Raw genomic sequence first — 97,819 nt, 5'->3', positions numbered from 1 at the left:
CGCGCCGGCCCGAGGCGGCCGCGCCCGCCGACGACAGCGAGGCACGCAAGGGTCTGAAGGCGGTCAAGCGCCCGAAGGCCGCGCCGCCGGCCCGCACCCCGGCGCGCACCGGCGACGACCGTCGCCGGTCCAAGCTGACCATTTCCTCCGCCACCGGGGATGGCGAGGGCCGGAGCCGTTCGCTCGCCTCGCTGCGCCGTCGCCGCGAGAAGGAAAAGCGCGCTGGCCAGCAGGTGGTGCGTGAGAAGATTTCGCGCGAAGTGGTGCTGCCCGAGGCGATCACCATCCAGGACCTGGCGAACCGCATGGCGGAGCGCGCGGTGGATGTGATCAAGCTGCTGATGAAGCAGGGGCAGATGCTCAAGATCAACGACGTGATCGACGCCGATACGGCGGAACTGATCGCCGAGGAGATGGGCCACACCGTCAAGCGGGTGTCCGAAGCCGATGTCGAGGACGGTCTGTTCTCCGACGCGGTGGAGGCGGACGAGCTGCTGCAGCCGCGCCCCCCGGTGGTCACCATCATGGGCCATGTCGACCACGGCAAGACCTCGCTGCTCGACGCACTGCGCCGTTCCAACGTGGTGTCCGGCGAATCCGGTGGCATCACCCAGCACATCGGTGCCTATCAGGTCGAGCAGGGCGGTCACAAGATCACCTTCATCGACACCCCGGGCCACGCTGCCTTCACGCAGATGCGTGCCCGCGGCGCCAAGTCGACGGATATCGTCATTCTGGTGGTGGCCGCCGATGACGGCGTGATGCCGCAGACCCGGGAAGCGATCTCCCACGCCAAGGCGGCCGGTGTGCCGATCATCGTGGCGATCAACAAGATCGACAAGCCGGCGGCCGATCCGACCCGGGTGCGCACCGAACTGCTCCAGGACGAGATCGTCGTGGAATCCATGGGCGGTGATGTGATCGAGGTCGAGGTCTCCGCGCTCAAGGGCACCAATCTCGACAAGCTGCTGGAGATGATCCTGCTGCAGGCCGAGGTGCTGGAGCTGCGGGCCAATCCGGATCGCACCGCTGAAGGCACCGTGATCGAGGCACAGCTCGACAAGGGCCGTGGTCCGGTTGCGACCGTCCTGGTGCAGAAGGGCACGCTCAAGGTCGGCGACATTCTGGTCGCCGGGTCCGAGTGGGGCCGCGTGCGCGCCATGCTCGACGAGAACAGCGAGCAGGTGAAGGAGGCAGGTCCCTCCAAGCCGGTCGAGGTTCTGGGCTTCCAGGGCACGCCGGAAGCCGGCGACATGGTGGCCGTGGTCGAGAACGAGGCCCGCGCCCGTGAGATCGTCGACTATCGTCAGCGTCAGAAGCGCGAGAAGGCGACCTTGCGCGACATCGGTTCGCGCGGCTCGCTCGAGCAGATGATGAACCGTCTGCAGGAAAACGGCGCCAAGGAAACGCCGCTGCTGATCAAGGGCGACGTGCAGGGCTCGGTCGAGGCGATCGCCGGCGCGCTGGAGGAGCTGGGCACCGACGAGGTCAAGGCCCGGGTGCTGCATGCGGGCGTTGGCGGCATCACCGAGAGCGATGTCACCCTGGCCGCTGCCTCCAATGCGCCGATCATCGGCTTCAACGTGCGTGCCAACAAGCAGGCGCGGGAAGCGGCCGATCGCGAAGGCATCGAGATCCGCTACTACAACATCATCTACAACCTGGTGGATGACGTGAAGGCGGCGATGTCCGGCCTCTTGTCGCCGGAACGGCGCGAGACCTTCCTCGGCAATGCGGAGATCCGCGAGATCTTCAACATTTCCAAGGTCGGCAAGGTCGCCGGTTGCCTGGTCACCGAAGGTATCGTGGAGCGCGGCGCGGAAGTGCGCCTGATCCGCGACAATGTGGTGATCCACGAGGGCAAGCTCGGCACCCTGAAGCGCTTCAAGGACGAAGTGAAGGACGTTCAGTCCGGTCAGGAATGCGGCATGAACTTCGTGAACTATCAGGACATGCGTCCTGGCGACGTCATCGAGTGTTACCGGGTCGAGGAAGTGGCCCGCTCGCTCTAAGAGCCGCCGCGCGGCGAAATGGGGACGCCGGTGGAGCTCATCCGCCGGCGTTTGCCTTTTCGCGAGCGTGTTGCGTGAAACTGTCTGGATCTGAACATGGCGCCAACGAACAGGCCGCAGGCCGGAATGCCGTCGCAACGTCAGTTGCGCGTGGGGGAACTGGTGCGCAAGGAAGTCTCCGACATCCTGTCGCGCGGCCATCTGGCCGATCCGGCGCTGGAGGGCGTGATCGTCAGCGTGCCGGAGGTGCGGATGACGCCGGACCTGCGTCTGGCCAGTTGCCTGGTCATGCCGCTTGGCGGACAGAACGCGGACAAGGTGGTGGATGCGCTGAACCGCAGCTCCCGCTTCATCCGCCGCGAATTGTCCCGGGGCTGGACGATGAAATACCTGCCGGACGTGCGGTTCGTGCTGGATACCCGGTTCGATGACGACGACCGCATCACCCAGTTGCTGAAGCGGGACGATGTCCGCCGCGATACCGCCCACACCGACAGCGACGACGACGAGTGAGCCGATGAGCCGGCAGCGGAAGAAGCCGCGCAACCGCATCGACGGTTGGCTGGTGCTCGACAAGCCGGTCGGGCTCTCCTCCAACGATGCGCTGACGCGGATCAAGAAGATCTTTCACCCGGAGAAGGTCGGCCACGCCGGCACGCTCGACCCGCTGGCCTCCGGCTGCCTGCCGCTGGCCTTTGGCGAGGCGACCAAGACCGTGCCCTTCGCCATGGACGGACGCAAGGTCTACCGGTTCACCGTGCGCTGGGGGATCGAGACGGCGACCGACGACACCGAGGGCGAGACGGTCGCGGTCAGCGACGTGCGTCCGGATGCGGCGGAGATCGAAGCGGTCCTGCCGGAATTTACCGGCACCATCTCGCAAGTGCCGCCGATATTCTCGGCGATCAAGGTGGAGGGCGCCCGCGCCTATGACCTGGCACGCAGCGGCGAGGCGGTGGAGCTGGAAGCCCGTCCGGTCGATATCCACCGGCTGTGGCTGGTCGAGTGTCCGAACGCAGATGAAGCGGTGTTCGAGGTCGAATGCGGCAAGGGCACCTATGTCCGGGCGCTGGCCCGGGACCTGGGGCGCCGGCTTGGCACCTGCGGCCATGTCACCGCGCTGCGCCGGCTCCTGGTGGGGCCCTTCGCGGAAGAGGACATGATTCCGCTGGAAACTCTGGAAGACTTGGGGCAATGTGCGCCCGGCATGGGCCTCGACGAGGCGCATGCATCTGTCATTTTGCCTGTAGCGACCGCGCTGGACGACATCCCGGCGCTGGCCGTCTCCCGGCAGGATGCCGCCCGCCTGAGAAATGGGCAGGGCGTTTTGCTACGCGGGCGGGATGCGCCGGCGTTCAAGGGTCTGGTCAGCGTGACCGCTCATGGCGAGCTGGTGGCGCTTGGCGAGATCGAACGCGGGGAACTCCGGCCACGGCGTGTTTTCAATATCGCTCCGGTCATGACCGGGGCGACTGTCATCGAAAGGAACTGACCGATGTCGATTACCGCGGAACGCAAGGCGGAACTGATCAAGGAATACGCGATCAAGGAAGGTGACACCGGCTCTGCCGACGTGCAGGTCGCCATTCTCACCGAGCGGATCGTCAACCTGACGGAACATTTCAAGGGCCATGGCAAGGACAACCACTCCCGCCGCGGCCTGTTGAAGATGGTGAGCCAGCGCCGGTCGCTTCTCGACTACCTGAAGAAGACCGACATGGAACGCTACCAGAACCTGATCAAGCGGTTGGGTCTGCGCCGCTAACACGGCAATGCGAAGGCGCGGTGCCCAGTGGGCGCCGCGTTTTCAAATCCGGTCCCCCATGGACCGGGCAAGCAAATGACGGTCATGGGGCAGGATAGCAAGCGGCTTGGCCGACACCGGACGCTCCGGTTCCGAACCGCTTGCTGTCTTGCCCGTGGCACGTCCCAGGAGGGGCCGGCGCGGCAGAGCGCCAGTGCCGGACCTTCAAAGACCGCGCCGCGCCGCCTCGTTTCGGAGGCGGACGGGCGACTGAACGTTAGGAAAGAAATATGTTCGATATTCATCGTGTAGAGGTTGAGTGGGCCGGACGCCCGCTGACGCTGGAAACCGGCAAGGTCGCCCGTCAGGCCGACGGCGCCGTGCTGGCCACCTACGGCGAGACCAAGGTGCTGGCGACCGTTGTCGCCGCCAAGGCCCCCAAGCCCGGCCAGGACTTTTTCCCGCTGACCGTGAACTACCAGGAAAAGGCGTTCGCCGCCGGCAAGATCCCCGGTGGTTTCTTCAAGCGCGAGGGCCGTCCCTCCGAGCATGAGACGCTGACCTCGCGCCTGATCGACCGGCCGATCCGTCCGCTGTTCGTCGATGGCTTCAAGTGCGACACCCAGGTGGTGATCACCGTCCTGTCCCATGACATGGAAAACGCACCGGACATGCTGGCCATGGTCGCCGCCTCCGCGGCTCTGACCATCTCCGGCATCCCCTTCATGGGCCCGATCGGCGGCGCCCGCGTCGGCTACATCAACGGCGAGTATGTGCTCAACCCGCTGATCGACGACATGCCCGAATCCGCGCTCGACCTGGTCGTGGCCGGCACCAGCGAAGCCGTGCTGATGGTCGAATCGGAAGCCAAGGAGCTGACCGAGGAGCTGATGCTCGGTGCGGTGATGTTCGGCTTCAAGGGCTTCCAGCCGGTGATCGATGCGATCGTCAAGCTGGCCGAGACCGCTGCGCGCGAGCCGCGCGAGCTGAACCTGCCGGATCATTCCGAGCTGGCGGCCCGGGTCAAGGCGCTTGCCGCCGACGAGCTGACCGCCGCCTATGCGATCCGTGAAAAGACCGAGCGCAAGAACGCCATCGATGCGGTCAAGGCCAAGGTCATGGAGACGCTCGCCGCCGAAGCCGGCGACGCGGGCATCGACACCGTGGTGGTCGGCGGCCTGTTCAAGGAAGCGGAAGCGGCGATCGTCCGCGGCGCGATCCTCGACAACGGCCAGCGGATCGACGGGCGTGACCTGAAGACCGTGCGTCCGATCGTCTCCGAGGCCGGCATTCTGCCGCGCGCCCACGGGTCGGCGCTGTTCACCCGTGGCGAAACCCAGGCGCTGGTGGTTGCGACCCTCGGCACCAACGACGACGAGCAGTTCGTCGATGCGCTGGAGGGGACCTACAAGTCGACCTTCATGCTGCACTACAACTTCCCGCCGTATTCGGTCGGCGAGACCGGCCGCATGGGGTCGCCCGGCCGTCGTGAGATCGGCCATGGCAAGCTGGCCTGGCGGGCGGTTCATCCGCTGCTGCCGCCGCACCACGAGTTCCCGTACACGCTGCGCATCGTGTCCGAGATCACCGAATCCAACGGCTCCTCGTCGATGGCAACGGTCTGCGGCACTTCGCTGGCCCTGATGGATGCCGGCGTTCCGCTGAAGGCTCCGGTGGCGGGCATCGCCATGGGCCTGATCAAGGAAGGCGATCGCTTCGCTGTCCTGTCCGACATTCTCGGTGACGAGGATCATCTCGGCGACATGGACTTCAAGGTGGCCGGCACCGCCGAAGGCGTGACCTCCCTGCAGATGGACATCAAGATCGATGGCATCACCGAGGAGATCATGAAGGTGGCGCTGGAGCAGGCCCGTGACGGCCGCGTTCATATCCTTGGCGAGATGAGCTCGGCGCTTTCCGAAGCGCGCGCCGAACTGGGCGAGCATGCCCCGCGCATCGAGGTGATGAAGATCCCGGTCGACAAGATCCGTGAAGTGATCGGGTCGGGCGGCAAGGTGATCCGCGAGATCGTCGAGAAGACCGGTGCCAAGGTCAACATCGAGGACGATGGCACGGTCAAGATCGCGTCCGCGGACGGCAAGGCGATCAAGGCGGCGGTCAACTGGATCAACTCGATTGCGGCAGAGCCCGAGGTCGGCGTGATCTACGAAGGCCGGGTTGTGAAGACCGTCGATTTCGGCGCCTTCGTCAACTTCTTCGGCGCCAAGGACGGCCTGGTCCACATCTCGCAGCTCGCACCGCAGAAGGTTGCCAAGACCACCGATGTGGTCAAGGAAGGCGACAAGGTCTGGGTCAAGCTGATGGGCTTCGACGAGCGCGGCAAGGTTCGCCTGTCGATGAAGGTCGTCGATCAGGAGACCGGCAAGGACATCGCCGCCGACGCATAATTTCTGGCTCGGCGCGGCCGGGCGCGGGATCAGCCCCCGCGCCTTTCCGGACGCCGGCAGGAAGCGACAAGAAAAAGGGCCGGGGACGCAAGTCCCCGGCCCTTTTGCATGATCGCGGAGTGTTTCCGGTGGCGCCTTGCAGACGGTGCCAGGGCGCCGATCCGGGAGCGGCGAGCTGCCGCGCGGCGGTTCTGGTCTGCGGAAGACAGGCCTTTTCGCCCCTTCGGCCCTACCCCTCTTGCTGCTTTCGCGACGGCTGCCTCAGGCAACCCCTGCATCAAGCCGGTCGGCCTTGTCGGGCTGATCCAGATAGGCAAGAAACTCGGCCCCTGGCATCGGCCGGCCGAGATGATAGCCCTGGATCTGGCGGCAGCCGAGGGCCAGCAGGGTCTGGCACTGGCCTTGCGTTTCGGCGCCTTCGGCGATGACGTTGATGCCGAGGCTGGCGGCCATGGCAATGATCGCCTTCACCAGCGCCCGGCTTTCCTCGTCGGTTTCCAGATCCCGAACGAAGGATTGGTCGATCTTCAGGGTGTCGATCGGGAAGCGTTTGAGGTTGCTCAGCGACGAATAGCCGGTGCCGAAGTCATCGAGCGACAGGCGCACGCCAAGATCGCGAATGGCGTTCAGCGTTTCGATCGGGCTGGCCCCGGTCTCGTCGAACATGACGCTCTCCGTGATTTCCAGATGCAGGCAGCGGGCAGGCATCCGGGTGCGCTTCAGGGTCTCGCGCACCATGTCGACGAAGGTTTCATCCCGGCATTGGCGCGGAGAGACATTGACGCTGATCACCGGCAGGGAGAGGCCCTTATCCGCGCAGGCGCGCTGAAAGCGGCAGGCCTCCTCCAGCACCCAGGCGCCCAGGGGGACGATCAGACCGGTGTCCTCGGCAACCGGGATGAAATCCGCCGGTGGGATCGGCCCCTTTTCCGGATGGTTCCAGCGGACCAGCGCCTCGCAGCCGATCACCTGACCATTGGCGACATCGACGAGGGGCTGGTAATGCAGGCGCAGCTCCTGGGTCTCCAGCGCCCGGCGCAGGGAGCTCTCGATCTCCATCGAACGGGCCAGATGGTCGTTCATGCTGGAGGAGAAGAAGCGCAGCTTGTTCCCGCCCTCCGCTTTGGCGTGATACATCGCCGTGTCGGCCTGGCGCAGCAACACCTCGTCATCGTCGCCGTCGTTGGGCGACACGGTGATGCCGATGCTGGCGGTGGAAAACACCTCTGTGTTGCCATTGACCATCACCGGCCGGGCAAGCTGTTCCAGAATGCGCGCGGACTGCATTTCGATTTCCCAGACATTGCGGGCATTGGCGAGGATGATCGCGAACTCGTCGCCACCCAGCCGCGCCACGGTATCGTGGTCATCGAGCACGCAACTGATCCGTTCGGCGGCGGCCTTGATCAGCATGTCGCCGGCGCTGTGACCGAGGCTGTCATTGATGTTCTTGAAGCGGTCGAGGTCAACGAACAGCAGGGCGAAAACGCCGCCGTTCCACTGGGTCCGGGCAATCGACTGAAGCAGCCTGTCGCGAAACAGCGTGCGGTTCGGCAGACCGGTGAGCATGTCGAAATTCGCTTGCCGGATGATCAGCTCTTCCTGCCGCTTGCGTTCGGAAATGTCGGTGATGGTGACGTAATAGGCATCGCGATCATCCCAGCGGGCGGGGCGTACATGCAACTCGATCCAGAGCCGCTCGCCGGTCTTGCTGAGGCCCTTCGCCTCGAACACACCGGGCGCCGACGCGCCTTGCTTGCGTGCCCGCAGGTAGGATTTCATCCGGTCATGCTCTTCCGGCGCGACCAGTGCGAGAACGCCGCGAGACACCAGCAGGTCCCGGTCCGAGGGGGCGTAGCCGAGGATGTTCAGCAGCGACCTGTTGAGGTAGAGGACTTCCAGATCGGCGTGAATGCAAACGCCCTGGAAGGATCCGTCGATCAACTCGCGGAATTGCCGGTCCGTATCCCGGAGATCGGTGAAGGCGTGCTGCAGATTGCGCCCGAGATCGTTGAACTCCTTCACCGCGCCGGGGTGATAGGTGAGATCCGAGCTGTCGCGGCGAATGCGCGAGGCGTAGGCAAGCAGCCGTTGCAGCGCGGGGCTGGTAAAGCGATGCAGCACATAGGCGGCGACCAGCGCGGCGGCGAGGATGTAGAGCAGGAACGGGGCGAACAGCTCCAGATAGGTGGAGCGGATGTTCTCGATCGTCTCGCTCGGTCGCTCGGTGACCACGTAGAGAGGGTGACCGTGCCGGTCGACCTTCAATTCGCTGCGGACGAGAAGCTGGTCGCCGGCCAGCATATGGGCATCTTTGGTCAGCGTCGCGCAGGTGTCCTGGTCAAGCGGAGACGAGCCCAGGCGACCAACGCTGGCAATGGCGGCAGTGCCGTGAAACAGGGCGAGACTGTCGGTTTCAAGGGCGCGGGACAATTCGCCCAGCAATGCGATCGTGTCATTGAGGACAAAGCCGCCAACCAGGTGGCCCAGCACCTTGCCGTCGCGCTCGTCCACCACCGGGATGGCCTCGGCGGCGACCAGCGTGCCATCTGTCCGGGTTTCGTCGGCCAGGATCATCCAGCTGCCGAGCGGGAGCGTCTGGCGCCGGTCCGCCGGCAACACGCGGTGAAGGTCGAAGATCGAAAAGCTGGCATCCGCCCAGTCCGGCGCCATCGGGCGGTCGAGGAGCAGCATCTCGAATTGGGCCCCCAACGGGGTGTCCGTCGCGGCGCCGAGAATGCGCGTTGTGGCCTCTTGGTCGCCGGCCCGCAGCGCCTGTTTCAGCTTGGTGTCCTTGGACAAGGCCCTGAGGTAGGTGTCGAGGCGGGAGAGATTTTGCTCGAATACCAGCCGGGCGAGGGTCTGTTCGCGCTTGGCGAAGCGCTCCAGCTCATGATCGACAATGGAGAGGCTGCCGACATAGCTGATGGAAAACAGCGCGGCGGAGGTCGCCAGCAGAGCCACCAGAAAAAGACCGAGCACAAACCGGTTGAAGCTGAAGTCGCGCCTGTCTTTCATTGCGAATACCGGAAGGCTCTGCGTTTCAGGGTCTCGATGCGCTCCGGGCCGTCCCGGGATGTGACCAGGGCGAAGTCTCCCGAATAGACCTGCGGCACCTCATGCCCGCGCCCCTGAATGTCGAGCGAAATCGCCTCGGCCATGGCCACGCCATTGTCGTCGTTCATGCGCATGACGGTGGCTTCCAGCGCGCCCACGGCGATCTGTTCGAGCTCGGCGCTGCCGCCGCCCCAGCCATTGGTGTGGACCTCACCTTCGCGCCCCATCTCCCGGATGGCATCGAGCACGCCGAGCGCGATGTCGGTGGAGCAGGAGAAGATGTAGGAGAGCTCCGGATCCTCCATCAGCAGGGTCCGGGCGGCAGTGCGGGCGCTGTCGCGATCGAAGCCGACGAAATACGAGGTGGAGAGGGTCTTGGACGGCTCCCCCGCCATCGCCAGACGGAAGGTCTCACCGCGGGCGTGGCTGACATAGCCGCGCGAGCCATAAAAGATGGCATAGCGTTCCGGATCGGGGTGGCGGGCGAGATAGTGCTGCACCAGGGCCCTGGTGCCGGTCGCATGGTCGAAGCCGACATAAAGAAACGGCTGGTTTTTGGACCAGGCACGCAGCGGCGTGGTGATGTTCTGCAGGATGACCTTGGGCCGGCCGCGGGCGATCAGTCGCTCGATGATGCTGCGATGGCGGAACGCGTCGAGCGTGAACACCAGATAGTCGGGGTCCGATTTCAGCGCCTCGCCAATATACTGCATTTGCAGGCGAACTTCCGTCGACGGTGCAGTGACATGAGACTCCAGCTCGTAGCGAAGACCGATTTCATCGAGGCGGGCCGTGAATGATTCGATGCTGCGGCGCCAGTAATCCGACACCTGCTTTCCCGGATACACCACCGCGATACGCACCGGTGGCAGGCTTGTGGTTACGCGCTGGCCGGGCCCTTGGACCCGTTCGTTGAAACGGGAGACAATTTCTGGTTGTTTCGGCTGGCTGGCGAGAAACTCATCAAGGTCCCAGTATTCGGCCCGTGGGCCGGTGCCTGCCTGGGTTGGGAACGGGACGGAAAGCACAAGGAATGCAATCACAAGTAATGCGTGCGGAAGATAGGGCCGGCATTGTTTCATGTTGCTTTCCAGGTTTCGCGCCTTCACCACAAGACTGAATCAGGGAAGATTCTCATTCAAGTATCAATGCCGCATTGAAGAAGCGTGAAGATCGGCTGCGCCGGCGATAAATTCAGGGAAGGGAAAGAAGGACTGGTCGAGTACTTGGCAATTGTTGCAATGAAACGCAGTTTTCGGAAATGTGTCGCCCTTGGCTCGGCCTCTTTCTGACGTAGCGGCCATGGGGAGAAATCGCCCGTGTGTTGCGCGGGGCGGGCAAGCTGCTATACCGCCTTGCATGGTCTGGGGTTGGAGAAACACATGAGCGATATGCGTCTTGCCGTCGTTGGCGCCGCCGGGCGAATGGGTCGGGCGTTGATACGCGCGCTACACGAGATGGATGGGGTGTGTCTTGGCGGCGCCATCGAACGTCCGGGCGTGCCGGAGCTTGGCGCGGACGCGGGAATGCTCGCCGGAGTGGGGCCGCTCGGCGTGCCGGTGACCGATGATCCGCTCTCGGTGATCGCGGCGACGGAAGGCGTGCTCGACTTCACCGCGCCGGCGGCGACCCGGCATTTCGCGGAACTGACGGCGCAGGCGCGGGTCGTGCATGTGATCGGCACCACCGGCATGAGCGAAGACGATCTGGCTGAGATCCGCCCCGCCGGTCGTCATGCCCGGATCGTGCGCTCCGGCAACATGAGCCTTGGCGTCAATCTGCTGGCCGCGCTTGTCAGGCAGGCGGCAGCGGCGCTGGACGCCGATTTCGATATCGAGATCCTGGAGGCCCATCACCGCAACAAGGTCGACGCGCCCTCGGGAACCGCGCTGCTTCTGGGCGAGGCGGCGGCCGAGGGTCGGGGCATCCCGCTGGCGGGGAACGAGCTGAGGGACCGCGACGGCATCACCGGCGTTCGCCCGCGCGGCAAGATCGGCTACGCGGCCCTGCGCGGCGGCACGGTGATCGGCGACCATTCGGTGATGTTCGCCGGGCCGCTGGAGACGCTCACCCTGTCGCACCACGCCCAGGACCGTCAGATCTTTGCCCATGGCGCGGTCAAGGCCGCGCTCTGGGCGCGCAATCAGAAGCCCGGGTTCTATTCGATGGCCGATGTTCTCGGACTGGCCGACTGATCCTCCTCCCTCCCTACCTACCCCGAAGCTGGAGAAACTATTACATGGAACGCCTGCTGGTACTCGTTCGTCACGGTCAGAGCGAATGGAACCTCAAGAACCTCTTCACCGGCTGGAAGGATCCGGACCTGACGGAACAGGGCGTTGCCGAAGCCCGCGCGGCGGGCGGCAAGCTGAAGGATCTGAAGCTGACCTTCGACGTCGCCTACACCTCGGCGCTGACCCGGGCGCAGCGCACCCTGGCGCTGCTTCTGGAGGAGCTGGGCCAGCCGGATCTGGAGACGATCCGCGACGAGGCGCTGAACGAGCGCGATTATGGCGACCTGACCGGCATGAACAAGGATGAGGCGCGCGAGAAATTCGGCGAGGAGCAGGTGCATGTCTGGCGCCGGTCCTTCGACGTGCCCCCTCCCGGCGGCGAGAGCCTGGAGATGACCGCCGAGCGGGTGCTGCCCTACTACCGGTCGGAAATCCTGCCGCGGGTGATCGCCGGCGAGCGGGTGATCGTTGCCGCCCATGGCAACTCGCTGCGGGCGCTGATTATGGATCTGGAAGGGCTTTCCCCGGACGAGATCCTGAAGCGTGAGTTGGGCACCGGCGCACCGATCGTCTATCGGCTCAGCGACGACGGCAGCATCGCCTCGGTGCAGGACCTGAAGGACTGACAGAGACCTGAACTCCGGGGCGCGGCGGTGCGTGTTGCGGCGCCGCGCTCATGCGGACAAGAAAACGGCCGGAGCCTGATGGCGTCCGGACGTTTTGCGTTCATGTGCCGTGGGCTCAGACGGCGAAGCCCTGTTGCAGTGCGGCCTGCTTCAGCGGCTTTTCCGGCCGGGCGCCCACATGGGCGATCACCTGCGCGGCGCACAGGCAGCCCAGTTCCAGCGACGTCGTCAGATCGAACTCGCGGGAGCGACCGAACAGGAAGCCGGAGGCGAACAGGTCACCCGCTCCGGTCAGATCGACAACATCGGCGACTTCTTCCGCCGCCACATGCACGGTTTCGCCGCGCGAGATCGCCATTGCGCCGTTCTCGCCGAGGGTCAGGGCGGTCAGGGCGCAATCCTCGCGCACGGCGGCAATCGCGGTGTCGAGGTCGGCGGTCTCATAGAGTGCCTTCAACTCGTGCTCATTGGCGAACAGGAGGTCGATGGTGCCGGCCCGCATCATCGACAGGAACTCGTCGCGGTAGCGATCGACGCAGAAGGAATCGGACAGGGTCAGGCTCACCTGGCGGCGATGGGCATGGGCGATCTCGGCCGCCTTGAGGAAGGCGTCCTTGGCTGCGGGCGGATCCCACAGGTAGCCTTCCATGTAGGTGATCGCCGAGCGGGAGACGACATCCGCATCGATGTCGCCCGGCGACAGCTCGGTGCAGGCGCCCAGATAGGTGTTCATCGTCCGCTCGCCATCGGGCGTGATCAGGATCATCGAGCGCGCGGTGGGCAGCCCGTCGGCCAGCGCCGGGGTTTCGAAATGAACGCCGGTGCCGCGCATGTCGTGGCGATAGGCGGTGCCCAGCTCATCGGCGGCCACCTTGCCGAAATAGGCCGACTGGCCACCGAGCGCGGCGATACCCGCGGCGGTGTTGCCGGCGCTGCCGCCGGACATCCGGGTGGTCTGGCCCATCTTGTCGTAGAGCCGCACCGCCTCGTCGGTGTCGATGAGCCGCATGGCCCCCTTGATCAGGTTTTCCCGAACCAGGAAGTCTTCCTCGACATGGGCGAAGACGTCGCAAATGGCATTGCCAATGCAAAGGGTGCTGAAGGTCATGGTGCCTCGTGGGTGTGGTCGTCGTCAGATGCCGGGTGTCGGGCGCAGCGCGCGATTGGCCTCCGGCTCGCGGATCTTTTCGCGGAACGGGTCCGCACGATAGACGCCGAGCATCTTCAGCTCGGCGGAGTAGAACTGCAGCTCCTCCAGCGCCAGCGCGACGGAGCGTTCATCCGGATGCCCCTCCACATCGGCATAGAACATGGAGGCGAAGAACTGGCCTTCCAGCTGGTAGGATTCCAGCTTGGTCATGTTGACGCCATTGGTGGCGAAGCCGCCAAGCGCCTTGTAGAGCGCGGCCGGCACGTTGCGCACCCGGAAGATGAAGGTGGTGATCACCGGTTGGCCATTGTTGGCCGCCCGCAGGGAATCGCGCGAGAGGATCAGGAAGCGGGTGGTGTTATGCGCCTCGTCCTCCACGTTGGTGCGCAGGATGTCGAGCCCATAGGCGTCCGCCGCCATTTGCGGCGCCAGCGCCGCCGCGCTGAGGTCGCCCTTTTCGGCGACCTGACGGGCGGAGCCGGCGGTATCGGCGCCGGTGATCGGCGTCAGTCCGAGCTCGCGGATGATCTTGCGGCATTGGCCAAGGGCCATCACATGGCTCTGCACCGAGCGCAGGCCCTCAACGGTTGCCCCGCGCGGCGCCATCAGCTGGAACCGGATCGGCAGGAAATATTCGCCGATGATATGCAGGCTGGAGCGCGGCAGGAGGTGATGGATATCGGCGACCCGGCCGGCCACCGAATTCTCCAGCGGGATCATGCCGAGATCGGCCTCGCCGCTTTCCAGCACCGAGAAGCAATCCTCGAAGGTGGCGCAAGGGATCGGCTGATAATCCGGGTAGACATTGCGGCAGGCGGTGTGGGAGTTGGCGCCCAGCTCACCTTGAAAGACGATTTTCTTCTGTTCGGACATGAGTTCTTCGAATCTGGTTGGGAGGATCAGGAGTGTGGGTGCGCCGAGGCCGCACCGCGCCTTGTCAGCACAGCCCGCACCGCTTCGATGTCTTCCGGGGTGTTCACATCCATCGGCACGCTGTCGATCAGGCTGACGTCGATGCGCATGCCCGCTTCGAGCGCGCGCAGCTGCTCCAGCCGCTCGCGAATTTCCAGCGGCGAGGGCGGCAGGGCGACGAACGCCTCAAGGGCGGCCCGGCGAAAGGCATAGAGCCCGATGTGCTGATAGAGCGGACCGGGGCCGGTCGGCGCCGTCGCCCGGGTAAAATACAGCGCGCGCAGGCGCTTGTCGCCGGCTGGCGTGCCGACGGTCTTGACCGCGCCGGGATCGTCGCGAAGGGCCGGGTCGCGGATCTCCGTGGCGATGGTGCCGATATCGACCGCCGGATCGGACAGGGGATCGAAGGTGGCGCGGATCGCCGCCGGATCGATCAGGGGCACGTCCCCTTGCAGGTTGAGCACCACGGGGAAGCGACCATCCGGGTCGACCGTGTTGGCGGCAACCCGCACCCGGTCGGACCCGCTGGCCAGATCCGGATCGGTGAGCACCGCCTTGCCGCCGACGGCCTCGACCGCCGCCTTGACGCGCGGGTCGTCGCAGGCGACCACAACCGGCCCGATATCCGCCGCGCGGGCCTGTTCCAGCACATGCACGATCATCGGTTGTCCGGCGATGTCGAGGAGCGGCTTGTCGGGCAGGCGGGTGGAGGCCATGCGCGCGGGAATGACGACGAGAGCGCCGCTCATCGTTGTATCTCCGCCTGCGGGCAGGGGCTGGCGCAGGGCGTGGCTGCAAGATTGGTCGACTGGAACATGGATTGCTCTTTTATACCTATGGACACGGGCGTCAAAAACTTTGTAGTTTCCGGCGACTTTTTCACGATGCGCAATGTTGCGCGGGGCCGCGCCCGACGCAACCCGAAGCAACCGACGAGTTGGAGCCCGCAGGAATGAACTCCTCCAAGCTAAACACGATTGCCGGCGCCGTCCTGTTCGCACTGTTGGTGACGATGGGTCTTGGCATCTTGTCGGACGTCATCTTCTCCAAAGCTCCGCCGGAGACGCCCGGCTACGAGATCGTTGTCGCCGATGGGGACGGCGAGGCCGAGGAGACGGTGGCCGAAGAGCCGCAGATCGAGCCGATCGCCGTTCGCCTCGCCAGCGCTTCCGCCGAGAACGGCCAGAAGCTCACCCGCGCCTGCGCCGCCTGCCACGACTTCACCAAGGGCGGCAAGAACAAGGTCGGCCCCGCTCTGTGGGGTGTGGTCGGGCGCAAGCCGGCTTCCCATGAAGGGTTCAAGTATTCCGGTTCGATGACGGAATATGCCGAGGGCACCGATGCCTGGCTCTACGAGAACCTCGATGTGTTCCTGACCAAGCCGAAGGACCTCGTTGCCAAGACTTCGATGAGCTACAACGGCCTGAAGAAGCCGGAGCAGCGCGCCGACCTGATTGCCTATCTGCGCTCGCTCGCCGATGAGCCGATGCCGCTGCCGAGCCCGGAAGCCGCCGCCGAAAGCAGCACGGAAAGCGCCACGGAAGCCGCGACCGAGGCCGTCGAGGGGGCTGCCGAAGCGGTGACCGAGACCGCGACCGAGGCGACTGAAACGGTAACCGAAGCGGCCGACAGCGCCAAGGAGACCGTGACCGAAGCGGCCGAGAGCGCTGCGGAGACCGTGACGGACGCCGCCAAGAGCGCCGCCGAGACGGCGACCGATGCTGCCGAGGCGGTCAAGGATGCCGCCGACAGCGCGGCGGAAGCGGCCTCCGATGCGGCCGAGACGGTCAAGGACGCGGTCACCGGCGAGGGGACCCCGGCGGCTGACACCGCTCAGTAAGGTTCGGTCCAACGCGGGCTCTGGCCCATGAAAAATGAATGCAAGGCCGGGGGCGACCCGGCCTTGTTGCGTTTCGGGGGCAGAACCCTGGGTAGGTGGTGCCTGCTGATCCTTTTCAGTAATTTGACCGGGGTTTTCCCGACCTGCCCGGTGTGTCATCGATGAAGAAAGCATCATCTGCGGGACCGGTTCCATTCAACAGGTGGCCGGGGTCGCCGGCCGACAGGGGGGCGGTATCCGATTGAAGGAGTATGGCGTGTTGGCGTGGCGCGGTGGAAATGCCCGGAAGGTGACTGGCAATTGCAGCCGGACATTTGCGGTGCGGGCTGCGGATGCTGATTGCCGGCCCCGTCCGGGCGATGGGCGATGACCGCGGAAGGCCTGCCCGGGCACGTGCTGAACCGCTGGAGACTGCGAACTCTGGTGAGTGCCGTCGTGGTGTTCGTCATGCTGCTGGGTGTCGGCCTGACATCCTATGTCGTGCGTCTTTTGGAGCAGAATGCGCGGGAGAGCCAGCAGGGCGAAAGTCTCGCCCGTCTTTCCGAGGTTCGGGCGCGGATCGAGGGAGAGCTGAATGGCACGCTCTACATCGCGCAAGGGCTGCTCGGTTTCGTGGCGGTGCAGTCCGACCTGACCGACGACCAGTTCCGCAGCTTTGTCAGTGAAATCACACGGGTCGACCGGAACATCCGCATCATCGCGCTCGCGCCGGGCAATGTGGTCCGCTTCATTCATCCGCTGAAGGGGAATGAAGCGGTGATTGGCCTCGACTATAGCAAGAGCGAACAGCAGTGGTCCGGGGTCCGCCGGGCGATGCGGGACCGGAATCCGGTGGTCGCAGGTCCCGTCGATCTGGTGCAGGGCGGTCGGGCCTTGATTGCCCGTATTCCGGTGCTGGTGCCCACCGGCGGGGGTGGGCATGGGCTGGAGCGTGGCTATTGGGGCATGGCCTCGATCGTCATCGACAGCGATCGCTTGTTCACGCGCGCCGGCTTGCTGCCCGAGGTGGATGGTCATCTTTTCGCGCTTCGGGGTGTCGATGGCGCTGGCGCCGAGGGTGGGGCAATTCTGGGCGACGCGGCCCTGTTCGCAGAAGACGCGGTGACCATGCCGGTGACCCTGCCGGACGGCTCCTGGCAACTTGCCAGCCGACCGGTCGGCGGTTGGGACGGAACATCGCGCGAGGCGCGGGTCGCCCTGGTGATCGGCATTGTGGTGAGTATGGTGGTGGCTGCCCTGTCGGCGCTGGTGGTGTCCGCTCAGCAGCGATCCCGGTCAATGGCGCTGCACGATCCGTTGACCGGATTGCCGAACCGTCGGTTGCTCATCGACCGGATGGAGCAGCTTGCGGATCTGTCCGAGCGCACCGGGCTGGGCTTTCAGGTCTTTTTCGTCGACCTCAACGGTTTCAAGCCGATCAACGACACCTATGGCCATGCGGCCGGCGATGCGGTGCTGCAGGAGGTGGGCGCCCGCCTGCAGCGGGAAACCCGGGACGTGGACACCATTGCCCGGATCGGCGGGGACGAGTTCGTGGTGGTGGTGCCGGGGGGCATCAGCCAGACCACGGTTCGCGCCATTGTCGAGCGCCTGCGCGAGGCGGTGTGTGCGCCGGTGCGGGTGGGCGAGCATCAGATCGTCATCCAGGCGAGTGTCGGCTACGCCTTCTACCCCGACGATGCGGCCACCATTCCCGAACTGCTCGAACTTGCCGATCAGCGCATGTATCGCGCCAAGGTCGAGGTGCCGGCCTGACGGCGCCGGAACGAGGCGGCGGACAGTCATCGGGCATGGGCGACACGCCGCGGTGCCGGAGGGCGGAGGCGTCCGTTTTGCCAGGAGTTTCAATTAAACTTTGGTCATGAAGCGTTTCACCGCTGTCGGGATTCCCTTGAAGCACCTAATATAAGACAAATTGCCAAGGTGCCGCGATGCGCGTGCAGGCGCGCCTCAATGGTGCCGACGAGGGAAACAGGGAGCCGCTAATTCGTCATGTCGCAGCCACACACGCCATTGTCGACCATTCACCGGGCCGCGCTTGCCTGCGTGGCCGCGCTTGTTCTGGCCGGACAGCCGGCGCGCGCCGAGGAGCCGGCCTGGACCCATGGCACGGCGCTGACGGGCGAGCCCGCCTATCCGCAAGGCTTCACCCATTTCGACTATGTCGATCCGCAGGCGCCGAAGGGCGGTACGGTGCGTCTTGCCGTTTCCACCGGTTTCGACACCTTCAATCCGATCCTTTCCAAGGGCAATCCGGCGCCAGGCCTCGGTCTCCTTTACGACATGCTGATGGACAGTTCGCTGGATGAACTCGACACCAGCAGCTCCTATGGGTTGATCGCCGAGGCGGTGCGCTCGCCTGCCGATCATGCCTGGGTCGAATACCGGCTCGATCCGGCCGCGCGCTGGCATGACGGCACGCCGATCACCGCCGAGGATGTAATCTGGAGCTTCGAGAAGCTGCGCGAGGTCAATCCGAGCCAGGGCTTCTACTATCGCCACGTGGCCAAGGCGGAGAAGGTCGGCGAGCGGACCGTGCGCTTCACCTTCGATGCGCCGGGTAACCGTGAGCTGCCGCATATCGTCGGCCAGGTGCCGGTGCTGCCCAAGGCCTGGTGGGAAGGCACGGACGCCAACGGCGTCAAGCGCGACATCGCCAAGGGCACGCTGGAGCCGCCGCTCGGCTCCGGTCCCTACCGGATCAAGTCGTTCGAGCCGGGCCGCCACATCGTCTATGAGCGAGTGGAGGACTATTGGGCCAAGGACCACCCGGTGCGGGTCGGCACCAACAACTTCGGTGAGATCCGCTACGACGTCTTTCTCGATTCCGCGGTCGAGCTGGAGGCGTTCAAGGGCGACCAGTATGATTTCCGCGAGGAGCTCAGCGCCAATGTCTGGTCCAAGGCCTATGACTTTCCGGCGGTGAAGGATGGGCGCGTGGTGCTGGAGGAGTTTCCCTCGCGCGCCTCCGGCCGGATGCAGGCCTATGTGCCGAACCTGCGCCGGGCAAAGTTTCAGGACCCGCGCGTGCGCCAGGCGCTGAACCTTGCCTATGACTTCGAGACCACCAACCAGGTGGTCTCCGCCGGGCTGCACAAGCGGATCGGCTCCTATTTCGCCGGGACGGATCTGGCGGCCTCCGGCCTGCCGGAGGGGCGGGAGCTGGAAATCCTGGAGACCGTGCGCGACGAGGTGCCGCCGGAGGTGTTCACCACCCCTTACGAGAACCCGGTCGGCGGCTCGCCGAAAAAGGTGCGCGACAACCTGCGCCAGGCGGTGAAGCTGTTCCGTGAGGCGGGCTACAAGCTCGATGGTCGGCGTATGGTCGATGCCAACACCGGCGAGCAGTTCACCGTCGAGTTCATCTACTATGACCGTTCCGCCGAGCGCGGCTTGCTGCCCTACACGAAGAACCTGGAGAACATCGGCGTCAAGACCGTGCTTCGACTGATCGACGTGCCGCAATACATCAACCGGGTGCAGAGCCGCGATTTCGACATGGCGACGCTGGTCTGGGGGCAGTCGCTGTCGCCGGGCAACGAACAGCGCGACTTCTGGGGCTCGGAGGCGGCCGACCGTCCGCAGTCGCGCAACTACGCCGGCATCAAGGATCCGGCGATCGACAAGCTGATCGAGCGGATCATCTACGCCAAGGACCGGAAAGAGCTGGTCGCCGCCACCCACGCGCTCGACCGGGTGCTGTTGTGGAACCACTTCGTGGTGCCGCAGTTCTATTCCGATGTCGACCGCACCGCCCGCTGGGACCGGTTCGGCCGCCCGCAGACCCTGCCGGAGTTCTCTCACGGCTTCCCGACGATCTGGTGGTGGGACAAGGACAAGGCCGCGCGGGTCGGAGGGCGGGGATGAAGAAGCCCATGGAGACAAGCCGCCGGACGCTGCTGAAGGGCGTCGCCGCGTTTTCCGCAGCAAACCTGCTGCCGCTCTCCGTCTCTCGAGCACAGACACAAGACGCGCAAGCGCCGGCCCCCGCGACCCCGGCGGGCGGCACAGGGCCGCGCCATGGCCTGTCGGTGTTCGGCGATCTGAAATACCCGGCGGATTTCCAGGCGTTCGACTACGTGGATGCCGATGCGCCGAAGGGCGGGCGCATGTCCTTTTCCGCACCGTCCTGGGGCTACAATCAGAACGTACAGACCTTCAACAGCTTCAACACCTTCATCCTCAAGGGTGACGCGCCGCCGCGCATGGAACTGTGTTTCGACAGCCTGATGGTGCGCGCGCTCGACGAGCCGGATGCGGTCTATGGCCTTGTCGCCGAGACGGTGGAGGTCTCCGCCGATGGCAACACCTATACCTTCAACCTGCGGCCCGAGGCCCGGTTCCATGACGACAGCCCGCTGACCGCCGAGGATGTCGCCTTCTCGCTGATGACTCTGAAGGAGGAGGGGCATCCCTCGATCCGCCAGATCATGGGGGAACTGGCCGAGGCGGTGGTCCTGGCGCCGCACCGGCTGGCCGTGCGCTTTACCGGCCGGCAGACGCGTACGGTGCCGTTGCTGGTCACCGGCCTGCCGATCCTCTCCAAGGCCTATTATACCCGCTACGATTTCGCCCAGACGACCCTGACCCCGCCGCTCTCCTCCGGCCCCTACAAGGTCGGCCGCCATGAGGTCGGCCGCTATGTGGAATACCAGCGGGTGGAAAACTGGTGGGCGAAGGATCTGCCGGCGGTGCGCGGCATGTTCAATTTCGACCGGGTCCGGCTGGAGTTCTTCCGCGACCGCCAGGTCGGCTTCGAGGCGTTCAAGAAAGGGGTGATGACCTTCCAGGAGGAATTCACCGCGCGGGTCTGGGCGACGGAATACAATTTCCCCGCCGTTCTCGACGGGCGTGTGGTGCGGCGGGAGTTTCCTGACAGACGTCCCGCCGGCGGGCAGGGCTGGTTCATGAACACCCGCCGCGCGCTCTTCGCCGATCCGCTGGTGCGCCGGGCGATCGGCTACGGGTTCGATTTCGAGTGGTCGAACAAGGCGCTGTTCTTCGGGGCCTATCAGCGCACCCAGTCCTTCTTCCAGAATTCACCGATGCTGGCGACTGGCCTGCCGACCCCGGCGGAGCTGGCCTTCCTGGAGCCCTTGCGGGCGCAACTGCCGGAAGCGGCCTTCGGCGAGGCGGTGCTGGCGCCGGTGTCCGACGGCTCCGGCCAGGACCGCGCCATGCTGCGCGAGGCGGACCGGCTGCTGCGCGCCGCCGGCTGCACCCGTGATGGCAAGGTGCTGCTGCGCCCGGACGGGGAGCCCTTCGCCTTCGAGATCATGTCGAACTCGCCGTCCTTCGAGCGGGTGGCGCTGCCTTTCGTGAAGAACCTGGAGCGGCTCGGCATCGCGGCCACCTTCCGGGTGGTCGATCCGGCGCAGTATCAGGCGCGGCTCAACGACTACGATTTCGACATTGCCTCGCGGCGCTTCGCCCTCTCCCCGACCCTTGGCGAGGAGATCCGCGAGATGTGGAGCTCGGCGTCGGCGCAGATCCCGGGCAGCAGCAATCTGGCCGGCATCAGCTCGCCGGCCGTCGATGCCTTGATCGAGGCGGTGTTGCAGGCGACAAGCCGGGAAGAGATGACCACCGCCGCCCGTGCGCTCGACCGGGTGCTGCGCGCCGGATACTACTGGGTGCCGCACTGGTACAAGCCGGTGCACACGGTGGCGCTCTGGGACGTGTTCGGCATGCCGGAGGCCTCGCCCGCCTATGACTTCCGGCCCGAACTCCACTGGTGGTTCGAGAAGGACAAGGCCGAGCAGATCGGCGTTCGCGGCTGAGGCGGGCGTTCGGCGGGGGGCTGAACGAGACTGAAGGATTTCCGCCGCCCCAGGCCCATCCCATGATGGCGGGCGGCCTTGAAACAAGGACGAAGACCACGATGGGCGCCTATATTCTGCGGCGACTGCTGCTGATCGTGCCGACCCTGGTCGGCATCATGGCCATCAATTTCGTGATCATCCAGTTCGCGCCCGGTGGGCCGGTCGAACGGGTGATCGCCCAGTTGCAGGGCACGGATGTGTCCGCCACGGCCCGGATCAGCGGGGGCGGCGGCGATTTCAGCGGCGCTGGAGCCGGCGGCGGCGCCGATGCCGCCACCTCCAAATACCGGGGCGCGCAGGGGCTCGATCCGGAGTTCATCAAGGATCTGGAGCGCCAGTTCGGCTTCGACAAGCCGCCGCTGGAGCGGTTCACCTCGATGCTGTGGGATTATGCGCGGTTCGACTTCGGCGACAGCTATTTCCGCGATATCGCCGTGCTCGATCTGGTGCTGGAAAAGATGCCGGTGTCGATCTCCCTCGGCCTGTGGATGACGCTGATTTCCTACGCCATTTCCATTCCGCTCGGCATTCGCAAGGCGGTGAACGACGGCTCGCGCTTCGATGTCTGGACCTCGGCGGTGATCGTCGTCGGCTATGCCATTCCCGGCTTCCTGTTCGCCGTGCTCTTGATCGTCCTGTTCGCCGGCGGCTCCTTCCTCGACCTGTTCCCCTTGCGCGGGCTGACCTCGGACAATTGGGAGCAGCTTTCCTGGCCGGCGCGGATCCTCGATTACTTCTGGCATCTGGCGCTGCCGCTCACCGCCATGGTGCTTTCGGCCTTCGCCACCGTGACCCTGCTGACCAAGAATTCCTTCCTCGATGAGATCCGCAAGCAATATGTCCAGACCGCGCGGGCCAAGGGCCTGAGCGAGCGCCAGGTGCTTTATGGCCATGTGTTCCGCAATGCCATGCTGATCGTCATCGCCGGCTTCCCGGGCGCGTTCATTTCCTCGTTCTTCGCCGGCTCGCTGCTGATCGAGACGATCTTCTCGCTCGATGGCCTGGGGTTGCTCGGCTTCGAAGCGGTGATCAACCGGGATTACGCGGTGGTTTTCGCCACCCTTTACATCTTCTCGCTGCTGGGCCTTGTGGTGAACCTCATTTCCGACCTGACCTACACCTGGATCGATCCGCGTATCGATTTCGAAAGCCGGGAGGTCTGAGGGATGGAACATCGCCTGACCGACAACGGACCCGCCGCATCCGCAAGCCACGCTGACAACCCGCCGCCGCGCCGGGGTTGGCTGTCGCCGATCAACCGGCGGCGGCTGACGAATTTCGCCGCCAACCGGCGCGGCTTCTGGTCGTTGTGGATCTTTCTCGTCCTGTTTGGCCTGTCGCTGGTCTCCGAGCTGCTGGTCAACGACCGGCCGATCATCGCCGTCTACAAGGGCGAGGTTCTGGCGCCGGTGCTGGTCGATTATCCGGAGGAGAAATTCGGCGGCTTCCTGGCGGTGACCGATTATCGCGATCCGTTCATTCAGGAGGAGATCAACGCCAATGGCTGGATGCTCTGGCCGGCGGTGCGCTACTCCTACCGCACCGTGAACAACGAGATCCCGGTGCCGGCGCCGGCCCCGCCCTCCTGGATGCTGGACAAGCAGGAACGCTGCGTGCGCTATCCGCTCGGGGCGGAGGATCCCAACTGCGTGATGGGCAACTGGAACTGGCTCGGCACCGACGATCAGGGCCGCGACGTGGTCGCCCGGCTGGTCTATGGCTTCCGTATCTCCGTCCTGTTCGGCCTGGCGCTGACCCTGGCGTCTTCCATGGTCGGCATCGCCGCCGGCGCGGTGCAGGGGTATTATGGCGGCTGGGTCGACCTTCTGTTCCAGCGCTTCATCGAGATCTGGACGGCGATCCCCACGCTCTACCTGATCCTGATCGTCTCCTCGGTGCTGATCCCCGGCTTCTGGACCCTGTTCACCATCCTGCTCGCCTTCTCCTGGGTGGCGCTGGTCGGGGTGGTGCGGGCGGAGTTCCTGCGCGCCCGCAATTTCGAATACGTGACGGCGGCCCGCGCGCTCGGCGTCGGCAACCGCACCATCATGTGGCGGCACATGCTGCCCAATGCGATGGTGGCGACGCTGACCTTCATGCCCTTCATCCTCAACGGCTCGATCTCGACCCTGACGGCGCTCGACTTCCTCGGCTTCGGCCTGCCGCCCGGGTCGGCCTCGCTCGGCGAACTGCTGGCGCAGGGCAAGAACAACCTGCAGGCCCCCTGGCTCGGCATCACCGGTTTCATCGTGATTTCGACCATGCTCAGCCTGCTGATCTTCATCGGCGAGGCGGTGCGTGACGCCTTCGATCCCCGCAAAAGCTTTGCCTGAGGCGTCCATGACGAAGACCGATACCGCTCATACCGCCGCCGTCCGCGCAGAGGGGGCTCCGTTGCTGGAAGCGCGCGATCTCTCCGTTGCCTTCACCCAGAATGGGGTGACGCAGACCGCCGTTGACCGGATTTCCTTTCAGATCGCCCCCGGCGAGACGCTGGCGCTGGTCGGTGAAAGCGGCTCCGGCAAGTCCGTCTCCGCCCTGTCGGCGGTGAAGCTGTTGCCCTATCCGGCGGCCTCGCACCCGTCCGGTGAGATCCTGTTCAAGGGCGAGAATGTGCTGACCGCCGATGAAAAGGCGTTGCGGCGCATTCGCGGCAACGAGATCTCGATGATCTTTCAGGAGCCGATGACCTCGCTCAATCCGCTGCACACGGTGGAACGGCAGGTGGCGGAGATGCTGAAGATCCATCGCGGCATGAGCGACAGCGCCGCCCGGGCGCGGGTGCTGGAGCTGCTCCGCCAGGTCGGCATTCGCGAACCCGAACAGCGGCTGCAAAGCTATCCGCACCAGCTCTCCGGCGGTCAGCGCCAGCGGGTGATGATCGCCATGGCGCTGGCCAACGAGCCGGATCTTCTGATCGCCGATGAGCCGACCACCGCCCTTGATGTCACCGTTCAGGCGCAGATCCTGCAGCTGCTCAAGGATCTGCAGCGCGAAACCGGCATGGCGATGCTGTTCATCACCCATGATCTCGGCATCGTGCGCAGGATCGCCGACCGGGTCTGCGTCATGACCGGGGGCAAGATCGTCGAGACCGGACCGGTGGCCGAAATCTTCGACAATCCGCGGCACAGCTACACCCGGCACCTTCTGGCGGCCGAGCCGAAGGGCGCGCCGCCGGTCTCCGATACGTCGCGGCCGGTGGTTGTCGACGCCGAGGACGTCAAGGTGTGGTTCCCGGTCAAGCGCGGTTTTCTGCGCCGCACGGTCGATCACATCAAGGCGGTGGACGGCATTGACGTGACCGTGCGCGAGGGCCAGACCCTTGGCATCGTCGGCGAAAGCGGCTCCGGCAAGACGACGCTCGGGCTGGCCCTCTTGCGGATGATTTCCTCGACCGGGCGGATCCGCTTCGAGGGCAATGAGATCCAGGATCGGTCATGGCGCGACATGCGCCCGCTGCGCCGGGACATGCAGGTGGTGTTTCAGGATCCGTTCGGCTCGCTCAGCCCGCGCATGTCGGTCGCCGATATCGTTGGCGAGGGGCTGGGCGTCCATTTCCCGGACCTGTCGCTGGAGGAGCGCGACCGCAAGGTGGCGGCGGCGCTGGAGGAAGTGGGTCTCGATGCATCGACCCGCTTCCGCTATCCGCACGAGTTTTCCGGTGGCCAGCGCCAGCGCATCTCCATTGCCCGGGCGATGGTGCTGGAGCCGAAATTCGTCATGCTCGACGAGCCGACCTCGGCGCTGGACATGAGCGTGCAGGCGCAGGTGGTCGACCTCCTGCGCGATCTGCAGAAGCGGCACGGGCTGGCCTATCTCTTTATCTCTCATGATCTGAAGGTGGTGCGGGCGCTGGCCAATGACGTGATCGTCATGCGCGCCGGCAAGGTGGTGGAGGCCGGCACGGCCGATGCGGTGTTCGATGCGCCCCGGACCGAGTACACCAAGGCACTGATGGCCGCCGCCTTCCGGCTGGAAACGGTGGATGCGGGGGTGGTCAGCGAGTGAGGGCTGCAAACCGGTCTGTGGGGTCGGCGCGACAGGACAAGGTGCCATGATCGAGGCAGTCTGAACGGCGTGTTGGGGGGAGATCGACATGACTGCAAAGCCGGCGCTTCTGGTTGCCTCGTTGGCCCTGATTGCGGCCATCGGCCTTTGGGGCGTGGTCGATTCCGCCGGTCTCGTCGCCATCGCCTCGGTGATCGTCGACGCGTATTTCCGCAGCCGCGGCTGGTTCCTGATGCTCACCGTGTCGGGAATGCTGGTCTTCTGTCTCTGGCTGGCGTTCTCCCGCTTCGGCGGCATTCGCCTCGGCGCCGATGACGACCGGCCCGAGTTCTCGACACCGTCCTGGATCGCCATGCTGTTCGCCGCCGGCATGGGTGTCGGCCTGCTGTTCTGGGCCGTGGCCGAGCCGCTGACCCATTTCGCCTTCGCACGCACAGCAATGAGCGCCCCCGTGGCCGCGCAACAGGCTCTCGTGACGACGATTTTTCACTGGGGCATTCACGCCTGGGCGATCTACGGCACCACCGCGCTGATCATTGCCTATTTCGCGTTCCGGCGTGGCACGCCGATGCTGGTGAGCGCGCCGATTGTCTATCTGTTTCCGCGGGAGCGCTGGGCGCGGGCGCTCGGCTGGATGTCGGATTTCATGGCCATCGTGGCCATTGCCATCGGTGTTGGCGGCTCGATTGCCATGGGTGTGTTTCAGGTGGCCGATGGCATTGATGTGCTTGGTGGCGGCACCGGCGCCGGGGCGGCGCTGGTCGGCACCGTGTTCGTTGCCATGGTGGCCTGTTATCTCCCCGCGCTGATGACGGACCTGGGCAGCGGCATGGCGAAGCTGTCCAACCTGGCCATGCTGCTGGCAATCGGCCTTGCTGTCTTCGTGGTGATCTTCGGCCCGACGGAAGTGCTTCTGAACTCGGTGCTTGGCAGTTTCGGCCAGTATCTGACCAATGCGATCCCGCGCGGCTTTCAGACCTTCACCTTCTTCGATGACGAGGTGGCGACCTGGTTCAAGAGCTGGACGCTGACCTACATGGTCTGGTGGATCGCCTGGGGGCCGTTTGTCGGCGTGTTCGTCGCGCGGATTTCGAAGGGCCGCACGATCCGTGAATTCGTGTTCGGCGTGCTGATCGGGCCGACGCTGTTTTCGGTGGTCTGGTTCGGCGTGTTCGGCGGCATCGGCCTTTACGAAACGCTGCAGGGCGCTGGGGAACTGGCAACGATGGCCGCCGCCAATGCGGAACGGGCGACCTTCGCCCTGCTGGGGCGTATGCCGTTCCCGGTGGTGACCACCCTCGGCACCATCATTGCCGCCTTTCTGTTCATCGTCACCAGCGTCGTCAGCGCCGCCTTTGTCCTCGGCACCTTTTCCACCGGCGGCGATCCGGATCCCAGGCCGCGCATTCGCCTGATCTGGGGCGTTCTGCTCGGGGTTGTCGGTTACGCCATGATCCTGTCCGGGTCGATGGATGCGGTGAAAAAGCTGATCGCGCTCGGCGCGCTGCCCTTCGTCTTCATCACCGTGCTGCTGATGGTCTGCCTTGTCCGCGCGCTGGGAGAGGAGACCGCGACATGATTATCGGCGATCTGCTCGATACGGTTCTCAACCTTGGAACCTTCGTCTTCATCGGCTTCGCCGGCTGGCTGCTGGTGCGCAAGCTGCCGGCACGGGACGATAAACCGGATTGAGGGCGTTGCCCCGCTCACTCCAGCCAGCAGGTGGCGGGGTTGCCGGCCTTTTCCTGCGCGGCGCCGAGCGAACGGCGGGTCTTGAAGCCGATCAGCCCGTCGGCGCCGCCAACGTCATACCCCTTGGCTTCCAGCGCCAGCTGGATCTTGCGCACCGCGCCGCGCGAGCGGGTCTTGATCGGCCGCCAGTCCTGCACGAAGCCGGCGTTGGTGCCGTAGCGGTCGGCGAGATGGCCGACGAACAGGGCGTAAACGTCGGATTCATTATAGGATTTCAGCACATAGAAATTGTCGGTGGCGATGAAGGCCGGGCCGAAACGCCCGGCCGGCATCAGCAGGAAGCCGGGCTGCGGCCGCTCATGGGCGGGGAACGGACGCTCCTTCACTCGCCGCACGCCCTCGGTCGTCCAGGACGTGATCGGCTGGCCGCGATCCGGTCCTTCGCGGGTGCAGGAGACGGAGGCCGGAACGACGGCTTCAAAGCCCCAGTCGCGCCCCTTCACCCAGCCGTACCAGTTGAGATAGGCGGCGATGGAGGCGAGCGTGTCGGGCGCTGAATTCCAGATGTCGCGTTTGCCATCGCCATCGAAATCGACCGCATGACGCAGGAAGCTGGAGGGCAGGAATTGCGGCTGGCCGAGCGCGCCGCCCCAGGAGCTTTTCATGTCCTGCCGCCGGATATGGCCGTCGGCGAGAATTTGCAGCGCGGCGACGGTCTCTTTCGCGAAGAAGTCGCGCCGCTGGCCCATATAGGCGCGGGTCGCCAGGGTGCGCAGCGCATCCTTGGGGATCCGCGCGGCGCCATAGCCCGATTCGCGTGCCCAGATCGCCAGCACGATCCGGCCCGGCACTCCGTAGCGCTGCTCGATCCGCTGCAGCGTCGCGGCATGTTGGCGGGCGAGGGTGCGTCCCTTGGCCACCAGCCCGTTGAACTGGCTGTCGCGGAAATAGCCGCCGGGCGCGCGAAACTCCGCCTGGTAGTTCACCGGCGGCGGGGTGCCCTTGCCGCCCGGCTTGCCAAGCCCGGGCAAGGAGGTGTCCGGTGTCATGCCGGCAAGCTCGCGCGCGATCACCGCCGCCGGAACCCCGGCTTCGCGGGCCGCGGGCGCAATGGTTCCGTCGAGAAAGGCGCGAAAGCCGGCATCGTAAGGTCCGGCGCTCACTGGCACGGCCAGCAGCGACAGGGCGGCGGCAAGGAGAAGCGGAACGCGGCGCATGGCAGGTCTCCGGTGGCGCGACGGGGCACTCGGCAGTGAACCTAACTGCTGTCCCTCGACCCTGGCAAACCCCGGCGCGCCGGTGAAACAGGCAAGCGGGGGAGGGGGGTCAGAACTGGGTGCGGGCCTTCATCGCCTGCGCCAGCGTGCCCTCATCGAGATAGTCGAGCTCGCCGCCGACCGGCACGCCATGGGCCAGCCGGGTGACGGAGACATCGAGGCCGCGCAGCCTGTCGGTGATGTAATGGGCGGTGGTCTGGCCCTCCACCGTGGCGTTGACCGCCAGCACGATCTCGCGGATGCCGCCGGCGGCGACCCGTTCGAGCAGCGCGGTGATGGTCAGGTCGTCCGGGCCGATGCCATCGAGCGGCGACAGGGTGCCGCCGAGCACGTGATAGCGGCAGTTGAGCGCCCCGGCCCGTTCCAGCGCCCACAGGTCGGCCACATCCTCCACGACGACGATGGTGCCGGTGTCGCGGCGCGGGTCCGAGCAGATGGTGCAAGGGTCGGTTGTGTCGACCGTGCCGCAGGTGGAACAGACGCCGATGCTGTCGACGGCAACGCCCATGGCCCGGGCAAGCGGGATCAGCAACTGATCCTTCTTCTTGATCAGATGCAGCGCCGCGCGCCGGGCCGAGCGCGGCCCGAGCCCGGGCAGCTTGGCCAGCAGCTGGATCAGCTTCTCGATTTCCGGCCCGGCGACCGCCCGGTTCGACATCCGTTCCGTCCGTCTTCGCGCGCTGTCAGAACGGCAGCTTCATGCCGGCAGGCAGGCCGAGGCCACCCATCAGCTCCTGGGTCTTTTCCTGCATGGCGGCTTCCGCCTTTCCCTTGGCGTCCTGATGCGCGGCGAGAATGAGGTCCTCCAGGATCTCGACCTCATCGGCCTTGGCCAGCGACGGGTCGATCTTCAGGCCCTTCAATTCGCCCTTGCCGGACATGGTGACCTGCACCAGCCCGCCGCCGGAGCTGCCTTCGACTTCCAGCTCGGCAAGCTTTTCCTGCAGCGAGCCCATCTGCTCCTGCATCTGCTTCGCCTGCTTCATCATCTTCAAGAAATCCATTTGCGGTCTCCATCGCGTGAGTGGGGGCGGCGCGCGCGCCCGAGTATCCAGAAAGCCGGTGCCCCGCAGGGTCGCCGGGCCGGTCCGGCCGTCCCGGTTCAGGGCGCCGGAACGTGCGTGTCAAAGGTCGAGGCTCAGGGTGCCGGGTTCTCGCTTTCGATGTCGTCCTCGGCTGGCGGCATGTCAAGCCCGTCATCGGGTGCCTGCATCCGGACATCGACCACCTTGGCGCCGGGAAAGGCCTCCAGCAGAGCGGCAACGGCCGGCTCGGACTTCGCATCGGACAGGAGCTGGCGCTGGTTGGCTTCCCGCTCCTCATGCAGGGTCGGACGCCCTTGCGTGCGGCTGACGGAGACGATCCAGCGCCGTCCGGTCCATTCGCCAAGCTTGCGGCCGAAGCGCCCGGCCAGATCCGGATCGGCTTCCGGCACCGGCTGGATCTCGATCCGACCCGGTTCGAAGCGCACCAGCCGCATTTGCCGTTCGATCTCCACCTTCAGGCGGATGTCGCGCTTTTCGGCGGCCAGCGCCGCGCAATCGGCCAGCGATCTGAGCGGAACAGCCTCTTCCTGTGGTTCGGCATGGCCCGGCGCCGGAGCGTCCTCTACCTGAGGCGCGGCCATGGCGACCGGGCCACCGGCGGCGCGGCCTCCGGCCAGCGCCTGAAGTCGCGGCTCGCCGCCAACCGGGGCGGAGGAGGGCGCGGCGGTTTGTTGCGGCTGGGACACCGCCGGCGCGGCCATCTGCGGCGCGGCGGCGGGGTTCGATCCACTCACCGGAGCTCCGCCGGCGGGGCCGGCTTGCGGTGTAGCGGGAGCGGCCACGGGCAGCGGCTGGCCGCTCTTCAGCAGCTTCAGCGCTTCTTCCGGGTCCGGCAGGTCGGCCGCATAGGCAATGCGCACCAGCACCATGTCCGCCGCCAGATGCGGCTTCGGCGCCGCCTGCACTTCGGCAACGCCCTTCAGCAGGATCTGCCAGGTGCGCGACAGGATGCGCAGCGACAGAGTATCGGCCAATTCGCGCCCGCGCCGGCGTTCCGCCTCGGTGACCGAGGCCTCATCGCCGGCGCTCGGCACGATCTTCAGCCGGGTGACCAGATGGGTGAATTCGGCAAGGTCCGAGAGCACCACCACCGGATCGGCGCCGCTGTCGTATTGCGCCCGGAATTCGGCCATGGCGGCGCCAGCGTCGCCCTTCATCAAGTGCTGAAACAGGTCGATCACCCGCGCCCGGTCGGCAAGGCCGAGCATGTCGCGCACATCGTCGGCGGCGACGGGGCCTTGTCCATGGGCGATGGCCTGATCGAGCAGCGACAGGGAATCGCGGGCCGAGCCCTCGCCGGCGCGGGCGATCAGCGCCAGTGCCTCGTCGCTGATCTCGACCGATTCGGCGGCGGAGATCCGGCGCAGCAACCCCACCAGCTTGTCGGCGTCGATGCGGCGCAGGTCGAAGCGCTGGCAGCGCGACAGCACCGTGACCGGCACCTTGCGGATTTCGGTGGTGGCGAAGATGAACTTCACATGCTCCGGCGGCTCTTCCAGCGTCTTCAGAAGGCCGTTGAACGCGGCCTTGGAGAGCATGTGCACTTCGTCGATGATGTAGACCTTGTAGCGCGCCGATGCCGGACGGTAGCGCGCCGCCTCGGTGATCTCGCGAATGTCGTCGATGCCGGTGTGCGAGGCGGCGTCCATCTCGATGACATCCACATGGCGCCCGTCCATGATGGCTTCGCAGTGGATGCCCATCTTGTCGAGCTGCACCGTGGGACGGCTGCTTTCGCCGGGAATCTCGTGATTGAGCCCGCGCGCCAGGATGCGCGCCGTCGTCGTCTTGCCGACGCCGCGCACGCCGGTCAGCATCCACGCCTGGGCGATCCGGCCGGTCTCGAAGGCGTTCTGCAGCGTCCGCACCATCGCCTCCTGCCCGACGAGATCGTCGAAGCTGCGGGGGCGATACTTGCGCGCCAGAACGCGGTAGCCGCCGGTCTCCAGGCCGGAAGCCGGATGTGCCGGGTCGTGCCCGTCATCCGGGCCGAGGTCTGTGTCGGTGTGCGAAGGTCCGTCCATGTCGTCCAACTTAACGGCGCTTGGCCGCAATGTAGAGGGCTATCCGTGCCAAAGGCGGATTTGTCCATGACAGATCGCGCGCAAGGCGACCACCGAAGATCATGCCGGAAACATGCGCATCGGTGCTCCCGCGAGCGGGAAGCGGAGACTGGAGGGGATAGGCTTGAGGTGGGAGGCTGGCACGATGACCCGTGCCGCGACTCGTTGGGGCTGCTTCCTTCCGGACCTGACCCGGTTGGCGAGTGGCTCGTCCACCACCAACCTCCCGGGCGCATATATCGGCGTTCAGCGCCCCGTTTGCAAGGAAAAATCCGGACAAATGCGTCTCGGCTTTCCCGGTCTGCCGTCCTTGCACAGCCTTGTCCCCATCGCTGGCGGCCGGATCAGGGCGCGTGCGCGGCCTCATCCTCCGCCTGCCGGCGCAGGGTCTTGCGGATGATCTTGCCGGTGGTGGTCATCGGCAAGGCGTCGACGAAGGCGATCTCGCGCGGATACTCATGGGCGGCGAGCCGCTGGCGGACGAAGGCCTGAAGCTCGGCGGCAAGGGCCGCATCCGCCTCATAGCCCTCGGCAAGCACCACATAGGCCTTGACGATTTCCGTGCGTGCCGGGTCCGGCTTGCCCACCACCCCGGCCATCTGCACCGCCGGATGACCGATCAGGCAGTCCTCGATCTCGCCCGGCCCGATCCGGTAGCCGGAGGAGGTGATCACATCGTCATCGCGGCCGATGAAGCGGATCCAGCCGTCCGCATCGCGCACGCCGGTGTCGCCGGTCAGAAGATAGTCGCCAGCGAATTTTGCTTCCGTCGCCTGTGGATTGTTCCAGTAGCGCAGGAACATCACCGGATCGCCCCGTCGCACGGCGATCGCCCCTTCCTCGTCATCGGGCAGTGGTCGGCCCTCGGCATCGATGATGGCCAGATCGTGACCGGGCACCGCCCGCCCCATGATGCCGGGGCGCGGCGGCATCAGCGCGCCGCAGGAGGAGACGATCATGTTGCACTCGGTCTGGCCATAGAACTCGTTGATGGTGACGCCGAACACCCGGCGGCCCCAGTCGAGCAGCTCCGCGCCGAGGGTTTCGCCGCCGCTGGCGATGGTGCGCATGTCGAGCTTCCAGCGCGCGCCCGGGTCCTCGAAGGCGCGCATCATCTTCAGTGCCGTCGGCGGCAGGAAGGCGTTGCGGATGCCCTCGCTGGCGATCAGCTCGAAGGCGGCCTCGGCGGTGAACTTGCCGAAGCGCCGGGCGACCACCGGCACGCCGTGATGCAGCGCCGGCATCAACACGTCGAGCAGGCCGCCGATCCAGGCCCAGTCGGCCGGGGTCCAGATCCGGTCGCCCGGGCGGGGAAAGAAGTCATGGCTCATTTCCACCCCCGGCAGATGGCCGAGCAGCACCCGGTGGGCATGCAGTGCGCCCTTCGGCTGGCCGGTGGTGCCGGAGGTGTAGATCAGGATCGCCGGATCTTCCGCGCTGGTCTTCACCGGCTCGAAGCTGTCCGGCAGCCCGCTCGCTTCCGCGTGCAGGTCGCGGGTGCCGGGATGGGCGCCGTCGATGGTGAACACCTCGGCAAGGTCAGGCAGGCCTGGGCGAATCGCCGCCAGCTTGGCCGCGCCCGCTGCATCGGTGACGACCGCGCGGGCACCGGAATCGCGCAGCCGGTAGGAGAGGGCCTCTTCGCCGAACAGGAGAAACAGCGGCAGGGAAATGGCGCCGAGCTTGAAGGCGGCGATATGGGTGGCGGCGGTCTCCACCGCCTGCGGCAGCAGGATCGCCACCCGGTCGCCGCGGGTCACGCCGCTGGCGCGCAGCAGCCTGGCGATCCGGTTGGACAGGCGGCGCAGGCCATCGAAGCTGACGATTTCGCGGGTCCCGTCCTCGGCGATGCAGATCAGCGCGTCGCGCTCCGGGTCGCGCTCCGCCCATTTGTCGCAGACGTCCTGGCCGATGTTGTAGAACTCGGGGATCTGCCAGCGAAACCGCGTCGTCAGATCATCGTAACTCTCGGCCGCTGGCAGCATGGATCCTCCCTCGGCGCGGGCGAGGCATGCTGGCATCGTGCCGCTTCCCCCCAACGTCGCCCTCCTTGATATAGACAGGCGAATGGAACGGCAGCGGCGCGCCCTTGGCAAGCCTCAATCCGCGCCTTGTGCATCTGCCTCTTGAGATGGAGCGGCGCGCGTCGGGGGTGGTGCGGCGGCAAGGGCGCGATATAGTGCCGGGGAACCTCAACGGATGGTCCCTGAATGACGCCCTTTGTGCTTGATCCTCGGCTGGCGGCGGACACATTGCCTGTCGGCCTTCTTGGCCTGTGTGCGGTGCGGCTGATGAGCGATGCCCGCTTCCCCTGGCTGATGCTGGTGCCGCAGCGCCCCGATCTGACGGAAATCCTCGATCTCGACGAGGAGGAGCGCCATCTGCTGATGCGCGAGATTGCCGCCGCCAGCTCGGCGCTGCGGGCGGTGACGGTCTGCGACAAGCTCAATGTCGGCGCGCTGGGCAATCTGGTGCCGCAACTGCATGTGCATGTGATCGCCCGCTTCCAGGGCGATGCCGCCTGGCCCGGCCCCGTCTGGGGGCAGGGTGTGCCGCTGCCCTACGAGGAGGACGTGGCGGGGATGCTGATCCGCCGTCTGCGCGATGCGCTGGGCATGGCCCCTTCCGGGCCGGGGGCGTGATTCGCTTCGTCGCCAGCGACCGTCACCCGTTGTTCTTCCGCCAGGATCGGACGCCTTCATGACCTTGTGTTCCGCCACTCTTCCGGCCGCCGGTTTCGCCTTTCACGGCAACCCGCTGGAGCGCCTGTCCGAGCATCGCGGCGATGCGGAGTGGCTCGCGCGCCACTTTTCGGCGGAGGCGGCCCGTTTCGTGCTCTTTTGTGACAAGCGTCCGGTGGTCGATGTGTCGGACCAGGGCCCGGGCCGGCCCCTGTCCGTGCTGCATCGGCGGGACCGCGCCGACCGGCTGTCGATGCGGGTGGAGGATAGTCTGCTGTTGGGCTTCGCTCCGGAAGGCGGGGCGCCGGAAAAGGGCGCGCCGGTGTTCGCCGCGCCGCTGGAGATCGACGCGGATCAGCTTGAGGCGCTGGGCGAACCGCTCAAGCCGATCGATCTGCGCTCGCTCGCCCTGCAGGGCGTGCTGGAGCCGGGCATGTTGGGGATGTTGGCACAGGCCAGCGCACTGCTTCATTGGCATGACACCCACCGGTTCTGTTCGCGCTGCGGCAGCCCTTCGGTGATGACGCTCGGGGGCTACCGGCGCGATTGTCCCGCTTGCGGCAGCCTGCATTTCCCGCGCACCGACCCGGTGGCGATCATGCTGGTGAGCGACGGCGAGCGCTGCCTGATGGGGCGCACGCCGCAAATCGCCGAAGGCGTCTATTCCACCCTGGCCGGCTTCATCGAGCCGGGCGAAACCGTGGAGGAGGCGGTGCGCCGCGAGGTGTTTGAGGAAGCGGGCATTCATGTCGGGGCCGTCAGCTACCGGGCCAGCCAGCCCTGGCCGTTCCCGGCCTCGCTGATGATGGGCTGCCACGGGACGGCGACCAGCCGCGAGATCCGCATGGATGAAAGCGAGTTGGAGGATTGCCGCTGGTTTTCCCGCAAGGAGGTGCGGGCCATGATGGCGAGTGACCATCCGCAAGGCCTGATGGTCCCGCCGCCGCTGTCCATCGCCCATTGGCTGATTCGCTCCTGGATCGAGGCGGCATGAGCCGGCCCGCCGATTGCATCTATCTGACCCACCCGGAGGTTCGCATCGACCCGGCGGTGCCGGTGCCCGAATGGGGGTTGTCCGAGCGCGGTCTTCAGCGGGCGCGGGCCGGCTTGCGCCAGCCGTTTGTTGCGGATCTGCGGCATATCGTTTCCAGCAACGAACGCAAGGCGCGGGAAACGGCAGGTGTCTTTGCCGAAAGGCTCGCGCTGCCGGTCCTTGTCGATGAGGCGATGCACGAGAACGACCGCAGCGCGACCGGATATCTGCCGCCGGAGGAGTTCGAACAAGTGGCCGACCGCTTCTTCGCCGAGCCGACGGCAAGCGTGCGCGGCTGGGAACGGGCCGCCGACGCCCAGGCACGCATCGTCTCCCGCGTCGGGGCGCATCTTGCGCGCATCCCCGAGGACGAGGCTGTGCTGTTCGTCGGCCATGGCGGTGTTGGAACCCTCCTGAAATGTCACCTGTGCGGATTGCCGATTTCCCGGCTTGGCGATCAGCCGGCGGGCGGCGGGGGCTTCTTCGTGTTTTCCCGCAAGGCTGTGACCGGGCAGGATGCCGGGGCGCTTGTGTGGCGGCCAATCGACCGCTGATCTGCGCTGCTCAGGACGCGAAAACGCTTGTGATCGCCGCACGCTGAACCTACCTGAAGGCGGTGACGTTCACCAACCGGGACACTCGCGCCTCATGATTTCCTCCGCGCTGCGCGCGCTCTCGCAGATTTTCCAGCCCGAACTGCGGGCGATTTTCTGGAAGACGCTGGGCTACACGCTGGCCCTGCTGCTGCTGGTCTGGCTCGCGCTCAACGGCGCCGTCGCCTGGTTCGTCGCGCTGCCCTATCCCTGGCTCGACACCGCCCTGTCGATCCTGACCGGCATCGGCGTGATCTTCGTGCTCGGGTTCCTGGTGGCGCCGGTCACCGCCGTCATTGCCGGCCTGCTGCAGGACGATATCGCCGAGGTGGTGGAGCGCAGCGACTATCCCGCCGATCCGCCGGGGAGGGCCTTGCCGCTGGCGCAGGCGGTGCCCCAGGCGATCAAGTTCACCGGCATCGTCATCCTTGGCAACCTCCTGGCCCTGTTCCTCTTGCTGGTGCCGGGCGTCAATCTGGTCGCCTTCCTGCTGGTCAACGGCTACCTGCTCGGCCGCGAGTTCTTCGAATTCGCCGCCATGCGCTTTCGCGCGCCGGAAGAGGCGAAGGCCTTCCGCCGCGCCCATCGCGGCACGGTGTTTCTCGCCGGTCTGGCGATTGCCGGGTTCCTGGCCATCCCGCTGCTCAACCTGCTGACGCCGATCTTCGCCACGGTGATGATGGTGCATCTCAACAAACGGTTGACCTATAGGTCACCTGTCCCCTTGGGTGGTTAGCCGGGCATCGCCACGGCGCTCGTTGCCCGCTTCTCCCGGCTTATCCAACAGGATACTTTGACGCCGCCCGATGTTGGCGTTAGAAGGCGGGGATACAAGACCCTGATAAAGCTACCGTTTACGTAAACGTAAGGCGGCTTAGGGGAGACGGGAGAACAACCCATGTCGGACGTCGGGATGAAGAACAGCCGGCCGCTGTCGCCGCATATCCAGATCTACAAACCCATTCTCACCATGGTCATGTCGATCCTGCACCGGATCACGGGCGCGGCGCTTTATGTCGGCACGATCCTGGTTGCCTGGTGGCTGGTCGCCGCCGCTGCCGGACCGGAGTACTTCGACTTCGTCAACGAGCTGTACGGCTCGCTGTTCGGGCGGCTGGTGCTGTTCGGCTTCACCTGGGCGCTGGTGCACCACCTGATCGGCGGTCTGCGCCATTTCATCTGGGACATGGGCTACGGTTTCGGCCGCGAGGCACGCGAGTGGCTGGCGCGGGCGACGATCATCGGCTCGGTCGCCATCACGATCCTGCTCTGGGTCATCGGCTACGCGGTTCGCTGAGGGAGAATGACGATGAACGACATGCGCACCCCTCTTTCCCGGGTCGAGGGCCTCGGCTCGGCCAAGGACGGCACCACCCATTTCTGGCACCAGCGGGTCACCGCGGTCGCCAATGTGTTCCTGATCTCCTTCTTCGTGATCCTGATCGTGGCGCTGCAGGGCGGCGATCACGAGGACGTGGTGGAGACCCTCGCCAATCCCCTCGTCGGGGTTCTGATGGTGCTGGTGATCCTGTCCTCCGTCTATCACATGAAGCTCGGCATGCAGGTGATCATCGAGGACTATGTCCACGGTGAGGGCGCCAAGCTGCTGGCGCTGATGGGCAATACCTTCTTCTCGGTTTTCATCGGCCTTGCGTCGGTGTTCGCCGTTCTCAAGATCAGCTTCGGAGGCTGAACAAATGGCAGGACAAGCCTACTCCTTTGTCGACCACAAATATGACGTGGTCGTCGTCGGTGCCGGTGGCGCCGGCCTGCGCGCCACCCTCGGCATGGCCGAGCAGGGCCTCCGCACAGCCTGTATCTCCAAGGTGTTCCCGACCCGCTCGCACACGGTCGCGGCCCAGGGCGGTATCGCCGCCTCGCTGCAGAACATGACGCCGGACTGCTGGCAGTGGCACATGTACGACACGGTGAAGGGCTCCGACTGGCTCGGCGATACCGACGCCATGGAGTACCTGGCCCGCGAGGCGCCCAAGGCGGTCTACGAGCTGGAGCATTACGGCGTGCCGTTCTCGCGCACCGAGGACGGGCGCATCTACCAGCGCCCCTTCGGCGGCCACATGCAGAACTATGGCAACGGTCCCCCGGTGCAGCGCACCTGCGCCGCCGCAGACCGCACCGGCCATGCGATCCTGCACACGCTCTACGGTCAGTCGCTGCGGCACAATGCCGAGTTCTTCATCGAGTATTTCGCGCTCGATCTGATCATGTCCGAGGATGGGGTCTGCCAGGGCGTGATCGCCTGGAACCTCGATGACGGCACGATCCATCGCTTCTCCGCCAAGATGGTGGTGCTGGCGACCGGCGGCTATGGCCGCGCCTTCTTCTCCGCCACCTCGGCGCATACCTGCACCGGCGATGGCGGCGGCATGACCGCTCGTGCCGGTCTGCCGCTCCAGGACATGGAGTTCGTGCAGTTCCACCCGACCGGCATCTACGGCGCCGGCTGCCTCATCACCGAGGGCGCGCGCGGCGAAGGCGGGTACCTGGTCAACTCCGAGGGTGAGCGCTTCATGGAGCGCTATGCGCCGTCGGCCAAGGATCTCGCCTCGCGCGACGTGGTCTCGCGCTGCATGACCATGGAAATCCGTGAGGGGCGCGGCGTCGGCAAGCAGAAGGATCACATCTTCCTGCATCTCGACCACCTCGATCCGGATATCCTCGCCGAGCGTCTGCCGGGCATTTCGGAATCGGCGAAGATCTTCGCCGGCGTCGATGTGACCAAGGAGCCGATCCCGGTGCTGCCGACCGTCCACTACAATATGGGCGGCGTCCCCACCAACTACTGGGGTGAGGTGCTGAACCCGACCAAGGACGATCCCAACGCGATCCAGCCGGGCCTGATGGCCGTCGGCGAGGCCGGCTGCGCCTCGGTGCACGGTGCCAACCGACTGGGCTCCAACTCGCTGATCGACCTGGTGGTCTTCGGTCGCGCCGCCGCCATCAAGGCCGGCGAGGTGGTCGACCCGAAGTCCGCCGTGCCGACGCCGAACGAGGCAAGCTGCGACAAGATCATGGCCCGCTTCGACAAGCTGCGCCATGCCAATGGCGGCACCCCGACGGCCCGTCTTCGCGAGAAGATGCAGCGGGCGATGCAGGAAGACGCCGCCGTGTTCCGCACCCAGGAAAGCCTGGAGCAGGGCTGTCAGCGCCTGACGGCGATCTGGGGCGAGCTCGCCGATCTCAAGGTCACCGACCGGTCGATGATCTGGAACTCCGATCTGGTGGAAACGCTGGAGCTGGAGAACCTGATGGCCAATGCGATCACCACGGTCTATGGCGCCGAGGCGCGCAAGGAGAGCCGTGGCGCCCATGCCCGCGAGGACTACAAGGACGGTCCGATGGGCGGTCGCGACGACGAGAACTGGCGCAAGCACACGCTGGCCCGCGTCGACGAGGCCGGCAAGGTGACGCTCGACTATCGCGCGGTGGTCACCGAGCCGCTGACCACCTTCGAGGAAGGCGGCATCGACATGGCCAAGATCGCGCCGAAAGCGCGCGTCTACTAAGCCGATGATCCAGCGCCGGGCACAGCAGGCATTGAACACCTTCGGCAGGATCGCCCTGGCGGCGACCCTGTCGGCGGGGGTGGTGCTGCCGGCTGTGGCCGGCGCGCTGACGGCAGTCGCGGGCCGGGTCGACGTGCTCCTCGGTCCGGGCGCGCAGTAGGACGCGATGTGGGCATGGCGGCCGTGAGTTTCGATATCGACACCACGTCTCCCTTTGGCACCTATCCGGCCGAGGGGATCGGGCGCGTCGCCTGGCGGCTGGCGGACCGGCACGAATTGCCGGACCGGCTGCGCAAGCGCGTGCGTGCGCTCGTGGCCCGCTGCTTTCGCGGCCCCTATGACGCGGAGGCCGATGGCCTGCGGTTTCGCCTCTACCCCGGCAGCAATTACGATGATCGCAAGATCCTTGCTCGCAGCCGGCTGCCGGAGCGGGCCGAACACGCCCTCCTGGCACCGCGGTTTCGGGCCGGCGTGACCTTTGTCGATGTCGGCGCCAATGTGGGCAGCTACAGTCTCGATGCCGCCCGGCGCGGCGTCCGGGTTCTGGCGATCGAGGCCAATCCCGACACCGCGGAGAGGCTCGCCTACAATGTCGCCGCCAATGGCGCGACGACGGTGGAAATCGCCAATGTGGCCATCGGTGCGGAAGCGGGAACTCTGGCACTCTGGCATGAGCCGTCGAACTGCGGCTTCGCGACCCTCGTGCCCGACCTGACCACCGGGAAGTGGGCCGGCGACTGGCGTTCGCGGCAGGTGACGGTGCGCCCCTTGCGCGATGTGCTGGCCGACCACCGGATCGGCCGCGCCGATGTGCTGAAGGTCGATGTCGAGGGCTTCGAGGACAGGGTGTTGATGCCCTTCCTGAGCTCCGCGCCGCGCCAGGCCTGGCCGCTGGCCATCCTGCTGGAGACCAACTGCCGGGAGCACTGGCAGGAGGATTGCCTCGCCGCGCTGATCGGTTGCGGCTATCGCTCCGCCGGCGAAACGGCGGACAACATTCTTTTGACACTGGCGGATGAGGAGATCGGAACGTGACCCGCGTCTTGCCGCGCCCTTGTCCCCCGCTTGCCGCAAGTGGCCCGATTTCGGCCCGCTCTTGCCTCGGTTTGCGCATAAAACCGCCGTTGGCCTCCGCTTTGCTCGCTCCGGTTGAGTTTTCCTGTTTGGAGAGTGAAGTATGACCCAAGCGAGCGCCGGTGCATCTGGACGGTTGTTGTTGTCAACGCGGCCACGGGTGAGCACGCCGGGCACGAAATTCGTGCTGATCGGCTTCGTCACCCTGCTGTTGTTCATCCCCAGCCTGATGATCTGGGCGCTGGTTGAGGAGCGCGAAAGCCGGGCGCGCGGCGTTGCCGATGAGATCGCCCGTGGATGGGGCGATGCCCAGATGGTCAACGGCCCCTATCTGCTGGTGCCGTATCTGACCACCCGCGAAGTCCGCAGCGGAGGCGAGACCTTTCGGCAAACCGACCGCAATTACCGTCTGTTCTATCCCAAGACGCTGACCAACAAGGTCGAGGCCACGGTCGAGGAGCGGAAGAAGTCCATCTATACCCTGCCGGTGTTCCAGGGGCGGATCGACCTGTCCGGCCGGTTCGAGCCAGCCGATATGGCCGCCTTCGAACAGGATGCGGATATCACCGTTCTCGCCGATCAGGCAACGCTGGTCATCGGCATCAGCGACATGCGCGCGGTGAAGAACGACGTGTCGCTGCACCTCGACGGCTCCTCCGCCCGTCCCTTCCAGCCGGGGCTTGGCGCGCTTGACGATCCCGTTCCCACCGCGACCGGGCGCCGCCCCGCGCCGGGGATTCATGTGCCGATTTCAGAGGCGGAATGGCGCTCCGGCTTTGCTTTCCGCGTCGATCTTGCGCTGAATGGCTCGCAGTCGCTGCATTTCACGCCGGCCGGCCAGAGCACCAATCTTCAGATTTCGTCACCTTGGCCGCACCCGGGCTTTACCGGGGCCTTCCTGCCCGACGCCCGCAGCATCTCCAAGGATGGCTTCACCGCCTCCTGGTCGATCCCCTTCCTGGCGCGCGGCGTGGCCAAGGCGGAAACCATGACCCGCCTGCCACTGACCGATCAGCCGCTGGGCGTCAGGTTCGTGCAGCCGGTCGATCTTTATCAGATGGTGGCCCGCTGCCTGAAATATGGTATCGGCTTCATCGCGCTGACCTTCCTTGCCGTGTTCATTCTGGAACTGAAGGCAAGCTGGAGCATGTACTGGATCCAGTATTTGCTGGTCGGGTTCGCGCTGATGATCTTCTACCTGCTGCTGCTCGCCTTCGCTGAGCAGATCGGCTACGACTGGGCCTATCTTGTTGCGGCGACAGCGATCACGTTGCTGGTTGCCGCCTATGTGTCCGCCAATGGACGGGACCGGCGCGCTGGCGCGGTCATGGCCATTGTGCTTGCGACCATTTACGGGGTTTTGTATCTGCTGATGCGGGAGCAGGACTATGCCCTGCTGGTCGGCTCGGTCATTGCCTTCCTGGCGATTGCCGTGACGATGTTCGCCACGCGGAATGTGGAATGGTCCGGCACTGCCGGACAGGCGCTTGAAGAATCTGCGAAAGAGGCTTGAGGGTATGGTACAGCTGACGCTTCCCAAGAATTCCAAGGTTGCTGCGGGCAAGGTCTGGGACAAGCCGGCCGGCGCCAGCCAGTTTCACGAGTTCCGGATCTACCGCTGGAACCCGGACGACGGGCGCAATCCGCGCATCGACACCTATTTCATCGACAAGGATGATTGCGGGCCGATGGTGCTCGACGGGCTGATCTACATCAAGGACAAGATCGACCCGACCCTGACCTTCCGCCGCTCCTGCCGCGAGGGGATCTGCGGCTCCTGCGCCATGAACATCGATGGCACCAACACGCTGGCCTGCACCAAGGGCATGGGCGAGATCGGCGAAGGGCCGGTGAAGATCTATCCGCTGCCGCATATGCCGGTGGTCAAGGATCTGGTGCCGGATCTGACCCGGTTCTATGCCCAGCACCGTTCGATCGAGCCCTGGCTGAAGACGACGACGCCGGCGCCGGAAAAGGAATGGCGCCAGAGCCACGAGGATCGGGCCAAGCTCGACGGGCTCTATGAGTGCATCCTGTGTGCCTGTTGCTCCACCTCCTGCCCGAGCTACTGGTGGAATGGCGACCGCTATCTCGGCCCCGCCGTGCTGCTGCAGGCCTACCGCTGGCTGATCGACAGCCGCGACGAGGCGACCGGCGAGCGGCTCGACAATCTTGAGGATCCGTTCCGGCTCTACCGCTGCCATACGATCATGAACTGCTCACAGGCCTGCCCGAAGGGGCTGAACCCGGCCAAGGCGATTGCCGAGATCAAGAAGATGATGGTCGAACGTCGGATCTGACACCGGACGTACCATCGGCGTTGCCGACGGACTGCAAAGCGATGAAAGGCCGTCCCTCAGGGGCGGCCTTTTGTGTTTCCGGGCTTGCGCGCCCTTCCGGTGCATGGTTTTATGTTCATTATTTGTTCTTGGCGGTGGAGGGGAGCCATGCACAAAAGCCGGTTGGCCTGTCTGGTGATCGATTGCGAGGGGCCGGATGCGGAAACGCATGAAGCCTTCTGGGCCGCAGCCCTGGGGCGTGAGCGCGAGGTCGATCCGATCGACCCGAAATACCGCGATCTGACGGGCCCGCCCGGCGAGCTGCGGGTCCTGGTGCAGGCGGTCGATCATCCCTCGCGGGTGCATCTCGATATTGAAACCGATGATATTCCGGCGGAGGTCGCCCGGCTGGAGCGGCTCGGCGCGACCCGCCTGCGGGAGATCAAGGGCTGGGTGGTGATGGAGGCGCCGAGCGGCCACCGCTTCTGCGTGGTCAAGCCGCAACGACCGGATTTCGCGGAAAACGCGACGGTCTGGAACGACTGAGGCGGCGGCGTGCCTTTAGGCGCGGTGCGACAAGCCCGCGTGCACCAAGAAAAAGCCCTTCAACCGGATGCGGCTGAAGGGCTGTGGGCGCGGTGGTGTTTCGAGGTGGCCCGAAAACCGGCAATGACTTTAGAAATGGTAGGCGACACCGGCGCGGACCACGTCGAGCTGGCCCTTGAGTTTGAAGTCAGCGGCGCCGAGGTTGTAGGTCTTGTTGCCGAAGTCATGGTGCAGGTATTCCAGACGGGCGGAGACCGCTTCGGTCACAAACGCCTCGATGCCTGCGCCAAGTACCCAGCCGGTATGGGTGTTGGAGCTCTTCGTGCCGCGCACGGTGTTCTTGGTTTCAAGATCCGCCACACTGAGGCCGCCGGTCGCATAAACCAGGAAGCGGTCATAGGCGAGGCCGGCACGCAGACGCGCCGTAGCGCCCCAGTTCATATCGAACTTGTTGCCGGGGCTGGAGGTGCCACCAATATCCATGAGGCTTCCATCGATCTCGGCACCGATCATGAACTGATCGAACATGTGGTTGTAGCCAAGGTACAGACCACCGATAAATCCGTCGAAACTGCTGGAGCCGCCGAAGTTGTCCTTGCCGTTCAGCCAGCCATAGCCCGCATGGGCGCCGGCATAGACCCCGGTCCAGTCATACTGGTTCGCCGGGGCTGAGAAGCTCTGCTGCGACAGATCGGCGGCAACGGCCGGTGCGGAAAAAAGCGCGACGGCGAGGGCGGTGGAGGCGAGAAATGCACGCATGGAGTAAAAGTGTCCCTGACTATCGAATTTACTGAAGCTGTTATGGATGGAGAGGGACACTTGCGGCAACACTCAATGCGGGCATTTTTCTCCTTTTGGCTGTGGTGTCGCCGATATGCAACAAGTCTTGTTTTGCGGCGCTGGTGCCGCGTCAGCTCCACAGCGGGCTGGTGAAGATGGCGATGACGGAGGCAAAGGCGAGGCCCCAGCTCAGCGAACGCAGATTGGCCCGGTCGGTCCAGTAGCAGAAGATGTAGATCAGCCTGAGGCCAATGAAGAGGCCGGCGAGCCGGTCGATCCACTCTGCGTCGCCGCCCTGCCACAAGCCGGCGATCACGGCAACGGCGAAGAAGGGGAAGGCCTCGAAGCCATTGGCCTGGGCGCTGGCGGCGCGGGCGCGGAACCCTTCGCGCCAGAAATCCGGATTGCGCGGGTTGGCGTTGTCATAACCCTTGTCGAATTTGGCCGGCAGGGCGGACAGCATGGGCAGCAGGGCGGCAATGAGAACACACCAGAGGGCGAGGGGCATGAAAGCGTTTCCTTGATGGGAAAGGGGCGGGAGGAGCCGTTCGCGGCAGGTGGCGCAACCTGTCTTGCGCTCACGCCCGCGTCAAGGCGGCGAAGCGGCGCGGGGCACGCTTTGATCTGGCGCATGGCGGCCGGTCGCGCGGCGGCTCTAGGGTCTGTCCGGACCGGTCGGCCGAGCGATGCCGAGGCCGGCCCGACGACCCATCACCCGCGAGATCATCGCGCAATATGTCAAGGAGACTGAATCATGGCTGTGAGCGACTGGCAGGCCTTCATCACGCAAACGGATGCGCGGATGGGAGAGCTTCGCGGCGGAATTCCGGGCGTTGCCAAGGGCTTTCATGAGATTGCCCGGTCTGCGATTGGCGCGGGCGCGCTTGATTCGCGCACCAAGGAACTGATCGCGCTGGCGATCGGCATCACCGTGCGCTGCGACGGCTGTCTTGCGTACCACGCCCGCGCGGCGGCGAAATATGGCGCGAGCCGCGAAGAGATCATGGAAGCGATCGGTGTGGCGGTCTACATGGGCGGCGGCCCGTCGATGATCTACGGCGCCGAAGCCCTTGCGGCCTATGACAGTTTCACCGAGGGCGACAAGGGCTAAGCCCGTTGCCACGAGATTGTCGCGACAAAGCCAGACACACTCTCCGGTTTCGTCACACTGACGTTTTTCAATCGGCGTAAACCCCCTGTCACGGGCGGGGACGATTCGATCCGAATGATGGAATGTGACGATGGCGAAGACGGTTCTCTTTCTTTGCGATGACAATTCGGTGCTGAGCCCATTGGCCGAGGCCTATCTGAATGCCTTGGACAATGGCGCGATTCGGGCCTTTTCCGCTGGGCTTGATCCGGCGCCGCGCCTTGCGCCCGGCGTCGGGCGCATCCTGTCCGAACACGGCATCCCCGCCGCCGGGCTGGAGCCCAAGCCCTGGGAGCTGTTCCTGCTGCCGCACGCACCGGCCCCGGATGTGGTCATCAGCCTTGCGCCGGGCGTCGTGCAGCGCACCCGGCAGGCCTGGCCACCGCGCACGCGAGCGTTCGAATGGCCGTTCGCGGCGGGGCCTTCGGCGGGCAAGGCAACGGGACCCGAAGCGGTGCGCGAGGCGTTCCGCAGCGTACGCCGGGCGATCAACCGGGCCCATGACACTTGGCTGTGCGAAGCGGATGGCTGGCGAATCTCGGCATGAGAGCGTTGCAGTGCCGGCCGGGTCAGCGCCGGGCCTGAAGGCCCGGCCGGTCCGCGAGCGCGCCGAGAAATCCGAAGACGTCCGCGATTTGCTCGCGAATCAGGCTGAACGGCGAATAGGCGCGCGGTGCGATTCGGCCGACGATATCTCCCATCTCGAACGACAGATCGGAGGTGAACTTGCGGGCAAGCTGCTGCATCGCCCGGTTGGTGGCCAGGCAGTTCATGTAGATATGACGGCAGCCGCGGTTTCGCGCAGCAATCAGGGTCAGTTCCATCAGCCGCGTGCCGACGCCGGTCTGCTGCCAGTCGGCTTCGACGGAAAACGCCGCTTCGGCGGTGGTGCCATCGGGGAACATCCGCAGCTCGGCGACCGCGCGCAGGTATCCGTCCACGAAATAGCCGTGGATCAGCGTTTCCAGCGTGAAGCTGGTCTGGGCATAGCAGCGCAGGAAGGCATCGCTCGCCGGCATGGCGAAGCGGGCCCGGCGCGCCTCCGGCGTCAGCCGCAGCAGATGATCGCGAAACTGCGCTTGATCGGCGAATGTGAGTTTTCGGTAATATCCGGTGTGATGGGTGTCGTTGGTGTTGCGCGGCATCTCAGCGCTCCTTGTTGCGTGGGCGCGCCGCTTCTTGGGTCTCCCCAGACCGTGAGGCACAAGATCACCGACCACTGCGGCGTTTTCAAGACCGCCTGCCTTGCATTGGCCGCTATCAACCCTTTGGTTACCAAAAAACGACAAGGATCGGCATGGGCAGTGGGGGGGCGCCTGCGCTAGAGTGGCGCCGCCCGCCGCCGGGCCGAGGCAACAAGGCCGAAGAAACAAGGAAGTGAACGAGATGATCCGTACCGCGCCCGTGACCGCCACACTCTGTCTGGCCCTGGCCCTCGCCGGATGTCAGAGACTGGGCTATGGCGGCAGCCGGCCGGCGGCCCTGCCGGCGACCCCGACCCCGCCGGTCAGCAGCCAGCCGCTGGAGCCGCTGGACCCGGTGCAGCAGGGCCAGGCGGGTGCGCCTCTCGATGGAACCATGCCGGATGGAAGCGGCACGCAGGTTGCCGGCGGTGCGCCCTTGTCCACGACAGCGCCGGCCGGCGCGCGGGAAATCGGACGCAGCGATATGCTCGGCGGCTGGTCGCTGGCCTCCGGATCGGACAATTGCAAGCTGTTCATGACGCTGACCACCTGGAGCGGCGGGTACCGCGCCAATTCGCGCGGCTGCACCTCGCCGGCGATGCAGAAGATCTCGGCCTGGGATCTTCAGGGCAAGCAGGTGATTCTGAAGGACGACACCGGAGCGACGGTTGCCCAGCTCTACGCCACCAGCGCCGAGAGCTTCAACGGGCGGGCCTCGACCGGCGCGCCGATTTCAGTCTACCGCTGACGCAGATCGAGGCGGGGGCCGGCGAGGGAGCGCCGGTTCTCCGTCGCAAGATCGCGGCACGACGGAGAAGGTGGGCGCTGTCGGGAAAACAGCGCTCCGCTCGGGGCGTTCCGCCTCCGGTGGGGTGCTTGTTTCTCCAAGTGCGTGTTCCGCCGCCACGAGGGGGGGAGAAACATGTCGATCTGGCCGGTGTTGAAGGATGAGGAGCTGTCGCCGCAGGCGGCTGCGGTGTTCGCCGACATCAAGGCGGTGCGCAAGACCAATTTCATCAACAATTTCTGGCGGGTGCTCGCCAATGATCCGGCTTTGCTGGCGCGCACCTGGGACAGCCTGAAGCAGGTGATGGCCCCGGGCGCGCTCGATCCGCAGATCAAGGAAATGCTCTATGTGGCGGTGTCGATCGCCAATGGTTGCGAGTATTGCATCCGCTCGCATACGGCGGCGGCTCGCGCCAAGGGCATGAGCGAGGCGCAGCTCGGCGAGTTGCTGGCGGTGGTCGGCATGGCGAGCGAGACCAACAGGCTCGCCACCGGTCTGCAGGTGCCGGTGGATGAGGCCTTTCTTCCCGATCCGAAAACCGACTGACCTTTTGCCCAGACAGAGGTCCGCGGGAAGCCTTTCTGGTGGCCGGGTGTTGCACCCCGGGGGGCGGATTGGCTATCAGCGGCAAAACACCTCTTGCGGGGAGACACCGTGACCTCTTCTTCCATCCGCACATCGTGCGGCGCTGCCTGCGCCGTGCCGCCCCTCGCCCGGATCCCGTCCCATGGATGAGCTGCAGCGTCGTTCCGAATCGCAGCGCAATGAGGCGATCCCGGTCGCTCACACGGTGGCCGGCCGTTATGCCGCGCTGATCGCCGCCGGCGAAATCGAGCATGATCCGGCCCAGGACAAGGTGGTGCACGCCCTCGATACGCTGAACGAAGTGCTGGCGGAGACCGGCCCGGCGTCGAAGAAAAGTGCCCTTGGCTGGTTGTTCGGCCGGCGCGGCGCGGCGAAGACGCCGGTGCGCGGGCTTTATGTCTGGGGCAAGGTCGGGCGTGGCAAGACCATGCTGATGGACCTGTTCTTCGATATTGCCGTGTCGCGCAAGAAGCGCAGGGTCCATTTCCATGAATTCATGGCCGATGTGCATGAGCGGGTCCATGCGGTACGGGCGCGGATTCGCGATGGGGAGATTTCCGGCGATGATCCGATTCCGCCGGTGGCCGCGGCGATCGCCGAGGAAACCCGTCTTTTGTGCTTCGACGAATTCACCGTGACGGACATTGCCGACGCGATGATTCTCGGCCGCCTGTTCACCCGGCTGTTCGAGCTTGGCGTGGTGATGGTCGCCACCTCCAACGTCGATCCGGACGACCTTTATCGCGACGGTCTCAATCGCGGCCATTTCCTCGGGTTCGTGGCACTCTTGAAGACCCGGGTGGATGTGCTTTGCCTCGATGCGCGCACCGACTACCGGCTGGAGAAGCTGGCCGGGGCGCCGCTCTACCTGACGCCGCTCGGACCGGAGGCGGAGGCTGGGCTGGAAGAGCTCTGGCGCAAGCTGACCCACGGCCTGCCTGCCCATTCGGAGGAGCTGGAGGCCAAGGGACGCCGGATCCCGGTCACCCGGACGGCGGCCGGCGTCGCCCGCTTTACCTTCGCGGAACTGTGCGAGCAGCCGCTTGGCGCCGCCGACTTTCAGCGCATTGCCTTGTCCTATCACACCATCGTGCTGGAAGGCGTGCCGGTGATGGATCTGCCACAGCGCAACGCGGCCAAGCGCTTCATCAACCTGATCGACACGCTCTACAACAACCGCAACAAGCTGGTGCTGTCGGCGGCAACCGAGCCGGACGGCCTTTATATCGCGCGAACCGGCACGGAATGCTTCGAGTTCGAGCGCACCGTCTCGCGCCTGATCGAGATGCGCTCGCGCGAATGGTTGCAGGACCCGGCGGGATAGCGATCTCGTCCATGCGGCGAGGGGGTGGCGGTTCGGCCTAATCCTTCGATTAGCTTGCACCTCGGGCGCAAAGAGGTTAGTGCCATGCCCGACCGTCACGAACGGCCGATGCTCCATTTTACGTAAAGGGAAGCAATAGGATATGGCTCGGAACAAGATCGCTCTGATCGGCGCGGGACAGATCGGCGGCACGCTCGCCCACCTCGCCGGCCTCAAGGAACTTGGCGACATCGTTCTCTTCGACATCGCCGAAGGAACCCCCCAGGGCAAGGCGCTTGACCTTGCAGAATCCTCCCCCGTCGACGGCTTCGACGCGGCGCTCTCCGGCGCCAACTCTTACGAGGCGATTGCCGGTGCGGATGTGGTGATCGTCACCGCCGGCGTGCCGCGCAAGCCCGGCATGAGCCGCGACGACCTGCTCGGCATCAATCTGAAGGTGATGGAACAGGTTGGCGCCGGCATCAAGGCCCATGCCCCGAATGCCTTCGTCATCTGCATCACCAACCCGCTCGACGCGATGGTCTGGGCCTTGCAGAAGTTCTCCGGCCTGCCGGCGAACAAGGTGGTCGGCATGGCCGGCGTGCTCGACAGCGCCCGCTTCCGCTACTTCCTGGCTGAGGAGTTCAACGTTTCGGTCGAGGACGTCACCGCCTTCGTGCTCGGCGGCCACGGCGACACCATGGTGCCGCTGACCCGCTACTCCACCGTTGCCGGCATTCCGCTGACCGATCTGGTCAAGATGGGCTGGTGCACGGCCGAGCGCCTGGAAGAGATCGTCCAGCGCACCCGTGATGGCGGTGCCGAGATCGTCGGCCTGTTGAAGACCGGTTCGGCCTTCTACGCACCGGCCTCTTCCGCCATCGCCATGGCCGAGAGCTACCTGAAGGACAAGAAGCGCGTGATGCCCTGCGCGGCGCATCTGTCCGGTCAGTATGGCCTGAGCGACACCTACCTCGGCGTGCCGGTCGTGATCGGCGCCGATGGTGTCGAGCGTGTCATCGAGATCGAGATGAACAGCGACGAGAAGGCGATGTTCGACAAGTCGGTGGCCTCGGTCGACGGCCTCGTCGAAGCCTGCCGCAAGATCCAACCGGCCCTGGCCTGAGGGATTTGACCGGGAGGCCGAACGGCCTCCCGTTTCGTATGACGCGAACAGTCTCCAACCCAACGGGGGGATAGACGCATGAACATTCATGAATACCAGGCCAAGCAGGTCCTGAAGGCCTATGGCGCGCCGGTCGCCGAAGGCATTGCCATCTTCACCGCCGACGAGGCGGAAGCGGCGGCCAAGGCGCTGCCGGGCCCGCTCTGGGTCGTCAAGTCGCAGATCCATGCCGGCGGCCGCGGCAAGGGCAAGTTCAAGGAACTGGGCCCGGACGCCAAGGGCGGCGTGCGCCTTGCCTTCTCGCTCGACGAGGTCAAGGCCCATGCCGCCGAGATGCTCGGCAACACCCTGGTGACCAAGCAGACCGGCCCGGCCGGCAAGGTCGTCAACCGCCTTTACATCGAGGATGGCGCGGACATCGAGCGTGAGCTCTATCTCTCCATTCTCGTCGACCGCACCTGCGGCCGGGTGGCCTTCGTCGTCTCCACCGAGGGCGGCATGGACATCGAGGCCGTTGCCGAGGAAACCCCGGAGAAGATCCACAATCTGCCGATCGACCCGAGCACCGGCGTCACCGAGGCGGATGCGGCCAAGCTGTGCGACGCGCTGGAGCTGACCGGCGCGGCCCGCGAGGACGGCATGAAGCTGTTCCCGGTGCTGTACACCGCCTTCGTCGAGAAGGACATGAGCCTGCTTGAGGTCAACCCGCTGATCGTCATGAAGGACGGCCGGCTCCGGGTGCTCGACGCCAAGGTGTCCTTCGACGGCAACGCCCTGTTCCGTCACGACGACATCATGGCCCTGCGCGACGAGACCGAGGAAGACGCCAAGGAAATCGAGGCGTCCAAGTACGACCTCGCCTATGTGGCGCTCGACGGCGACATCGGCTGCATGGTCAATGGCGCCGGCCTGGCCATGGCGACCATGGACATCATCAAGCTCTATGGCGCGGAGCCGGCGAACTTCCTCGATGTCGGTGGCGGCGCCTCCAAGGAGAAGGTCACCGCCGCGTTCAAGATCATCACCTCCGATCCGAACGTGAAGGGCATTCTCGTCAACATCTTCGGCGGCATCATGCGCTGCGACGTCATCGCCGAAGGCGTGGTCGCTGCGGTGAAGGACGTCGGGCTGCAGGTGCCGCTGGTCGTGCGGCTGGAAGGCACCAACGTCGAGCTCGGCAAGAAGATCATCAACGAAAGCGGACTGAACGTCATCGCGGCGGATGATCTCGACGATGCCGCCCAGAAGATCGTCAAGGCCGTGAAGGAGGCCGCCTGATGTCTATTCTCGTCAATAAGGACACCAAGGTCATCGTGCAGGGGCTGACCGGCAAGACCGGTACGTTCCACACCGAACAGGCTCTGGAATACTACGGCACCAAGATGGTCGCCGGCGTGCATCCCAAGAAGGGCGGCGAAACCTGGTCGTCCGGCATGGAAAGCGCGGCGGAGCTGCCGATCTTCGCCTCCGTCGGTGAAGCCAAGGAAGCCACCGGCGCCGATGCCTCCGTGATCTACGTGCCGCCGGCAGGCGCCGGGGCCGCGATTATCGAGGCGATCGATGCGGAAGTGCCGTTCATCGTCTGCATCACCGAGGGCATCCCGGTGGCCGACATGGTCAAGGTCAAGGCGCGGCTTGAGAAGTCGAACTCGCGTCTGCTCGGCCCCAACTGCCCGGGCATCCTGACCCCGGAAGAGTGCAAGATCGGCATCATGCCGGGCTCGATCTTCAAGAAGGGCTCGGTCGGCGTCGTCTCGCGTTCGGGCACCTTGACCTATGAGGCGGTGTTCCAGACCACCAATGCCGGCCTTGGCCAGACCACGGCGGTCGGCATCGGCGGCGATCCGGTCAAGGGCACCGAGTTCATCGACGTCCTGGAGATGTTCCTGGCCGACGACGAGACCCAGTCGATCATCATGATCGGCGAGATCGGCGGTTCGGCCGAGGAAGAGGCCGCCCAGTTCCTCAAGGACGAGGCGAAGAAGGGCCGCAAGAAGCCGATGGCCGGGTTCATTGCCGGTCGCACGGCGCCTCCGGGCCGCACCATGGGCCATGCCGGCGCGGTGATCTCCGGCGGCAAGGGCGGTGCGGAAGACAAGATCGCGGCGATGGAAGAGGCGGGCATCCGCGTTTCCCCGTCTCCGGCGAAGCTTGGCGAGACGCTGCTTGAGGTTCTCAAGGGCTGAGGAAAAGATTTCCGCGATCACCGCATTTTAACCGTGATCGCGGGAGCATATGCGGGCACGGGTGCTTCCCCACCGGGAATTTCCCGTGTACCGATTGAAGGAGACCTGCGCGGGACACGCCCCGCGCGGGTCTATTCCATATCCGTTCTCTGGGGCGCTGCGTGAAAGGGCTCCCCTCAAATAGGCGGGCGGGGCGAAACCTCGCTGTGGAGATGGCTCGGCAAGACGTGAACAATGCCTTCGCGATGACGTCGTTCTTGTACGGTGGCAACGCGGCTTACATCGAAGATCTTTATGCGCGCTACAAGGAGGATCCGGGATCCCTCGACGAGACGTGGCGGGCATTCTTTTCCAACCTTGCCGACGAAAAGGCGGATGTGCTGAAGGAGGCGCGTGGCGCATCCTGGAAGCGCGCCGACTGGCCGGTCGCCGCCAATGGGGACCTGGTCAACGCCTTCGATGGCAACTGGGCGCCGGTGGAAAAGGCGCTCGGCGACAAGATCAAGGACAAGGCGCAGGCACGCGGTGAGGCGATCACCGAGGCCGACGTGCAGCAGCAGACGCGCGATTCGGTGCGCGCGCTGATGATGATCCGCGCCTATCGCATGCGCGGCCATCTGCATGCGGACCTCGATCCGCTCAACCTCAAGGAGCTGGAGAGCCACGAGGAGCTGCATCCCTCCACCTACGGTTTCGCCGAGGCGGACTGGGACCGGCCGATCTTCATCGACTACATGCTGGGCCTTGAGTTCGCGACCATCCGCGAGATGCTCGAGATCCTCAAGCGCACCTATTGCTCCACCCTTGGCGTGGAGTTCATGCACATCTCCAATCCGGCCGAGAAGGCCTGGATCCAGGAGCGCATCGAGGGTCCGGACAAGCAGGTTTCCTTCACCGCCGAGGGCAAGCGGGCGATCCTCAACAAGCTGGTCGAGGCCGAGGGGTTCGAGAAGTTCCTGGACGTCAAATACACCGGCACCAAGCGCTTTGGCCTGGATGGCGGCGAGGCGCTGCTGCCGGCGCTGGAGCAGATCATCAAGCGCGGTGGCGCGCTCGGTGTGAAGGAAATCGTGCTGGGCATGGCCCACCGTGGCCGGCTCAACGTGCTGGCCCAGGTGATGGGCAAGCCGCTGCGGGCCATCTTCCACGAGTTCAAGGGCGGCTCCTTCACCCCCGATGACGTGGAAGGCTCCGGCGATGTGAAGTACCACCTCGGTGCATCCTCCGACCGCTCCTTCGACGACAACAACGTCCACCTGTCGCTGACCGCCAACCCCTCGCACCTTGAGATCGTCGATCCGGTGGTGTTGGGCAAGGCGCGGGCCAAGCAGGATCAGTTGTCGGCGGTTGACGGAAAATGGGTCGAGACCACCGACGTGGACCGCTCCAAGGTGCTGCCGCTGTTGCTGCACGGCGATGCGGCCTTCGCCGGCCAGGGCGTGGTTGCCGAGTGCTTCGGCCTGTCGGCGCTGCGCGGCCACCGCACCGGTGGTTCGATCCATGTGATCATCAACAACCAGATCGGCTTCACCACCAATCCGCGTTTCTCGCGCTCCTCGCCGTATCCGTCGGATGTGGCGAAGATGATCGAGGCGCCGATCTTCCACTGCAACGGCGACGATCCCGAATCGGTGGTCTACGCGGCGAAGATCGCCACCGAGTTCCGGCAGATGTTCGGCAAGCCGGTGGTCATCGACATGATCTGTTACCGGCGGTTCGGCCACAACGAATCCGACGAGCCGGCGTTCACCCAGCCGATCATGTACCGGCAGATCCGCAAGCATCCGACCACGCTGCAGATCTACGCCGAGCGGCTGGTCAAGGACGGCGTCTTGAGCGCCGAGGAAGTCGAGGCCATGCGTGCGGAAGTGCGTGCGCAGCTGGACTCCGAGTTCGAGGCCGGCAACGGCTACAAGCCGAACAAGGCCGACTGGCTCGATGGCAAGTGGGCCGGCATGAAGCAGGCCAAGGATCTCGACGATCCGCGCCGTGGTCAGACCGGCATTTCCGATGATTTCGTCAAGACCATCGGAACGGCTCTGACCCAGGTGCCGGAGGGGTTCAACGCCCACCGCACGATCCGCCGCTTCCTCGACAACCGCAAGAAGATGTTCGAAAGCGGTCAGGGGATCGATTGGGCGACGGCCGAGGCGATGGCCTTTGGCGGCTTGCTGCTTGACGGTCACGCCGTGCGCCTGTCCGGTCAGGACTGTGAACGCGGCACCTTCTCGCAGCGCCATTCGGTGCTCTACGACCAGGAAGATGAGAACCGGTTCATTCCGCTCAATCACCTGCGCGAGGGGCAGGCCCGCTACGAGGTCATCAACTCGATGCTCTCCGAGGAGGCCGTGCTTGGGTTCGAATACGGCTATACGCTGACCGAGCCCAATGCGCTGACCCTCTGGGAAGCCCAGTTCGGCGATTTCGCCAACGGCGCCCAGGTGGTGTTCGACCAGTTCATCTCCTCCGGCGAGCGCAAGTGGCTGCGCATGTCCGGCCTCGTCTGCCTGCTGCCGCATGGCTACGAGGGGCAGGGGCCGGAGCATTCCTCCGCCCGCCTGGAGCGCTTCCTGCAGATCTGCGCGGAAGACAACATGCAGGTGGCGAACTGCACGACGCCGGCCAACTACTTCCACATCCTGCGGCGGCAGATGAAGCGGGACTTCCGCAAGCCGCTGATCCTGATGACGCCGAAGTCGTTGCTGCGCCACAAGCGCGCGGTCAGCAAGCTCGACGAGTTCACCAACGGATCGACTTTCCATCGCCTGCTCTGGGACGATGCGCAGATGGATCCGGAGGCCGGCATCCGGCTGGTGGAGGACGCGAAGATCCGTCGGGTGGTCCTGTGTTCGGGCAAGGTCTACTACGACCTGCTGGAAGAGCGGGAAAAGCGCGGCATCACCGACGTCTACCTGCTGCGCGTGGAACAGCTCTACCCGTTCCCGACCAAGGCGCTGGTCACCGAGCTGGCCCGCTTCAAGGATGCGGATATCGTCTGGTGCCAGGAAGAGCCGAAGAACATGGGGGCCTGGTTCTTCATCCAGTCCTATGTGGAGTGGGTGCTGGCGCAGATCGATGCCAAGCATCAGCGGCCGCGCTATGTCGGCCGCGCCGCCTCGGCGGCCACGGCGACCGGGCTCATGTCCAAGCATCTCGCCCAGCTTCAGGCGTTCCTCGACGAGGCCTTCGCCGAGTAGGCGGAGCGGTTCACAGATTAGCGCGGCCGGGCTCGTCCCGTGCCGCCGTCCGATGAAAGAGAAATGATCATGGCGACCGAAATTCGAGTTCCCACTCTTGGCGAATCCGTTACCGAGGCGACCATCGCCCAGTGGTTCAAGAAGCCCGGTGACGCGGTCAACGCGGATGAGCCGATTGTGGAGCTGGAAACCGACAAGGTGACCGTGGAAGTTCCCGCTCCGGCCTCCGGCACCCTCTCCGACATCCTCGTCAAGGAAGGGGATACAGTCGAGGTTGGCGCCCTTCTGGGGCAGATCGCCGAAGGTACGGGCGCCGCGGCACCGGCCAAGGCAGCGGCTCCGGCGGCTGCAAAGCCGGCGGCGAAGAGCGCGGCTGCGGCGACCGAGACCATCGACGTTCTGGTACCTTCCGCTGGTGAGAGCGTCACCGAGGCCGAGGTCGGCGAATGGTTCGTCAAGGTCGGCGACAGCGTCAAGGTCGATGAGACCCTGGTGGAGCTGGAGACCGACAAGGCAGCCCAGGAAATTCCGGCTCCGCAGGCCGGCACCGTGGTGGAAATCAGCGCCAGCACCGGTGACACGGTGACCCCGGGCCAGCTGCTGGCCCGCATCGCCGTTGGCGCGGGCGCTGCTGCCGCCGCTTCGGCTGCTGCCGTGGCTGCGCCGGCTCCGGCCGCTGCTGCCTCGTCCATGCCGCCGGCCCCCTCCGCTGCCAAGATGATGGCGGAAAAGGGCCTGTCGGCCGATCAGGTTGCCGGCTCCGGCAAGCGTGGCCAGGTGCTGAAGGGCGACGTGATCGCCGCGGTTGCCGCCGGCATGACGGCGCCGGCACAGGCCGCGGCACCGGTTGCCGCCCGCCCGGCCTCGCTGCCCGAGGACGAGGTCCGCGAAGAGCGGGTGCGGATGACCAAGCTGCGCCAGACCATCGCCCGCCGGCTCAAGGACGCCCAGAACACGGCGGCCATGCTGACCACCTACAACGAGGTGGACATGGGCCCGGTGATGGAGCTGCGGAAGACCTACAAGGACCTGTTCGAGAAGAAGCACGGCGTCAAGCTCGGCTTCATGGGCTTCTTCACCAAGGCGGTCTGCCATGCGCTGAAGGAAATCCCGGCGGTGAACGCCGAGATCGACGGCACCGATATCATCTACAAGAACTACTGCCACGTCGGCGTGGCGGTGGGCACCGACAAGGGCCTGGTGGTTCCGGTGGTGCGCGATGCGGATCAGATGTCGATCGCCCAGATCGAGCAGGAGATCGGCAACCTCGGCCGCAAGGCGCGCGACGGCAAGCTCGGCATGGCCGACATGACCGGCGGCACCTTCACCATCTCCAACGGTGGTGTCTATGGCTCGCTGATGTCCTCGCCGATCCTCAACGCCCCTCAGTCGGGCATCCTCGGCATGCACAAGATCCAGGAGCGTCCGATGGTGGTCAACGGCCAGATCGTGGCCCGGCCGATGATGTATCTGGCGCTCAGCTACGATCACCGCATCGTCGACGGCAAGGAGGCGGTGACCTTCCTGGTGCGGGTCAAGGAGAGCCTGGAAGACGTGCAGCGGCTGGTGCTGGATCTCTAAAGCATGTTCCCGAAAAGTGTTTACGGTTTTCGGGAAAGAACATGCGCAAGAGGCTAAGGACGGGGCTCCTCAGCGGCCTTTCTTTCGCTGAAGGAGCCCCGACACCTGCCGGCGACGGAGGGGACGATGGGGCTGGAATTCCTGATCACCGCGCTGGTCGTGGTTCTCATACCGGGCACCGGCGTCCTCTACACGCTCGCCACCGGCCTTGCCTTCGGGCGGCGCCACGGGGTCGCGGCGGCCTTCGGCTGCACGCTGGGAATTCTGCCCGCGATCCTCGCTTCCATGCTTGGTCTGGCGGCGCTGCTGCACACCAGCGCACTGCTGTTCCAGGCGCTGAAATACGCCGGGGCGGCCTATCTTTTGTATCTGGCCTGGCAGACCTTGCGCGACTCCGGACCGCTGCGCCTTGGCGCTGCGGCCGGTGATGCCCCGGGCCTCGCGGCGGTGGTGCGCACCGGCGCTCTGATCAATGTTCTCAATCCGAAACTGTCGGTGTTCTTCCTGGCGTTCCTGCCGCAATTCGTGGACGCGGGGCGCCCCGGGACGAGCCTTGAGATGCTGCGGCTCGGCGGCGTCTTCATGGCGCTGACCTTCGTGGTCTTCGCCGGCTACGGCATCTTCGCCGCAGCCGTCGGCGCGCGGCTTCTGCGTTCTGCCCGGTTCCTGGCCTTCATGCGCCGCACGGTTGCCGTTGCCTTCGCCGGCTTCGGCCTGCGGCTGGCCCTGGCCGACCGCTGAGCGCTCGACCTCCGCCCGGCGCCCCGGGCGCCGACAGCAAGCTTGAATGAAAAGGCGAACGAAATGTCACAGTTTGATCTTGTCGTCATCGGCACCGGCCCTGGCGGATACGTTTGCGCCATCAAGGCGGCCCAGCTCGGCCTGAAGGTGGCCGTGGTGGAAAAGCGCACCGTGCGCGACGGCGACAGCGCCGCTCATGGCGGCACCTGCCTCAATGTTGGCTGCATTCCCTCCAAGGCGCTGCTGCATACTTCGGAGATGTTCGAGGAAGCCGGCCATCACTTCGAGGGCTTCGGCATCAAGGTCGGCAAGCCGAAGCTCGACCTGAAGGCGATGATGGCGCACAAGGACAAGACCATCGACGCCAACGTGTCCGGCATCGATTTCCTGTTCAAGAAGAACAAGGTCACCGTCTATCAGGGCACCGGTCGCATTCTCGCCGCCGGTCAGGTGGAGGTGACCGCCGCCGACGGCTCGACCCAGACCGTTGAAAGCCGTTCCATCGTCATCGCCACCGGCTCGGACGTGGTGTCGCTGCCGGGGATCGAGATCGACGAGAAGCGGGTGGTGTCCTCCACCGGCGCGCTGGAGCTGGAGAAGGTACCGGGCAAGCTGGTGGTGATCGGCGCCGGTGTCATCGGTCTGGAGCTGGGCTCGGTCTGGCGCCGCCTGGGCGCCGAGGTCACCGTGGTGGAGTTCATGGACAAGATCCTCGGCCCGATGGACGCGGATGTGTCGAAGAACTTCCAGCGGATGTTGAAGAAGCAGGGCATGGAGTTCCACCTGTCGTCCAAGGTGACGGCGGTCGATACCTCAGGCAAGACGCTGAAGGTCACGGTGGAGCCCGCTGCCGGCGGTGAGGCGAAGACGCTCGACGCCGATGTGGTGCTGGTGGCGATCGGTCGCCGGCCCGTGACCGAGGGGCTTGGCCTCGACGCAGTCGGTGTCGCCCTCGACGAGCGCGGCCGGGTGCAGACCGACGGGCACTACCAGACCAATGTTCCGGGCATCTATGCCATCGGCGATGTCATTGCCGGTCCGATGCTGGCCCATAAGGCCGAAGACGAGGGCGTCGCGGTGGCCGAGATCCTGGCCGGTCAGGCCGGGCACGTGAACTACGGCGTGATCCCGGGCGTGGTCTACACCAGCCCGGAGGTGGCCGAGGTCGGCCGCTCCGAAGAGCAGCTCAAGGCGGATGGGATCGACTACAAGGTCGGCAAGTTCGCCTTCATCGCCAATGGCCGGGCCAAGGCGATGGGGCACTCGGACGGTTTCGTCAAGGTGCTGGCCGATGCTGCCACCGACCAGGTGCTCGGGGTGCATATCATCGGTCATGGCGCCGGCGAGATGATCCACGAGGCGGCCGTTCTGATGGAGTTCGGCGGCTCCTCGGAGGATCTGGCGCGCACCTGCCATGCCCATCCGACCATGAGCGAAGCGGTCAAGGAAGCGGCGATGGCCGCTTTCGCCAAGCCGATCCACGCTTGAGCCGGATCTGACATTCCCGGGCCGGCCGCCGGTCGGCCCGGGCCTTTGCCGCAAGGCGCCCGGTCACTCGCGGATCATGATCGCGCTGTGAAAGGCATTCGGCTCCTTGGGGTCATGCGGGTCGATGGTCACCAGCGCCTCGATGCGCTCGCCCATGCGGACGATGATGATCTCGCGGGCACTGAAAAAGCCTTCGAAACGTGCGAACAGTCGGCCATCGGCTTGGCGGAAGGCCTCGGTCCAGCCCCATTTGCAGTCGCGCGGGGCGCAGTGGGTAAAGGCACGCATCTGCGCCGTGACCTGGCCGTCGATACAGGCGCTGGTGATTTCGATCCGCCGGATCTGCCGGGTCTGCGCCGCCGGGTTGACCCAGCTTCCCGCCTCGGGAATGCGGCAAAACTCCTCATCCGCCAGAGATGGCGTCGTCAGCAGCAGCAGGCCGAGGAGAGGAAGAGCGGGAACGCGCATGTGCGATTCTGTTCTACTGTGGCGTGCTCAGTCAATCGTCATCTCGCCGGTTTGCCGGCGCCGGCGCGTGGATGCGCCCGGTCATAGACATCGAGCAACCGCGCCGCATCCACCTCGGTGTAGATCTGTGTGGTGGAAAGGCTCGCGTGGCCGAGCAGTTCCTGGATGGTCCGCAGATCGCCGCCGCCGGCCAGAAGATGGGTGGCGAAGGAATGGCGCAGGGCATGCGGGGTGGCGCTGTCGGGCAGTCCCAGGGCGCTTCTGAGCCGAGCCATGGCGTATTGGACGATGCGCGGGTTGAGCGGGCCGCCGCGCACGCCAAGAAACAGCGGCCCGTCCGGTGCGGGCGTGTACGGGCAGGCGGCGAGATAGGCCTCCACCGCCTCGCCGACGATCGGCAGCAGCGGCACGATCCGTTGGCGCCCGCCCTTGCCGGTGATCCGCAAGGAGCGGCTTTCCTTGCGCGGTGCGCTGGCGCCGGTCAGCGAAAGCGCCTCGCCCAGCCGCAGGCCGCAGCCGTAGAGCAGGGTGAAGACAGCGGCGTTGCGCGCCGCCACCCAAGGTTCGGTATCCAGACTGCAATCGGCATCGACAATGGTCAGGGCATCGCTGGCGGCAACCGGCTTGGGCAGCGAGCGCGGCTGGCGCGGAGGGCGCACGGCAGCGGCCGCCGCGGCGTTGACGTCGCCACGCCGCTCCAGAAATCCAAGGAAGGAGCGGATGCCGGCAAGGCCGCGGGCGAGGGTCCGGCTCTGGCTGCCACCCTGGCGGCGCCGGGCGAGAAAGGCGCGGAAATCCGCCGGGCGCAGCTCGGCAAGATGGGCGAGCGCGGGCGGTTCGCCCTGATGACCGGTGAGGAAGCGCAGGAATTGCCGCACATCCCGCTCGTAGGCGATGAGCGTCTTGTCGGCGAGCCGGCGCTCTGACCCGAGATGATCGAGCCAGTCATCGATTGCCGCATTCACATCGGCACGGGCACAGACAAGGAGCGAATCATCGTCGGTCATGCGGGGAAGGGTAGCATGGTACGGGACCGGTAGCGGTCGCCACCGGTCCACGCCACGCGGTAAGTCGGAGCTTAGAGGATGCTCTGGCCGGTCTTGGCCCAGTCAGCCAGGAACTGCTCCAGCCCCTTGTCGGTGAGCGGATGCTTGACGAGGCCCTTCAGCACCGCCGGCGGCACCGTGGCGACATCCGCGCCGACCAGCGCGCAGTCCTTGACGTGGTTGGCGGAGCGGATCGAGGCGGCGAGAATCTCGGTCTCGAAGCCGTAATTGTCATAGATCACCCGGATTTCGCGGATCAGATCCATGCCGTCGGTGTTGATGTCGTCGAGCCGGCCGATGAACGGCGAGATGAAGGTCGCGCCGGCCTTGGCGGCGAGCAGCGCCTGATTGGCGGAGAAGCACAGGGTGACATTGACCATCCGGCCTTCGTCCGTCAGCACGCGGCAGGCCTTCAGCCCGTCGAGGGTGAGCGGCAGCTTGATGGCGATGTTGTCGGCGATCTCGGCGAGCTTGCGGCCCTCGGCGATCATGGCCTCGGCGTCCGTCGCGGTGACCTCGGCGGAGACGGGGCCGTCAACCAGCGCGCAGATCTCGGCGATCACCTCGGGCATCGGCCGGCCGGCCTTGAGGATCAGCGAAGGATTGGTGGTCACGCCGTCGAGAAGCCCGGTCGCGGCCAGTTCCTTGATGTCCGCTGTATCCGCGGTGTCGACGAAGAATTTCATGGCGTGTCTGGCTCCTTGGCTGAACGGCCCGGGCTCTGGCGGCCGGACGCATCAGGGTCGCATCGGCGCGGGCGGCCGGTGTGATATGTCTGGGTGGCCGGCCATCCCCTTTTGGGCGCCGGCTTTTGCCTGCATATCGCAGGACGGTCAGCGGCGACAGCCCCGATTCGCTCGAAAAGGGCGAAACCGCCTCGTCCTTGCCCCGGATTTGCGACATTGTGGCCCGTCCCGATTCGCGGACGGGCCGAAGAGGTGCGTCCGCCGTGCCGCCAATGGACCCTTGCAAGCGACCCCGATGACGCAGACGCCTCTTCCGAAAGCTCCAGCCCGCACCGCCGTGCAGGACCTGTTTGGCGGGTCTGCCCGTCCGCTGGTGCGGGTGCTTTTGCCGGTCGCGGTCGCCGAGCCCTACACCTACCGGGTGCCGGAGGGGATGGCGCCCGGCCTCGGGTCGATCGTCCGCGTGCCGCTTGGGCCGCGTGAGGTGATCGGTGTCGTCTGGGCGGTGGATGCGGCCGCCCCGGTCTCACCCGGGCGGCTGAAGGATCTGTTGCATCACTACGACCAGGCCCCGCCGCTCGATGATGCCTTGCGGGCGCTGATCGACTGGGTCGCCAACTGGACGCTGGCCTCGCCGGGCATGGTGCTGCGCATGGTGCTGCGGTCGGAGGAGGCGCTGGAGCCGGAGGCGCCGGTTCCCGGCGTACGGCGGATCGAGGCGGCGCCGCCGCCCGAACGCCTGACCGCCGCCCGCAAACGGGTGCTCGACACCATGGAGGACGGCTTTGCCTGGTCGAAGAGCGGTCTTGCCCACGCCGCCGGCGTCAGCCCCTCGGTGATCGACGGGCTGATCGCCCATGAGGTGCTGGAGGTGGTGCAGATGCCGGCCGTCCCGCCAGTGCCGGCTCCGGATCCGGACTGGGCGCCGCCAAAACTGACGGCGGCACAGCAGGTCGCCGCCGACCGGCTTGTCACGGCTGCCCGCGGCGGGTTCCAGACCTTCCTGATCGATGGTGTGACCGGCTCGGGCAAGACCGAAGTCTATTTCGAGGCGGTCGCCGCCGCGCTGCGCGCCGGGCGGCAGGCGTTGATCCTGATTCCCGAGATCGCCCTGACCAGCGCGTTTCTGGAGCGATTCGAGCGCCGTTTCGCTGCAAGGCCCGCCGAATGGCACTCGGAAATCTCGCCGAAGCAGCGTGCTCGTGTCTGGCGCGGCGTTGCCACGGGCGATGTCCGGGTGGTGGTCGGCGCCCGCTCGGCCCTGTTCCTGCCGTTCCGCGAACTGGGCCTGATCGTTGTCGATGAGGAGCATGACGGCGCCTACAAGCAGGATGACCGAGTTCCCTACAACGCCCGAGACATGGCGGTGGTGCGGGGCCATCTCACCGGTTTTCCGGTGATTCTCGCCTCGGCCACCCCCTCGGTGGAAAGCCAGGTGAACGCGGAGGCGGGACGCTATCAGCGGCTGGAGCTGCCGGAGCGTGCCCTCGGCGCCAACATGCCGGAGATCGTGGCGATCGACATGCGCCAGGACGGACCGGAGCGCGGCCAGTGGCTGGCGCCCGCCCTGCGCCGGGCCATCGCCGAGGCGCTGGCCGACGGGGCCCAGTCGCTCTTGTTCCTGAACCGGCGAGGCTATGCACCGCTCACCCTGTGCCGCTCCTGCGGCCATCGCTTCCAATGCCCCAATTGCAGTACCTGGCTGATCGAACACAGGTTTCGCGGTCAGCTCGCTTGCCATCACTGCGGCCATGTGGAGCCGAGCCCGGATCACTGCCCCTCTTGCGGCGGCACGGACTCGCTGGTGCCCTGCGGGCCGGGGGTGGAGCGCATCGCCGAGGAGGCCGGTGATCTGTTCCCCGATGCCCGGGTGCTGGTGCTGTCCTCCGATCTGCCCGGCGGCGCCGAACGGATGAAGCGGGAGATGAAGGTGATCGAGGAGGGCGGCGCGGACATTGTTGTCGGCACCCAGTTGGTCGCCAAGGGGCACAATTTTCCGCTGATGCGGCTGGTGGGCGTGGTCGATGCGGATCTCGGCCTTGCCAATGGCGACCCGCGCGCCGCCGAACGGACCTTCCAGCTTCTGGCCCAGGTCACGGGCCGTGCGGGGCGGATCAGCGGCCAGGGCCACGGGATGCTGCAGACCTACGCGCCCGAGCATCCGGTGATCCGGGCGTTGGCGCGCGATGACCGCACCGCCTTCTACGGGGCGGAGATCGCCGCCCGCCGGGCGGCACATCTGCCACCCTTCGGCCGGATGGCGGCGCTGATCGTCTCCGGCCCGGACAAAGCCGTCGCCGCCACCCATGCGCGTGCGCTGGCGCTGTGCGCGCCGCATGATCCCGCCCTGACCGTGCTCGGTCCGGCGGAAGCGGCGCTGGCGCTGGTACGCGGGCGCCACAGGTTCAGGTTGCTGGCGATGACCCCCCGCGCGACCGACCTGCAAGGGCTGTTGCGGGAGTGGCTGAAACGGGCGCCGAAGCTGCGGGGCAGCGTGCGCCTCCAGGTTGATGTCGATCCGCAGAGCTTTCTTTAGCCATCGTTGAAAATGGCAAATGCCGTTGAGTCCGCTGCATTTGTGGGGCGCCCGGAGCCATTTCCGGGGGCACGAGCGCGAAATCAGCCATGCGGCTATGTTGCGCCGCTCGGAAGCCTGTGCTAATCGGAGCGCGGCTTTGCGGGGGCGAAAAGCCTTTGGCTGCTCCCCGATCCAAGAAAGTTTCAGTTTTCCAAGGCCTTGCAATCAGCATTGCTGAGAGCTTCGGCTGCAAACCTGCGTCAGAGAGCACGGACCCTGTGACCGACAACGTATCTCTCATTTCAGGCGTGGCTTCCCGTTACGCGGCGGCACTGCTCGATCTGTCAGAGGAGCAGGGCTCCGTGGCGGACGTCGAGAAGGCCCTGACCGCTTTCGAGAAGCTGCTCCAGGACAGCGACGACCTCAGCCGTCTTGTCACCAGCCCCGTTCTGACCGCCGATGCGCAGCTGAAGGCGTTGACGGCGGTTCTGGACAAGGCCGGCATTGGCGGGCTCGCCGCTAACTTCCTCAAGCTCGCGGCGCAGAACCGGCGGTTGTTCGCCGTGCCGTCGATGATCGCCGCGTTCCGCGCCGATCTGGCGCGGCGGCGTGGTGAGCTTTCGGCGGACGTGGTTTCGGCCAGCGAGCTGTCCGATGCGCATGTTGCGGCGCTGAAGGAGGCGCTCAACGCGGCGACCGGCAAGTCCGTGACGATCACGGCGAAGGTCGATCCCTCCCTGATTGGCGGCCTGGTCGTCAAGGTCGGGAGCCGGATGATCGATACTTCGCTCAAGACAAAACTCAATTCCCTCAAGTTCGCGATGAAAGAGGTCGGCTGATGGATATTCGGGCAGCGGAAATCTCCGCCATCCTCAAGGACCAGATCAAGAACTTCGGCCAGGATGCCGAAGTGACCGAAGTCGGTCAGGTGCTCTCCGTGGGTGACGGTATCGCCCGTGTTTACGGTCTGGACAACGTCCAGGCCGGTGAGATGGTCGAGTTCCCCGGCGGTATCAAGGGCATGGCCCTGAACCTCGAATCCGACAACGTCGGTGTCGTGCTGTTCGGGTCCGACCGTGAGATCAAGGAAGGCGACACGGTCAAGCGGACCGGCGCCATCGTCGAGGTTCCGGTCGGTAAAGGCCTTCTCGGCCGCGTCATCGATCCGCTCGGCAATCCGCTGGACGGCAAGGGCCCGATCGAGGGTTCCGAGATGCGCCGCGTCGACGTCAAGGCTCCGGGCATCCTGCCGCGCAAGTCGGTGCACGAGCCCATGTCCACCGGCCTCAAGGCCATCGATGCGCTGATCCCGATCGGCCGCGGCCAGCGTGAGCTGGTCATCGGTGACCGTCAGACCGGCAAGACCGCGATCATTCTCGACACGTTCCTCAATCAGAAGCCGCTGCATGCGGGTGACGACGAGGGCGCCAAGCTCTACTGCATCTACGTTGCCGTCGGCCAGAAGCGCTCGACCGTCGCGCAGTTCGTCAAGCAGCTCGAGGAATCCGGTGCGCTGGAATACTCGGTGATCGTCGCCGCGACCGCTTCGGACGCTGCCCCGCTGCAGTTCCTGGCGCCGTTCTCCGGCACCGCGATCGGCGAGTTCTTCCGCGACAACGGCATGCATGCGGTGATCGGCTATGACGATCTGTCCAAGCAGGCCGTGGCTTATCGTCAGATGTCCCTGCTGCTCCGTCGTCCGCCCGGACGTGAAGCTTTCCCGGGCGACGTCTTCTATCTGCACTCCCGCCTGCTCGAGCGTTCGGCCAAGCTGAACGAGGCCAATGGCTCCGGTTCGCTCACCGCGCTGCCGGTCATCGAGACCCAGGGCAACGACGTGTCGGCCTTCATTCCGACCAACGTGATTTCGATCACCGACGGTCAGATCTTCCTGGAGACCGATCTGTTCTTCCAGGGTGTCCGTCCGGCCGTGAACGTTGGTCTGTCCGTGTCCCGCGTGGGCTCCTCGGCGCAGATCAAGGCGATGAAGCAGGTCGCCGGCAAGATCAAGGGCGAGCTGGCTCAGTACCGCGAAATGGCGGCCTTTGCCCAGTTCGGTTCCGATCTCGATGCCACGACCCAGCGGCTGCTGAACCGCGGCGCGCGTCTGACCGAGCTTCTGAAGCAGGCGCAGTTCTCGCCGCTGAAGACGCAGGAACAGGTTGCGGTCATCTATGCGGGCGTCAACGGCTACCTCGACAAGATCGACGTCGGTCAGGTCAAGGCCTTCGAAGAAGGGCTGTTGCTCAACCTGCGTGGCGAACATGCCGATCTTCTGGATGCGATCTGGGAGAAGAAGGCGCTCGACGACGAACTCGAGGGACGCCTGAAGGCGGCTATCGAGGCGTTTGCCAAGAACTTCGCCTGACGCATCACTGACGGCACCTGGAACAAGGGGCGGCCATGCCGAGCCTGAAGGACTTAAGAAACCGGATCGCCTCCGTGAAGGCGACGCAGAAAATCACCAAGGCCATGCAGATGGTGGCCGCGGCGAAGCTGCGTCGCGCTCAGGAGGCGGCGGAGGCCGCACGGCCCTATGCGGAACGCATGGAAGCCGTGCTGGCAAATCTCGCCACCGCGTTCGAGGGACGCGAGGATGCGCCGGCCCTGCTCGCCGGAACGGGTCGTGACGACGTGCACATGCTGCTCGTCGCCACGGCGGAACGCGGCCTGTGCGGCGGCTTCAACTCCTCGATCGCCAAGCTGGCGCGCGACCGCGCACGCTCGCTGATCGCCGCTGGCAAGACGGTGAAGATCGTCTGCGTCGGCAAGAAGGGCTTTGACAGCCTGAAGCGCGATCTTGGCACCCATATCGTCAAGACCGTCGAGCTGCGCCACATCAAGCGCGTTGCCTTCCACGATGCCGACGAGATCGGCAGCATGGTCCGGCAGATGTTCGCCGATGGCGAGTTTGACGTCTGCACCGTGTTCTACTCCCGGTTCCAGTCGGTGATCAGCCAGATCCCGACGGCACAGCAGCTCATCCCGGCCACCTTCGAGGGGGCGGGTGAAGGCGGTGCGGACCGCGGTGTGGTGTACGAGTACGAGCCGGACGAGGGGGAAATCCTCGCCGAATTGCTGCCGCGCAACATCTCGGTGCAGATATTCCGCAGTCTTTTGGAAAACGCGGCCTCCGAGCAGGGCGCACGGATGAGCGCCATGGACAACGCCACGCGCAACGCGGGCGAAATGATCGACAAGCTGACGCTGAACTACAACCGCCAGCGTCAGGCTCAGATCACCAAGGAGCTGATCGAAATCATCTCGGGCGCCGAAGCGCTCTGACCGGATCGAGACGAGGATAACACTATGGCTGACACGAAAGTCGGACGAGTTACCCAGGTCATCGGCGCCGTTGTCGACGTCCAGTTCGACGACCACCTTCCGCCGATCCTGAACGCATTGGAAACCGAGAACAACGGCGCCCGCCTTGTGCTCGAGGTTGCCCAGCATCTGGGCGAGCGCACCGTGCGCACCATCGCCATGGACGCCACCGAGGGTCTGGTGCGTGGCCAGGAAGTCCGCGACACCGGCGAATCGATCTCGGTTCCGGTTGGCGACGGCACGCTCGGCCGCATCATGAACGTCATCGGCGAGCCGGTCGACGAAGCCGGCCCGATCCCGCATGACGCCAAGCGCGGCATTCACCAGGAGGCTCCGGCCTTCGTGGAACAGTCCACGGAAGCGGAAATCCTCGTCACCGGCATCAAGGTCGTCGACCTCCTGGCGCCTTACGCCAAGGGCGGCAAGATCGGCCTGTTCGGCGGCGCCGGCGTGGGCAAGACGGTTCTGATCATGGAACTGATCAACAACGTCGCCAAGGCGCACGGTGGTTACTCGGTGTTCGCCGGTGTTGGCGAGCGTACCCGTGAGGGTAACGATCTCTACTGGGAGATGATCGAGTCCGGCGTGAACAAGGAAGGCGGCGGTGAAGGCTCCAAGGCCGCGCTGGTCTACGGCCAGATGAACGAGCCCCCGGGAGCGCGTGCCCGTGTCGCACTGACCGGTCTGACCGTTGCCGAGGACTTCCGCGACAAGGGCCAGGACGTGCTGTTCTTCGTCGACAACATCTTCCGCTTCACCCAGGCGGGTTCGGAAGTGTCGGCGCTGCTCGGCCGTATTCCTTCGGCGGTGGGCTACCAGCCGACCCTGGGTACGGACATGGGCGCGATGCAGGAACGCATCACCACCACCACCAAGGGCTCGATCACCTCGGTGCAGGCCGTGTACGTGCCGGCCGATGACTTGACCGACCCGGCGCCGGCTTCGACCTTCGCCCACCTTGACGCCACGACGGTGCTCAACCGTTCGATCGCGGAAAAGGGCATCTACCCGGCCGTGGATCCGCTGGACTCCACCTCGCGCATGCTCGACCCGCGCATCATCGGCGACGAGCATTACGAGACCGCCCGTGCCGTGCAGGCGACCCTGCAGCGCTACAAGGCGCTCCAGGACATCATCGCCATTCTCGGCATGGACGAGCTCTCCGAAGAAGACAAGCTGGCAGTGGCCCGCGCCCGTAAGATCGAGCGCTTCCTGTCGCAGCCGTTCTTCGTCGCCGAGGTCTTCACCGGTTCGCCGGGCAAGCTGGTTTCGCTCGAAGACACCATCAAGGGCTTCAAGGGCCTGGTGGAAGGCGAGTACGACCACCTTCCGGAAGCCGCCTTCTACATGGTCGGTTCCATCGAGGAAGCGGTCGAGAGGGCTCAGAAGCTCGCAGCGGAAGCTGCGTAAGGCAACGAAGGATCGAGGCACGACATGGCGGGAGCATTCCAGTTCGAGCTCGTCTCCCCGGAGCGGCTTCTTCTCTCCGAAGAAGCCACCGAGGTTGTGGTGCCGGGCGCCGAGGGCGAGTTCGGCATCATGGCGGGACACGCTCCGGTGATGTCGACCATGCGCCCGGGCGTCCTTCGGGTCGTCCGTGCCGCCGGCGGCACCGAGCGCTACTTCATTCGCGGCGGTTTCGCCGAGGCCGGCCCGAAGGGGCTGACGGTTCTGGCCGAAATGGCCGTGCCGGTCGAGGATCTGAAGGCCGATGAGATCGCCTCGCAGATCCGCGATGCCGAGGAAGATGTGCGCGATGCGAAGGACGAGGCAAGCCGGGAGAGGGCAGCCACCGTGCTGCAGCAGCTCCGCGACGCCGAGACCGTCCTGAAGACGCTCTGAACGACGCGACAGCAACGTTTCAAGATTGATCAACGCCCGGTGCCATGCGCCGGGCGTTTTTCTTGGCTGGGTGCTCCGGGTATAGGATGGGCGCGCGGCTCCCGGCGCCCAGGGAGCGAAAGCAGGGAGGTTGGGCATGAACGCCAAGCCGCTACCGGAAGGATTTCGCCTGCTGCCCGGCTATTTCGACCGGGCCGGGCAGGAGGCGCTTCTTGCCGCCATCCGCAAGGTGGTGGCGGCCGCGCCGCTGTTTACCCCGGTGATGCCGCGCACGGGCCGCCCGTTCTCGGTGCGCATGTCGAATTGCGGACCGCTTGGCTGGGTGTCGGACCGGGAGGGCTACCGCTATCAGGCCCATCATCCGGAGACCGGCGAGCCCTGGCCGCCGATGCCCGGTCAGCTTGACGACTTGTGGGCGATGGTGGTGCCAAATCAGCCGCCGGCTCAGGCCTGCCTGATCAACTACTACGGGCCAGGGGCGCGCATGGGGCTGCACCAGGACCGGGATGAGCGGGACTTTTCCGCGCCGGTGGTGTCGGTCTCGCTGGGCGCGACCGCGATCTTTCGCCTCGGCGGCACGAGCCGCCAGGCGCCGACGCGCTCGTTCCGCTTGTCATCTGGCGATGTGCTGGTGCTGGGCGGAGAGGCAAGGCTCGCCTTTCACGGCATCGACCGGATCCTTCCCGGCACCTCGACGCTGCTAAAGGATGACGGGCGCATCAACCTCACGCTGCGCCGGGTCGGCTGAGGGCCCCGCCCCCGTCCCCCCTGCCGGTCCGGCGGACAGCCGCGCCTAGCCGAAGACGGCGATGGCCAGCAGCCCGGCGATGATCCAGAGGGCGATTCGGCCCGAACGGGTGTGCCGGGCTTCCGCCTTGCCGATGGCTTCGGCGGTTTCCGCGTCGAACCTCAGCCCTTTTTCCGTCATCCGCTCGATCTCGCCCGAGAGCCGTCCGGCCCGGTCGGCGAGCAGCGGCAGGTCGGCGGCAAGACGGCCGAGCGCGGCAAGGCCTCCGGCGGCATCCTGCAGACGGCCGGCCGGTCCGAGATTGCGCTCGATCCAGCCGCGCACCACCGGTTCGGCCGTGTGCCACATGTCGAGATGCGGGTTGAGCGTGCGCGCCACCCCCTCGACCACCACCATGGTCTTTTGCAGCATGATGAGCTGGGTCTGGGTGCGCATGTTGAACAGCTCGGTGACCTCCAGCAACTGGGTCAGAAGCCGGGCCATGGAAATCTCGGAGGCATCATGGCCGTGGATCGGCTCGCCGATGGCGCGAATCGCCTGGGCGAACACGTCCATGTCCTGATCGCGCGGCACGTAGCCGGCCTCGAAATGCACTTCCGCCACCCGTCGGTAGTCGCGGGTGATGAAGCCGAACAGGATTTCGGCGAGGAACCGCCGTTCCGCCGGGCTGAGCCGGCCGGTGATGCCGAAATCGACCGCCACCAGCGTGCCATCGGCCTCAACGAACAAATTGCCCTGATGCATGTCGGCATGAAAGAAGCCGTCGCGCACCGCATGGCGCAGGAAGGACTGGATTACGGTGGCGCCGACCGCCGGCAGGTCGTGGCCATCGGCCTCGATTCCAGCCACATCGGAAAGCTTGCGGCCCTCGATCCACTCCATGGTCAGGACCGATTTCGCCGTGCGCGGCCAGTTGACTTGCGGCACCCGGAACCCTGGGTCCTCCCGGGTGTTCTCGTTCATTTCCGAAAGCCCGGCGGCTTCGAGACGAAAATCCATTTCCAGTTCGACCGAGCGGGCCAGCGTGTCGACGACGGCCACCGGACGAAGGCGCCGTGAGGGGGGATGCAGCCGCTCCATGGTCTGTGCGACCAGATAGTAGCTCTTCAGATCCCGGCGGAACCGCTCGGCAACGCCTGGGCGCAGGATCTTGACCGCCACCTCGCGCAGCTCGCCGTCATGGTCGCGGATCTTGGCGCGATGAACCTGGGCGATCGAGGCGGCGGCCACCGCCTCGCCGAACTCCTCGAACAGCGCGTCCACCGGCTGGCCGAGCTGCTCCTCGACGACGCGCTGGGCCTCGGCCATCGGAAAGGCCGGCAACTGATCCTGCAGCGAGGTCAGGTCGGTGGCGATGTCCCGGCCGACCACATCCGGCCGGGTGGCGAGGAACTGGCCGAGCTTCACATAGGAGGGGCCGAGCCGGTTGAGCGCATCGGACAGGCGCTTGTCGGCGGTCTTCCGGCGCACCGAGCGGCGTTCCAGCAGGCGGATGGTGCGAAGCGCCATGCGTTGGGCCGGCGGCAGATCGGGCAGGTCGACGATGCCGAACACCCCTTCGCGGGCCATGACAAGGCCCGCGCGGGCCAGACGGAAGACTGCGATCAGCGGCATTGGTTTCTCAAATGGCCCAGGCGGAATGGAGGCAGGCGATGCCACCGGAGTAATTGCGATAGGTGACCCGGGAGAACCCGGCCTCGCGGATCATCTCGGCGAAACGCTCCTGATGGGGGAACTTGCGAATCGATTCCACCAGATAGCGATAGGGCTCGCCATCGCCGGTGATGACCCGGCCGATCGCCGGAATGGCGTTGAAGGAGAACTGGTCGTAGATCCGGTCAAGGCCAGCGACATCGACCTGAGAGAACTCCAGGCACAGGAACCGGCCGCCGCGCTTCAGCACCCGGCGTGCCTCGCGCAGCGCCTGGTCGATGCGCGGGACATTGCGGATGCCGAAGGCAATCGTATAGGCGTCGAAGCTGGCATCGGGAAAGGGCAGGTCCTCCGCATTGCCTTCGACGAAGCGAAGCCGATCGGCAAGGCCGGCCTTTTCCGCCCGGTCGCGGCCCACCGACAGCATCGAGCCGTTGATGTCGCAGACGACGGCGTGGGTGGCGGCGCCGCCCTGGTTGACGATCCGGGTGGCGATGTCGCCGGTGCCGCCGGCCACGTCGAGCACCTTGAACCGGCGCCCTTGCGCGCGCGGCGGGGCCAGGGCCGCGACCATGGCGTCCTTCCACAGCCGGTGCATACCGCCGGACATCAGGTCGTTCATCAGATCGTAGCGGTCCGCCACCTGGTGGAAGACGTCGTTGACGAGCGTCTGTTTCTGCTCGCGCGCCACGTTGCGAAAGCCGAAGCTTGTCGCCATTTCCGGCCCGCGCGTGCGCGACCGGTCGCCCTGCGTGCTGCCCGTCATGTTCGGTCTCCGCTGAGGTTGTCCGGCCGTATGCCAGACCGATTGTTTCCGGACGGGTGCCCTGGTCAGAGCCAAGCCTCGTCCCGTCCGCCGATGCCTTACAGCATTTTGCCCAAGAGGTCACGAAGCCACCTGCTTTCCCCTGGCGGCTGCGGCAATCCGCCAGCGGCCCGATGGTCCTTGAAGGGCAGTTTTCCCCGGGGCTTGCTTCCTGTATGCACGGTCCTGAGGTCGGCGACACAGCACAGGCGGCGGCGCCGCGTGGCTGGCGGAACAGGGGGAGGCCATCAATCATGCCCGAGTTGCCCGAGGTCGAAACGGTTCGCCGTGGTCTTGCGCCGGTGTTCGAGGGGGCCGAGATCGCCAGCGTCTCGCAAAACCGGCCCGATCTGCGCTTTCCCTTCCCCGAGGATTTCGCCGCGCGGCTGACCGGCCGGCAGGTGGTGTCGCTCGGGCGGCGGGCGAAATACCTGCTTGCAGATCTCGACGATGCGGCGGTGCTGGTGATGCATCTGGGCATGTCCGGCGCCTTCCGCATCGAAACCGGGGAACCCGGCGCGTCGCCGGCGGCGCCTGTCCCGGATCTCGGCGCCTTCCGGGTCTATCCCCCTGCCGAGGCGCGCGCCCATGATCATGTGGTGTTTCATCTGCTGTCGCCGACCGGCGCGGGCACGCGGGTTCCGATGCGCATCGTCTATAACGACCCCCGCCGCTTCGGCTTCATGACCCTGATCGAGCGCAGCGCGGTGGAAACGCACCCCTATTTTGCCAAGCTCGGGGTGGAGCCGACTGGCAACCAGCTCGATGCGGAGCTGTTGGCCGCGCGCCTTGCCGGCAAGGCGACCTCGCTCAAGGCGGCGCTGCTGGACCAGCGGGTGATCGCCGGGCTCGGCAATATATATGTGTGCGAGGCGCTCTATCGCTCCGGCTTGTCGCCGACCCGCGCCGCCGGCAGTCTCGTCACCGCCAGGGGGCGGCCGACAGCCGCCGCCGAACGGTTGGCGGTCGCCATCCGCGAGGTGATCGCCGAGGCGATTGCCGCCGGCGGCTCCACCTTGCGCGACCATCGCCAGGCCGATGGCTCGCTTGGCTACTTCCAGCACAGCTTTGCGGTCTATGGCCGGGAGGGGGAGCCCTGTCGCACCCCCGGCTGTACCGGAACCATTGCCCGCATGGTCCAGGGCGGGCGGTCGACCTTCTACTGTCCACGTTGTCAGAAGTAGCCAGAATCCGGAAGCGACCTCGATGAGGGGGGGGGGCGTCCCGGGGCCGGTGCGGGCCCTTGTGCGGACTGGCCGAAGGGCGCGGTTGCGACGGCTTCGCGCATCCGCTACCCCTAGTCGCTGTAGCAGGAGCGGCGTCGGTGCCGCGCAAGATCCGCCGGGAGGTCTCATGGGATACGAGAATATTCAGGTCGAGAAGCGAGGCCGCGTCGGCCTTGTTACGCTGCATCGGCCGAAGGCGCTGAATGCGCTGAATTCCGCCTTGATCGCGGAGCTGAACACGGCGCTTGCCCAGTTCGAAGGCGACGACAAGATCGGCTGCGTGGTGCTGACCGGCTCCGAAAAGGCCTTTGCCGCCGGTGCCGATGTCAAGGAGATGAGCACGCTCTCCTTCGTCGAGGCCTATACCAACGACTTCATCACCAGTTGGGATCAGGTCTCGCGCTTCCGCAAGCCGATCATTGCCGCGGTCGCCGGCTATGCGCTCGGCGGCGGCTGTGAGCTGGCGATGATGTGCGATTTCATCCTGGCGGCGGACAATGCGCGGTTCGGCCAGCCGGAGATCACCCTTGGCGTGATGCCCGGCGCGGGCGGCAGCCAGCGGCTGACCCGCTTCGTCGGCAAGTCCAAGGCGATGGAAATGTGCCTGACCGGGCGGATGATGGATGCTGCCGAAGCGGAACGTTCCGGGCTGGTCAGCCGGGTGCTGCCGGTGGACGAACTTGTCGACGAGGCGCTGCGGGTGGCGGAAAAGATCGCCGATTTCTCCATGCCCATCGTGATGATGACCAAGGAGAGCGTCAACCGCGCCTATGAGACGACCCTTGCCGAGGGCGTGCGGTTCGAACGGCGGATGTTCCACTCCATGTTCGCGACGGAAGACCAGCAGGAGGGCATGATGGCCTTCGTCGAAAAGCGGGCGCCGCAGTTCAAGAACCGCTAGGCGGCGGATTAGCTGGCCGTCGGGGCGGTTTTCGCATTGACGGCGGCCAGGTGTCCGACTATAAGCCTTGTCGACCGGTGGCGGCTCGTTTCGCCGCCGCTTTCGTTTGGCAGAGCTGGTTTCTCCAGGGTTCCTGTTGGGAGCCGCTTCGGCCAGACACAGTGTTCACGTAACGCATCAGGACAGATAATGGCCAACACCCCTTCGGCCAAGAAGGCGGCGCGGAAGATCGAGCGTCGCACGGCCATCAACAAGGCCCGCCGGACTCGGGTGCGCACGCACCTGCGCAAGGTCGAGGAAGCGATCGCTTCCGGTGACCAGTCGGCGGCGAATGACGCTCTCAAGACCGCGCAGCCCGAGCTGATGCGGGCCGTGACCAAGGGTGTCTTTCATCGGAACATGGCGGCCCGGAAGATCTCCCGGCTGAACGCCCGGATCAAGGCGCTCAGCGCCTGATATTTCCGACCCGCGCGAATTCAAGAACCCGGCCCTTCGGCCGGGTTTTTCTTTAGCCGGTACCTGCACGTCCTGCGCGTACCCGTCTAAATATTACCTTCGATTCGATGTGGCCGCGCGGATCCGCAATTGTCACGGAAAGATAAATAAAAACAATGAGATACATAGAGGTAGCTGCGGCGCTTCCGGCTCAATGCGCGTTTGCCGGGAGTCAAGATCGATCTGTTAATTTTTTTTTTGATGCACATGTTTGTTGTTGGTTTCCCGCGTGAAGGGCGCAAAACACGTTGAGTCCAAACGCCTTCCAAAAGCCCTTTCAAGCGGGGTGCGGTGAATCAACCTTGGCCGCATGGTGCTGGTTAATGCTTCGGTAACCATGTCCTGTTGCAGGCCGTCTGGGGCATGTGTATGTTCTTTTCATCGGGCGCCCGCCCGGGTAAATCGAACAAGAAAAAACGCGAGGGCCTCTGGAAGAGCAATGCTATATTTGTGCCGAAAATCAGATAGCGCAATGTATCATGTGTTCTCAGGGTCCCTGTATGGTGGATCCTGTGATTTGAGGCTGGAAAGTCTCATTTCTTCCGGCTAACTGGCGACATCCATTACATTCTGACGTTTTTCAGCTTGCTGAAGTCTTTCAGCAAGGGGTGGGTTATTTTGTCTGGTCAAGGTGAATATCACGCGTGGCCGGTATGTCCGATGAGGGGGCTGACCCTGAGCGGGGGAACCCGTAAAGGGGAGGCGGAATGTTCGGTCGACCAAACGTCGGGTCTTCCTAGCGGAATGACGGACGGGCCGGTCGATTGGCAGGAAGGTGCGACGATGAGGGGCTTGACGATGACAGCGCAATGGACTTTCTGTGCCGCTCCGGCGAGGTCGACCGCACTGCGGACCTTGCCATGACCTGAGCGCGAGGATTTTCCCCGGCGCACGCCGGCGCGGGATCCGCAGCCGATCACGACATAACTCCCGGGTCACATCGGCACCGGGCGAGACAGGGGCTAACGCCCTGATCGCCTGAGTATTTCCGGTGACAGGACCTGAAGGGAAACAAGGCAACGGGGCAGGGTTCTCCCGCCCCGACGGCCGATGTCGCGCTTGCGACAGACACCAGACACCGCATGCGCGGTGAACACACATGGGCCAAAACGGCGGCAACACGCGACGGGATCTGCGGCGGCGGACAAACCCGTTGGCATTGGAGGCGACACGATGAACTTGCAGGAACTGCCGGCACCCGAAATGACAGGGGCGGATCACTGGACCCGCGTGAAGAAGCGCCTTCGGGCCGAGCTGGGTGAGGATGTGTTCTCGAGCTGGTTTGCCCGGGTGGACCTGGAAGACCATGCGGATGGCACGGTGCGCCTGTCGGTGCCGACCCGGTTCCTCAAGCAGTGGATCCAGTCGCATTACCACGAGCGCCTGGTCGGCCTCTGGAAACATGAATGCGCGGATGTGCATCGCATCGAGCTGACCGTGCGCGGCGCGGTCCGGGCCCGGCCAGCGAACTCCGCGACCGCCGCCCGGTCCCTGTCGCCGGCAGCGCGCCCGGTTGCCGGCTCCGCCTCGATGACCGTGGTCGATGGCGGCCGCTCCCAGCCCCGGCCGGTGAGCGCGGCTCGCCCGAGCCCGGCGCAGGAGACCCGTGACGGTCTGGAAGGCGCCTCGCTCGACCCCAAATACACCTTCGCCTCCTTCGTGGAGGGCGAATCCAACGCGCTCGCGCTTGCCGCCGCGCGGCAGATCGCCACCGCCAGCGCCGTGACCTTCAATCCGCTCTACGTTCACGCCTCCGTCGGCCTCGGCAAGACCCATCTGATGCAGGCGGTCGCCGCCGAGGCAAAGGCCGCCGGTCGCCGGGTCCTGTACCTCACCGCCGAGCATTTCATGTATCGCTTCGTCGCCGCGCTGAAGGCGCAGTCGGCGCTGGCGTTCAAGGAGACCCTGCGGACCATCGATCTTCTCCTGATCGATGACATGCAGTTCCTGCACGGCAAGCAGGTGCAGCAGGAATTCTGCCATACCCTCAATGCGTTGATTGATGGCGCCCGCCAGGTTGTGGTCGCCGCCGATCGTCCGCCTTCAGATCTCGAAACCCTGGACGATCGGGTGCGTTCGCGCCTGGCCGGCGGCCTGGTGGTGTCGATCTCTGAGCCGGATTTCGGCCTGCGCCGGGCGATTCTCGGCAATCGGGTGGAGACGGTGCGCCGGGCCCATACCGGCTTTGCCATTCCCGAAAGCGTGCTCGATTACGTGGCGCGGCATGTGGGCAACTCCGGCCGCGACCTTGAGGGGGCTCTCAACCGCCTGATCGCCCATAACCAGCTCACCAGCCAGCCGGTGACCCAGGAGATGGCCGAGGCCACCTTGCGTGATCTGGTGCGCAACACCGAGCCGCGCCGGGTGAAGATCGAGGACATCCAGCGGGTGGTGTCGAAGCACTACAATGTGTCGAAGGCGGACCTCCTGTCGGCCCGGCGCACCCGCACCATCGTCCGCCCGCGTCAGATCGCCATGTTCCTGGCGAAGATGATGACGCCGCGCTCGCTGCCGGAAATCGGCCGGCGGTTCGGCAACCGCGATCACACCACCGTGCTGCATGCGGTGCGCAAGATCGAGGAAATGAGCCGGGCCGACGCCAATCTGGCACAGGAAATCGACCTGCTGCGGCGCATGCTCGACGCCTGACGCGCAAGAGGGATGACCGGCAGCCGGCGCGGGGCAGATGAGCCCGCGCCGATTCGCCCTTTGTGGTGGCTGTCATGGCGTTGCAACCGCTCTTGCTTTTCCCTCAGCTTGCGGGCAGTGTCGATGCCCGTTTCGCTGTCGCGAACTCCTCCCCACATACGCGGCTTGTGACCGCCGCCGCATCGGATGACGGACGATACAATGAAAGTGACTCTTGAGCGGACCGACCTCCTGAAGTCCCTGACCCATGTGCATCGTGTCGTCGAGCGCCGGAACACCATCCCGATCCTGTCGAATGTGCTGCTGCGCTGCGATGGCGGTCAGCTCGCTCTCAAGGCGACCGACCTCGATCTGGAGATTTCCGAGCAGATTCCGGCGCATGTGGAACAGCCGGGCGCGACCACCGTGCCCGCGCACATGATCTACGACATTGTGCGCAAGCTGCCCGAGGGCGCGCAGGTCTCGCTGGAGACCTCCGGCGACAATGCCACGCTGGAGCTGCGGGCCGGCCGCTCGCGCTTTGCCCTGCAGATGCTGCCGGAAGCCGATTTTCCGGACATCACCGCCGGGGAGTTCAGCCACGCCTTTACCCTGACCGGGCGGGATCTGCGGCTGATCATCGATTCGACCCAATTCGCGATTTCCACCGAGGAAACCCGCTACTACCTGAACGGCATCTACATGCACACGGTGACGACCGAGGCGGGCGAGCGGTTCCGCGGTGTCGCCACCGACGGTCATCGCCTTGCCCGTGCCGAGGTTCCCGCACCTGCCGGCGCCTCGGGCATGCCGGGGATCATCGTGCCGCGCAAGACCGTGGGCGAGATGCAGAAACTGCTGGAGGATCCGGAAGCCGAGGCGCGGGTCGAGATTTCCGAGGCGAAGATCCGCATCACCACCGGCAATGTGGTGTTGACCTCCAAGCTGATCGACGGAACCTTCCCCGACTACGGTCGGGTCATTCCGCAGAACAACGACAAGACGATGCTGGTCGATCGCGATGACTTCAAGGCCGCGGTCGATCGCGTGTCGACCATTTCGTCCGAGCGCGGCCGGGCCGTCAAGCTGGCCATTTCCGAGGGCCGGATGGTGCTGACCGTGATCAATCCCGATTCCGGTTCGGCGACCGAGGAAGTTGCGGTCGATTATGACTCCGATCCGCTGGAGATCGGCTTCAACTCCCGCTATCTGCTTGAAATCACGGGGCAGCTTCGTGGAGATACGGCCAGCTTCTCCTTCGCCGATGCGGGCGCGCCGACCCTGATTCAGGACCAGGGCGCCGAGGACACGCTCTATGTGCTCATGCCGATGCGGGTCTGACGGCCGCCTGACGTCGTGACGCGGCGGCTGACGGGGCGCGCGCCATGAGCGGGCCGGTCCATGTGGCGCTGCGCCGCCTCGCCCTGACGAATTTTCGCAACTACGAGACGTTTTCGCTGACGCTGGAGGCGCCGCTGGTGGCCTTCGTCGGCGAGAACGGTGCCGGCAAGACCAATCTGCTCGAAGCGGTGTCGCTGCTGACCGCCGGGCGGGGCTTGCGCCGGGCGCCGCTTGGCGAGATCGCCCGCAAGGGCTCCGCCGGCGACTGGACGGTCTCGGCGCTCGTTGATGGGCCGCAGGGTGAAACCCGCATCGGGGTCGGCCATCGGCCCGGCGAGACCGGTCGGCGCATTCGCATCGACGGGACGGACGCGCGCAATTCCGAGCAGCTTCTCGATTATCTGCGGGTTCTCTGGTTGTTGCCCTCGATGGATGGGCTGTTCACCGGGCCGGCCGGGGATCGGCGCCGGTTTCTCGACCGGTTCGTGCTGGCGGTCGATCCCGGGCATGGCCGGCGCGTCGCCGATCTGGAAAAGACCCTGCGGGCCCGCAATCGTCTGCTCGACGGCAATGGTGCGCCGGAGTTTCTCGATGCGGTCGAGGCGCAGCTTGCCCCGCTGGCGGTGGCCGTGTGCTTCGCCCGGCGCGAGACCGTGGCGCTGCTCGCCGAGCGGGTCGCCGCCCAGGCCGGGTTGGGGCTGCCCTTTCCGCAGGCGGGCATCAGCCTGGAGGGGCCCTTCGAGGAGGAGGCCGATGCCTGTGCCGCTGGTGATCTGGAAGACCGCTACCGCGCCCGGCTGGCCGAGACGCGCCGGCGCGATCGCGCCGCCGGCCGCACGCTCGATGGGCCGCACCGGTCGGATCTGAAGGTGCATCATCTGGCCAAGGACATGCCGGCCGGGCTGGCCTCCACCGGTGAGCAGAAGGCCCTCTTGATCGGTCTGGTACTCGCCCATGCGGAGGTAACCGCCGCCATGTCCGGAATGACGCCGCTGTTGCTGCTGGACGAGGTGGCGGCCCATCTCGACCCGAACCGCAGGGCAGCACTGTTTGCCCGGCTTGCCGAGCTGGGGCCGCAGGTGCTGATGACCGGCACGGATCCGCTGCTTTTTTCCGCCCTGCCGCACGAAAGCGCGGTATTTCAGGTCGCCAGCGGCAGCGTCACACCCTATAGTCCGGGCTGAAAAATCAAGGACTGTCTCAACCCCATGGATATCACCGCCCTGATCGTCTTCGCATCGGCGCTCTTCGTGGCTGCCGTCATTCCCGGTCCGGGCATCGCGGCGATTGTCGCGCGCGTTCTGTCCCGTGGCCGCGATGGCGCTCTGGCCTTCTGCTTCGGTGTTGCCCTCGGGGATGTGATCTGGCTCGGCCTGGCCGTTGCCGGGCTGGCGGTGGTGGCCAACACCTTCGCCACCGTTTTTCTCGCGATCAAGTACCTCGGCGCTGCCTATCTGGTGTATCTTGCGTGGAAGATGTGGCGGGCGCCGGCCGATGCGGGCCTGGCAAGCGTGGTCCGCCCGGCGAGTGAAAGCCGGCTCAATCTGGTGTTCGGCGGTCTGGCGGTCACACTCGGGAACCCCAAGGTGATCGTGTTCTATCTGGCCCTCTTGCCGAACATCATCGCCCTGGAGACGGTGACCGTGCTCGGCTATGTCGAACTCAGCGCGGTCACCTTCGCGGTGCTGGCGGTGGTGCTCGGTGGCTATTGCCTGCTGGCGGAGCGGGCACGCGGGCTGATGTCGAGCCCGCGGGCGGTCCGGCTGCTCAATCGTGTGGCCGGCTCGGTGATGGCCGGCGCGGCGGTGGCGATCGCCACCCGCTGACGTGGCGCAAAGGCTCATCCTGCCGCCTTGCAAAGCCCGCACGGCGCCTTTTGGGTGCGTATCGGAAATAGCGGCGATGGTGGGCCGTGCCCGGCGAAAGCCGGGGTTGGTTGAACAGGTGTGTGAAGCCCGTATAACGGTTCTTCAACAGTGATCCAGCGAGTAACTGATTCGAATGAGTGATACCCCGATGACCGGCGATCCCGCCTCGCAGCCCGCCCCCGACGCCGATGAATATGGCGCCGGCTCGATCAAGGTTCTGAAGGGCCTCGATGCGGTGCGCAAGCGGCCGGGCATGTATATCGGTGACACCGATGATGGCTCGGGCCTGCATCACATGGTCTATGAGGTGGTGGACAACGCCATCGACGAGGCGCTGGCCGGTCATGCCGACCGGGTGACGGTGACACTCAATGCCGATGGTTCGGTCACCGTGAGCGACAACGGCCGTGGCATTCCGACGGATCTGCATCCGGAGGAAGGGGTTTCGGCGGCCGAAGTGATCATGACCCAGCTCCACGCGGGCGGGAAGTTCGACCAGAATTCCTACAAGGTCTCCGGCGGTCTGCACGGCGTGGGCGTGTCGGTGGTCAATGCCCTGTCCTCCTGGCTGGAGCTCAGGATCTGGCGCAACGGGCGCACCCATACCATGCGCTTCGAGGATGGCGAGGCGGTGGCGCCGCTGGCCGACGCCGGGCCGGCGGAGGGCAGGAAGGGCACCGAGGTGACCTTTCTTCCATCGACGGAAACCTTCACCAGGACCGAGTTTGATATCGGCACCCTTGAACATCGCCTGCGGGAACTGGCGTTCCTCAACTCCGGCGTTCGCATCTTGTTGACCGACCGGCGCGGCGTCGAGGAGAGCGTGGTCGAACTCTATTACGATGGCGGTCTGGAAGCCTTCGTGCGCTATCTCGACCGGGCCAAGCACCCGCTGGTGGAAGACCCGGTGGTGATGCGGGCCGAACGCGATGGCATCACCGTGGAGGCGGCACTGTGGTGGAACGACAGCTACCACGAGCAGGTGCTGTGCTTCACCAACAACATTCCGCAGCGTGATGGCGGCACCCATCTGGCCGGTTTCCGCGCGGCCCTGACCCGGCAGATGACCGGCTATGCCGACCGCTCCGGCCTGCTGAAGAAGGAAAAGGTGTCGCTGACCGGCGACGACTGCCGCGAGGGGCTGACCTGCGTGTTGTCGGTCAAGGTGCCGGATCCGAAATTCTCCTCCCAGACCAAGGACAAGCTGGTTTCCTCCGAGGTCCGTCCGGTGGTCGAAAACGTCATCAATGCGACGCTCTCGACCTGGCTGGAGGAAAATCCCGCTCATGCCAAGGTCCTGGTTTCGAAGGTGGTCGAGGCGGCCAGCGCCCGCGAGGCGGCGCGCAAGGCGCGCGAGCTGACCCGACGCAAGGGTGCGCTCGATGTGGCCTCGCTGCCCGGCAAGCTTGCCGATTGTCAGGAGCGCGATCCGGCCAAGGCCGAATTGTTCCTGGTGGAGGGCGATTCCGCCGGTGGCTCCGCCAAGCAGGGCCGCAGCCGCGAGAATCAGGCGATTCTCCCCTTGCGCGGCAAGATCCTCAACGTGGAGCGGGCCCGGTTCGACAAGATGCTGTCGTCGAACGAGATCGGCACGCTGATCACCGCGCTGGGCACCGGCATCGGCGCCGAGGAATTCAACCTCGAAAAGCTGCGCTATCACAAGATCATCATCATGACCGACGCCGACGTCGACGGCGCGCATATCCGCACGCTGCTGTTGACGTTCTTCTTCCGGCAGATGCCGTCGCTGATCGAGAACGGGCATGTCTTCATTGCCCAGCCGCCGCTCTACAAGGTCAAGCGCGGCAATTCCGAGCAGTATCTGAAGGATCAGGAGGCGCTGGAAAACTACCTGATCGACGCGGGACTTGAAGATTGCGCGCTCACCCTTGCCAATGGCGAGGTGCGCATCGGTCAGGATCTGCGCGACGTGGTGGAGAAGGCGCGGGTCGTCTCCGGCATCCTCGACGGGCTGCACACCCGCTACGATCGCGGTGTTGTCGAGCAGGCGACCATTGCCGGCGCGCTCAATGCCCAGGTGCATCACGATCCGGAGAAGGCGCGGGAGGCGGCCGCCTATATCGCCCGGCGGCTCGATATCCTGGCCGATGAGTTCGAGCGCGGCTGGGTCGGGGAAGCGCGGGAGGATGGCGATCTTGTCTTCACCCGCACCGTGCGCGGTGTGGAAGAGGTGGCGACGATCGACGCGGCGCTGCTCGGCTCCGCCGATGCCCGCAAGCTCGATGCGCGTGCCGCTCAGTTGCAGGAGGTCTTCATCAAGGCGGCCACCTTGTCGCGCAAGGGGGTAAGCCTGCCCATTCGCGGGCCCCGGGCGCTCTTGGAGGCCGTCTTCGCCCAGGGACGCAAGGGCATCTCCCTGCAGCGCTACAAGGGCCTTGGCGAGATGAATGCCTCCCAGCTCTGGGAAACGACCCTCGATCCGAACGCCCGTTCCCTCCTGCAGGTCAAGGTGCGCGAGGCCGATGCCGCCGACGATATCTTCACCAAGCTGATGGGGGACGACGTGGATCCGCGCCGGACCTTCATTCAGGACAACGCGCTTTCGGTCGCGAATCTCGATGTCTGATCCTTTGCGGGCGAAGTTTTCGCCCGCAACGGCAAAGACCCTTTGACAAAGCCGGCCGCTGCCCCTATACGAAGCGGCCAAGACAGCAATCTCCTCAAAAACAAGCCGTATCGCACAATGCCGACAATCAATCAGTTGGTTCGCCAGAACCGCAAGCCTATCGTCAAGAAGTCCAAGACGCCCGCTCTGAACGGAAATCCGCAGAAGCGCGCCGTCTGCACTCGCGTCTACACCACGACGCCGCGTAAGCCGAACTCGGCTCTGCGTAAGGTCGCTCGTGTGCGCATGACCAATGGCAACGAAGTGACCGCCTACATTCCGGGCGAAGGTCATAATCTCCAGGAACACTCCGTCGTGCTCGTTCGCGGCGGCGGCCCGAACGACCTTCCGGGTGTGCGCTACCGCGTGATCCGCGGCGTGCTCGACACCCAGGGCGTCAAGGATCGTAAGAAGCGTCGTTCGCTCTACGGCTCCAAGCGGCCGAAGTAAGCACCAGCTTTTGTTTCTGGGTAGACCTGCTGCGACAATGCCCTCGGCTTCGGCCGGGGGTTTTTCGCGTCTGGCTCTTGCCTGCCACTCCCGTCGGATAGCCTCTGGGCCTCCCGCACGCGACGGTGCGCACGCCCGGCAGCGGCGAGGATGGCCGCCTCGACCGTAGACCTGTCTGGCCACTGCCGCCCGGGGCTGGCCGCGTTCATCAGGCGCTGGACATCAAAAAAGCCGCCCACGCGATCCGCGGGCGGCTTTTTTGATGGTCTCGGCCTCCGGCCGAGCGCCGGAACGTCTTGTCTTCAGGCGGCGATGCGCTTCTGCGCCCGGAAGGCGACCGGGGCGTTCTCGCGGTTGCGACGACGCTCTTCCGGCGAGATGTAGACAAGCGCGCGGTGCTCGTCGCAGTAGGAAACGCCCGGCTCGACGCGGTTGCTGCAGGGGAAGGAATAGTTGCCGCCGGTGCCTTCGGCCCATTTGCATTGCCCGGAGCGGGGCAGACGAAGATCGGTCATGAGTGCATCCCGTTGGTGTGGCCATCCGGCGGGCGTTGAAACCCGCGTCACGCCAACGGCGTGGGATGAGCGCTTGAACGACCGGCGAACCCGTATGGCGCCAGTTCAAAAAAACCAGAGACCTGTAATATAAGTGTCATGCTGCACTGCGGCAAGCTTGGCCTCGGTATAGGTGCCATGCTTGCACTGCAGTGCAACAATCCGGCGGCGATGGGAAACGCCGGCAATGATCGCGTGGAGCCTGGTCGGAGCTCTTTCGGCAATACGGAAAGAACTCAAGCCCTTCTTGTCAAATGCATGCTCCTGTCCAAGAACCCGCAGAGGCTATGCGGAGGACAGGCGTCAGTCCTTGTTCTCGCGCAGGTTTGTCACGGTACGCCGGTTTTGCGCCTGGCATTCCTGCTCGGGGCAATCGCGAACCTTGCGCTGGGTGCCATAGCCCTTGGCCCAAAGGCGGCGTGGATCGACGCCCTTGCCGATCAGATAGGCCATGGTGGCGTTTGCCCGGCGGGTCGACAGGGCCGTGTTATCGGCGGCGTTGCCCGGGTCGTCGGCGAAGCCCTGGATCTTGGCGTACCAGGCCGGGTTTTCCTGGAGCCAGGCGGCCTGCTTGTCGAGCGTCATGCGGGCGGTGTCGTCGATCTCCGCCGATCCGGCACTGAAATAGGTGCGCCGCCCGACATTCAGCATGAAGGCTTCTTCGCTGCCGGGGGCGATTCTGGCGAAGCCGATTGCCGGTGCGTTGGTCACATCCGGGGTGGCGACCTGCTCGGTGGTGTTGCAGCCCGCCAGAAGGGCAGCGCAAGCGGTCAGCATCAGGGCCTGTTTCACCCTGCTGGTGGCACGTGACGTCACGATGAAATGCTCCCTGAGATCGGTGGTCAGCCTTTACGGGATCCGGGGCCGGATCCGGCGCCAAGGTGTTCCAGCACCAGAACGCGGGTGCCCATCGGGCAGCGTTGGTACAGATCGACGATATCTTCCGGGAACATGCGAATGCAGCCGGAGGAGACGTCCGAGCCGATGCTCCAGGGCTCGAGCGTGCCGTGCAGACGGTAGCCGGTGTCGCCACCGCTGTCGTTGTAAAGGTACAGGGCGCGCGGTCCGAGCGGATTGTTCGGTGCCCCGCCCTGGACGAGGCGCGGCAGGTCCGGCTGACGCTTCAGCATGTCGGGTGGCGGCACCCAGCGCGGCCACAGCGCCTTGCGCTTGATCTGGGCGCGGCCGTACCACTTGAAGCCATCCCGGCCCACACCGACCCCGTAGCGCAGGGCGGTGTTGTTCTCCCAGATCCAGTAGAGATAGTGGTTGCGGGTGTCGATGACGACCGTGCCCGCCGGCTCTTCGGAATAGTATTTGACCATCTGCCGTTGCAGATGCGGCTTGATCACCTTGAAATTGGTGCGCCGGTAGGAAAAGCCGTTGTCGGCTGTGGCCCCGTCGAACCATTTGGACGACGCCAGTGCCGGCACCGGCAGGCTTGCCGCTGCCAGCAGGGCACCGGCGCCGGTAAGCACACAGCGTCGCGACGGATGGCTGCTCATGCCGTTCTCCCCCCTCGGTCAGTCTGACCGGTTCAACTCAAGCGGGTCAATCGTGACCGCAGTCGATCTCTGAGTCGGGGATATTACGGTTCATTCCGGCGCAAAGGTCAATCCTTGGCCGTCTCCTGTCCGTCGGTTTTGGCCCCGGCCGCAGCCAGTTCGGCAGCGGTATCAAGGTCGAGCCGCGCGGGCGGACCGATCTCCACCTCGGCGCGCTGGTCGTGATATCGCTCGATCAGGGCGCGGGCGCCGACGTCACCTTCCAGTTGCGTGAGCGCATCGAAGAAGGCGCGATCCCAGAGGACCGGATTGCCCCGCTTGCCCGCGGCCGTCGCGACCACGATGGGCTTGCCGGCCTCGGGCGCATAGGCGGCGATCATCCGGTCGATGGCCTCCGGCGTGATGCCCGGCATGTCGGCAAGCAGGATCAGCACCGCGTCGGCGTCCGGCGGCAGGGCGGCGATACCGGTGCGGATCGAGCTGGCCATGCCGTCGGCGTGATCCGGATTATGAGCAAGGACAAGGTCCAGGCCGGCCAGCGCCGCGCCCACAGCTTCGGCCATATGGCCGGTGACGACGGTCAGGGAGGAAACGCCGCTGGCGAGGGCCGCCTCGGCGGCGATGCGCACCAGCGGTTCGCCATCAAGCCGCGCCAGCAGCTTGTTGGTCTCGCCGGCACGGGTGGAACTGCCGGCCGCCAGCAGGATTGCGGCGACCTTGCGCGGCATCGGTGTGGGGTGAGCGAGGGCGCTGCCGCCGCCACCTGTCTCCGCTTTCGCTGCGGCCGCCGCCGCGCGCGGTTGCGGCCGCGTGCCGATCTCCATCAGCAACCCGCCAACGCCAAGGCCGGTGATGTCTTCCGGCCGAACCGGCAGATCGGCCATCAGCCGGTCGAGAACCCAGTCGAAGCCGTTTTCCCTGGGGCTGCGGGCACAGCCCGGGGCGCCAAGCACCGGCACGCCCGAGAGCTCACCGACAAGCAGCAGGTTGCCCGGGTCCACCGGCATGCCGAAATGCACCACCGTGCCGCCGGCGGCCTCGATCGCCGCCGGGATCACGTCCTTGCGGTCGACAATGGCCGAGGCGCCGAACACCAGCAGCATCTCCGCACCCTGAGCGGCAAGCGCCGTTAGTGCCGCGGCGACCGCCGCTGGATCATGGGCGACGCGCTCCTCGCCGATCATCGTCGATCCGGAAACGGCAAGCCGCGCCTCGGTGATGCGGCGGGTCTTGTCGAGAACGGAGGGCTTCAGATGCGGCAGCTGGGTGGCCACCAGCCCGACCTTGCGCGGGCGGAAGGGGGCGAGGCGTACGGCCCCACGCGCGGCCGCCTCGGCGCGGGCGACAAGCGGTTCGGCGACGGCAAAGGGAATGATCTTGGCGGTCGCCACCATCCGTCCCCGGGTGACCCGGGCGAAGGCGGGCAAGGTCGCAAGGGTGATCGCCGGGTCGATCCGGTTGGCCGCATTGACGGCTGGGGCATCGACCAGGAGCAGGCCGTCTTCCGCCGCAAAGAGGTTGACCCGGCCGGTAAAGGCGGGATCGAGACGCAGCCCGCCACCATCGACGGCCCGGGCAAGCCGCTCGGCGGCTGCATCCTCATGGCAATCGCCGGGCTCCAGCCGGGCAACGATGACCTCGGCAATGCCCGCCGCCGCGATCAAGGCGATGTCGGCCGCACTGAGGTGTTGTCCTTTGCGGAAGGTGGCGCCGTCAAGGCGCAGCGAATGGGCGAGCAGTGCCCCTTCGGCGTCGGCTGTGGCCACCGGACCGAATTTCACGACCGGGCCTCCGGTTCCTTGCGCAGCGCGGCAATGACATTCGCCAGCACCGCGACGGCGATCTCCGCCGGGGAGGCAGCGCCGATATCGGCACCAATCGGCGCATCGATCCGGGCAAGGTCGGCGGCGGTGACACCGACCTCCGCCAGCCGCTCCGCCCGCTTGCCATGGGTCTTGCGGCTGCCGAGCGCCCCCACATAGAAGCAGTCGGCGGCCAGCGCGGCCTGAAGCGGAAAGTCATCGATCTTCGGGTCGTGGGTGAGGGCCGCCAGCGCGGTGTAGGCATCGAGCGGTCGGCTTGCCAAAACGTCTTCCGGCCAGTCGGCGCAAAGCGCGGTCCCGGGGAACCGCTCCTCGGTGGCAAACGCCGTACGCGGATCGATCACGGTGACATCGAAGCCGGCCATGGTGGCCATCGGCACCAGCGCCTGACTGATGTGCACGGCGCCGATGATGACCAGCCGGGGCGGCGGCACGCTGACCGTCAGGAACAGGCGCTGGCCCTCGGCCGTCTCGATCAGCCCCGATTTTCCGGACCGGAACCGGCGGGCCAGCTCCGTTGCCAGCGGGTCGTCGGCGGGGGCTTCGCCGCGCCGGACCAGGCGCTGGGCGCCGCTGCCCAGATCGGTAACCAGAATGGCGGCGCGGCGGCCCTCGCGCGCCTCATTGAGCTGGGAGAGAAGGTGAAGATCCATGAATCAGATCCGCTCAGGCAGGTGTTGCGGGTCGGGCTGTGCTGGCAACGATCCGCCAGCGGCGGGAATGTTGGGGGAAGACCGGCGTGCGGTATCAGCGGTGGGGGGCGGCCTCGACCGGCTCCACATAGACGCGAATGCGTCCACCGCAGGACAGGCCGACCCGCCAGGCGGTCTCATCGGCGACGCCGAATTCGAGAATGGTCGGGGTGCCGCTGTCGATCACGTCGGCGGCCTCGGCGACCACCGCCCCTTCGACGCAACCGCCGGAGACGGAGCCTTCGAAATTGCCTTCGGAATCGATCACCAGATGAGCGCCGACCGGTCGCGGAGCCGAGCCCCATGTCTCGATCACCGTCGCCAGGGCGACCTTACGTCCAGCCCGGCTCCAGCCTTCGGCGAGCAGCAGCGGATCGTCAGGGGAAGTAATCTGGTCTGTCGGCATGATGGCATCCTCCACGCCAGCCAATATAGGCCGGCCCGCGCGCCGGGGACAGGGGAGAGATGCCGCAGGTTGTGAGGCGCCCATCCGCCGAAACCCGAGTGGGTCGGCGGATGGGCGGGGCCGATGTTACTCGGCGGCAGAGCGGATCGACGGCGCGGCGGCGAGGACGGCCTCGTCCACATGCGCCTCGAAGATCGCGAAGTTGCTGACGAACATGTCGACCAGCTTGGCCGCCTGTGCATCATAGGCGGCCGCATCGCTCCAGGTGGAACGCGGGTCGAGGATCGAGGTGTCGACCCCCGGGACGGCGACCGGAACGGCAAAGCCGAAGTTCGGGTCCGTGCGCAGCTCCACCTTGCGCAGCGATCCGTCGAGCGCGGCGGAGAGCAGCGCACGGGTCTCGCGAATCGGCATCCGGTGGCCGGTGCCATAGGCACCGCCGGTCCAGCCGGTGTTGACCAGCCAGCAGTCGACCCCATGGGCGGCGATCAGCTCACGCAGCAGGTTGCCGTACTCGGACGGGTGGCGCGGCATGAAGGGGGCGCCAAAGCAGGTGGAGAAGGTGGCCTGCGGCTCGGTGACGCCCTTTTCCGTGCCGGCGACCTTGGCGGTGTAGCCGGAGAGGAAATGGTACATCGCCTGGGCCGGGGTCAGCTTGGCGATCGGCGGCAACACGCCGAAGGCGTCCGCCGTCAGCATGATGATGTTCTTCGGCTGCGGTGCCCGGCCCGTGGCGCTGGCGTTGGGGATGTAGTTGATCGGATAGGCGCAGCGGGTGTTCTCGGTCTTCGAGCCGTCGTCGAAGTCGGGAACATGGGTCACGTCATCGAGCACCACGTTTTCCAGCACCGTGCCGAAGCGCTGGGCGGCGGCATGGATCTCCGGCTCGGCCTCGGCCGACAGCTTGATGGTCTTGGCGTAGCAGCCGCCTTCGAAGTTGAAGACACCGTCCTTGCCCCAGCCGTGCTCGTCGTCGCCGATCAGCGTGCGGGTCGGGTCGGCGGACAAGGTGGTCTTGCCGGTGCCGGACAGGCCGAAGAACACGGCGGTGTCGCCAGCGTCGCCCACGTTGGCCGAGCAGTGCATCGGCATCACGCCCGCAGCCGGCAGCAGGAAGTTGAGCATGGAGAAGACCGACTTCTTCATCTCGCCCGCGTAGGAGGTGCCGGCGATCAGCACGATCTTGCGGGTGAAGTCGCAGGCGATCACCGTTTCCGTGCGGCAGCCATGGCGCGCCGGATCCGCCTGGAAGCTCGGCAGGTCGATGATCGTCATCTCGGGGGCGAAATCGGCCAGCTCGCTCCGGTCGGGCCGGATCAAGAGATTGCGGATGAACAGCGAGTGCCAGGCATATTCGGTGAAGACGCGCACCTTGATGCGCTGCTCGGGATCGGCGCCGCCGTAAAGGTCCTGGGCAAACAGCTCCATGCCCTTGGCGTGGGCCTGCATGTCGGCCAGCAGCGTGTCGAAGGCTTCGCCGCTCATCCGGGCGCTATTGTCCCACCACACGGTGTCCCGGGTGGTGTCGTCCTCGACGACGAACTTGTCCTTGGGCGAGCGGCCGGTATGGACACCGGTCTCAACCACGAGCGCGCCCTGATCGGCGAGCACCGCCTCGCCGCGCCGGATGGCGTGCTCGTAGAGCGCGGGGGCGGTCAGATTGTGAAAAAGGCCCCCAAGCTCCTTCAGCCCGCACATGTCGTCGTGCCGCGAAGGAGACTCTACACCCTGTTCAGCCATGTTTCCGAAGTCCTTGTTTGCGTTTCACCGGCTTCGCCTCCGCTTGCGCGGCATGCCCGGCCGTGGCCCGGCGCGGCGTTACCCGCTCCCCGTCCATAGGTGGATAGCCGCAGCCGGTTGATCCGGCGCGGCACCAAGTTTCGTTTTGAGCAATTCGAACCTAGAGGATGGGCCCTGCCGCAACAAGGACTACGGCACCCCCACGCGGGAGGCTAAATCGATTAAATTTCGGGGATGGTGAAATTTAGGGAGTTTACCCGGCAAACCGCCGGTTTCTGAGCCGGCGAATCCCACTTCAAGGAGGTCACGGAGGTGTCGGGACACATCCGGGCGCCCCTGTCGGTATCGACCAGGCCTGAAGGGGGTTGTGGCGGTCCCTGCCTTGTGGATACTGGCAGGAACGCGGGTGAGTTGTGGGCCCGCGCTTCTTCCGTCACCCCGATCTCGTGGACGCTGCATGACAGCCTTTGCCGTTCCCGCGCCGGCTTCGCTCGGCCGCCATCTCTCGCGCACCGTCGAACTGGCGCTGCCGATCATCATGGCCCGCGCGGCGCTGATCGTCATGTTCACCGTCGATACGGTGATGGTCGGCCGGGCAGGATCGGAACAACTGGCGTTCTTCGGTCTGGGCGTTGCCCCGCAGCTCACATTGATGATGATCGCCGTCGGCGCGCTGCAGGCGACCGCCGTGCTGGTGGCCCAAGCCGCGGGCGCCGGTGCGCCGGAACGGGCCGGCGCGGTTCTGCGCACCGCCGTTCTGCATGCGCTGGCCCTGGGAGTGGCGGTGCTGCTGCTGTCGCAGTTTGCCCGGGCGCTGTTTCTGGCGATCGGTCATCCGCCGGAACTTGCCGCCGGGGCGGGCACGGTGTCGGTGATGTTCGGCCTTGGCCTGCCGGGAACCCTCTTGTTCATCGCCTGCAACCTGTTCATGGAGGCGACGGGGCGGCCGAAGACCGGCATGGCGATCATGCTGGTCGCCAACATGCTGAACATTCCGTTGAATGGCGTTCTTGGCCTTGGCTGGGGCGATCTGGTTGCGCCCATGGGCGCCGAAGGGGTGATGCTGGCCTCCTCGATCCTGCGCACGGCGGCCGGGATTTTCATCGCCGCCCTGCTGGTCCGGCAGGCCCGCCGGGCGGATGGCTTCCGCATCCTGTCAGGTGACGCCGGCCGCTCCATGCTGGCGGAGGCGCTGTCAGGGGAGCCGGCGCGTCGGCTGCGCCGCCTCGGCCTGCCGATGGGGCTGGCGCAGGGGACGGAAAGCGCGGCCTTCGCCACCGTGGTGATGATGGCCGGGCTGATCGGCACCGTGGAACTGGCCGCCTATCAGACGGTGATGACGCTGGTGACGCTGGCCTTCATGATGGCCATTGGCACCGGCGGGGCCACCGCGATCCGGGTCGGCCACGCGGTCGGCGAGGGCCACCGGGAAAACGCCCGGCGGGCAGGCTTCGCCGGTATCGCGCTCGGTGCCTTGTGGCCGGTGCCGGTGTCGGTTGCCTTCCTGCTGGTCCCCGACCGGGTCGCCGCGCTGATCACCGAGGATCCGGCGACCATTGCCGCGGCTGCCGCGGCGCTGCAGGTGGCCGCCTTCATGTTGTCGGCGGATGCGGCGATGGCGGTCACCATCGGCGCCCTGCGGGGTCTGGGAGATGTGTGGTGGCCAACGGCCTTGCAGATCTGCGCCTTCTGGCTGGTCGCCATCCCGATTGCCTGGGCGGGCGGGCTTTATCTGCAGCTTGGCGCGGGTGGGCTGATCGGCGGCCTGATGGCCGGTGTGTTCGTATCGCTCGCCGGCTTGCTTCCGCGTTTTTCCCGCCAGGTCGGCGCGCGTGCTCTTTCTCCCGGTGGGGCCGGCTGAGGCGGCGAGACGGGGATCGAACGGTCTCTTGCGAAGGGGCGTCATAATTTCCGCGCATTTTCACCGCCAAGGCTGGTAAACCAAGTCACGAATGGAACGAAGAGGATCAGGGCACCGATCATGGCGACGATCGCGCTTGTAGACGACGACCGCAATATTCTGACATCGGTCTCTATTGCTCTGGAGAGCGAAGGTTACCGGGTGCACTCCTATACGGACGGCGCTGCGGCCCTTGATCGGCTGATCAGCGAGCCGCCGGATCTGGCGATTTTCGATATCAAGATGCCGCGCATGGACGGCATGGAGCTGCTCAGGCGGCTGCGCCAGAAGTCCGATCTGCCGGTGATCTTCCTCACCTCCAAGGATGATGAGATCGACGAGCTGTTCGGCCTGAAGATGGGCGCCGACGACTTCATCCGCAAACCCTTCTCCCAACGCCTTCTGGTGGAGCGGGTCAAGGCGGTGCTGCGCCGGGTGCAGCCGCGCGATGCGACGGCGGCCAAGCCGGAGAGCGACAAGCTCTTGGAGCGCGGCGATCTGGTGATGGACCAGGAGCGGCACACATCGACCTGGAAGGGAATGCCGGTTACGCTGACGGTGACCGAGTTCCTGATCCTTTACGCGCTGGCGCATCGTCCGGGCGTGGTCAAGAGCCGCAACGCGCTGATGGATGCGGCCTATGACGATCAGGTCTATGTCGACGACCGGACCATCGACAGCCACATCAAGCGTTTGCGCAAGAAATTCAAGCTGGTCGATGACAGTTTCGATATGATCGAGACCCTTTACGGCGTCGGCTACCGGTTCCGGGAAGGCTGAGCAATCGCGTGTTTCCCCGTTTGGGGAAGGCGCGGGAGATCGTGAATGGCCATCGAGGCGCAGACAGGCGAAATGGACGGGACGCCCGGCCCTGACCTCAAGCGCGCGGATCAGCTTGACCGTGCTGCCGGGGGCAAGGCGGCGATGCCGGCTGCGGAGGAGGCCCGCGCGGACGAGCGGGCGGCCGAAGCGGGCGCTCGCGCGCCCGGTGAGCGGTCCGGGCGCTTCCGCACCCTGGGCAATCGCCGGATCCGCCGCCGTCTCCTGAAGCGGACCGGCGGGCTGCTCGGGCCGTACCTGACCTCCTCGCTGACCCGCCGCATCGTCGTGCTCAACCTTGCGGGTCTGTGCGCGCTACTGGTCGGTATCCTCTATCTCAACCAGTTCCGCGCCGGGTTGATCGATGCCAGGGTGCAGAGCCTCCTGACCCAGGGCGAGATTATCGCCGGCGCCATCGCCGCTTCCGCCACGGTGGAGACCGACGTGCTGATGGTCGATCCGGAGCAGCTCCTGCAGCTCCAGGCCGGAGAAAGCCTGTCGCCGGCCGATGGCGCGCGCCTGCTTGACTTCCCGATCAATCCGGAACGGGTGGCGCCGGTGCTGCGGCGGTTGATCTCGCCGACCAAGACCCGCGCCCGGATCTACGATCCGGAAGGCATCCTCATTCTCGATTCGCGCCATCTTTATGCGCGCGGCCAGATCCTGCGGTTCGATCTGCCGCCGCCGACGGCGGAGGAGCCGGGCCTGTGGGAGAAGGTCTGGGCCGATATCAAGCTGTGGTTCCGGCGCGGCGACCTGCCGCTTTATGAGGAAATCGGCGCCGGCAACGGGCGCGCCTATCCGGAGGTGGAGGCCGCGCTTGCCGGCTCGCCGGCCAGTGTGGTGCGGGTGTCGCCGCGCGGGGAACTGATCGTCTCCGTCGCCGTCCCCGTCCAGCGCTTCCGGGCCGTGCTTGGCTCGCTGCTCTTGTCGACCCAGGGCGGTGACATCGATGCCATCGTTCGCGCCGAGCGCATGGCGATCATGCGGGTGTTCCTCGTCGCTGCCGGCGTTACCGTGATGCTGTCGATCCTGCTGGCGGGCACCATCGCCGGGCCGGTCCGCCGTCTCGCCGCCGCCGCCGAGCGGGTGCGCCGGGGCATCAAGTCGCGCGAGGAAATCCCGCAGTTCTCCGACCGTCAGGACGAGATCGGCCATCTGGCGCGGGCGCTGCGGGAGATGACCAATGCGCTCTACAACCGGATGGACGCGATCGAGACCTTCGCCGCCGATGTGGCCCATGAGCTGAAGAACCCGTTGACCTCTCTGCGCAGCGCGGTGGAGACCCTGCCGCTGGCGCGCAATCCAAACTCCCAGGCCCGGCTGATGGAGGTGATCCAGCATGATGTGCGCCGTCTTGACCGGCTGATTACCGATATTTCCGATGCCTCGCGGCTCGATGCGGAACTGGCGCGCGCCGATGCAGGCCTCGTCGATATCGCCGTGTTGCTGCGCGGTGTCTGCGATCTGGCCAACGAGCGCGGCGGGCCGGAGGCGGTGCCGGTGGAGGTAAGCATCACCCCGTCGCGCCGTGATCACCCCTATCGCATCCTCGGGCATGACAGCCGGCTGGCGCAGGTCATCAACAATCTGATCGACAATGCCCGCTCCTTCTCGCCGGAAGGGGCGAGCGTGCGGATCACCGCCAGCCGGGCGGCGGATGCGGTGGTGATCAATGTCGACGACGACGGTCCGGGGGTGAAACCCGATCTTCAGGATCGGATCTTCGAGCGTTTCTACACCGACCGGCCCGATTATGAGGAGTTCGGCAACAATTCCGGCCTTGGCCTGTCGATCTCGCGCCAGATCGTGGAGGCCCATCGCGGCACCATCATGGTCCGTAACCGGGAAGAGGTGGATCCACGCACCGGAGAGCGGCGGGTGTGCGGCGCCCAGTTCGTTATCCGCCTGCCGGCGGAGGACAAGTCATGAGGCCGACGGTTCATGCGTCTTGCGTGCTGGTCGGGGCGGCCGGGGTGTTGCTGCGCGGCGCCTCGGGCGGCGGCAAGTCCCGGCTCGGCGATGAACTGGTGTCGCAGGCCGCCTTGTGGGGGCGATTCGCCCGTCATGTCGCCGATGACCGGGTGATCCTGATCTGCCACGCCGGGCGGCTTTGTGCCGAGGTGCCCCCGCCGATCGCCGGGCGGTGGGAGCGACGCGGCGAGGGTGTCGCCAGGGTGGTGCATGAGCCTCGGGCGGTGGTGCGGCTGATTGTCGATCTGCGCGCGGGCGCGGATATCGACCGCTTTCCGGAGGTGGCGGCCCGCACTGAGCGGCTGTGCGGTGTGTCGGTGCCGCGTCTGGAGCTTCCTCACGAGGATATTCCGCTGGCCGCCTCGCGCATTCTCGGTCACCTGCTGCGGGCCGGTGACGCTTCCTGGTCCGGATCGGCGGGGTGAGCGGCCCGTTCTTCGTCTCGATGGCGGATAAACCGGCATCAGGTGCCGATTTTCCTTGCACTGCGCGGCGGCCTTGCGGAAATTGGTCGCCCGGTGCACAACGGCCCGGATGGCAATGACGGTCCCGCGTGGGACCCCAAAACGGACAGGGCATGATCGGTCTCGTACTCGTCACGCACGGACGGTTGGCGGAAGAATTCAAGTCAGCGCTGGAACATGTGGTCGGCCCCCAGGAGCGGGTGGAAACGATCTGCATCGGTCCGGACGACGACATGGAGCAGCGCCGTCAGGATATTCTGGCTGCGGTTGAAGCGGTCAACGATGGCGCCGGGGTGGTGCTGCTCACGGACATGTTTGGCGGCACGCCGTCCAACCTCGCGATTTCCGTCATGGACGGGCTGAACATCGAGGTGATCGCCGGCGTCAATCTGCCGATGCTGATCAAGCTCGCCAGCGTGCGCGCCGATGTCGGGGTCGCCGAGGCGGTGGATGAAGCGCGCAAGGCCGGGCAGAAGTACATTTCCGTCGCAAGCCAGGTGCTCTCCGGACAGGGATGATCGCAACACCATGACCCAGGCGGATACCCAGCCCGGCCTCCATCGCGACCTCACCATCGTCAACCGCCGCGGTCTGCATGCCCGGGCCTCGGCCAAGCTCGTCAAGCTGGTCGAGGGGTTCAAGGCGGATGTGGTCGTCACCAAGGATGGTCAGTCGGTGGGTGGGACCTCGATCATGGGGCTGATGATGCTGGCGGCCTCGCCAGGCTGCAGCATCCATGTCTCCGCCACCGGCGCCGAAGCCGAGCCGGCGCTGGCGGCGATCGCCGAGCTGGTGGAAAGCGGTTTCGGCGAGGCCGACTGAGTCAGTTTGGCTCCTGTCGCTCATATAAAGAAATCTTTATATCATTATTGCTTTGTGCCGTCCTGGCGATTATAACCCGGCGACAGGGTGTGCTTGCGCGCGCCTGTTGCCGTTTCACCGCATGTCCGGCCCGCCTCGGGTTCGGCGTGGGCAGGCCGGTCGCGACAACGGCGCGACCCAATTTCGAACCGAACGAGCGGATAAGACCTCATGACCACCGCAACTGACTATCTCGTCAAGGATATCTCCCTGGCCGACTTCGGCCGCAAGGAGATCGAGATCGCCGAAACCGAAATGCCGGGCCTGATGGCTTGCCGCGAGGAGTTCGGCGAGACCAAGCCGCTCAAGGGCGCGCGCATTGCCGGCTCGCTGCACATGACCATCCAGACGGCGGTGCTGATCGAGACGCTGGTGCATCTGGGCGCCGAAGTGCGCTGGGCCTCCTGCAACATCTTCTCCACCCAGGATCATGCCGCCGCGGCGATCGCCGCCAGCGGCGTTCCGGTGTTCGCGGTCAAGGGCGAGACCCTTGAGGAATACTGGGACTACTGCGACCGTATCTTCTTCTTCCCGGAAGGCACGGCCAACATGATCCTCGATGATGGCGGCGACGCCAGCATGTACATCCTGCTTGGCGCGCGCGCCGAGGCGGGCGAGGACGTCCTGTCCAATCCGTCCTCCGAGGAAGAGACCGTCCTGTTCGCACAGATCCGCAAGCGGATGGCGGCGAGCCCGGGCTGGTTCACCCGTCAGCGCGAGG

The 97,819-nt window shown here is 65.8% G+C and carries 87 protein-coding genes and 1 other RNA gene (1 of these 88 only partly in view); 62 read left to right on the top strand and 26 right to left on the bottom strand.

The features are described from left to right. The 5 genes from infB to pnp form a co-directional block, all read left to right on the top strand. The coding region (gene infB, locus LC062_RS16470) for a translation initiation factor IF-2 (RefSeq protein ID WP_224912114.1) at nucleotides 1–2,012 on the top strand (2,012 nt) is incomplete at its 5' end. 126 nt (nucleotides 2,013–2,138) lie between these two features. Then, complete coding sequence (rbfA, locus tag LC062_RS16465) at nucleotides 2,139–2,525, top strand: 30S ribosome-binding factor RbfA (protein ID WP_404829739.1); 387 nt, start codon at nucleotides 2,139–2,141, stop codon at nucleotides 2,523–2,525. A gap of 4 nt (nucleotides 2,526–2,529) precedes the next feature. Further along, entirely contained in the window at nucleotides 2,530–3,504 is a 975-nt protein-coding gene (gene truB / locus LC062_RS16460) for a tRNA pseudouridine(55) synthase TruB (protein WP_224912112.1), read from the top strand. A 3-nt stretch (nucleotides 3,505–3,507) separates the two neighbouring features. Further along, complete coding sequence (rpsO, locus tag LC062_RS16455; RefSeq protein WP_181761232.1) at nucleotides 3,508–3,777, top strand: 30S ribosomal protein S15; 270 nt, start codon at nucleotides 3,508–3,510, stop codon at nucleotides 3,775–3,777. A 269-nt stretch (nucleotides 3,778–4,046) separates the two neighbouring features. Next, nucleotides 4,047–6,164 (top strand): polyribonucleotide nucleotidyltransferase, encoded by a 2,118-nt coding sequence (gene pnp, locus LC062_RS16450; protein ID WP_224912111.1) that lies wholly within the window; start codon nucleotides 4,047–4,049, stop codon nucleotides 6,162–6,164. Between the two features lie 261 nt (nucleotides 6,165–6,425). Here pnp and LC062_RS21500 read toward each other — a convergent pair whose 3' ends face one another. Further along, nucleotides 6,426–9,182, bottom strand: coding sequence for an EAL domain-containing protein (locus LC062_RS21500; RefSeq protein WP_318246111.1), 2,757 nt, complete (start codon nucleotides 9,180–9,182; stop codon nucleotides 6,426–6,428). Further along, the gene (locus LC062_RS16430) at nucleotides 9,179–10,333 is read right to left on the bottom strand and encodes a substrate-binding domain-containing protein (RefSeq protein WP_224912110.1); all 1,155 of its coding nucleotides are present in this window, start codon (nucleotides 10,331–10,333) and stop codon (nucleotides 9,179–9,181) included. Before LC062_RS16430 ends, LC062_RS21500 begins: the two co-directional genes overlap by 4 nt. 279 nt (nucleotides 10,334–10,612) lie before the next feature. Here LC062_RS16430 and dapB point away from each other — a divergent pair, with 279 nt between their 5' ends. Further along, the gene (dapB, locus tag LC062_RS16425; protein WP_224912122.1) at nucleotides 10,613–11,416 is read left to right on the top strand and encodes a 4-hydroxy-tetrahydrodipicolinate reductase; all 804 of its coding nucleotides are present in this window, start codon (nucleotides 10,613–10,615) and stop codon (nucleotides 11,414–11,416) included. 44 nt (nucleotides 11,417–11,460) lie between these two features. After that, nucleotides 11,461–12,081: a 2,3-bisphosphoglycerate-dependent phosphoglycerate mutase gene (locus tag LC062_RS16420; protein WP_224912109.1), complete on the top strand. Its 621-nt coding sequence runs from the start codon at nucleotides 11,461–11,463 to the stop codon at nucleotides 12,079–12,081. A gap of 115 nt (nucleotides 12,082–12,196) precedes the next feature. Here LC062_RS16420 and LC062_RS16415 read toward each other — a convergent pair whose 3' ends face one another. The 3 genes from LC062_RS16415 to LC062_RS16405 are packed head-to-tail and all read right to left on the bottom strand — an operon-like array spanning nucleotide 12,197 to nucleotide 14,892. Beyond that, the gene (locus LC062_RS16415; RefSeq protein ID WP_224912108.1) at nucleotides 12,197–13,189 is read right to left on the bottom strand and encodes an adenosine kinase; all 993 of its coding nucleotides are present in this window, start codon (nucleotides 13,187–13,189) and stop codon (nucleotides 12,197–12,199) included. A 24-nt stretch (nucleotides 13,190–13,213) separates the two neighbouring features. Beyond that, nucleotides 13,214–14,104 (bottom strand): prephenate dehydratase, encoded by an 891-nt coding sequence (locus LC062_RS16410; RefSeq protein WP_224912107.1) that lies wholly within the window; start codon nucleotides 14,102–14,104, stop codon nucleotides 13,214–13,216. Nucleotides 14,105–14,130: 26 nt separating this feature from the next. Beyond that, nucleotides 14,131–14,892 (bottom strand): 3-deoxy-manno-octulosonate cytidylyltransferase, encoded by a 762-nt coding sequence (locus LC062_RS16405; protein ID WP_224912106.1) that lies wholly within the window; start codon nucleotides 14,890–14,892, stop codon nucleotides 14,131–14,133. A 203-nt stretch (nucleotides 14,893–15,095) separates the two neighbouring features. Here LC062_RS16405 and LC062_RS16400 point away from each other — a divergent pair, with 203 nt between their 5' ends. The 8 genes from LC062_RS16400 to LC062_RS16365 all read left to right on the top strand — a co-directional run bounded on the left by LC062_RS16400 (nucleotide 15,096) and on the right by LC062_RS16365 (nucleotide 27,395). Continuing rightward, nucleotides 15,096–15,983, top strand: a complete 888-nt coding sequence (locus LC062_RS16400) for a c-type cytochrome (protein ID WP_224912105.1) — start codon at nucleotides 15,096–15,098, stop codon at nucleotides 15,981–15,983. A gap of 366 nt (nucleotides 15,984–16,349) precedes the next feature. Next, the gene (locus LC062_RS16395; protein WP_318246110.1) at nucleotides 16,350–17,738 is read left to right on the top strand and encodes a diguanylate cyclase; all 1,389 of its coding nucleotides are present in this window, start codon (nucleotides 16,350–16,352) and stop codon (nucleotides 17,736–17,738) included. 237 nt (nucleotides 17,739–17,975) lie between these two features. Continuing rightward, nucleotides 17,976–19,850, top strand: a complete 1,875-nt coding sequence (locus tag LC062_RS16390) for an extracellular solute-binding protein (RefSeq protein ID WP_224912104.1) — start codon at nucleotides 17,976–17,978, stop codon at nucleotides 19,848–19,850. Continuing rightward, entirely contained in the window at nucleotides 19,847–21,763 is a 1,917-nt protein-coding gene (locus tag LC062_RS16385) for an extracellular solute-binding protein (RefSeq protein WP_224912103.1), read from the top strand. Before LC062_RS16390 ends, LC062_RS16385 begins: the two co-directional genes overlap by 4 nt. A 101-nt stretch (nucleotides 21,764–21,864) precedes the next feature. Then, the gene (locus LC062_RS16380; RefSeq protein WP_224912102.1) at nucleotides 21,865–22,968 is read left to right on the top strand and encodes a microcin C ABC transporter permease YejB; all 1,104 of its coding nucleotides are present in this window, start codon (nucleotides 21,865–21,867) and stop codon (nucleotides 22,966–22,968) included. Nucleotides 22,969–22,971: 3 nt separating this feature from the next. Continuing rightward, on the top strand, nucleotides 22,972–24,138 hold the full coding sequence (locus LC062_RS16375; protein ID WP_224912101.1) for an ABC transporter permease: 1,167 nt from the start codon (nucleotides 22,972–22,974) through the stop codon (nucleotides 24,136–24,138). A 7-nt stretch (nucleotides 24,139–24,145) separates the two neighbouring features. Continuing rightward, nucleotides 24,146–25,816 carry an ABC transporter ATP-binding protein gene (locus LC062_RS16370; protein ID WP_224912100.1) on the top strand — a complete coding sequence of 557 codons (1,671 nt, stop codon included), beginning with the start codon at nucleotides 24,146–24,148 and terminating at the stop codon, nucleotides 25,814–25,816. Between the two features lie 88 nt (nucleotides 25,817–25,904). Continuing rightward, complete coding sequence (locus LC062_RS16365; RefSeq protein ID WP_224912099.1) at nucleotides 25,905–27,395, top strand: BCCT family transporter; 1,491 nt, start codon at nucleotides 25,905–25,907, stop codon at nucleotides 27,393–27,395. A gap of 127 nt (nucleotides 27,396–27,522) precedes the next feature. Here the strand turns inward: LC062_RS16365 and LC062_RS16360 are convergent, their stop codons facing one another. The 6 genes from LC062_RS16360 to LC062_RS16335 all read right to left on the bottom strand — a co-directional run bounded on the left by LC062_RS16360 (nucleotide 27,523) and on the right by LC062_RS16335 (nucleotide 33,879). Then, entirely contained in the window at nucleotides 27,523–28,725 is a 1,203-nt protein-coding gene (locus LC062_RS16360; RefSeq protein WP_224912098.1) for a lytic murein transglycosylase, read from the bottom strand. Between the two features lie 109 nt (nucleotides 28,726–28,834). Beyond that, nucleotides 28,835–29,443, bottom strand: a complete 609-nt coding sequence (gene recR / locus LC062_RS16355) for a recombination mediator RecR (RefSeq protein WP_181761216.1) — start codon at nucleotides 29,441–29,443, stop codon at nucleotides 28,835–28,837. Nucleotides 29,444–29,468: 25 nt separating this feature from the next. Continuing rightward, nucleotides 29,469–29,789, bottom strand: coding sequence for a YbaB/EbfC family nucleoid-associated protein (locus tag LC062_RS16350; protein ID WP_224912097.1), 321 nt, complete (start codon nucleotides 29,787–29,789; stop codon nucleotides 29,469–29,471). Between the two features lie 134 nt (nucleotides 29,790–29,923). Then, nucleotides 29,924–31,855, bottom strand: a complete 1,932-nt coding sequence (locus LC062_RS16345; RefSeq protein WP_224912096.1) for a DNA polymerase III subunit gamma/tau — start codon at nucleotides 31,853–31,855, stop codon at nucleotides 29,924–29,926. Between the two features lie 168 nt (nucleotides 31,856–32,023). Next, an RNA gene (gene ffs, locus LC062_RS16340) (signal recognition particle sRNA small type) lies at nucleotides 32,024–32,121 on the bottom strand. Between the two features lie 117 nt (nucleotides 32,122–32,238). Then, nucleotides 32,239–33,879 (bottom strand): acyl-CoA synthetase, encoded by a 1,641-nt coding sequence (locus tag LC062_RS16335; RefSeq protein ID WP_224912095.1) that lies wholly within the window; start codon nucleotides 33,877–33,879, stop codon nucleotides 32,239–32,241. 225 nt (nucleotides 33,880–34,104) lie between these two features. Between LC062_RS16335 and LC062_RS16330 the strand changes: the two genes are divergently transcribed. From LC062_RS16330 to LC062_RS16275, 12 genes are all read left to right on the top strand, one after another. Next, the gene (locus LC062_RS16330; RefSeq protein WP_224912094.1) at nucleotides 34,105–34,536 is read left to right on the top strand and encodes an HIT family protein; all 432 of its coding nucleotides are present in this window, start codon (nucleotides 34,105–34,107) and stop codon (nucleotides 34,534–34,536) included. A gap of 58 nt (nucleotides 34,537–34,594) precedes the next feature. Beyond that, nucleotides 34,595–35,569: an NAD(+) diphosphatase gene (gene nudC / locus LC062_RS16325; protein WP_224912093.1), complete on the top strand. Its 975-nt coding sequence runs from the start codon at nucleotides 34,595–34,597 to the stop codon at nucleotides 35,567–35,569. Next, nucleotides 35,566–36,162 (top strand): histidine phosphatase family protein, encoded by a 597-nt coding sequence (locus tag LC062_RS16320; protein ID WP_224912092.1) that lies wholly within the window; start codon nucleotides 35,566–35,568, stop codon nucleotides 36,160–36,162. The genes nudC and LC062_RS16320 overlap by 4 nt, the downstream gene beginning before the upstream one ends. A 94-nt stretch (nucleotides 36,163–36,256) precedes the next feature. Continuing rightward, entirely contained in the window at nucleotides 36,257–36,937 is a 681-nt protein-coding gene (locus LC062_RS16315; protein WP_224912091.1) for a sulfate transporter family protein, read from the top strand. Nucleotides 36,938–37,099: 162 nt separating this feature from the next. Further along, a complete protein-coding gene (gene sdhC / locus LC062_RS16310; protein ID WP_181761209.1) occupies nucleotides 37,100–37,498 on the top strand; it encodes a succinate dehydrogenase, cytochrome b556 subunit in 399 nt (132 codons plus the stop codon). 12 nt (nucleotides 37,499–37,510) lie between these two features. After that, nucleotides 37,511–37,894 carry a succinate dehydrogenase, hydrophobic membrane anchor protein gene (gene sdhD, locus LC062_RS16305; protein WP_224912090.1) on the top strand — a complete coding sequence of 128 codons (384 nt, stop codon included), beginning with the start codon at nucleotides 37,511–37,513 and terminating at the stop codon, nucleotides 37,892–37,894. 4 nt (nucleotides 37,895–37,898) lie between these two features. After that, entirely contained in the window at nucleotides 37,899–39,728 is a 1,830-nt protein-coding gene (gene sdhA, locus LC062_RS16300; RefSeq protein ID WP_224912089.1) for a succinate dehydrogenase flavoprotein subunit, read from the top strand. A gap of 4 nt (nucleotides 39,729–39,732) precedes the next feature. Beyond that, on the top strand, nucleotides 39,733–39,888 hold the full coding sequence (locus tag LC062_RS16295) for a hypothetical protein (RefSeq protein ID WP_224912088.1): 156 nt from the start codon (nucleotides 39,733–39,735) through the stop codon (nucleotides 39,886–39,888). 14 nt (nucleotides 39,889–39,902) lie between these two features. Continuing rightward, nucleotides 39,903–40,763: an FkbM family methyltransferase gene (locus tag LC062_RS16290; protein WP_224912087.1), complete on the top strand. Its 861-nt coding sequence runs from the start codon at nucleotides 39,903–39,905 to the stop codon at nucleotides 40,761–40,763. 142 nt (nucleotides 40,764–40,905) lie between these two features. Continuing rightward, entirely contained in the window at nucleotides 40,906–42,315 is a 1,410-nt protein-coding gene (gene creD / locus LC062_RS16285; protein ID WP_224912086.1) for a cell envelope integrity protein CreD, read from the top strand. Nucleotides 42,316–42,319: 4 nt separating this feature from the next. Further along, nucleotides 42,320–43,102 carry a succinate dehydrogenase iron-sulfur subunit gene (locus LC062_RS16280; RefSeq protein WP_224912085.1) on the top strand — a complete coding sequence of 261 codons (783 nt, stop codon included), beginning with the start codon at nucleotides 42,320–42,322 and terminating at the stop codon, nucleotides 43,100–43,102. A gap of 147 nt (nucleotides 43,103–43,249) precedes the next feature. Further along, nucleotides 43,250–43,627, top strand: a complete 378-nt coding sequence (locus tag LC062_RS16275) for a VOC family protein (RefSeq protein ID WP_224912084.1) — start codon at nucleotides 43,250–43,252, stop codon at nucleotides 43,625–43,627. Between the two features lie 129 nt (nucleotides 43,628–43,756). Here the strand turns inward: LC062_RS16275 and LC062_RS16270 are convergent, their stop codons facing one another. Together LC062_RS16270 and LC062_RS16265 are read right to left on the bottom strand one after the other, a co-directional pair. Further along, entirely contained in the window at nucleotides 43,757–44,386 is a 630-nt protein-coding gene (locus tag LC062_RS16270; protein ID WP_224912083.1) for an outer membrane protein, read from the bottom strand. Between the two features lie 151 nt (nucleotides 44,387–44,537). Then, a complete protein-coding gene (locus LC062_RS16265) occupies nucleotides 44,538–44,915 on the bottom strand; it encodes an MAPEG family protein (RefSeq protein WP_224912082.1) in 378 nt (125 codons plus the stop codon). A gap of 246 nt (nucleotides 44,916–45,161) precedes the next feature. Here LC062_RS16265 and LC062_RS16260 point away from each other — a divergent pair, with 246 nt between their 5' ends. Next, a complete protein-coding gene (locus tag LC062_RS16260) occupies nucleotides 45,162–45,518 on the top strand; it encodes a carboxymuconolactone decarboxylase family protein (protein WP_181761201.1) in 357 nt (118 codons plus the stop codon). 130 nt (nucleotides 45,519–45,648) lie between these two features. Then, nucleotides 45,649–46,104 (top strand): arsenate-mycothiol transferase ArsC, encoded by a 456-nt coding sequence (locus LC062_RS16255; protein ID WP_224912081.1) that lies wholly within the window; start codon nucleotides 45,649–45,651, stop codon nucleotides 46,102–46,104. Between the two features lie 22 nt (nucleotides 46,105–46,126). Here LC062_RS16255 and LC062_RS16250 read toward each other — a convergent pair whose 3' ends face one another. After that, on the bottom strand, nucleotides 46,127–46,702 hold the full coding sequence (locus tag LC062_RS16250) for a GNAT family N-acetyltransferase (protein ID WP_224912080.1): 576 nt from the start codon (nucleotides 46,700–46,702) through the stop codon (nucleotides 46,127–46,129). Between the two features lie 241 nt (nucleotides 46,703–46,943). Between LC062_RS16250 and LC062_RS16245 the strand changes: the two genes are divergently transcribed. The 10 genes from LC062_RS16245 (at nucleotide 46,944) to lpdA (ending at nucleotide 59,735) form a co-directional block, all read left to right on the top strand. Continuing rightward, nucleotides 46,944–47,489, top strand: a complete 546-nt coding sequence (locus tag LC062_RS16245) for an AprI/Inh family metalloprotease inhibitor (protein ID WP_224912079.1) — start codon at nucleotides 46,944–46,946, stop codon at nucleotides 47,487–47,489. Nucleotides 47,490–47,663: 174 nt separating this feature from the next. Further along, the gene (locus LC062_RS16240) at nucleotides 47,664–48,074 is read left to right on the top strand and encodes a carboxymuconolactone decarboxylase family protein (RefSeq protein ID WP_224912078.1); all 411 of its coding nucleotides are present in this window, start codon (nucleotides 47,664–47,666) and stop codon (nucleotides 48,072–48,074) included. 181 nt (nucleotides 48,075–48,255) lie between these two features. Then, on the top strand, nucleotides 48,256–49,437 hold the full coding sequence (zapE, locus tag LC062_RS16235; RefSeq protein ID WP_224912077.1) for a cell division protein ZapE: 1,182 nt from the start codon (nucleotides 48,256–48,258) through the stop codon (nucleotides 49,435–49,437). Nucleotides 49,438–49,579: 142 nt separating this feature from the next. Continuing rightward, on the top strand, nucleotides 49,580–50,542 hold the full coding sequence (gene mdh / locus LC062_RS16230; protein WP_224912076.1) for a malate dehydrogenase: 963 nt from the start codon (nucleotides 49,580–49,582) through the stop codon (nucleotides 50,540–50,542). A 78-nt stretch (nucleotides 50,543–50,620) separates the two neighbouring features. Then, entirely contained in the window at nucleotides 50,621–51,820 is a 1,200-nt protein-coding gene (sucC, locus tag LC062_RS16225; RefSeq protein WP_224912075.1) for an ADP-forming succinate--CoA ligase subunit beta, read from the top strand. Then, on the top strand, nucleotides 51,820–52,728 hold the full coding sequence (gene sucD / locus LC062_RS16220; RefSeq protein WP_224912074.1) for a succinate--CoA ligase subunit alpha: 909 nt from the start codon (nucleotides 51,820–51,822) through the stop codon (nucleotides 52,726–52,728). The genes sucC and sucD overlap by 1 nt, the downstream gene beginning before the upstream one ends. A 212-nt stretch (nucleotides 52,729–52,940) precedes the next feature. Further along, nucleotides 52,941–55,925: a 2-oxoglutarate dehydrogenase E1 component gene (locus LC062_RS16215; protein ID WP_224912073.1), complete on the top strand. Its 2,985-nt coding sequence runs from the start codon at nucleotides 52,941–52,943 to the stop codon at nucleotides 55,923–55,925. 69 nt (nucleotides 55,926–55,994) lie between these two features. Continuing rightward, nucleotides 55,995–57,506: a 2-oxoglutarate dehydrogenase complex dihydrolipoyllysine-residue succinyltransferase gene (gene odhB / locus LC062_RS16210; RefSeq protein WP_224912072.1), complete on the top strand. Its 1,512-nt coding sequence runs from the start codon at nucleotides 55,995–55,997 to the stop codon at nucleotides 57,504–57,506. A 126-nt stretch (nucleotides 57,507–57,632) separates the two neighbouring features. Beyond that, nucleotides 57,633–58,247 (top strand): LysE family translocator, encoded by a 615-nt coding sequence (locus tag LC062_RS16205; RefSeq protein ID WP_224912071.1) that lies wholly within the window; start codon nucleotides 57,633–57,635, stop codon nucleotides 58,245–58,247. A 63-nt stretch (nucleotides 58,248–58,310) separates the two neighbouring features. After that, complete coding sequence (lpdA, locus tag LC062_RS16200; protein WP_224912070.1) at nucleotides 58,311–59,735, top strand: dihydrolipoyl dehydrogenase; 1,425 nt, start codon at nucleotides 58,311–58,313, stop codon at nucleotides 59,733–59,735. Between the two features lie 63 nt (nucleotides 59,736–59,798). On the opposite strand, the gene LC062_RS16195 is transcribed toward lpdA, so the two are convergent. The 3 genes from LC062_RS16195 to fsa all read right to left on the bottom strand — a co-directional run bounded on the left by LC062_RS16195 (nucleotide 59,799) and on the right by fsa (nucleotide 61,935). Continuing rightward, a complete protein-coding gene (locus LC062_RS16195) occupies nucleotides 59,799–60,203 on the bottom strand; it encodes a hypothetical protein (RefSeq protein ID WP_224912069.1) in 405 nt (134 codons plus the stop codon). Between the two features lie 38 nt (nucleotides 60,204–60,241). Then, a complete protein-coding gene (locus LC062_RS16190) occupies nucleotides 60,242–61,210 on the bottom strand; it encodes a tyrosine recombinase XerC (protein ID WP_224912068.1) in 969 nt (322 codons plus the stop codon). Nucleotides 61,211–61,281: 71 nt separating this feature from the next. Next, on the bottom strand, nucleotides 61,282–61,935 hold the full coding sequence (fsa, locus tag LC062_RS16185) for a fructose-6-phosphate aldolase (protein ID WP_224912067.1): 654 nt from the start codon (nucleotides 61,933–61,935) through the stop codon (nucleotides 61,282–61,284). 295 nt (nucleotides 61,936–62,230) lie between these two features. On the opposite strand from fsa, the gene LC062_RS16180 reads away from it, so the two are divergent. The 7 genes from LC062_RS16180 to LC062_RS16150 all read left to right on the top strand — a co-directional run bounded on the left by LC062_RS16180 (nucleotide 62,231) and on the right by LC062_RS16150 (nucleotide 70,367). Continuing rightward, nucleotides 62,231–64,471: a primosomal protein N' gene (locus tag LC062_RS16180; RefSeq protein ID WP_224912066.1), complete on the top strand. Its 2,241-nt coding sequence runs from the start codon at nucleotides 62,231–62,233 to the stop codon at nucleotides 64,469–64,471. Between the two features lie 260 nt (nucleotides 64,472–64,731). Then, complete coding sequence (locus tag LC062_RS16175) at nucleotides 64,732–65,292, top strand: F0F1 ATP synthase subunit delta (protein WP_224912120.1); 561 nt, start codon at nucleotides 64,732–64,734, stop codon at nucleotides 65,290–65,292. Continuing rightward, a complete protein-coding gene (atpA, locus tag LC062_RS16170; RefSeq protein WP_224912065.1) occupies nucleotides 65,292–66,821 on the top strand; it encodes a F0F1 ATP synthase subunit alpha in 1,530 nt (509 codons plus the stop codon). The genes LC062_RS16175 and atpA overlap by 1 nt, the downstream gene beginning before the upstream one ends. Before the next feature lie 35 nt (nucleotides 66,822–66,856). Then, nucleotides 66,857–67,738 (top strand): F0F1 ATP synthase subunit gamma, encoded by an 882-nt coding sequence (locus LC062_RS16165; protein ID WP_224912064.1) that lies wholly within the window; start codon nucleotides 66,857–66,859, stop codon nucleotides 67,736–67,738. Between the two features lie 24 nt (nucleotides 67,739–67,762). Further along, nucleotides 67,763–69,187: a F0F1 ATP synthase subunit beta gene (gene atpD / locus LC062_RS16160; RefSeq protein WP_224912063.1), complete on the top strand. Its 1,425-nt coding sequence runs from the start codon at nucleotides 67,763–67,765 to the stop codon at nucleotides 69,185–69,187. Nucleotides 69,188–69,211: 24 nt separating this feature from the next. Beyond that, nucleotides 69,212–69,619, top strand: coding sequence for a F0F1 ATP synthase subunit epsilon (locus tag LC062_RS16155; protein ID WP_224912062.1), 408 nt, complete (start codon nucleotides 69,212–69,214; stop codon nucleotides 69,617–69,619). Nucleotides 69,620–69,755: 136 nt separating this feature from the next. Next, nucleotides 69,756–70,367, top strand: coding sequence for an alpha-ketoglutarate-dependent dioxygenase AlkB family protein (locus LC062_RS16150; protein WP_224912061.1), 612 nt, complete (start codon nucleotides 69,756–69,758; stop codon nucleotides 70,365–70,367). Between the two features lie 45 nt (nucleotides 70,368–70,412). On the opposite strand, the gene ubiB is transcribed toward LC062_RS16150, so the two are convergent. After that, nucleotides 70,413–71,981, bottom strand: coding sequence for a 2-polyprenylphenol 6-hydroxylase (gene ubiB / locus LC062_RS16145; RefSeq protein ID WP_224912060.1), 1,569 nt, complete (start codon nucleotides 71,979–71,981; stop codon nucleotides 70,413–70,415). A gap of 7 nt (nucleotides 71,982–71,988) precedes the next feature. Next, on the bottom strand, nucleotides 71,989–72,786 hold the full coding sequence (gene ubiE / locus LC062_RS16140) for a bifunctional demethylmenaquinone methyltransferase/2-methoxy-6-polyprenyl-1,4-benzoquinol methylase UbiE (RefSeq protein WP_263625741.1): 798 nt from the start codon (nucleotides 72,784–72,786) through the stop codon (nucleotides 71,989–71,991). 293 nt (nucleotides 72,787–73,079) lie between these two features. On the opposite strand from ubiE, the gene mutM reads away from it, so the two are divergent. From mutM to rpsL, 9 genes are all read left to right on the top strand, one after another. Continuing rightward, complete coding sequence (gene mutM / locus LC062_RS16135; protein ID WP_224912059.1) at nucleotides 73,080–74,009, top strand: bifunctional DNA-formamidopyrimidine glycosylase/DNA-(apurinic or apyrimidinic site) lyase; 930 nt, start codon at nucleotides 73,080–73,082, stop codon at nucleotides 74,007–74,009. Between the two features lie 169 nt (nucleotides 74,010–74,178). After that, nucleotides 74,179–74,952 (top strand): enoyl-CoA hydratase, encoded by a 774-nt coding sequence (locus tag LC062_RS16130; protein WP_224912058.1) that lies wholly within the window; start codon nucleotides 74,179–74,181, stop codon nucleotides 74,950–74,952. Between the two features lie 189 nt (nucleotides 74,953–75,141). Further along, nucleotides 75,142–75,408, top strand: coding sequence for a 30S ribosomal protein S20 (gene rpsT, locus LC062_RS16125; protein ID WP_224912057.1), 267 nt, complete (start codon nucleotides 75,142–75,144; stop codon nucleotides 75,406–75,408). A gap of 1,212 nt (nucleotides 75,409–76,620) precedes the next feature. After that, nucleotides 76,621–78,096 carry a chromosomal replication initiator protein DnaA gene (gene dnaA / locus LC062_RS16120; protein ID WP_404829738.1) on the top strand — a complete coding sequence of 492 codons (1,476 nt, stop codon included), beginning with the start codon at nucleotides 76,621–76,623 and terminating at the stop codon, nucleotides 78,094–78,096. Nucleotides 78,097–78,297: 201 nt separating this feature from the next. Further along, nucleotides 78,298–79,416, top strand: a complete 1,119-nt coding sequence (dnaN, locus tag LC062_RS16115) for a DNA polymerase III subunit beta (protein ID WP_224912056.1) — start codon at nucleotides 78,298–78,300, stop codon at nucleotides 79,414–79,416. Between the two features lie 44 nt (nucleotides 79,417–79,460). Beyond that, the gene (gene recF / locus LC062_RS16110; RefSeq protein WP_224912055.1) at nucleotides 79,461–80,600 is read left to right on the top strand and encodes a DNA replication/repair protein RecF; all 1,140 of its coding nucleotides are present in this window, start codon (nucleotides 79,461–79,463) and stop codon (nucleotides 80,598–80,600) included. A gap of 24 nt (nucleotides 80,601–80,624) precedes the next feature. Then, a complete protein-coding gene (locus LC062_RS16105; RefSeq protein WP_224912054.1) occupies nucleotides 80,625–81,242 on the top strand; it encodes a LysE family translocator in 618 nt (205 codons plus the stop codon). 175 nt (nucleotides 81,243–81,417) lie between these two features. Next, nucleotides 81,418–83,871 carry a DNA topoisomerase (ATP-hydrolyzing) subunit B gene (gene gyrB / locus LC062_RS16100; RefSeq protein WP_224912053.1) on the top strand — a complete coding sequence of 818 codons (2,454 nt, stop codon included), beginning with the start codon at nucleotides 81,418–81,420 and terminating at the stop codon, nucleotides 83,869–83,871. 117 nt (nucleotides 83,872–83,988) lie between these two features. Further along, nucleotides 83,989–84,360 carry a 30S ribosomal protein S12 gene (gene rpsL, locus LC062_RS16095; protein WP_181761627.1) on the top strand — a complete coding sequence of 124 codons (372 nt, stop codon included), beginning with the start codon at nucleotides 83,989–83,991 and terminating at the stop codon, nucleotides 84,358–84,360. Nucleotides 84,361–84,662: 302 nt separating this feature from the next. Here rpsL and LC062_RS16090 read toward each other — a convergent pair whose 3' ends face one another. The 7 genes from LC062_RS16090 to LC062_RS16060 all read right to left on the bottom strand — a co-directional run bounded on the left by LC062_RS16090 (nucleotide 84,663) and on the right by LC062_RS16060 (nucleotide 91,080). Continuing rightward, nucleotides 84,663–84,875: a hypothetical protein gene (locus LC062_RS16090; RefSeq protein WP_181761628.1), complete on the bottom strand. Its 213-nt coding sequence runs from the start codon at nucleotides 84,873–84,875 to the stop codon at nucleotides 84,663–84,665. A 342-nt stretch (nucleotides 84,876–85,217) separates the two neighbouring features. Beyond that, nucleotides 85,218–85,691, bottom strand: coding sequence for an OmpA family protein (locus tag LC062_RS16085; RefSeq protein ID WP_263625753.1), 474 nt, complete (start codon nucleotides 85,689–85,691; stop codon nucleotides 85,218–85,220). A 65-nt stretch (nucleotides 85,692–85,756) separates the two neighbouring features. Continuing rightward, nucleotides 85,757–86,419 (bottom strand): L,D-transpeptidase, encoded by a 663-nt coding sequence (locus LC062_RS16080; protein ID WP_224912051.1) that lies wholly within the window; start codon nucleotides 86,417–86,419, stop codon nucleotides 85,757–85,759. 107 nt (nucleotides 86,420–86,526) lie between these two features. Further along, complete coding sequence (locus LC062_RS16075) at nucleotides 86,527–88,200, bottom strand: NTP transferase domain-containing protein (RefSeq protein WP_224912050.1); 1,674 nt, start codon at nucleotides 88,198–88,200, stop codon at nucleotides 86,527–86,529. Continuing rightward, nucleotides 88,197–88,895 carry an XdhC family protein gene (locus LC062_RS16070; RefSeq protein WP_224912049.1) on the bottom strand — a complete coding sequence of 233 codons (699 nt, stop codon included), beginning with the start codon at nucleotides 88,893–88,895 and terminating at the stop codon, nucleotides 88,197–88,199. The genes LC062_RS16075 and LC062_RS16070 overlap by 4 nt, the downstream gene beginning before the upstream one ends. A gap of 94 nt (nucleotides 88,896–88,989) precedes the next feature. Continuing rightward, nucleotides 88,990–89,340 carry an XdhC family protein gene (locus LC062_RS16065; RefSeq protein WP_224912048.1) on the bottom strand — a complete coding sequence of 117 codons (351 nt, stop codon included), beginning with the start codon at nucleotides 89,338–89,340 and terminating at the stop codon, nucleotides 88,990–88,992. Between the two features lie 126 nt (nucleotides 89,341–89,466). After that, nucleotides 89,467–91,080: a phosphoenolpyruvate carboxykinase gene (locus LC062_RS16060; protein WP_224912047.1), complete on the bottom strand. Its 1,614-nt coding sequence runs from the start codon at nucleotides 91,078–91,080 to the stop codon at nucleotides 89,467–89,469. A gap of 457 nt (nucleotides 91,081–91,537) precedes the next feature. Between LC062_RS16060 and LC062_RS16055 the strand changes: the two genes are divergently transcribed. The 7 genes from LC062_RS16055 to ahcY all read left to right on the top strand — a co-directional run. Then, nucleotides 91,538–92,941: an MATE family efflux transporter gene (locus tag LC062_RS16055; RefSeq protein WP_224912046.1), complete on the top strand. Its 1,404-nt coding sequence runs from the start codon at nucleotides 91,538–91,540 to the stop codon at nucleotides 92,939–92,941. 120 nt (nucleotides 92,942–93,061) lie between these two features. Next, on the top strand, nucleotides 93,062–93,760 hold the full coding sequence (locus tag LC062_RS16050; protein ID WP_224912045.1) for a response regulator transcription factor: 699 nt from the start codon (nucleotides 93,062–93,064) through the stop codon (nucleotides 93,758–93,760). 144 nt (nucleotides 93,761–93,904) lie between these two features. Continuing rightward, on the top strand, nucleotides 93,905–95,731 hold the full coding sequence (locus LC062_RS16045) for a stimulus-sensing domain-containing protein (protein ID WP_404829740.1): 1,827 nt from the start codon (nucleotides 93,905–93,907) through the stop codon (nucleotides 95,729–95,731). Further along, entirely contained in the window at nucleotides 95,728–96,198 is a 471-nt protein-coding gene (locus tag LC062_RS16040; protein WP_224912043.1) for an HPr kinase/phosphorylase, read from the top strand. The genes LC062_RS16045 and LC062_RS16040 overlap by 4 nt, the downstream gene beginning before the upstream one ends. Nucleotides 96,199–96,350: 152 nt before the next feature. Then, nucleotides 96,351–96,755 (top strand): PTS sugar transporter subunit IIA, encoded by a 405-nt coding sequence (locus tag LC062_RS16035; RefSeq protein WP_224912042.1) that lies wholly within the window; start codon nucleotides 96,351–96,353, stop codon nucleotides 96,753–96,755. Nucleotides 96,756–96,765: 10 nt separating this feature from the next. Continuing rightward, on the top strand, nucleotides 96,766–97,059 hold the full coding sequence (locus tag LC062_RS16030) for an HPr family phosphocarrier protein (RefSeq protein WP_224912041.1): 294 nt from the start codon (nucleotides 96,766–96,768) through the stop codon (nucleotides 97,057–97,059). Between the two features lie 210 nt (nucleotides 97,060–97,269). Further along, nucleotides 97,270–97,819 carry the beginning of an adenosylhomocysteinase gene (gene ahcY / locus LC062_RS16025; RefSeq protein ID WP_224912040.1) on the top strand. The gene runs 848 nt beyond the window's last position, so the window shows 550 of its 1,398 coding nt (coding positions 1–550); it begins with the start codon at nucleotides 97,270–97,272; its stop codon lies off the right edge, out of view.

The organism is Stappia indica, from assembly GCF_020177335.1.
Taxonomy (GTDB): Bacteria; Pseudomonadota; Alphaproteobacteria; order Rhizobiales; family Stappiaceae; genus Stappia; species Stappia indica_B.
Note: the sequence above shows the minus strand (reverse complement) of the source record. Positions and strands in the feature narration are given on the sequence as shown.

Bases quoted from the DNA above. Each gene is read 5' to 3' on its own strand.
- dapB (WP_224912122.1), top strand. From the start codon at position 10,613: ATGCGTCTTGCCGTCGTTGGCGCCGCCGGGCGAATGGGTCGGGCGTTG.
- LC062_RS16265 (WP_224912082.1), bottom strand. From the start codon at position 44,915: ATGCCCCTCGCCCTCTGGTGTGTTCTCATTGCCGCCCTGCTGCCCATG.
- LC062_RS16195 (WP_224912069.1), bottom strand. From the start codon at position 60,203: ATGCGCGTTCCCGCTCTTCCTCTCCTCGGCCTGCTGCTGCTGACGACG.
- LC062_RS16415 (WP_224912108.1), bottom strand. From the start codon at position 13,189: ATGACCTTCAGCACCCTTTGCATTGGCAATGCCATTTGCGACGTCTTC.
- sucD (WP_224912074.1), top strand. From the start codon at position 51,820: ATGTCTATTCTCGTCAATAAGGACACCAAGGTCATCGTGCAGGGGCTG.
- LC062_RS16375 (WP_224912101.1), top strand. From the start codon at position 22,972: ATGGAACATCGCCTGACCGACAACGGACCCGCCGCATCCGCAAGCCAC.
- rpsL (WP_181761627.1), top strand. From the start codon at position 83,989: ATGCCGACAATCAATCAGTTGGTTCGCCAGAACCGCAAGCCTATCGTC.
- pnp (WP_224912111.1), top strand. From the start codon at position 4,047: ATGTTCGATATTCATCGTGTAGAGGTTGAGTGGGCCGGACGCCCGCTG.
- atpD (WP_224912063.1), top strand. From the start codon at position 67,763: ATGGCTGACACGAAAGTCGGACGAGTTACCCAGGTCATCGGCGCCGTT.
- LC062_RS21500 (WP_318246111.1), bottom strand. From the start codon at position 9,182: ATGAAAGACAGGCGCGACTTCAGCTTCAACCGGTTTGTGCTCGGTCTT.
- LC062_RS16255 (WP_224912081.1), top strand. From the start codon at position 45,649: ATGGCGAAGACGGTTCTCTTTCTTTGCGATGACAATTCGGTGCTGAGC.
- odhB (WP_224912072.1), top strand. From the start codon at position 55,995: ATGGCGACCGAAATTCGAGTTCCCACTCTTGGCGAATCCGTTACCGAG.
- recF (WP_224912055.1), top strand. From the start codon at position 79,461: ATGAGCGGGCCGGTCCATGTGGCGCTGCGCCGCCTCGCCCTGACGAAT.
- mutM (WP_224912059.1), top strand. From the start codon at position 73,080: ATGCCCGAGTTGCCCGAGGTCGAAACGGTTCGCCGTGGTCTTGCGCCG.
- LC062_RS16065 (WP_224912048.1), bottom strand. From the start codon at position 89,340: ATGCCGACAGACCAGATTACTTCCCCTGACGATCCGCTGCTGCTCGCC.
- LC062_RS16080 (WP_224912051.1), bottom strand. From the start codon at position 86,419: ATGAGCAGCCATCCGTCGCGACGCTGTGTGCTTACCGGCGCCGGTGCC.
- LC062_RS16070 (WP_224912049.1), bottom strand. From the start codon at position 88,895: ATGGATCTTCACCTTCTCTCCCAGCTCAATGAGGCGCGCGAGGGCCGC.
- creD (WP_224912086.1), top strand. From the start codon at position 40,906: ATGACCCAAGCGAGCGCCGGTGCATCTGGACGGTTGTTGTTGTCAACG.
- LC062_RS16390 (WP_224912104.1), top strand. From the start codon at position 17,976: ATGTCGCAGCCACACACGCCATTGTCGACCATTCACCGGGCCGCGCTT.
- LC062_RS16400 (WP_224912105.1), top strand. From the start codon at position 15,096: ATGAACTCCTCCAAGCTAAACACGATTGCCGGCGCCGTCCTGTTCGCA.
- LC062_RS16050 (WP_224912045.1), top strand. From the start codon at position 93,062: ATGGCGACGATCGCGCTTGTAGACGACGACCGCAATATTCTGACATCG.
- LC062_RS16165 (WP_224912064.1), top strand. From the start codon at position 66,857: ATGCCGAGCCTGAAGGACTTAAGAAACCGGATCGCCTCCGTGAAGGCG.
- sdhC (WP_181761209.1), top strand. From the start codon at position 37,100: ATGTCGGACGTCGGGATGAAGAACAGCCGGCCGCTGTCGCCGCATATC.
- LC062_RS16055 (WP_224912046.1), top strand. From the start codon at position 91,538: ATGACAGCCTTTGCCGTTCCCGCGCCGGCTTCGCTCGGCCGCCATCTC.
- dnaN (WP_224912056.1), top strand. From the start codon at position 78,298: ATGAAAGTGACTCTTGAGCGGACCGACCTCCTGAAGTCCCTGACCCAT.
- LC062_RS16240 (WP_224912078.1), top strand. From the start codon at position 47,664: ATGTCGATCTGGCCGGTGTTGAAGGATGAGGAGCTGTCGCCGCAGGCG.
- LC062_RS16250 (WP_224912080.1), bottom strand. From the start codon at position 46,702: ATGCCGCGCAACACCAACGACACCCATCACACCGGATATTACCGAAAA.
- rbfA (WP_404829739.1), top strand. From the start codon at position 2,139: ATGCCGTCGCAACGTCAGTTGCGCGTGGGGGAACTGGTGCGCAAGGAA.
- LC062_RS16330 (WP_224912094.1), top strand. From the start codon at position 34,105: ATGACGCCCTTTGTGCTTGATCCTCGGCTGGCGGCGGACACATTGCCT.
- LC062_RS16360 (WP_224912098.1), bottom strand. From the start codon at position 28,725: ATGCGCCGCGTTCCGCTTCTCCTTGCCGCCGCCCTGTCGCTGCTGGCC.
- LC062_RS16365 (WP_224912099.1), top strand. From the start codon at position 25,905: ATGACTGCAAAGCCGGCGCTTCTGGTTGCCTCGTTGGCCCTGATTGCG.
- ubiE (WP_263625741.1), bottom strand. From the start codon at position 72,786: ATGACGGGCAGCACGCAGGGCGACCGGTCGCGCACGCGCGGGCCGGAA.
- ubiB (WP_224912060.1), bottom strand. From the start codon at position 71,981: ATGCCGCTGATCGCAGTCTTCCGTCTGGCCCGCGCGGGCCTTGTCATG.
- LC062_RS16420 (WP_224912109.1), top strand. From the start codon at position 11,461: ATGGAACGCCTGCTGGTACTCGTTCGTCACGGTCAGAGCGAATGGAAC.
- recR (WP_181761216.1), bottom strand. From the start codon at position 29,443: ATGTCGAACCGGGCGGTCGCCGGGCCGGAAATCGAGAAGCTGATCCAG.
- LC062_RS16395 (WP_318246110.1), top strand. From the start codon at position 16,350: ATGACCGCGGAAGGCCTGCCCGGGCACGTGCTGAACCGCTGGAGACTG.
- LC062_RS16045 (WP_404829740.1), top strand. From the start codon at position 93,905: ATGCCGGCTGCGGAGGAGGCCCGCGCGGACGAGCGGGCGGCCGAAGCG.
- atpA (WP_224912065.1), top strand. From the start codon at position 65,292: ATGGATATTCGGGCAGCGGAAATCTCCGCCATCCTCAAGGACCAGATC.
- rpsO (WP_181761232.1), top strand. From the start codon at position 3,508: ATGTCGATTACCGCGGAACGCAAGGCGGAACTGATCAAGGAATACGCG.
- LC062_RS16350 (WP_224912097.1), bottom strand. From the start codon at position 29,789: ATGGATTTCTTGAAGATGATGAAGCAGGCGAAGCAGATGCAGGAGCAG.
- LC062_RS16320 (WP_224912092.1), top strand. From the start codon at position 35,566: ATGAGCCGGCCCGCCGATTGCATCTATCTGACCCACCCGGAGGTTCGC.
- LC062_RS16105 (WP_224912054.1), top strand. From the start codon at position 80,625: ATGGATATCACCGCCCTGATCGTCTTCGCATCGGCGCTCTTCGTGGCT.
- LC062_RS16345 (WP_224912096.1), bottom strand. From the start codon at position 31,855: ATGGACGGACCTTCGCACACCGACACAGACCTCGGCCCGGATGACGGG.
- LC062_RS16085 (WP_263625753.1), bottom strand. From the start codon at position 85,691: ATGCTGACCGCTTGCGCTGCCCTTCTGGCGGGCTGCAACACCACCGAG.
- LC062_RS16130 (WP_224912058.1), top strand. From the start codon at position 74,179: ATGGGATACGAGAATATTCAGGTCGAGAAGCGAGGCCGCGTCGGCCTT.
- LC062_RS16180 (WP_224912066.1), top strand. From the start codon at position 62,231: ATGACGCAGACGCCTCTTCCGAAAGCTCCAGCCCGCACCGCCGTGCAG.
- LC062_RS16270 (WP_224912083.1), bottom strand. From the start codon at position 44,386: ATGCGTGCATTTCTCGCCTCCACCGCCCTCGCCGTCGCGCTTTTTTCC.
- LC062_RS16410 (WP_224912107.1), bottom strand. From the start codon at position 14,104: ATGTCCGAACAGAAGAAAATCGTCTTTCAAGGTGAGCTGGGCGCCAAC.
- LC062_RS16245 (WP_224912079.1), top strand. From the start codon at position 46,944: ATGATCCGTACCGCGCCCGTGACCGCCACACTCTGTCTGGCCCTGGCC.
- zapE (WP_224912077.1), top strand. From the start codon at position 48,256: ATGGATGAGCTGCAGCGTCGTTCCGAATCGCAGCGCAATGAGGCGATC.
- nudC (WP_224912093.1), top strand. From the start codon at position 34,595: ATGACCTTGTGTTCCGCCACTCTTCCGGCCGCCGGTTTCGCCTTTCAC.
- LC062_RS16385 (WP_224912103.1), top strand. From the start codon at position 19,847: ATGAAGAAGCCCATGGAGACAAGCCGCCGGACGCTGCTGAAGGGCGTC.
- fsa (WP_224912067.1), bottom strand. From the start codon at position 61,935: ATGAAATTCTTCGTCGACACCGCGGATACAGCGGACATCAAGGAACTG.
- LC062_RS16035 (WP_224912042.1), top strand. From the start codon at position 96,351: ATGATCGGTCTCGTACTCGTCACGCACGGACGGTTGGCGGAAGAATTC.
- LC062_RS16190 (WP_224912068.1), bottom strand. From the start codon at position 61,210: ATGACCGACGATGATTCGCTCCTTGTCTGTGCCCGTGCCGATGTGAAT.
- mdh (WP_224912076.1), top strand. From the start codon at position 49,580: ATGGCTCGGAACAAGATCGCTCTGATCGGCGCGGGACAGATCGGCGGC.
- rpsT (WP_224912057.1), top strand. From the start codon at position 75,142: ATGGCCAACACCCCTTCGGCCAAGAAGGCGGCGCGGAAGATCGAGCGT.
- LC062_RS16280 (WP_224912085.1), top strand. From the start codon at position 42,320: ATGGTACAGCTGACGCTTCCCAAGAATTCCAAGGTTGCTGCGGGCAAG.
- gyrB (WP_224912053.1), top strand. From the start codon at position 81,418: ATGAGTGATACCCCGATGACCGGCGATCCCGCCTCGCAGCCCGCCCCC.
- LC062_RS16290 (WP_224912087.1), top strand. From the start codon at position 39,903: ATGGCGGCCGTGAGTTTCGATATCGACACCACGTCTCCCTTTGGCACC.
- LC062_RS16030 (WP_224912041.1), top strand. From the start codon at position 96,766: ATGACCCAGGCGGATACCCAGCCCGGCCTCCATCGCGACCTCACCATC.
- LC062_RS16150 (WP_224912061.1), top strand. From the start codon at position 69,756: ATGAACGCCAAGCCGCTACCGGAAGGATTTCGCCTGCTGCCCGGCTAT.
- LC062_RS16205 (WP_224912071.1), top strand. From the start codon at position 57,633: ATGGGGCTGGAATTCCTGATCACCGCGCTGGTCGTGGTTCTCATACCG.
- dnaA (WP_404829738.1), top strand. From the start codon at position 76,621: ATGAACTTGCAGGAACTGCCGGCACCCGAAATGACAGGGGCGGATCAC.
- sdhD (WP_224912090.1), top strand. From the start codon at position 37,511: ATGAACGACATGCGCACCCCTCTTTCCCGGGTCGAGGGCCTCGGCTCG.
- LC062_RS16215 (WP_224912073.1), top strand. From the start codon at position 52,941: ATGGCTCGGCAAGACGTGAACAATGCCTTCGCGATGACGTCGTTCTTG.
- LC062_RS16090 (WP_181761628.1), bottom strand. From the start codon at position 84,875: ATGACCGATCTTCGTCTGCCCCGCTCCGGGCAATGCAAATGGGCCGAA.
- sucC (WP_224912075.1), top strand. From the start codon at position 50,621: ATGAACATTCATGAATACCAGGCCAAGCAGGTCCTGAAGGCCTATGGC.
- LC062_RS16405 (WP_224912106.1), bottom strand. From the start codon at position 14,892: ATGAGCGGCGCTCTCGTCGTCATTCCCGCGCGCATGGCCTCCACCCGC.
- LC062_RS16295 (WP_224912088.1), top strand. From the start codon at position 39,733: ATGATCCAGCGCCGGGCACAGCAGGCATTGAACACCTTCGGCAGGATC.
- truB (WP_224912112.1), top strand. From the start codon at position 2,530: ATGAGCCGGCAGCGGAAGAAGCCGCGCAACCGCATCGACGGTTGGCTG.
- LC062_RS16335 (WP_224912095.1), bottom strand. From the start codon at position 33,879: ATGCTGCCAGCGGCCGAGAGTTACGATGATCTGACGACGCGGTTTCGC.
- LC062_RS16275 (WP_224912084.1), top strand. From the start codon at position 43,250: ATGCACAAAAGCCGGTTGGCCTGTCTGGTGATCGATTGCGAGGGGCCG.
- sdhA (WP_224912089.1), top strand. From the start codon at position 37,899: ATGGCAGGACAAGCCTACTCCTTTGTCGACCACAAATATGACGTGGTC.
- LC062_RS16040 (WP_224912043.1), top strand. From the start codon at position 95,728: ATGAGGCCGACGGTTCATGCGTCTTGCGTGCTGGTCGGGGCGGCCGGG.
- LC062_RS16060 (WP_224912047.1), bottom strand. From the start codon at position 91,080: ATGGCTGAACAGGGTGTAGAGTCTCCTTCGCGGCACGACGACATGTGC.
- lpdA (WP_224912070.1), top strand. From the start codon at position 58,311: ATGTCACAGTTTGATCTTGTCGTCATCGGCACCGGCCCTGGCGGATAC.
- LC062_RS16155 (WP_224912062.1), top strand. From the start codon at position 69,212: ATGGCGGGAGCATTCCAGTTCGAGCTCGTCTCCCCGGAGCGGCTTCTT.
- LC062_RS16260 (WP_181761201.1), top strand. From the start codon at position 45,162: ATGGCTGTGAGCGACTGGCAGGCCTTCATCACGCAAACGGATGCGCGG.
- LC062_RS16380 (WP_224912102.1), top strand. From the start codon at position 21,865: ATGGGCGCCTATATTCTGCGGCGACTGCTGCTGATCGTGCCGACCCTG.
- LC062_RS16370 (WP_224912100.1), top strand. From the start codon at position 24,146: ATGACGAAGACCGATACCGCTCATACCGCCGCCGTCCGCGCAGAGGGG.
- LC062_RS16315 (WP_224912091.1), top strand. From the start codon at position 36,257: ATGATTTCCTCCGCGCTGCGCGCGCTCTCGCAGATTTTCCAGCCCGAA.